Below are 115,343 nucleotides of genomic sequence, written 5' to 3' on the forward strand. Positions count from 1 at the left end.
CAAGTTGTTGTCATCCTGGTTGTCTTTGCAGTCACCGGAAGTTCTGCTGCAAAATTAGCTGCGCCACTCACCTCCTTACTCGGACTGCGTCCTGAAAATGTCTCCGGATGGATTTATTGGCCGGTGCGGGTATTACTCATCTTCCCGATCTACCAGGTACTGTTGGTGGCTTTTGGTTGGTTATTCGGCCAATTCCGCTTTTTCTGGAATTTTGAAAAAAAAATGTTAAAAAGATTAGGCTTGGGCTTTCTATTCCCTGAATAAAGCTAATTTTAAGGCTTATGCATTGGATAAAGAAGTCTTTATTGGTTTGTCTTTTTTATCTCCCCATGGTCCTCACTTTGATCAATGGGCATGAAATTACGCATCTCTTTGACGGTGACGATTCCTGTGATGAAATTTGCTTGGTTTGTCAGGTGCAGGAAAACCAACAAGAGGAGGCTTTCCTACTCCCTTCTCAGGATCAAGTAAAAGAGCCTCTTCGCACGCTGGTTCACTTGGAGCCTGCCGTACTACTTTTAACACAGACCGCTTCCTCCTTCAAGGAGCGGCCCAACAGCCGTCCTCCTCCTTTCCTTTAGATTCCCTTCGTCCAAAAGAATCTAAAGTAAAAAAGCATGCAGTTATTTCAGTTGCTCACTGCAGTTATATTGCTGTGGGCACCTCCGGTTCAGGATTCACCCTGTACCCTTCAATTTAGCGGAAAAGTTGTGGATTTTCACAGCCAACTCCATTTGAGTAAGGCCGTGCTGGAACTCTATCGTCCCGGCTCACAAGAGCTCCTGCAATCGGTTTCGACTACCGACGGGGGTGCATTCTTGCTGTCTGAGCTCTGCCCTGGAAAGTATACCGTCGTGGTCAGTCATCCTGAATGCCGTCCGATCACTCAAGAAATAGTGATCAGGAAGAATCTTTCTCAAACATTTGTTCTGGAACATCATTTCGAAGAGTTAAAGGAGGTTGAAGTTTTTGGAAGCAAACAAAAAGAAGAAACCCGATCTGCCTTAGAAAGAAAATTGAACGAAGGAATATTGGAGCAGTACAGCTCCGGGACCTTAGGAGAAGCATTAAAAGAAATAACGGGTGTTAACACCTTAAATACAGGAGCGCAGATTTCTAAACCCAGTATTCATGGACTCACGGGAAGTCGGGTACTTATTTTAAATAACGGTGTGCGCATGCAGGATATGGAATGGGGAGACGAACACGCTCCCAATGTCGATATCAATGCTGTGTCGAATGTAACTGTTGTCAAAGGAGCAGCCAGTTTGCGGTATGGTGGTGACGCCCTAGGGGGTATTATTCTCCTGCAACCAGACCAATTGAAGATTGATTCTCCAGGGCTTAGCGGTAAGGCCTTAATCTCCATGCAATCCAATGGACGAGGTGGAACAGTGAGCAATAGGATCACCCAGGTCTTTGAGAAAAATTGGTTTGCTCAAGTTCAGGGTAGTTATAAGATCCTGGGAGATATGGAGGCCCCTGACTATGTTTTGAGCAATACCGGTATCCGTCAAGGAGCAGCGGCCTTGCGGATTGGCAAGCAAGAAATTCAACAAGGAATCACTTTCGATTACAAGTACTTTGCAAGTTCTATCGGTATTCTGCGAGCATCGCATATTGGTAATGTTGACGACTTGATTCGCAGTATAAACAGTGGGCAGCCAGAAGTAATCCATCCTTTTACCTACGAGATAAATACCCCTAGGCAAAGAGTGACTCACCACTTGGGACGTATCGTCTATTACAAGCGTTTTGAGCGTGTTGGGCGAATGGATTTAAGTTATGATTTTCAATCCAACAGGAGATTTGAGTTCGATATTCGCGTAGGTGACGATCGCAATAAGCCAGCCATAGACCTGGAGTTGACCACCCACACTATTCAAGCAGATTTCAAAAAAGATTCTAATCCCAACAAGCTTTGGGAGGCTGGAATTCTTGGGCGATACCAAGAGAATTTTCCGAATCCGGAGACGGGGGTGCGGCGTCTAATTCCCGATTATCAACGGGTTGAAGCGGGGGCCTATTTAACTCATGTCTATCGTTGGAAAGACAAGCACAGTATAGATCTCGGGGTCCGCTACGATTACAGTCAGATCGACGCAAAAAAGTTTTACATCACCTCCCGTTGGGAAGAAAGAGGTTATCAGGAAGAGTTCGGGGATCGGATCATCGAGGATTTGGGAACCCAACTCTTGGTTAATCCCGTATTGGATTACCACAACTACAGCTGGAGTGCAGGATATCAGTTTAAACCTGACAATGACCGCGAATTCCGATTGAACTTTACATGTGCACAAAGAGCCCCCAACCCCAGTGAATTGTTTAGCGATGGTCTGCACCACTCTGCTGCTCGAATAGAATTGGGGGACCTGAGAATTCAAAGTGAACAATCCAAAAAGCTAACGGCGAGTTGGCAACAGTCTTCAAGTTCTTGGAGTTGGATCATTGAACCTTATATAAACTATGTAAATGATTTTATACTACTCGAACCTACTGGTGTAGAATTTACTATTAGAGGAGCATTCCCCGTTTGGAGCTACCGTCAAACCGATGCCCTCTTGGCCGGTCTGGATCTGCAAATTGAAAAACAATGGCATCCTCATTGGACGTCAATTCACCAATTCAGCTACCTCTATGGACAAGATCAGAGCCAAGATATTCCTTTGATCAATATGCCTCCAATCAATACCAATCACCGCTTGCAATTCGATCTTCCACAATGGCATTCTTTCAAGTTCGAAGTGCAAGGGGAATACGTATTCCAGCAAACAAGAACACCTGCCAATATTGAGGTGTTGTCACCGAATATACAATCCAATGTACTACTCAGGATCAATGATGCTCCTGACGCTTATGTCTTGTTGAGTGCGCAGGCCAGTTGGCAGTGGCCCTTGGCAAAGGGCAGTGTTCAATTGAGTTTGGCCGGAACAAACTTGTTAAATACCCAATTCAGAAATTACCTGAATCGTCAGCGATTCTTTGCGGACGATTTGGGCCGAAATATTCAATTACAATTAAAATTCAATTATTAATTCCTTAACTATGAAAACCATTTCAAATTCCTTTTCAATGAAAAAAGTGGGTGTAGCCTTGTCTATGGCGGCTGCTCTTGTTTTTGCTTCTTGTGATAACGATGATACTCCGGATCCAGTAAATGAAGAAGAAGTAATCACTACCCTTATTGCAACTCTTACTCCAGCCGGTGGTGGAACAACAGTTACTTTGACCTATACGGATCTTGATGCTGATGGACCAAATCCTCCGGTTGCAGAAGTTTCTGGTAACCTGATGGGTAACACCACGTACAACGGTGTAATTCAGGTTTTGAATGAAACTGAAACTCCAGCGGAAAACATCACCCTAGAGGTATTGGAAGAAGCAGACGAGCACCAGTTCTTTTTTGAGTTCACTGGATCTATTGCGGGAGCAACAGCTACCGATACTGACAGTATGGGAAATCCCCTTGGTGTAACTTTTGACTTAACAACGAATACCGCAGGAGCTGCTACTTTGAGCATTGTTTTGCGTCACGAGCCAACAAAGCCGAACAACGGTTTGGCTACGGCAGGTGGTGAAACCGATATTCAGGCTGATTTCAACAACATCATCATTCAGTAATCTTTTGATTACGAATTAGGTACTACCTAAACCAGAAGTGAGTTCACTTCAAATCAAAAAAAAGAGCTGTCCATCGACAGCTCTTTTTATTTGGTGAATATTTTAACTAGACTTCTACAGTCTTTTTGTCTTTCCCTTTATCGCTAACCACGAAGGTGTAGATCCACATCAAGGTGAAGGTTGGAATGATATCCATTCCAGGAATCAACTCTTCCACCGTAGCGAAAATACCAGCGGCTTTTCCGGCATTTCCTTTGTACATCTTGGTCATTAACCAACCTGCGGTGGGTGCCCAGATCACGTCGATTACCTCTCCAACGCCCGGAATGATGTAAGAGATCATGCCTATGCCATCGAACAAAAGACTTAAAAGAAGATAATTGATCTTGTTTTTCTTGAACTGTACCATAAAGGAAAAGTAGAAAAACAATTCGACATTTAAAAAAAACGCCTTTTATTTTTGGGTAGCCTACTCTTCTGTGCGCACCAGATCCGCAAACAATTCCTTGATCTTTTTCACTTTTGGATCAATGAGGATTTGGCAATAAGGTTGCTCCGGATTTCGGTTGTAATAATCCCAGTGGTCGGACTCGGCTTCATAAAACTCTGAGGCTTCGCTGATAGCCGTAACAATGGGTTGGCCAAAAACCTGATGACTCTCTAAAGCAGCGATGACCAACTCGGCACTCTCTTTTGTTCGGGATTGGTGTAAAAGATTTCGCTTCTGTATTGGGTACCCACATCGTTTCCTTGTCGATTCAGCGTTGTTGGGTCGTGGGTCATAAAAAACACCTCCAACAGCTGCTGATAGCTAATCACTGTGGGATCAAACTCAATCTTAATTCCCTCAGCATGCCCGGTGATTCCTCGGCAAACCTCGCGGTAGGCCGGATTTTTGATATGCCCCCCGGTATAACCGGAAACCACTGATTGAACTCCTTTTAACCGCTGAAACACCGCTTCGGTGCACCAAAAACAACCGTTGGCTAAGATGGCAATTTCCATAGTTCGATTTTAATCAAGATTACAAAATTAAGAATCAATTTTTCTGCTAGCTATAGTCTGAACATCTTGATTTTCCTTACTTTCACAAGGCATATGATAGAGGCAAAAAATTTACAGAAATCCTTTGGCGAAGTTCAGGTTCTAAAGGGTGTTAGTCTGAGTGTAAAGCAAGGAGAAATCGTTTCCATTGTTGGAAGTTCAGGCGCAGGAAAAACAACCCTTTTACAGCTCTTGGGGACCTTAGACCGTCCGAGTAACCCAAAGGAATGTGAATTGCTGATCAACAATAAGAAAGTAGTTGGTCTTTCTGATAAAGCCCTTGCCCGAGTGCGAAATGAGGACATTGGATTTATATTTCAATTCCATCAACTACTCCCCGAGTTTACCGCCTTAGAAAATGCGTGCATTCCTGCATTTATTAAAGGGACAGACAAGAAGCAGGCCGAAGAGAAGGCGAAAGAACTTTTGGATTATTTAGGTCTGAGTCACCGTTTGACTCATAAACAGTGCCCTTTCCGGAGGTGAGCAACAACGGGTAGCTGTGGCGAGAGCCTTGATTAATAGTCCCTCGGTAATTCTGGCGGATGAACCTTCCGGAAATTTAGATTCTGCAAGTGCTGAGCGTTTGCATAAACTCTTTTTCGACCTCCGAGATAAATGGGGTCATACCCTTGTTTTGGTGACGCACAATCCAGAATTGGCCGATATGGCGGACCGAAAACTCACGCTGGTCGACGGAACATTTGCTTCATAATCCATGAAAAAAGCGGAGTTGAAGGCTTTTTTGGATGAGAAGGCAGCGGAGTACGAGCACCCTATTTTTTTAGAGGCCGATCCCATTCAACTGCCGCATGAATTCAGTCAAAAAGAGGATATTGAAATTGCCGGTTTCTTAATCGCTCTTATCGCTTGGGGAAATCGCAAGAGCATACTTAGGAGCGGTCGCTTGCTGTTGGATCTCTTGGATAATAGTCCCAGTGACTTCGTACTAAATCACCGAGAGGTAGACCTTCTTCCTCTAGAGAATTTCGTTCACCGTACCTTTCAAGGAAAGGATTTACCCTTTATGATTCAGGTATTGAAAGAACTCTACACCAGTGGTGGAGGTTTAGAAGGGTTCTTCTCCAAAGAACGAGGCCTGCAGACCAAAGACGCTATTACCTCTCCCCTGCAGATCCGTATTAGTGAATTAAAGTCTTACTTTTTTAGCTGGCCGCATCAGGCCAGGACAAGAAAACACCTCGCCGATCCGGTGGCGGGATCTGCAGCTAAACGCATCAATATGTACCTGCGGTGGATGGTTCGACCTGCTGACAAAGGCGTTGACTTCGGCTTGTGGCCCCATATACATCCCAAGGAACTCTCCTGCCCGCTTGATGTTCATACCGCTAACATTGCGCGAAAACTCAAGATTTTAAAAAGAAAGCAAAACGATGCCAAAGCGGTTGCAGAATTGGACCGGGCGCTTCGACGATTTGATCCGGAAGATCCTGTTAAATATGATTTTGCTCTTTTTGGTCTGGGTGCCTATGAGCAGTTTTAGAACAGCGGGCTGCGGCCGTAATCAGGTGCAATATTTAATTTGATTTTCTTTCCTCCTTCTCTGATTGACCGATAAATAGCTTCAATAATCAAGAGATCTCGGTGTCCCATTTCACCGGGGGCTCGGTTGGGTTGTTGCCCTTGGATGTGCAATGCAAAATCATCCATCTGCAATTTTTGCTGGGACTCTTGCTTAAAATCCAGCGGACCATCTGAGGTTTTACCTGATAAAGGAATGTAGGTTGACGCTGGTGAGAGCTCTACCCATCCCTTTTCGTACTCCGCTCTCAGGTGATTCGAACGGTAATTGTGGGAAGTCATCATTTGTCCTAGCGCTCCATTGGCCCATTCAAATTGAGCCGTTATGGTCTCATCTGTTTCTTTGAAATACTCAGGGCGCGTGCTGTATTCCTGGGCACTAACCGAAGTTGGATTACTCCCTGCGGCATAGATGAGGGCTTGAAAAGCATAAACCCCCATATTCATTAGGGCTCCCCCACCGGACAAGCTCTTGTTTAACCTCCATTGATTGGGGTTGCCCCTAGAGACGTAGGCAGCGGTTGAAGAAATATATCGCGCTTGCCCGTATTTCTTCTGCTTCACCAATCTTTTTAGCTCCATGGTATAGGGTTCAGAATGCAGGCGATAACCCATCCCCAGCTTCACTCCTGCTTTTTTGCAGGCGTCTATGATAGAGACGCATTCTTCAGAACTCAAACCCATCGGTTTTTCACAAATCACATGCTTCCTGGCTCGGGCCGCTCGAATGCTAAACTCAGCATGCATGGAATTCGGCAATACGATATACACAATATCCACCTCCGGATTTTGAGCAATCTGATGAAAATTCTCGTAATCATAGACCGAATTTGGATTGAGCTTGTATTGCCGGGTCCACCTCTTCGCCTTTTCCGGACTGCCGGTAACCACAGCGGCCAAATGACAATGCTGGGTTTCTTCTAAGGCGGGCGCCAATTGATACGTACTGTAACTGCCCAAGCCAACCAGGGCCACACCTAAGGATTCTTTGGACCTTGTCTTCGGGCTACAACTTGCACTTAATGGACTCAAGAGCGCAAGGCCACCCGTACCCAAACTAATCTGTCTTGAAAATTTTCTTCGGTTCATTCCTTTAAGGTACTCGAATCCGTTGATATATCATTATGGCAGTGAAAGTACAGTCCAATGTACCCTTTTGAATTCCTTATCTTAGAAGTCAATTCAGATCAAACCACTCCGATAATGAAGAGATTTATGCTCCTTAGCTGTTTGTTTTCTTTCGCCTTAAGTCAGGCCCAACACCAGCGCAAGCTCCCAATCGATACGACGGTAACTTCCACTCACTCGGTAACCGTTAAAGGACAAAAATTTAGTTATACCGCCGAAACAGGAACCCAACCCGTCTGGGATAAAATGGGCGAACCCGTAGCTTCTCTTCACTACACCTATTACACGCGTAACGGAATACAGAATCGGGAAAAGCGCCCTTTGCTCATTTCTTTTAACGGTGGACCCGGTTCGGCTTCGGTCTGGATGCATTTGGCCTACACAGGACCACGTATTCTCAAAATCGATGACGAGGGATATCCCGTGCAGCCTTATGGCTTTAAAGAAAACCCCTATTCGGTGCTGGATGTTTCGGATATTGTTTTTGTCAATCCAGCCAACACCGGGTATTCCAGAACTATTCCGGAAACAGGGAAAGAGGTGGACCGGGATTTCTTCTTTGGCATCAATGCCGACGTCTCTTACCTGGCAGAATGGCTCAACACCTTTGTCACACGCCATAACCGTTGGAATTCTCCTAAATACATCATTGGCGAAAGTTATGGGGGTACCCGTGTTATGGGACTCTCTTTGGCACTTCAAAATCAGCAGTGGATGTACCTGAATGGTGTCATTATGGTGAGTCCAGCCGATTATAAGGTCATTCGCGTAGGAGGCCCGGTATCCAGTGCTTTAAATCTCCCCTACTTTGCCGCTGCTGCTTGGCATCATAAACGTTTGGCCGCGCCTCTTCAAAGCAAAGAATTGGAAGAGATGTTGCCTGAAGTAGAGGATTATGCAGTGAACAAGCTCATCCCTGCACTGGCGAAAGGAGGGTTTCTTTCTGCAACCGAAAAAAGAAATGTGGCCGAAAAGATGGCTTACTATTCTGGTTTACAGGTACAGGACATCCTGGATCAAAACCTGGACCTAACGACTCGATTTTTCTGGAAGCATTTACTAAAGGATGCCGGCGGCTATACTGTTGGACGTTTGGACAGTCGTTATACGGGTTTTGATCGGCAAGTGTTTGGCGATAGTCCCGATTACAATTCAGAGATCACCAGCTGGCTTCACAGTTTCACTCCCGCCATCAATGCTTATTTGCAAAATGAACTGGGATTCAAAACCGATATCAAATACAATATGTTTGGTCCGGTCCGTCCCTGGAATAACGAGAACGACAATGTTCGAGATAACCTCCGACAAGCCATGGCGCAGAACCCCTACCTGAACGTTCTGATTCAGTCCGGGTATTACGACGGAGCAACAACCTACTTTAATGCCAAATACACCATGTGGCAAGTGGATCCTAGTGGGCGGATGAAGGATCGGTTTGAATTCAAGGGGTACCGTTCCGGACACATGATGTACTTGCGCAGACCCGATTTGGAAGCAGCCAACGAAGATCTGAGGCAGTTCATCCTTAGAACAAGTAATACCGGGAAGAGTGCGAAGTACGAATAGATCCGTCTGCTTTATGGCCTTAAGTAGTCTCCTTTTGAGTTTCTGCAGCCCCAAAAAACAAGAGAAAGCCGCTGATTTTTGCCAACTACAACGTTATGCAGAAGCAAATACAGCTCTGATACAACGGCCGGTCGATTCCAACCGAATCGTTCTTATGGGGAATTCCATAACAGAAGGTTGGTCCACTGCCTCCCCGGGATTCTTTGAGAATAAACATTTGATCAATAGAGGGATCGGAGGGCAAACTGCTGTTCAGATGCTAGGAAGATTTAGGGCTGATGTTATCAATCTTAAACCGAGAGCAGTCGTTATTCTTGCCGGTACCAATGACATCGCCGCGAATAATGGCGAGGTTACCTTAGAAGAAGTACGGGATCAAATCCAATCCATGGTCGAATTGGCACAAGCCAATAAAATTCAAGCGGTTCTATGTGCTGTTCTTCCAGCCTTCGAATACACGTGGAGTCCAGACAAAGATCCAGCCACTCAAATTCCAAGATTGAACTTCCTTTTAAAGGATCTCGCTCAAAATGCTGGCATCCCTTTTGTAGACTACTTTAGCCCAATGGTCAATGGGATAAATGGTTTAGATCCTCACTTGGCAGCTGATGGAGTGCATCCGACTGCTGAGGGTTATAAACAAATGGAAAATATCCTCTCCCCTGTTCTTGACAAAACTGTACCCGGGTGGCGGGAATGATCAGCCTTATTATGCCGTTTAAGAATACGGCTGCTTATTTATCCGACTGTTTGGACTCTATTCTTGAGCAGTCCTATAAAGAATGGGAATTGATCATGGTCAATGACCACTCCACAGATGACAGCTATATGATTGCGCAGGCATATGCGAATAAAGAGGAGCGCATTCATCTCCTAGAAAATAAGGGTGCTGGTATTATAAAGGCTTTACAAAGAGGGTACTCCTTTAGTTCCGGCAGCTTTATAAGTCGTATGGATTCTGATGACCGCATGCATCCAGAGCGCTTAAATCACATGATAAACGCCTTGAAGGCCAAAGGGCTTGGCCACCTGGCTGTCGGTCAAGTACAGTATTTTTCGACCGATGGAATAAGCGATGGCTATGCTCGCTATGAAAAATGGCTGAACGCACTAACGCAAAAAGGCTCGAACTACAAGGAGTTGTACAAGGAATGCGTAATCCCTTCGCCCTGTTGGATGGCCTACCGAGCAGACTTTGATCGGTGTGGAGGTTTTCAAAAGGAGCGGTATCCGGAGGACTACGACCTGACTTTCCGTTTTTATGCGGGAGACTTAACCCTTATTCCTTGTGATCAAGTGCTTCATTACTGGAGGGACTACCCTCAGAGAACTTCAAGAAATAGTGTTCACTATGCTCAGAATTTCTTTCTGGATCTTAAACTACACTACTTCTTAAAGCTCCATTACCAGCCAGAACGTCCCTTGGTCATATGGGGAGCTGGCACCAAGGGTAAACACCTGGCTGCTGCCTTTCAGAACGAGGGCGTGCCTTTTTCTTGGATGTGCGATAACCCCAATAAAATTGGAAAGACGATTTATGGTGTTTCTATGCAAGATTACCAAGAGATTGACCACCTAGAGCACCCTCAAATAATTGTCACTGTTGCCAACCCACAAGCTCAGGGAGCCATACTTCAATTCTTTCATCTTCGTCAGATGGAATCCCTGAGGGATTTTTTCTTCTTTTGTTAGCATTTTACAGGGGGCTCATACCCTAAAAGCTGTGTATATTTGCTTCAAGCTATTGTGAATGCAATTTCTCTACCCGCAATTTCTTTGGGCCTTACTACTTCTTCTCATCCCTGTGCTTGTTCACTTGTTTCAGCTGAGAAGGTTCAGAACAACTTTTTTCACTAACGTAGCCCTTTTACAAAAACTAACCGCCGAATCAAACAAAAGTAAATCCATAAAAAAATGGCTGTTGTTGTTGAGCAGGTTGCTTGCTATTGCCGCTTTGGTTTTTGCCTTTGCCCGCCCAGTAGAACCTTCAAAGCAGTCCGAGAATCAATCGACTAAGCCGTTATTCGTTTACTTGGATAATTCGCTCAGCATGCAGGCGAATGTCCAAGCGTTCCCTTATTAGAAACGGCCATTCAGGAGTTGGTGAGCGGTTTGGCAGATGACCAAATCGTTGAAGTGATCACCAACGATCGTCAGTTTGGACCGGATCAATGGAAAAATTTAAAAATTAAACTCCCTGGACTGCGCTGGACAACCAAGAAAAGAAGCTTGGATGAAGTTGCGCTCAGGGCACGGTCTCGGAACTCAAATTCGGGGACTCTATACGGGCGAGCGCTCTTGTTATCGGATTTTCAGGAAGGACTCCCGGAATTATTAGAAGAAAAGTCCGATTCCCTGGAATTGATTTCGGTTGCTCTTCGACCAGAAGACAAGAAAAATGCCTGGGTAGATTCTCTGGCGGTCCGACCCTCTTCCGACAACACTTTACTCCTCGATATTTGGATTGCGGGTGGGAAGCAAGGGGAATTGCTTTCACTCAGTGTAGAAGCCGAGGGTCAATTGCTGGCCAAGACCAGTCTGCCTGCACCAGGCGACGATCAGCTTGTTCAGACTGAAATTACCTTGTCAACCGCATCCAGTATTGCGGGCTTCGTTCAAATTCAAGACAACAGTTTATCCTTTGACAATCGATTCTACTTTTCTATTCAACAGGAAGAACAGATCCGGGTTCTCGCTGTTGGACAGGCCCATGGAAACCACCTCGAAAGGGTCTATCAAGAGCCGGAATTTTTATTTGTTCGCCAGGACTTGAACCGCCTAGATTTTGGTCTAATACCGAAGCAGAACCTCCTTATACTGGACCAGCTCTACCAAATCCCAGATGCATTGAGAGGCGCCCTTATTGAATTTTACGAAGCAGGAGGAAGCCTATGTATTATTCCCGCTAAAAGCATTGATTTAATCAGCTATACCCAATTGCTTAGTTCGGTCAGTTCTTTCCGGATGGAAGAAGTGCGAAGAGACACTTTGAAGATTGATGGGATTCAGGACAAACATCCCCTGTTCCGTGGCGTATTTCGATCAGAAATCAGTGATTTTGAGACACCGGAATCCAGAATGTTTTATCCGCTGAAGCCCAAGGTCAATGCAGCTCTTTTATTTGAAAACGAATCTCCTTTTGTCTTGTCGGCTCGTCGGGTAGCTGTTTTGGCCTCTCCACTAGACAGCGATCTTGGAAGTTTTGAAGAGTCTCCGCTGATTGTTCCAACCTTTTACAATATGGGAAAACAGAGCATTCGCCTTCCGGATCTTTACGCGAGAATGGGAAATCAGCCCCGGATTGACCTTCCCTATCTTCTGGGCCAGGATCAGGTATTTTCTTTACGCGGTGAAGTAGCGGAATATATTCCACAACAGCAGGCTTATCCGAATCGTACAGAACTGGTCTTAAGTGACGAATTGGAACAGGCTGGACTCTATCAGATCAGTACTTCACGAGATACCCTTGGGGTATTGGCCATTAATTATCCGGTGTCAGAAAGCCGTCAAAATTGGAACGAGGGACAAGTTGAAGAACAAAAGCTAACTTTGCCTTCAGTGTTGAAGGACTGGACAGCAGAAGGTCAGCGAAAAGAATTTTGGAAATGGGCCGTTGCTTTGGCCTTACTCTTTTTACTCCTCGAAATGGGGATTCAAAAATGGATAACGTGAGGATACTGATAAAAGGGGCAATCCTGGTTACCCCCCAACAAAAAAAATACCACCTCAAAAAGAGGGATCTGCTGCTTGTCAATGGGCAGATCAAAAAAATTGCCAGTAAGCTTGACGAGAAAGTGGATCGTGAAATCCGTCTGTCCAACCTTCACCTTTCTGCCGGATGGTTTGAGCTGGGAGCTGGATTCGGAGAGCCCGGCCATGAAGATCGAGAAACCTTATCTGCCGGACAGCATCTCGCAGCACTGAGTGGCTTTACACAGCTGGTTTTATTGCCTGACACCGCCCCCGTTCCCGATAACCGAAGCGCTATTCGATTTTTCAATGATGCGAGTAAAGCGGGATTAACCAAAATTCATCCCTTAGGCAGCTTAACAGTAAACAGGGAAGGCAAAGAACTAGCCGAACTCTACGATATGCAACAGGCTGGAGCGGTCGGTTTCTTCGACAGCGGGCGTTCCATTGAAAGTCCAAGCCTTCTTAAAATTGCGCTGCAATACAGTCAGAGTTTTGGTGGAACGGTCTTCTCTTTACCCATCGATTCAGATTTAAAGGGCAAAGGGGTAGTGAATGAAGGAAAGGTTTCGACGCAATTAGGTCTTAAAGGAATTCCGGTCTTGGCAGAAACAACTCGAATAGCGAGAGATCTTCACATTCTTGCTTACAGTGGAGGGCGCCTTCATATCCCCGGGGTTAGCTCGGCTGAAGGTGTTAAGCTCATTGAGCAGGCCAAAAAGCAAGGCTTGGAAGTCAGTTGCAGTACAAGCTTGCATCACCTGATCGAAACCGATAAATCTCTTGAGGAATTTGATACCCAATTTAAAGTTCTCCCTCCGCTAAGAACGGAAAAAGACCGAAAAGCATTACTCAAGGCGCTGGCCAAAGGCACGATTGATTATGTGCAATCAGATCACAGTCCGCGCACTCCTGAAGAGAAGCAGGTTGAATTTGATTTGGCCGCCTACGGAACGATAGCCCTAGAATCCGTCTTCGGACAACTTCAGAGGGAATATGACTTGGAGGAAACCATCGAAATTCTGACCCGAGGGTACCAATTCGTCAGCCAAGAAACACCAAAAATTGAAGAAGGCGAGCCGGTCAATTTGAGTCTTTTCAATCCAGAAACAAACTATACCCTTCAGGCCGACCAGATAGAATCGAAATCAAAAAACAGCCTGTATGTTGGCAAAGAACATAAGGGCTGGTCTTACGGTTCAATTTTGGGCGATCAAATGGTCTTGAGAGAAACACCTCCTAAGAACTAATTGGATCCCATTTACCAGAAAGAAATGAGTACAGAACAAAAAGAACAAAAGCGTCCACCTGGTTGGAGCATTGCCTTAACGGCTTACTTGTTTCCTGTAGGATGTTTAATTGCCATGAGCATGAATGCCGATGCGAAATCCGCCTACGGTCGATTTCATTTGCGCCAAGCCTTCTTCTTTCATGTGCTCCTTTTGGGCACCGGGACCTTTCTGTATTTTATCGAGAACAACTATAAGTTGGATGTGTCCTCAGCCCGTTCCATACTTTGGCTGGTGTATTTTGGTTTTCTCCTTTTTGGACTTCAGGATGTCTTCCGAAACAAAAGAACAATGCTACCCCTCTTAGGAGAAAGACCACAAAGTTGGTTCACCTTCATTCCCTAAATCTCAAAAACCACGAACATGAAACCTGCCGCTTTATCACTGGAATACCGCTATCATCCACCGGCTTCTAAAGATTCAAAGGGTGCCTTTTTTCTCTTGCACGGTTACGGTAGTAACGAAGACGACCTTTTCTCCTTTGTACCTGAGATGCCTCAGGATTTCCACTACTTCTCGCTTCAGGCCCCTTACTCCTTAGATCCTTTTGGCTACGCTTGGTACGCCATCAATTTTGAAGCCTCCCAGGGGAAGTGGAGTGATACGGGTCAGGCTATTGAGTCCAGAGAAAAAATAAAAAGCTTTATCGAAGAAGCGGTCAAGGCCTATGATTTAGATCCCGAGAACCTCAATTTATTGGGATTTAGTCAAGGATGCATTCTCAGTTTTGCTTTGGCCCTGAGTTATCCTGAAAAATTCAATCGTGTAGTCGGTTTGAGCGGATATGTCAATGAAGAAATGCTTCGGGAAGACTACGCGGCCAAAGAGCACGAGGGTCTTCGAATCTATTCCTCACACGGTCAATTGGACCCCGTTATTCCTATTGCCTGGGCACAGCAGACGCCACTTTTTATGGAAAAGTTAAAGATCGATCTCACCTTTGAGGAGTACCCGATTGGTCATGGGGTTTCTCCACAAAATTTTCAGTCCTTTAAACGGTGGATTGAAGGTTCCAATTAAGGTTGTGGGTACAGAATCTGGTCAATGACTTCAAAGGAAACCTTCTTCTCGTTATCTATTTCGTACCGAATGAGCATATCTCCCCAGTTGGTGCCATCTGAAAAATCGGCCAAGATGAATTTGTGGTTCATCACCTGAACGCGGTTGATTTTGAAATCTCCTGCCATCCCTTGAAAAGGAACAATTGGATTGGAGCCGGCCTGGGCATTGGTGTCCATGAGTTGATCCCTTACCAAGGCTGAAGGATCCGAAAGTGAAAGTTCATCAAAATAGCTTAGCGCCTCTTCGTTATTGTCCAGCGTGAAATACTTGACTTCACTTAATTCTTCCGATACGCCTTCCAAAGAATCTTGCAGCTGGACTATCTTTTCTTTTTGAGACCTAATCTCTTTGTCCATAGCACTAAACTGCCGACTGCCACTAACCCACTGAAAGAGGAACAACAAGGCTGAAAAAACAAACAGGTAGAGGTAGAGGTTCTTTTTCATGAGAAATGGTTCTTAGAGTTCAACAATCAAATTGTCTTCCGCTAAATAAACGGTATCTGGCAGACGGGATTGTACCTCGGCATGAAAACCGAGCAAGTGACTGATGTGGGTGAAATAGGTTCGTTTGGCTCCCACTTCCTTCGCAAAGGCGAGGGCTTCTTCTAAATTGAAATGGGAAGGGTGTGGTTCTTCCCGTAAAGCGTTGATAACCAGTACATCGCAGCCTTTTACGAGTTCGATCTGATCCGCTTCAATGGTTTTAACATCTGTAAGGTAAACCAGGCCATCAATACGAAAACCCAACACCTTGGTGGTGTGGTGATCTGCTTCAATAGGGAGGACTGACTTCCCTCCTATTTCGACAGGAACATTTTTAGTTATGGGATGGTAACGTAGCTCGGGTGCGCCGGGATATCTGTTTTTTACGGCAAAGACATAAGCGAAGCGTTCTGTCAAAGATTGATGCACGAAGGGATGGGCATAAACATCAAGAGCTCCCTGCCTAAAATAGTAGGGCCTGAGATCATCGATACCGTGGGTGTGATCTGCGTGTTCGTGCGTAAAGAGCAGGGCATCCAATCGCTCAATCGGATTGCTCAGCATTTGTTGTCTAAAATCAGGACCACAGTCCACCACGATGGAAATGCCGTTGTACTGAATTAAGGCTGCTGTTCGAAGACGTTTATCACGGGGATCCGTGCTTTTACATACGGGGTGATTACTACCGACAACAGGGATTCCCTGTGAAGTACCCGTACCTAGAAAAGTGAGGCGAATATCCGAATTCATCTCAAGCAAAATTACCACAAATTAAACGGAAATGCTTTTTTCCTTGTTACCTTTGTGGGCAATAAGAAATCACCTATGCCGTCCATTTCTAATCGGGAGAACGAGTTCGAAAACATCCCGTCTGTCAAGGCCAAAACCTTACGTATCAATTTGCATCCCGATATCTACGGAACCTTCGCGGAGATTGGGGCTGGGCAAGAAACGGCCCGTCACTTTTTTAGAGCTGGAGGCGCCTCAGGCACCATTGCAAAGGCGATGAGCGCATACGACAAAGCGTTTAGTGATGCGATCTACGGACAGGAGGACGATAGTCGTTATGTAACGGAATCCCGATTGAAACGCATGTTGGCCCATGAGGTTCGATTGGTAGAAGAACGCATTAGCCGAGAAGACAACCCAAATTATTTGTTTTTCTCATACGCCAATACGGTGGCCACTATCGATTTTTCTAAGCGGTATAAAGGTCATGGGTGGGTTGGAATTCGCTACCAGCTGGATCCCAAGCAAAAAGAGTACGACGAAATTGTTCTACACGTTCGTTTTAAACAAAACGAAGCCCGCCTTCAACAAGAAACTCTTGGTATACTAGGAGTAAACCTGATTTATGGGGCCTTTTTCAAGTATGACCAGCCCAAGAAACTTCTTAAATACCTCTACGATCATATTGACAGGGATACCCTTGAAATTGATATGATCAACTTTACAGGGCCTCACTATCAGAATGTAGATAACCGTCTGATCAGTTTGCAGCTGATTCGAAACGATATGACCGATGCAGTGATGTTTGGGCCTGATGGGCACAACCTCCTCCCCGCCTCTGTTCTGTATAAAAAGAATATTTTGGCACTTCGCGGAAGTTTCCGCCCGGTAACCAAGGTGAATATGGATATGTTCCAGAAGTCTTATGACATCTTTGTTAGAGAGCAAACGGTTGAATACGAAAACACCATTGTCATTTTCGAGATAACGCTTTCTAACCTCCGGGCTTCAGGTGAAATTGACGAACAAGATTTTATGGACCGGGCCGAACTTTTGTGTTCCTTGGGGCATATCGTAATGATCTCCAAGTTCCAGGAGTACTACAAGCTTGTCGAGTATCTCAACAAATACACCAAAGCCAAATTGGGTCTGACCATGGGGATTAACAACCTCATAGACGTTTTCGACGAAAAGTACTACCGTCACTTAAGTGGAGGTATCCTCGAAGCTTTTGGTAAACTCTTCTTTAAGGATTTGAAGGTGTACCTCTACCCGATGAAGAATGCAGAAACAGGACAAATATTAACCAGTAATAATCTGCATGTTCACCCCCGAATGAAAGAGCTGTACAAGTTCTTCAAGTACAATGGGAAGGTGATGGATATCATCGACTACGATCCGGATATCCTACATATTTTCTCAAGAGACGTTCTCAAAAGAATTATGAGTAATGAAGAAGGCTGGGAAGACCTCCTACCGGAAGGTATTGCTGATATTATTCAGGAAAAGAACCTCTTCCGCCCTAAAATAGAGAGCGGAGAGAAGTAATTTTTTTCAAGACTTAGAGGAGATCTAAAATCTGGGCAGCGTGGTCCTTGGTTTTAACCTTTTCAATAACATGTGTCACTTCTCCCTGCTCATTAATTAAGAAACTAGTGCGATGAAGACCATCGTATTCCTTGCCCATGAACTTTTTAGGCCCCCAAACACCAAAGGCGTCAATCACCTGGTGCTCTTCGTCGGCCAATAAAGGGAAAGGGAATTCGTATTTGTTTCTGAAATTAGCCTGCTTCTTTTCACTGTCTTCACTAACTCCAACGATATCAAAACCAGCGTCTTGCAGCTCTTTGTAGTGGTCTCTCAAGTTACAGGCTTCGGCTGTACATCCTGGCGTATTGGCTCGTGGATAAAAGAACACAACCCATTTTTTACCGAGATAATCTTCGGGACTGTGCGGGTTACCATCTTGATCAGGAACGGAAAAGTGAGGGACTTTTTGCCCAACTTGAAGTATATTCATGAAGACTTTATTTATAATTTTGTTTAAAATTAACCATTAATGCTTAAACAGGAAAAAGTTGATTTTTGCATCAAGACCCTGCAAGAACTCTACCCAGAAATACCCATTCCCCTCGATCACAAAGACCCTTATACCCTCTTAATTGCTGTATTGATGTCCGCACAGAGCACGGATGTACGGGTCAATCAAATAACGCCTCTACTATTTGAACAAGCCGACAACCCGTATGATATGGTCAGGCTATCGGTCGATCAGATCCGGGAAATTATCAAACCTGTTGGATTATCTCCCTCCAAGGCGAAGGGTATCTATGGCTTATCCCAAATATTGATTGATAAATACCGAGGCGAAGTTCCTCGAAGTATTGAGCTATTGGAAGAGCTCCCAGCAGTGGGGCATAAAACAGCCAGTGTTGTAGTTTCTCAGGCTTTTGGAATACCAGCCTTTCCTGTAGACACGCACATTCATCGATTGATGTATCGGTGGGGGTTCAGCAACGGAAAGAATGTTCAACAGACAGAAAAGGACGCGAAAAGGCTGTTTCCCAAAGAGTTATGGAATGACCTTCACTTGCAGATCATTTGGTATGGACGAGAATATTCTCCTGCCAGAGGATGGAAGTTAGAGAATGACATGATCACCAAAACGATTGGTAGAAAAACGGTCTTGGAAGAATACCATAAAAAAACCGCCAAAAAGGCGGTTTAGTTATTGTGCTAGTTCAAGTGTTGCTCAAAGGTAAACTTCTTGTATTCAACTACTTGAAGCGATTTAGAATAATCTAACAGAAATTTAATGGTCTCTGGACTCGATTTGTGGAGTTTACAGACATCTTCTTCGGAGTAAATTTTTTCCATATTTCAATTTATTCGTTCTATCCAAGAACGGGATGAAATACGAAATATTGTCTCCTTCGATAATCGGCAGATTAATTCGTTAAAACGATATTATTACGGTCTACGATCTTTCTGAGGTTGATCAAAGCGTAACGCATACGTCCAAGCGCAGTGTTTATGCTCACTCCGGTATTTTCGGAGATCTCTTTAAAACTCATGTCTTTGTAAATACGCATGATTAAAACTTTTTTCTGGTCCTCAGGTAGTTCCTCGATCAAAAGAGATAGATCACTATCGATTTGGTCTTTGATCAATTGTTTTTCAGCATTGAGTTTATCATCCTTGATAACAGAAAAGATGTTGAAATCTTCGCTTCCCTCAAACTTAGGCATCCTTTTGTTCTTTCTGAAGTGGTCGATGATTAGGTTGTGTGCAATTCGCATCACCCAGGGAAGAAACTTTCCTTCTTCGCTATACGATCCCTTCTTCAAGGTTTTGATCACTTTAATAAAGGTATCCTGAAAGATATCTTCTGTGATGTCCTTGTCCAGAACTTTAGAATAAATAAAACTTGAGATTTTTTGGTTGTGACGATTGATAAGTACTTCAAGGGCTTTTTCGTCACCGTCGACGTATTGTTTGACCAATACGGAATCTTCCATTTGTAGCTCCATACAAATTACTTTTTTGGTATACAGGGCCAAACAGCATAACTGCCTGATCCATAGTTATTTTAGTTAAATAAAAAAGTAATTATTTCTGTATAGGCCTATCAGCGATTTAATTACACTACCAAATTTAGATAAAACACATACCCGCTAAAAAAGTATGTTGTGATATGAAGCTTTTTTGATGTTAACTTGCGCAATATAGATATAAAATGAAGTTTGCCCGGTTTTTAGCCCTTAAAATTCGATGAATGACCACCCTAGCAGATATTGATCCCAAGACACATATCTTAATACAAGGAGCCCGTTTACACAATTTAAAGAATATTGACCTAGCCATTCCCCGAAATCAACTCGTGGTAATTACCGGATTATCGGGTTCGGGTAAGTCCAGCTTGGCCTTTGATACCTTATATGCAGAAGGGCAGCGCCGGTATGTAGAATCACTTTCTTCTTATGCCAGGCAGTTTCTTGGAAAACTCGACAAGCCTCAGGTGGATTCCATTAAGGGGATTGCCCCGGCCATTGCTATAGAGCAAAAGGTAAATACCACCAATCCCCGTTCAACAGTTGGAACAACCACCGAAATCTACGATTACCTTAAACTGCTTTTCGCCCGCGTGGGGAAGACTTATTCCCCTATTTCAGGAAATGAAGTGAAGAAGCATATGGTCTCGGATGTTATCGATCAGGTTAAAACCTTCGAAGCGGGCATAAGGCTACTTTTGCTGGCACCCATTCAGGTTCCTGAAGATCGGGAACCTATTAAAGTAGCCCAACTTTTTTCAAAGCAAGGTTATGCGAGGCTCAAATTCCGGGATAACGTCTACCGCATCGATCAAGTACCCGAGGATTTGGGGAGAAGTTTTGAACTCATCGTCGATCGTATTGTCGTAAAACAAGAAGATGATGATTTCTATAACCGCTTGGGGCAAGCCGTGGACAATGCCTTTTTTGAAGGGAAAGGTCACTGTTCGCTAGAAGAAGTAGATTCGGGAGATCGAATCTCTTTTAGCAATTTGTTCGAATTGGACGGGATGAGTTTCCTGGAGAACAACACCCACCTCTTTAGTTTTAATAATCCTTATGGGGCCTGCCCAAAATGCGAGGGCTATGGAGATGTCATTGGCATTGATGAAGACTTGGTTATCCCCAATACCGCCTTGTCCATTTATGAGAACGCCGTTTTTCCGTGGCGGGGAGAAAGCATGAGCTGGTACCGGGATCAACTGGTAGATTCAGCCTACAAATTCGACTTTCCTATACACAAGCCCTGGTTTGAACTTTCCGAGGAACAAAAGCAATTGGTCTGGGAAGGCAATAATCACTTCATCGGAATCCGCAAGTTTTTTACGCAGCTTGAAGAAAAGAGTTATAAGATCCAAAACAGGGTGCTGCTTTCACGCTACCGCGGAAAGACCAAATGCGATGTTTGCCAGGGTACGCGCCTGCGAAAGGAAGCCGCGTACGTCAAGATTGGAGGCAAGTCCTTAAGCGAGCTGGTCGACCTACCGATTACTGCACTTCAAGAATTCTTCCAGGACCTGACCTTTTCGGATTACGAACAAAAGGTAGCCAAGCGCTTACTCATCGAGATCAACAACCGTATATCTTATTTGATTCGGGTTGGTCTCGGTTATCTAAGTATCAACCGAAAATCCAATACGCTCTCGGGTGGAGAAAGTCAACGCATCAATCTGGCTACCTCCCTCGGAAGTAGTTTAGTGGGTTCCTTATATATATTGGATGAACCCAGTATCGGTTTGCACCCGAAGGATACGGAGAACCTTATTTCGGTTCTGGTAGATCTCCGGGATTTGGGCAATACGGTGATCGTGGTGGAACACGATGAAGAAATTATGCGGGCGGCCGATCATATTATAGATATAGGACCAGAAGCGGGAACCCTCGGAGGAGAAGTCGTAGCAGAAGGAACGATTAAGGACATCATGAAATCCGATTCGCTTACTTCTTCCTATTTAAATGGGACTTTAGAAATCCCTCTGCCCACTAAAAGGAGAAACCTGAAGAAATCTATTCGTATTCGAGGTGCTCGGGAGCACAACCTCAAAAATATAGATGTCCAATTTCCGCTACAAGGATTGACCGTCGTTACGGGAGTATCGGGAAGTGGAAAAAGTACCCTGGTTCGGAAGATCCTCTACCCTGCCTTGTTGAAAGAAATCGGAGGCTATGGTGACAGGCCCGGTCAACACAGCAGAATAGAAGGGGACATCAGTGCTATTCAACAACTTGAATTTGTTGATCAGAACCCCATCGGGCGATCTTCCCGTTCCAACCCGGTCACCTATATAAAGGCTTACGATGATATCCGTGCTCTTTATTCCAGTCAAAAACTAGCGGAGTTGCGTGGGTACAAACCCAAGCACTTCTCCTTTAACGTCGATGGCGGGCGTTGTGAGAACTGCAAGGGAGAAGGGCAAATTACCATCGAGATGCAGTTTATGGCGGATGTTCACCTTGATTGTGATGTATGTAAAGGAACGCGTTTCAAAAAAGAAGTCCTCGAAGTAACCTATGAAGGGATTAACATCAGTCAATTGCTCGATATGACCATTGATGATGCCCTTCGTTTCTTTAAAGAGCACCAGCAAAAGAAGTTGGTTCAAAAACTACAACCCCTTCAAGATGTTGGTTTGGGTTATGTTACTCTTGGCCAATCCTCCGCAACTTTATCGGGTGGTGAAGCCCAGAGAATTAAACTAGCGTCATTTTTAGTCAAGGGGCATCAATCCGATAAAACCTTATTCATCTTTGACGAGCCAACGACCGGTCTTCACTTTCATGATATTCTAAAGTTGCTGAAGTCCTTTGAGGCGCTCATCGAAAAAGGTCATTCCATTCTGGTAATTGAGCACAATATTGATTTGATCAAGTGTGCCGACTACATCGTGGATTTAGGACCAGAAGGCGGGCAAAATGGGGGCTATTTAAGTGCCGCTGGCACCCCTGAAGAAGTGGCTAAAATCAAGGATTCTCATACCGGGAATTACCTTGCAGAAAAATTGACTTCCTGATTCTCGTAGTCTTCCACTTACGGAGTAATTCTTTTTTAAAAGTATTAAACGTCTGTTATTCAGCGTACTGAGTGCGGTATGATTTTTTTGGCACGCTGTTTGTTTTATCGTTGACGGATGTAAATAGTTGCATTCGGAAATTTAAACCTTAGGATTATGAAAAAAGGAATACTCATATTGGTAGCGGTACTGATGACAAGTCCATTCTTGTTTACTGCTGAGGCGGCGAATAAGGTCTATCCCGGCAACTGGAACAACTATGGCGACAACTTCATTTTTGATGAAGGAGGCGTAACCTTCTCGGTTTATCCGGATGGTGAATTCGATTTCTTTATCGGTAATCAAGCCCGTGTAGGAGTTGGTGTACAACTCGGAAATGTTGGAGTTACCTTCAACTCTGGTTTTGACTACAACCCCTTCGTTCAGTACGACGATTACGGCGCTGTAATTCAAGTTGAAAACATCCCGATTTACTACGACTTCTACGGTCGTGTAAATCAGATCGGAAACGTCGATATTTGGTATAGAAATGGCCTGGTAAGCCGTATCGGTGGACTACGTCTCTTTTATAGAAACCGCGTTTTCACACACTATACTGGTTTTATCAATATCTATAACCGTCGCTATGTTTTCCGTCCATGGCACCGATACTTTGCCCGTCCGGCATTTGGATTCTGTACTGTGTGGAATACCCCTTACCGACGATTCTATAACCCGATCCGATACACCTATTACAGACCGTATCGTTTCAACAGACGTCGCGCTTTCTACCAGTTCGGTCAGGAAAGACGCTACAGACAAGATAGAGACCGTGCACGTGTATACCGCAACGACAGACGTGTAGCTGTTCGCGAGAACCGAAGAGCAGATCGTTCAAATAGAACTGTTTCTCTGGCCGATCGTGGTCGTTCGAACAACAAGGTGACACGTAACAATAGTCGTCAAGGGCGAGACGTGAACCGCAACAGCACAAACCGTGGTTCTTCCAACCGAAGTGCAACCGTAAGATCCAACAGAAATGGTTCTGATCGCAGCACAACGGTACGTACCGCCAGAAGTAATGGTAATAGAAGTACAACAACGGTTCGTCGCAGCACAACTCAAGGGAGAAGTTCAGGTCAGGCGACCAGAACTACCACCCGAAAAGTGACCCAGAATAGAAAGGGAACTACGGTCACCAAAAGACAAGTTCGTTCCAATGGACAAGGAAGAACAGTTAGCCGTACAACCAAATCCTATTCTAAAGGAAATTCGAATAGAAGTTCCGTGAATAAAAGAAGTAATGCTTCTTCCCGATCAACCAAGTCTGTTAAACGCAGCAGTGGATCCCGAAATACCTCGGCGAAGCGAAGCTCTTCTTCTGGAAGCAGAAATAGTTCTGGAAGAAGTAGTTCAGGAAGAAGTAACAGTCGATCCTCTCGATCGTCTTAATACAAACAATTAGTTTTTAGGTTGGTTAGTTGTTTAACCCCGGGCAGGATTTTCCTTCTCGGGGTTTCTTTTTACCCCTTCTTTAACCGACTATTGATGACCTGATTGATATCGGCTGAAAACCCGAAGTAATAAAGCAAACCAAGGTAAACTCCACCAAGAAGCACAGATCGTACTAGAATAGCGACCACCCCTTCTAGACCAAGGGGTAAGCAATAAAATCCAAAACCAATCAAGAGAATCATAAAGCAGAGCAGTAAGGTGCTCTTCCGCCAAGGAAATAAACCAAATACCTGCCAGACAAAAAGGAGTTTAGACCCGTTGTAAATCAACACGGCCGTAAAGGTGGCCCAGGCCGCTCCAATGGCACCCCATTGTGGGATAAAGAGAATATTCAACATAATCGTCAAAACGGCTAGAACGATTCCCAGGATGAGCATCCCTTTGTAGTATTTGGAGTAAAAGAGCAAAGAGTTGATATTGCCCAAGGAGGCGTCCATCACTTTCATCAAGCCAATGATCAAGACCACATACCAGCCTTGACTGTAATCTTCTGGCAAGAGTGCGTAAAGATCATCCAAGCTGCTAATAATCAGTAAGAACAAGAGCCCTGATGCGGCCAATAGATTGATGGAGGATTTTTGATAGAGTACTTTGAGTTCCGCCTTATCGTCTTCGTGTAGGGCCTTGGCCGTTAAAGGAAAAGTGATTTGATTCATCGCTCTAACGGGAACCACAATCACCGTTGCGATATAGATCCCTACCCCGTAGTAGGCCACCTTGGCCAAATCAATGTACTGATTGAGCATGAACTTATCGATCTCCAATAAGATAACTGCTGCAGACCCTCCCAGAACGATTAAAAGGGTGTACGTCCAAATGGCGCGTCGATTCTTCGGGGCTTTAAACCGAAGTTTGGGCATTCTGATTCGGTAGGCATAGAGTTTCATCAAAAGCATCCTCAAAAAGTAAACCCCTGCTAATCCTCCAAAAAAAGTGTCCAGATCAATGTATTCGAGGTAATAGGCCAGTAGCAGCAGAAAGACCCCGAATCGGCTAAAAACTTCTTTAAGTGCATTACCCCAAACGGATTTTAGTTGGACCTTGGCGTAGGCATAAAAGATCTCGAAATAAGCCATCGCTATACCGATAAGAAAAATATACCACAGGTAGCCCCCCACTTCTGGATTTCTTCGGCTTAAGAAGCCTTCGAGCTGATCCGGAAATAAGAGCACACCAAGCGCTATTAGTCCCACGGGCAATAGCGGCAAAAACAAGGTGTAAGCTAAAAAGTCGTCTTGTTCTTGTTGATTTTTATAGCCCTCGTAAAAACGCATAAGGGTATTGTGCATCCCCAAGGCCATAAGCGGCATGAGGAGGGCGGCAGTCGATAAGATAACCATGGTTAGACCGTAGTTGCTATCTCCTAGGATGTAGGTGTAGAGGAATAAGGTGTTCACACCACCGATACCAAAACCTAAAAAGGTGATGGCCGTATTTAATGCCGATTGTTTGAATACTATTCCCATGCTAAAATAGAAGCGAGCTGAGCGCTTAAGTTTTTACGACTGTACGCTTCAATTCCAATACCCTTAACGTTTAGGGTATTAGACTGGTAACGGGCAAACCAATCCTTCAATTGCGCTTTGATGGCTTCTTTCTGATCGTACCCAAAAAAACGCCCTGTTTGGGATTCTTCCAGAATAGCCTGAGCATCCCATCCCTTCGGCCCCACAGCCAATATCGGCCGAAGGCTCGCCATGTACTCAAAGAGTTTCCCTGGCAAAATGGAGGTGGTGTACGCATGGTTAATCTCAAGCAGCAACAAGACTTGCGATTGGGCTTGTAGTTGCCTCACCTCGGCGTGTGGAATGTAGCCCAAGAGTAGCAGGTTCTCTTCTAAACCAGAATCACGTATGGTTTGAATAACTTCCTCGCTTACTGTTCCCGCTAGTTGTAGCCTAAACTTTTCAGCAAAGAAGGAGTCTTCTGTTTTTAGTTCTGATAAGGCTTGCCAAAGTGCCTTAGGATTACGAGCCGACAATAAGGACCCGATATGAGAAAGAGTAAAATCGGAGTCCAACCTCCCCTTTTCCATGAGGTTCTCATACCCATTGGTCAACACCTCGATGGGTTGAGTGCTTAGGGTCTGAAATTCCTTCTTAGTTCCGGGGCTCGTCACTAAGATCTGATCGGCCGACTGCAGTACCTTTTTTTCAAGCTCTTGGTGTCTTCTGCTTGCCCTTCTTCCCAGTCCCAGCTTTTTGTGGTACCCAATACTGGTCCAGGGATCCCTAAAATCGGCGACCCATTTAATCGAGCAGGACTTTTTGAGCTCCTGGCCAATAAGGTGTAAGCTATGCGGTGGTCCGGAGGTAATTACGGTTTGAAAGTTCTTCTCTTGAATCAGAGGGACTAGTTTTTGAACACTGGGTTTAACCCAGCCAATGCGGGCATCTGGAATAAACAGATTGCCTCGGATCGAGAGCAGAACTCGCTCCGTCCAATGTACTTTTTTCTCTTGTAAGATCCCTGCACTGATGCGCTTGGTTTTACGAGGGGCAACCCACCTCAAAAACTGACCTGGCTCTCGAATCGGGCTTTTGAGCACTTCTATGTTTTCTGGAATGTCTTGGACTAACTGGGCATCCTCAATCGGGTAAAAGGGGTTTTCGGGTACCCAAACACTGATCTCAAAACCGTGTTCAGGAAGGTGCTTCAACATCTGCAACCAACGTTGGACCCCTGGTCCTCCCGCCGGCGGCCAATAATATGTTATCAGCAGTAGCTTATGCATCCGGATCTTTCATGAACCTTTCGGGTAAGCGGAACCGTTCGGGGATATAGGGTTGACCTATTCCGTAGGCAACAACAAAAAAGAGCATTAGGGAAGAGAAAAGACTAATCCTACTCCCCTTTTTAACAACTTGGGGTTCAAATCGAAAGCTGATTTGGTGATTTCCGGCTGGGACCTGAAGGCCTCGTAAGGCGTGGTTTAATTTCAGGATGGGCTGTTCCTCTCCATCGATTTCTGCAATCCATCCTTCGGGATACCACAAGTCCGAAAAGACGGCGATACCCTCGGCGCTATTTTGACTGCTATACGTCAAGGCATCAGGTTTATAACTGCTAAGCTGTATGGAAGCCAATGAATCCACGGAAAAGATACGGCCCGCTTGAGCGGACTCCACCGCTGTATTGTCTCCTTTCACTCCAAGAGCGGTAAACCTCAGATCTACCTCCTTCATACGAAGCATTAGTTCATCGGCACTATTGACTACTTCCAGGGTATCTACAAACCAGGCATTCCCGAAGGCACTTGCGTTGCGCTGTGCAACTCGTTGACCCTCTTCCCCTCTTTGCATAAAGTACTTGACGTTCAACATGTCGAGGACTTGGTCGTTTCCTTGATAAGCCTGATACATGAATAACTCCTCTAAACTTCCCGGTTTTGCCGCATGGTAACCCCCTATGGATTTATGGTAGAAGTTGGTTCTTGCTCCATTGAGTTGTTCATTAAAGTCAAATACACGGTAATAGGAGGTGTCCTGAAGAATCTGTCTATCGGCTTCTGTGATATCAAAAGGAACTTCGATTCGGCGTTTACCGACAAAGTCATCCTCCTTTAGGTATCGCTTGGCTACCCCGTACAGGTCCACCAAGATCAATAGGCCCATGACGCCAATCCAATAGACCTCTTTGGTGTTCTTTTTAAGCGCTATAAAAAGGATGCCAAAAGTGGCTAGAATCAAGAAAAAACTTCTCCAGAGATCAGCACTAAAAACGGCGCTGCGGTCTTCCTGAATCATGGCCATTATTTCGGCCCCGTAGTATTGGGTGTATTGGGCATCAGAAGCAGCTTCAAAAGAGAAACTCCCTTTGAAAAGAAGCAAGAGTAAGCACAAGCCAGCGGTGATGCCACCGGACCAAAACAAAGCTTTGCGTTTCTTCGCTTCATCCAGTCCTCCTTTAAAGAATTGATATAAGCCAATTATGGCCAAGGCAGGAACACAGATTTCCAAAATGACTTGAATCGAGGAGACCGCTCGGAATTTGTTATAGAGCGGAAAATAGTCGATCATAAAATCGGTCAGCGCATTAAAATTTTTACCCCAGGAGAGGAGTAACGAAAACAAAGCGCCTAACGATAGCCATAGCCGCAGTGGGCCTTTGACAAGGAATAGTGCCAAGACGAATAAAAAGAAAATAACGGCTCCGATATAAGCTGGTGCCGCCACGATGGGCTGAGCTCCCCAGTACAAGGGTAAGGCCTCACTGAACTGCGATGCCTGTTGGTAGGAGGCCCCGCGGCTTCTCAGGTATTGAAAGGTATTGGAGTCTTCACCTAAATTTTCACCATTGGATCCTCCAAACAGGCGAGGCGCGAATAGATTTAGGGATTCACTAATCCCATAACTATAGCGGGTGATGTATTCTTTGTCTAATCCAGAGGTGCTTTCCTTTTGGGTTCCTTCTGGGGTTAATTCCAAGGAAGAGTCGCCTCGGGTGCTCCAAGCGGCGTACTCTTGGGTTGCTAAGATTCCTGTAGCGTTGGTCCCAATGGAAAAAAGCAAACCCAGCAGTAATATACCCACCTGTACTCCATAAACTTTCCAGTTCTTTTCGCGATAAGCCTGTACCAATTGAATGAGCAAGTAAACCCCAACCAGGAGCATGAGGTAGTAGGTCATTTGGTAGTGATTGGCGCTGATTTCAAAAGCCATGCCCAAGGCAAAAATCACACCTCCCCAGAAATACTTCCTTCGAAAGAGCAACATCAGTCCAGCGAGTACAATAGGCGCGTACCCTAGGGCATGTGCCTTGGCATTGTGCCCCACCTCAAGTATGATGATTAAATAGGTAGAAAAGCCATAGGCCAAGGCGCCAAGTACAGCCCACCTCCACTCTACTTTCAAACTGATCATAAAAAGGTAAAAACCGAGGAAGTACAAAAACAAATAGTCCGCCGGGCGAGGTAAAAAACGGATGAGTCGGTCTAGACGCTTGATGTAATCATGCGGATAATTCGCACCCAACTGGTAGGTAGGCATACCCCCAAAAGCGTTGTTGGTCCAATACGATTCTTTACCTGTAGCCTCCTTGTAGTCGTTTCGTTCTTTGGCCATTCCCAAATACTGACCTATATCAGACTGGTATAAGGCTTCTCCTTTGAGTACTGGAGAGAAAAAAAACAGGGATAAAACAATAAAAAAGAAGATCACTCCTCCTTGCAGTAATAACTCTTTTTGGAACCCTTTCATACTGTGCTTTGACGACGAAAATACGTCATTTTTGTCCATTCCAACTTTAGAAATACTAATTTTGAAAAGACATACGAATCGCCCGCGATCCTCGTTTTAAGTATACCATACAGCTCTTAAGTCCTTGTGATTATTGCAAAACAGTACTCGAACATTATAATTGAATTTTGAACTATGCAATCGGGTAATTCCTCTGTTAAGAGAGTTGTAGGACTCCTGTTACTTCTAATTTGTTTATCTCCTGGTGTCAACGCCCAGTATACGGAGGTCATCAATTCCAATCGACCTGGATTGGCCGTTAGCGCCTATGCCTTGGGAAGCAATGTGCTTCAGGCAGAAATTGGTGGATTTTATGAAATTCAGGATCACTCTTTGCTGAATACAGAGTCCAGTATTGTTGGGACTGATTTCGCTCTGCGTTATGGTTTGTACTTCGAAACCTTAGAAGTGACCTATGAAGGCACCTTTATTCGCCAGGATATACAGTTCAATGCACTTGGAGGTCAGAGCGATGTCCGCTCTAATTTTACAAGGAACCGATTGGGTCTTAAATTGTTGGTGTTTGATCCTTACAAGAATCCCAAACGCAGCAAACCCAATTTATACAGTTGGAGGAAGAACAATCTCTTTCAGTGGAAAAACCTAATCCCTGCCGTTTCCCTCTACGGGGGAGCAAACTTTACAATCGGAGACAATCCATTTTACCCAGAGGATCCGCTCTTGAGCTACCGGGCAATGGTGGCGACCCAGAGTCGTCTAACTCCAAAAATGGTGTTGATCGGCAATTTTGCCTACGATCGAATCAGTACTGATTTTCCGGAGTACAGCTACCTTGTGTCGATCTCTCATTCCCTCCGAAATCCTCGATGGAGCATCTTTGTCGAAAACCAGGGAATACAGAGTGATCGCTATGCTGATGTTTTATTTAGAACAGGTTTTGCGCATTTGTTCAATGCCGATTTTCAAGTCGATTTTAATATCGGAGCCAGCATAAAAACTACTCCAAGCCGCTATTTTGCTTCGGCAGGAATGTCTTATCGCATAGACAGACACCGTGATCGGTTGGTCAAAAAGAAAGAGGCATCCCCTACCAGCAACAAAAGAATCAAAAAACGCGGATCTCGTAAAAAGCGGAATAAGGCGCGAAAATCTGATTTTTAAAAGCGCTCAGGAATAAGTAATATTGGCTTCTAAAGCAGAGCCATGATTGAATTGCGAGAAGCAATTACCCCCGCTGACAAGAAGAAGTTCGTCGTCTTCCCTTTTAGCCTTTACAAAGATTCACCCTATTGGGTACCACCGATCATCAAAGATGAGGTAGACAGTTTTAATCCGGAGAAAAATCCGGCCTTCGACAATGCCAGAGCCCGTTTTTTTATTGCTTATCGCAACGGTAAAGCCGTCGGAAGAATAGCAGCCATTATTAACGATTGGGAGGTTAAAGAACAAGGTATCGCCAAAATGCGATTCGGTTGGTTTGACTTTATTGACGATCTGGAAGTCTCCAAGGCACTTCTAGACAAGGTTGTTGAACTGGGAAAGGAAGAAGAATTGGCCTTTATTGAAGGCCCCGTTGGTTTTTCTAATTTGGATAAGGTCGGTGTGATGACGGAGGGATTTGAACATATTGGAACCATGATTACGTGGTACAATCACCCTTACTACGAAAAGCATTATCGGGAGTATGACATGTTACCCGAAAAAAAGTACGACGAGAATACCTTCCCTTTTGCCAATGCAAAACCTGAATTTTTCGGGAAAGCGGCAGACCTCATAACCAGACGGTACAAGCTAAAACCCAAAAGCTTTAAGCGGAGTACAGAGGTAATGCCTTTTGCTGACGCTATGTTTGACCTCTTCAACGAGAGCTATGCTTCCCTATCGTCTTTTGTTCGCATAACAGATCGTCAAAAAGAATTCTTTAAAAAGAAGTACATCTCTTTTATCAATCCAGAATACATCAAATTTGTCTTTGATGAAGAAGGGTCATTAATCGCCTTCGGTATTGTGATGCCGGCCTTTGCCAAGGCTTTGCAAAAAGCCAAAGGAAAACTGTTTCCAACAGGGATTTTTCATTTACTCAAAGCGAAAAAGAACAGTAAAGATGTGATTTTTTATCTCATTGGGGTCCATCCTAAATGGCAGAATAAGGGGATTACAGCGGTCATTTTTAAACTGTATCACGAGACCTTTAAAGCCAAAGGGATTCAAAACTGCTACAGAACGCCGGAATTAGAAGACAACGAGGCTATTCATAAAATCTGGAAAAACTTCGATCCTGTCGTTTATAAACGACGTTGCACCTTTCGTAAAGACTTTTAATCTAACCTATAGTGCTTGAAGTGTTAATTCAAAAAAATGAATTCGAGACCGTCACTCACCCATTGCCGCAGCAACAGCAGCGGAAAGACGCTTGTAGGTTCCATTTTCTAGTCTTTCACGAATAGAAGAGAAAGCCTCAAGAGTCTCGTTTACATCATCCAAGGTATGGGTCGCTGTAGGAATCATACGCAAAAGGATTAACCCTTTCGGGATCACGGGGTAAACGACAATTGAACAGAAAATACCAAAGTTCTCACGAAGGTCTTTTACCAAAGCCATCGCTTCTGGGATACTACCATTGAGGTAAACAGGTGTCACACAGCTGGAAGTTGTACCCAGGTCAAAACCACGCTCGCGCAGACCATTTTGAAGAGCATCTACATTCTCCCATAGTTTGGCCTTCATCTCAGGTTTACTACGAAGCATGTCCAAACGCTTAAGAGCACCCTTGACATAAATCATGGGCAATGATTTAGCGAACATTTGTGATCTTAAGTTATACTTTAAATAGTCAATGATTTCTTTATCAGCGGCTAAGAATGCCCCAATACCGGCCATAGACTTAGCGAAGGTGGCGAAATAAACATCAATTTCATCCTGAATGCCCTGCTCTTCTCCTGCTCCAGCACCTGTTTTTCCGAGTGTACCAAAACCATGAGCATCGTCCACCAAAAGACGGAAGTTGAATTTCTTTTTCAATTCAACAATCTCCTTCAGCTTCCCTTGTTCCCCTCTCATTCCGAAAACACCTTCAGAGATCACCAGTATCCCACTGTTGTTTTCTTCGGCCATTTTTGTAGCTCTCTCGAGGTTCTTCTCAAGACTTTCGATGTCATTGTGCTTAAAAGTGAATCTTTTTCCGACGTGCAGGCGCACCCCATCAATAATACAAGCGTGGCAATCCACATCATAAACAATAATATCGTCTTTGGAAACCAAAGCGTCTACAGCGGACATGATTCCCTGATAACCAAAGTTCAAGAGGTAAGCAGATTCTTTAGAGACGAATTCAGCCAATTCGTTTTCGAGTTGCTCGTGGTACTCCGTGTGGCCACTCATCATACGGGCGCCCATGGGGTAGGCAGCACCGTGCTCCAAAGCGGCATCGGCATCAACTTGCTTGATCTCGGGAAGGTTTGCCATCCCCAGGTAGTCGTTGATACTCCAGGTAATCACTTCTTTGCCCTGGAACTTCATTCGGTTAGAAATTGGGCCTTCTAACTTAGGGAAGACAAAATAGCCTTCCGCCTGAGACGCCCAACGGCCTAATGGCCCTTTGTTTTCAATGATACGAGCAAACAAATCCTTCATAAGTTCCTAAGCATTAAAATAGAGGTGCAAAAATAGGGAATAAAACCACTTTTCCAAGCGGATAAACCAACAACTAAGGCACATGAAAATGGGTCTTTACTTGACGTAGTGAATGCTGGATTCCACTGCCTCCTCCTTCTCGGTCAAGAATCCTTGGCTGCGCATCCATTCATCGTTGTATACCTTACTCATATACCGGGAGCCGTGATCCGGGAAAATAACAACAACAACACTGTTTTGGTCAAAGACTCCTTCTTCAGCATACTGCTTTACCGCTTGCATTGCCGCGCCACTGGTGTATCCGACAAACATGCCTTCGGTACGAGAAATAGTTCTCGCCATATGTGCACTTTCTTCGTCGGTCACCTTCATGTAGCGATCGATAACGTCAAAGTCTGTTGCCGTAGGAATAAGGTTTTTACCTAATCCTTCAATGCGGTAAGGATAAATTTCGTTTTGATCGAACTCCTTGGTTTCGTGGAATTTCTTCAATACAGATCCATAGGCGTCAACCCCCAAGACCTGAATCTCTGGATTTTGCTCTTTTAAAAAGCGTGCTGTTCCTGAGATGGTTCCACCAGTACCACTACAGGCAATCAAATGGGTGATCTGTCCCTTGGTTTGTTCCCAAATCTCTGGACCGGTGGATCGGTAATGAGCTTCAGTATTAAGCTGGTTAAAATACTGGTTGATATATATAGAACCTTCGTTTTCTTGGTGAAGTCTTTTTGCTACTTCGTAGTACGATCTCGGATCATCCGCACTAACATGAGCAGGGCATACATGCACTTCTGCGCCCATGGACTTCAACATGTCAATTTTGTCTGGCGAGGACTTCGATGAAACAGCAAGAATACAACGGTAACCCTTGATAATACTCACCATCGCAATACTGAAACCGGTATTTCCTGAAGTGGTTTCTATTATGGTACTGCCTTCTTTGAGGATGCCTTTTCTTTCGGCTTCTTCAATAATGTGAAGAGCAATGCGATCCTTGGCGGAATGCCCTGGATTAAAGGCCTCCCATTTGGCATAGAATTGACCAGGAAAATCGAGGCATGTCTTGTTGAGTTCTACAAGGGGGGTGTTCCCAATAAGCTGGAGAACATTCGAATAAGCTTGGATAGGATTTTCCATTCGCTTGTGTTAGTAGTTGGTTTTCAGCTAGCAAAAACCGTTCAAAAATACATTTTTTTATAGAATCGGCTTCGAAAGGAGTCGACTACTCCACAATACCTTCCAGCTCAAAGAGAAAAGCGAACTCTTTTGCCAAATCTTTTAAGGCATTAAAACGACCGGAGGCCCCACCATGACCAGCTTCCATATCTGTATCCAAATACAGAAGATTGTCATCTGTTTTAAGGTCCCTTAATTTGGCAACCCATTTGGCTGGTTCCCAATACTGCACCTGACTGTCGTGGAGTCCAGTACTAACGTACATATGCGGATATTCCTGCGCCCGAACATTGTCGTATGGTGAATAACTCTTCATGTAGCGGTAGTATTCTTCCTCATTTGGATTTCCCCACTCATCGTATTCCGAAGTAGTCAAGGGGATGGAATCATCCAGCATAGTGGTCACGACATCCACAAAGGGAACAGCGGCTATAACTCCGTAAAATAGCTGGGGTGCCCGATTAATAACCGCACCGATTAACAATCCTCCGGCAGAACCACCTTGGGCGTATAGGTGCTCTGATTGGGTGTATCCTTGCTGTATAAGATGACGACCACAAGCGATAAAGTCCGTAAAAGTGTTGATTTTATGCAGAAGCTTGCCCTTTTCATACCAAGGCCTTCCGAGGTATTCGCCTCCTCTTACATGAGCGATGGCATAAATAAACCCTCTGTCCAGCAAACTTAAGCGGGTGGTCGAAAAGTGAGGGTCTATGGTAGAGCCATAGCTCCCATAGGCATAGAGAAGCAGGGGTCTTTTTCCATTAAAAGGAATATCTTTTCGGTATACCAGAGAAATGGGAACTTCAGCTCCATCCTCAGCTGTCGCCCATTCTCTTTTGGATTCATAGAGTTCAGGATCAAATTGAGGGTCTTGCACCTCCCCTTCTTTTAAAATGGTCTCTTCTCCGCTAAAAAGATCCCTGTCGATTACTTTGTAAGGGGCCGTCATAGTATTGAAAAAATAACGCAACTGTGTGCTGTCAAAGTCAGGATTCGCCGAACAACCTGCCACATAGGTTTCTCCTTCGAAGGGGATGTACTGCCCCTTCTCATCTCCCCATGCACAGATATACAGGCAGTTGAGTCCTCTTTTTCTTTCTGTCAACACATAATGGCTCTTGAACAATTCAAAGTCTTCCAACAGTACATCTTCCCGATGAGAAATAAACTCTTCCCAAGCCTCAATGTTCGTAGAATCTTCACAACAGCGCATCAATTTAAAATTGGTAGCACCATCTTTATTGGTTAGAATATAGAAGTGGTCCTGGTAGTGGTATATGCCATATTCTATCCCTCTTTCCCGAGGACTAAACACCTTGAAATCACCTAAAGGCTTATCGGTTGGCAGAATCCTAAACTCCGTAGTCAGGGTGCTGCTACTCGAAATAATTAGATACTTGCGAGACTTGGATCGATATACTCCGCAGCTGTAGGTGTCGTCCTTTTCTTCATAGACCAGGACATCCTCTTCTGGAAGGGTTCCCAACTTATGCCTGAAAATTTGATGAGATCTCAGTGTCACCGGGTCCTTGCGCGTGTAAAAAAAGTAGTTGCCTTCCGCAGACCAGGCCGCTGAACCCGTTGTGTTTTCTATGACTTCAGGGTATTCTCTGCTGCCTGAGAGGTCCTTAATCCTCAGCTGGTATTGCCTTCTAGAAACCGTATCTACACCGTATGTAATCAGTTGATTATCTGGACCTACAGAAAGTCCACGCAGGTGATAATAATCATGACCCTCAGCCATTTGATTCACATCAAAAAGAATTTCTTCAGTGGCGCTGAGTTCTTCTTTGTGACGGAAATAGATCGGATACTGTTGTCCAGTTTCATAGCGCACTCCATACCAATATCCGCGTTTCTTATAAGGGACGGAACGATCGTCTTCCTTTATACGACCTTTCATTTCCGAAAAAAGCGCTTCTTGAAAAGGCAGACTATCCGCTGTCATCGCTTGGTAATAAGTATTCTCCGCCTTGAGGTAATCCAGAACCTCCGGATTCTCTCGCTCATTTAACCAGAAATAGGGATCTTCACGCAGATCGCCGTGCTTTTGGTGAGTGTAGGGTTTTTTGGCCGCAATGGGCGGCTGAACAGCAGAATTGTCAGACATGGAATCGTTTTGCAATTTACAGTTCAAAAATACACTGGTTTCTAGCAATCCCTTGAATGCTTTGCGGTAGTTTTGCTAAAAATCAAGACAAAAATATGTTTGGGGATTTAATGGGTATGATGGGCAAGCTAAAAGAGACCCAGAAGAAAGTAGAAGAAACCAAGAAGCGTTTAGATACCGTAACCTTGGTACAAAAGAACATGGACGAAAGTATAAGCGTTCAGATCAGTGCGAACAAGCAAATCATCGATCTTCAGATAAGTGAGAAAATGAAATCATCTTCTTCCTTAGAATCTGAACTAAAAGAGGTGCTAAACCAGGCTCTTCAGGAAGCAGGAAAAATCCAGGAAGCCGAATTGGCTGCTGTAGCAAAGGACGGACTGCCGAACATACCCGGACTAGACAAAATGTTCCGATAATCCTAGGAAACTCTCAGAGCGCTTATTTTTTCTAACGTATACTGGTGCTGTTCTTCGGTATAATCTAAATGGGTGACCAGGCGTAGTTTGCCCTGCCCCATTCCAATAAGGCGAATACCCTCTTTTTCCAGTGCCGCAACCATATTCTCTGAGCTGATTTGGGAAGTATCCGCTTCAAAAATCACAATATTGGTCTCGATGGGCTCTACCTTTGCGATAAAAGACAGTCGCCCCAAGACTTCACCCAACTCACGAGCACGTCGGTGATCGTCCTGCAAACGCTTTTGGTGATGCTCTAGGGCATAAAGACCGGCGGCTGCAAGATATCCTGCCTGGCGCATTCCTCCCCCTAAGACCTTGCGTACACGCAGTGCTTGGTTTATTTTTTCAGCGCTTCCAACCAAAACGGAGCCTACCGGGCAGCCAAGACCTTTACTGAAACAAACGCTAATGGTATCAAACAAGGCACCATAAGCCTTGGGGTCGTCCCCTGTGGCTTGTAAGGCATTCCATAGACGGGCCCCATCCAAATGATAAGCCAAACCATGCTGAGCACAAACCCGCTGAATTTCTTGAAGTGCCCTAAAATCATAGCATGCTCCTCCTCCTTTGTTGGTTGTGTTCTCGACGCAGACCAGAGACGTAAGTGGACTGTGATAGAAGTCTGGAGGGTTTATGGCCGATTCAACCTGCTCTGCTGTGATCATCCCTCGATGACCAACTAAAAGCTTACAAGAAACGCCACTGTTAAAACTGACACCTCCCCCTTCGTAATTGTAGACATGAGCATAGTGATCACAAATCAATTGCTCTCCAGGTTGTGTATGCAACTTGATGGCTGCTTGATTGGCCATGGTTCCGCTCGGGAAGAACAAGGCGGCTTCCATCCCAAAGAAGTCCGCAACAGCCTTCTGGAAGGCGTTGATCGTCGGATCTTCCCCAAAAACATCGTCTCCTACTTCTGCACCATTCATGGCCTCCATCATCCCGGGAGTTGGTCGGGTAACGGTATCACTAATGAGGTTTACCTTCATAATTTAATTGAAATGAGCATCGCTGCAAGCCTGACCAATTGGAGAGCCATCAGGAATTTTGACAACTTCAAAAGCAGACTTGTGTCCGTATGGGTTTTTGATAAATTTTGAAATAGCACTAGCCAAAAGTGTTTTCGAGCTCGAGTTGTTATCGTTACCCAGCTTTTTACCTAGAACCGTCAATTCTTGCACTACGGCGGCTCTGACTTGCGGATAGACTTCATTATCGGAAGCGAGTCCCATCAAATGATCGAGTACACGCCATTGCACCACCTCTTGCACGGCCGCATTCACCCCTTTTTGTTTATTTTCAAAAGTGCTGGACAGGAGTTCTTTGAGTACTTCATTAAGCCCTAATTGTTTGGCGTCGCTGGCCTTTTGTAAGACCAATCTATTGGCCCTTTCCGGACGAAGCAAAAAGTAAAGACTAAAATCAGCCGATGTTTCTGCCGCGGCTAAAGGATCAAAAGAAACTCCCATTTTGGACCGGAAGGATTCCCGACTACGAGAAAATCCAAAACTTCTTGGAGGAAACAGCTCTCGCAAACGCTCTGGAATGACCAGAACCTCAGGTTGCAAAGTACTCAGTACTTGATCCAAGGCTTGTTTTTGCATGGATTTGCTCAGGGTTTTGACCCGAACTTGCCCATCTCCGCGTATACTGTAGTTGTAGTCCAAACCTCCGATCATTTTAGCGACTGCTTCGGTTTGGTACCGGTGAAAAAAGTAAAGAGGCACAAAGACATCTTCCAATTCGCTGTAGCTCCTATTCTTACGAACATTGTATTCCGAAAACTGATCAATAGCTTTTTGACGGACGGCCAGCACAGCTTCCAACTCTTCCGCAGGATTTTGTCCATTATCCCAAAGGTGCGCTTTGGCATGAGCACTGCCTGCGGGACGTGCATCCTGATCAGTGATGTAACGCAATCCATCGCGATAGGCTTTGTCCAAAACCGCTCGCAGATCTTCGTCTTCATTTTCTTTGGAGAAACTTCCATAGGCATAGGCTACACTAACTTTATCCCAATTTCCTATTCCTGTAGCATACGCATTAGAAAAGTCAATTTTACCATTGACCAATCCGAATTGTGGATGTGGGTAATCCATGACCGAAGCTCTTTTATTGGTACTGGCCGCAAAATTGTGTGCAAAACCCAGGGTATGGCCAATTTCATGGGCAGACAATTGTCTGATCCGTGCCAAGGCCAAATTGAGCATCGTTTCGTCATTGTCGTCTCTTTCGGCATAAGGCTTGTCCATCAAGGCTTGGGCAATCATAAAGTCTTGACGAATTCTCAAACTTCCTAAACTCACGTGACCTTTTATGATTTCTCCCGTTCTGGGATCAACCACACTGGCCCCATAGCTCCATCCTCTAGTAGAACGGTGGACCCACTGAATAACGTTATAACGAACATCTAATGGGTCGGCATCATCCGGAAGTATTCTTACCTGAAAAGCATTTTTGTAGCCCAAGGCCTCGAAAGCCTGATTCCACCAGCGCCCTCCATCAAGTAATGCTGAGCGCACCGGTTCTGGTGTACCGTTATCCAAATAATAAATAATCGGTTCAACGGCTTCACTAACAGCAGCTTCTGGATTTTTCTTTTCTAATCGGTGACGGCGTACAAAACGTTGGATGGTCGGTTCTTGAACGGGGCTGGCGTAATCGTAATAGGTAAAGGGGTACGATCCACTGCGAGGGTCATAATTTCGGGTCTGGTACCCTTTTTCGGGTAATGCAATGAAGGAATGGTGCTGAGAAACCGTCACTCGACTGGAGTTGGGCGTAACGGATCTTAACTCTCGACCTGTTGCCGATCCAGTAAATGTCAGGAGAACATCCCATTCTATATTTTTAGGGAAAGCCTTGGTTCTTTCCATAGCGAATGCACTTTTGGACTTGTCTAAAGAATAACTCCCCTGCCCCTTTTGACGTAATCGAGCGGCCACCCCATGGGTATCTTGCATTAAAAGAGGTGTAATATCGATCAAATAATGACCTTGACTTTCTTCTACAATCGGAAACCCTGCCCAAACCGATTTGGCAAAGGCTTGTTCGACGGATTTCTTTTCGAGTTCATTATCCGTTAAGGCGCGGTAGGTCAAATTGGGCTGAACCAATAAGAGTTTGTTTCCTGCTTTTTTAAAGAAAACCAACTGAGTTCCCCCAAGTTGTCCTCTATCGAGGCCGATATCATTGCTTCCCACACCACTACTCAACGAATTCACATACAAGAATTCTTTTTCAAGCTCCGGAACGTCCAAGTACATCTTGTCTTGGGCATCGTCGTAATAGAAATCAAAGTATCCTTCAAATTTCTGAAAGGATTTGGTTTTATCGAAGTTTTGTGAATACAGAATCGTCAAGGGTAAAAGTCCGATGCCCAAGAACAGAAGAACGGGCTTTAGGGACATGCGAAAGGCGGTGTATTTTCTCATAGGAGCCTAAATTAGAGAAAAACAGTTGCTCAACAATAAGGAAGGTCTATTTTTGCCTTCTATCCTAAATGCAGAGACGATGACAACCGAGCGCCACAAAGATCTAGTAGAAAGACTGGGGGCCTTAAGACGGTATCTTTGACATAGATGCCAAAAAGATTGAGATAGAAAACGAGGAAGAGCAAAGCGCTCGACCCGGTTTTTGGGAAGATCCTGTTCGGGCACAGACCCATATGAAGAAGCTGAAGAGCAAGCAAAAGTGGGTTAAAGATTACGAAGAAGCCGAACGAAGTGTTCAGGACTTAGAAGTCATGCTGGAGTTCTTCCAGGAAGGCGAAATCAGCGAAGAAGAAGTGCAAAACCAGTTTTCGGCTAGCCAAGAGTGGTTAGAGAATTTGGAGTTCAAAAACATGTTATCCGAAGAGGGCGACGAGTTAACTGCCGTCTTACAAATAACAGCTGGAGCGGGAGGTACCGAAAGTTGTGACTGGGCTTCGATGTTAATGCGCATGTATTTAATGTGGGCCGAAAAAAATGGCTACAGCGTTAAAGAACTCAATTATCAGGAAGGAGATGTCGCTGGAATAAAAACCGTAACCTTAGAAATTGATGGAGACTACGCCTTCGGTTGGTTAAAAGGAGAAAACGGGGTTCACCGTTTGGTACGAATCTCACCTTTTGACAGCAATGCCAAACGACACACCTCCTTTGCCTCGGTTTATGTATACCCCTTAGTGGATGACAGTATCGAGATTGAAATCAACTCCTCTGATATTGAAATTACTACGGCTCGTTCTAGTGGAGCCGGAGGACAGAATGTCAATAAGGTGGAAACAAAAGTGCAGTTGGTGCACAAACCGACAGGAATCCAAATCAGTTGTTCCGATTCACGTTCCCAGCACGACAACAGGGCAACCGCCTTGAAAATGCTGAAATCGCAATTGTATGAAATCGAGCTGCGGAAAAAGCAGGAAGCACGAGCCGAAATTGAATCCTCTAAGATGAAAATTGAATGGGGATCACAGATTAGGAATTACGTGATGCATCCCTATAAACTAGTGAAGGATGTGCGGACTGGACAAGAAACCGGAAATGTAGATGCCGTCATGGACGGCGATCTTAATGCCTTTTTAAAATCTTTTTTAATGATGATGGGGCAAAAAGAAGAATCCTAGTCATTGGCATTCTTTTTGTTTAACCTTTTTTAGTATCGTATTAACAAACCCTTAACCCCTCTAGCCTTATGATACCACTAATTTTGCAACGAAATTTAATGAAATCGGCCTTTCACATTTTACTTTTTGGTGCCTGTGTTTTACTCACAGCGCCTGTCCAGGCACAATGGGGCAATCCTTACGGCTATGGCCGTAGAAGTGCTGTTCCTAACACCCCTACTCCTCAGAAAAAACAAGAGCCGCCAACGGCGGAAGAAATTGTAGACCTCCAAATGGATCGTCTTACAGAGGATTTGGGTTTGGATGTGTTTGAGCAAGCAGTGGTCAAAACCATCATGGTCAAATACGTTAAAAAACGCTTGGATTTGCAACACCAGCAATTGGATGCCCGAGAAGTACGCGAAGTTTTAGACGACCTTCAACAACAGCAAGACAACGAATTTAAAACGAGCTTGTCTCCGGAAAAATACGAAAAGTACATGTCGCTTCGGGAATCCAACAGCAAGAAGAAAAAGCGCAAAAAGAAAAAGAAAAAGGACAAAGACAAGACTTAATCCACTCTTAATGAGGTATTTTTCCTTAGTACTCTTTCTGTTGATGCCCCTTTTGGGAATAGCACAACGCCCATCACCCATCACCATCAGCGGGAAAGTAATAGACAAGGATTCAGGAAATCCCCTAGAATACGCAACACTGGTTGTACAAAATGCTTCCAAGCCCGAAAGAGTAACCGGAGGAATTACCGATGATAACGGAGTATTCAGGGTAGAAGTTTTTCCTGGAACCTACCACTTGCGGGTAGAGTATCTTGGCTATACTACCTACGAACTCAAAGATCAGCGCCTTCGGTCCAGCAGAAACTTAGGAGATATTGGTTTGGGCATCGACGCTACCCAGCTAGAGGCAGTAGAAGTAATTGGTGAACGAACGACAGTGGAATTGCGCCTGGATAAGAAGGTCTACAATGTTGGGCAGGACCTTACCGTCAGAGGAGGTTCAGTTACCGATGTACTGGACAATGTTCCGTCAGTTACGGTTGATATTGAAGGAAACATAAGCCTTCGCGGTAATGAAAGCGTTCGAGTTTTGATCAACGGCAAGCCCTCTGCCCTTTCCGGATTGAGTCCCCAGGCGCTTCAACAATTACCCGCTGAGGCAATCGAAAAAGTAGAGGTCATCACCAATCCTTCGGCCCGATATGACGCAGAAGGAACCGCCGGAATACTCAATATTATACTAAAGCAAAGTAAAACGGCGGGTTTAAATGGTTCCATCAATCTTTTCGCCGGAGAACCCGCAAACTATGGAGGTGCCCTTTCCTTAAATCTTCGCCGTGAAAAGTTCAACTTTTTCACCAACACGACCTTCCGTTACCGAGACTCCCCAGGGAATGCTCGTTTTACGCAAGAAAACTTCGCTTCCGATGGCAGCACACAAAGTTTTCAGGATGAGATCCGACAATACCAGCGCCAGAGTCAAAATTTCAATACCAATATAGGTTTTGAACTCTTCTTGGATGAAAGTACAAGTATTACCAATTCCTTTGTTTTCAGGGATTCCGATGGTACGAACACGGTCGATATCGACTTCTTCAACTTTGACGAAAATCGGGTTCCAACCATTAGTCGTGACCGAAATACGGTGGAGGACGAAGTTGATGAGAACGTCCAATACTCCATGAACTTCGAGAAAAAATTCAAGACAGACGGGCATATTCTCACCATCGACTATCAGTATTCTAAGGGAGCCGAAATTGAGGACTCCCTGATCGAAGAAGTTATTCGAGAAGACAATAATCAACTGCCCACTGAGCAAACAATTAACGACGAGAGTCAAATCAATCAATTGGCTCAATTGGACTATGTGCTGCCCTTTGGCAAGGATTTGCAGTCCCAATTTGAAGCAGGTTACCGAGGAACCTTTAACACCTTCCAGACCGATTTTACGTTTGGGCAATTGAATGATGCAGGAATCCTCATTCCTGATCCCAACTTCTCTAACGAGCTGATTTATCGAGAATATGTCAATGCCGCTTATGTCCAGTTAGGCAGCAAGTTCAATAAGTTCAGTCTACTTGGTGGCCTTCGTATGGAAGCATCTGATATCGGGATTGAACTCGTTGGAACCAACGAAGTAGACAACAAGGATTACGTGGATTGGTTTCCATCGGTTTTCTTGGGTTATGAATTTTCTGAAATGGAACAGCTGACCATCAGCTATAGCCGTCGTTTGCGTCGACCGCGATCCCGATTTATCAATCCTTTCCCCTCTCGTTCAAGTAATACCAACCTTTTCCAGGGGAATCCAGATTTGGATCCGACCTACACCAACGCCTTTGACTTTGGTTACCTGAAAAGATGGGATAAGTTCACCCTGACCACTTCTGCCTACTACAACAGATCAACAGGGGTATTTCAATTCATTACCCAGGAAACAGGTGATTTTGTAGAGCTCGATAATCCGGACGATCCAGCCAACCCGGTCATTGTGCCTGTACAACGCCGTACTCCGATTAACTTGGCTACGGACAACCGCTATGGGATGGAGTTTACCTCGACTTATACTCCCTTCAGAAATTGGAGATTCACATGGAACTTGAATGTTTTCCAGCAGCAACTGCGTGGAAATTATACCTATATCGACTTTCAGGGACAAGAAATCACTCAGAATTTTGATGCCGATAACTTTACCTGGTTTACTCGCTTCAGCGCTAAGCTGCCCTTACCGGGAACGATTGATTTCCAGTCTAATGTTTTTTACAGGGGCCGACGGGTAGATGCTCAAAATGTCAACAAAGGAATTTTATCGATAAATACGGCTTTCAGTAAGGATGTAATCAAAGACAAAGCCACATTATCTTTAAATGTGAGTGATCTTCTGAATGCGAGAAAACGACGTACCGAGACGCGCACAGATAACGTATTTACCGAATCTGAGTTTCAGTGGAGAGAAAGACAAATAACGCTTTCGTTCTTGTACCGATTTAACGAGCAACAAGATCAACGGAGAGGACGGGACCGCAGAGGCGGACCAGGAAGTGGAGATGACTTCGAGTTTGAAGGCACCTCTACTCCATAAAGAGCGAGGTTAAATTAAAGGACGTAAAAGGGTTAGGAAGTTTGTTCTTTCTTACCCTTTCTTTTTTCTTTCAAAAATTCGATCAGGTTCCCGGTCAACCAGTAAGGAATCACGAAAGTCAACAAAAAGATCATCAACCAAAACCCAATGGTTAGGATGGTTAGAAACGCCAGAAAACCTAAATATTGATCAAATTCTACCATATCAATTGTAATATGCTGCAAATATAAAATCAATTGCACTATTCTGCTTCAGTTCTGAAGGAAAATTTCTGCCTTTTCCAGTCAAAACAGCCTGATGAACTACCTTTGCAACTCAAATTGAACACCTATGAATTACCGAATCGAAAAAGATACAATGGGCAATGTAGAAGTGCCTGCTGACAAATTATGGGGTGCACAAACACAGCGGTCCCGAAATAATTTTAAGATTGGTGCCCCGGCATCGATGCCATTAGAAATCGTCTACGGTTTCGCTTATTTGAAGAAGGCAGCAGCCTACACGAATTGTGAATTAGGTGTTCTGGCTGAAGAAAAACGAGATTTGATCGCGAAGGTCTGTGATGAAATTTTGGCTGGCCAGCACGATGATCAATTTCCTTTGGTGATCTGGCAAACCGGTTCCGGTACCCAAAGCAATATGAATATCAATGAAGTTGTTGCCAACAGAGCTCATCAATTAAGAGGAATGACACTCGGAGAAGGTGAATTATTGGTAAAGGCCAATGATGATGTTAATAAATCCCAATCTTCAAACGATACTTTCCCAACAGGGATGCATATTGCCATTTATAAAAAGATCGTAGAGAACACCATACCCGGGGTAGAACAGCTAAAAAACACCTTGGAACAAAAAGCCGCCGCCTTTCAGTCGGTGGTTAAAATAGGGCGTACCCACTTGATGGATGCTACTCCCCTCACCCTTGGACAAGAGTTTTCTGGTTATGTTGCTCAGCTGAACTACGGTCTGAAAAACCTGGAAAGATCCTTGAGTCATTTAAGCGAATTGGCCTTAGGCGGCACAGCCGTTGGAACTGGTTTGAATACTCCGCAGGGTTATGATGTAACGGTTGCCAAATACATCGCTGATTTTACCGGCTTGCCCTTTAGAACAGCCTCCAATAAGTTCGAAGCCCTGGCAGCTCACGACGCCCTGGTCGAAACCCACGGTGCACTGAAGCAACTGGCTGTTTCTTTAAATAAAATTGCCAATGACATTCGTCTGATGGCTTCTGGACCAAGATCGGGTATCGGAGAATTAATTATCCCAGCAAATGAACCCGGTAGTTCAATTATGCCAGGTAAGGTTAACCCAACCCAATGCGAAGCCATGACCATGGTATGTGCTCAAGTCATGGGGAATGATGTGACTGTAACCGTTGGAGGAACCCAAGGTCATTATGAACTCAACGTATTTAAGCCGGTGATGGCTGCTGCTGTTTTGCAATCAGCCCAACTTATTGGGGATGCCTGCCGCAGTTTTGATGAGAACTGTGCGCTAGGAATAGAACCTCACAAAGAAAATATTGAGAAGTTGGTCAACAACTCTTTAATGTTGGTGACCGCGCTGAATACCAAGATCGGGTATTACAAAGCCGCTGAGATCGCTAATGCTGCCCACCAAAACGGGACAACCCTTAAAGAGGAAGCCATCCGATTGGGCTATGTGACCGATGAAGAATACGATGCCTGGGTACGACCGGAAGATATGGTCGGAAGTCTAAAAGATTAAGACATTTCGAATGGACACAAAAAAGGCGACTCGATTACGAGCCGCCTTTTTTGATTTGAGGACTTGGGGATTCTTATTTCAATGCGAATTGAGAAGTAACCAACAAGCTTAGTTTTTCGTCGTAAACGTTAACCATGTAGTTTCCTTTCTGGAAATCACTGGCAGGCTTGCTGATGTAATCACATACATCGAGTGGGTTGTTTTCAAAGTAGAAGCTAGTCGCCTTGCTGTAGGTAATTGTAGCTCCTTCTTCATTGGTCTTGGTAAAGCTTTCACCCAAGACATTTCCTTGAGGATCCAATACTTCGATGAAGAACTCGCGGTCTCCTGCAGAAGCGATACGGTTCTCAGCGATGGTCCAGCATACTTTGAATTTATCGGTAGCACGAGCGCGGCTTGTAGAAACCAAACGCCCATTAGAACGTTCTTTGACCGCGTCAACATTGAATTTAGCCAGGTTCAAAGCCGCGCCTCTTTCTACAGCATCAGCCAATTGTGTGTTTTGAACGATCAAAGAATCGTTGAAGATCGCCTGACGCTCCAACTCCATATAAGTACTGTCGCGTTGCATAGCCAAAAGCTCATTGGACTTGGTCAAGGAATCAACCTTAGCCATCAATGAAGCTCTTTCTTTCTTCAAAATGTTCACCTGACGACGGTACTTTGAAAGAGCAGAGATATCTGCCTTCATTGCCTGCACGGAATCGATGTACTTAGAGATGTTGTCACGAGCAATAACCAACTCATCACTTGTTGCATTACTCTCGATGATCGCCTTGTCGTATTCTGATTTTAGGCTTTCCAAATCTTCCACAACCAACTGCTTATCTTGTTCTAGCGCAGCAATGTCACGCTTCTTATCTTGATACAGACTAATGTTATAGATCACACTTCCCAAAAGGAATACACCCAATAGACCGGCGATTACCTTTAAACTGTTATTGTTCTTTACTTCTGTCATGATTGTCAATTTTAATGCCTCTTACGAGCTTGTGTTTGCATTATATACGGGCTGGTTTTAGGAATAGATCATTCTTTGACAAAAAAATAAGAGAAAAAATAAAAAAGGCCCGTAAACACGGGCCTTCTCAAAGAAAAATAATTTTACTATTTCGCGGGTCAATCTTTATTCCTAAGGAGCTTCTATCCCTTCTTCACCTCTTTTCTTGGTAGCAATATCAGCAATAGCTACCCATTGCTGACTCCAATTGCCAAAGGCGGGGAGATTGGGGTTACTCTTACTCTGTACTTCCTTGTGGAAGTCAGTTCTCGAAGCTGGATGACGCTCATTTCGTCCATGCATTAAGGTGTACTGGACAACATTGCCCTTTTCATCCTTTTCCACATCCACGACAGTCCCTATGTGCATTATCGCACCAATTGACGAATAGTTTTGGTTCTTGGCCGTCAACAGTTCGATAGACAGGTTAGTATAGCGTTTTCCAGGTTTGGAATAAAACATCACAGAACCAGGCTTGATTTTGTTCCTTTCTTTCATGGGATCCTCTACCAAAGTAAGGTTACCTTGTTCGTAGTACCAATCAGCAATTTGCCGGCTACTTCGAATTAGGTCATAATCGGGAAAGAGATAGTGGTCTGCACAATCGGCCGGTAGCCACTGTTGAACACTATCCTTCATTTTATGGTAGATTCCGGAACAATCTTGCCCTTTACTTGCGACGTAGGGCAACTTCATGGCCTCTAAACTGGTCGAAACTGAAAGCAACTTAGCGTGCAAGGCCTCATCCTCTGCACAGCTCGCAGCCATTTGTGCAGTGGAATCCGAAACTTGTTCTCCAGGCTCAGAGTTGCCTTCCTTTTCGGATTGAAGAAAAGGAATCTTCTCTCTAAGATCGGTGATGTTTGGGTATTCGGTTCCTAGATAATAACCCCCTGCAGCTCCAAGAAGTAATATAAGAAGCCCGCGAAGTAGCCCTTTCATATGGAATCATTGACAACCGCCGTTGAATCAGCAGCTTTTTCCATTTGAGTTGAATCAGTGGCTTTTTCCATTTCTTCAGGTATTTCGGTTTTATCCGATTTCAGAAAGGGGATTTTCTCTTTTACTTGTTGAATATCCGGATACTGTGTTCCCAGATAATAACCGCCGGCAGCACCGACTAATAAGACAAGTAGTCCACGTAAAAATGGTTTCATAATGAGTGTTTTTTGCCCTAGTAAGGCGTTGGTTAATTCGTTAAATTTAGTGTTCTATTGGAATTACACAAGAAATCCACCAGTAAAAACTTATGAAAACATTTAAAACTCTAGAGGCTAAAGAGCTTATTTTGAGCCTACAACTCCTTATTTTAACGGCCATTTGCCAGGCTCAGGACTGGAAGGTAAGCCCCGTAGAGCACGCCTCTGCAGTTATCGAGAAAGGAGGTTATACGCTCTACATTGATCCTGTAGGAAGTGCATCCCTCTATAGAGACTTTCCTGCACCGGATCTTATTCTTATTACAGACATCCATGGCGACCATTACAGACAGTCCACCCTGGACTCTCTCAAAACCAGTAAAGCCAAAATCATTGTTCCTCAAGCGGTAGCTGACCGCATGCCTGCGGCCTTCACTCCTCAGATCGATGTTTTGGGTAATGGAGAGTCCAGATCACGCTTTGGTTTTACCATTACTGGGGTGCCGATGTACAATTTACGCGCAGAAGCCCAAAGGTTCCATACCAAAGGCCGCGGAAACGGCTACGTAGTCGAACACGATAATAGTCGCTTGTATATTTCAGGGGATACGGAAGATATTCCCGAAATGCGCGCCCTGGAGAACATTGATTTAGCTCTCGTCTGCATGAATCTGCCCTATACCATGACCGTAGAAAGTGCAGCAGATGCCGTTTTGGAATTCAAACCCAAAACCATCATGCCCTACCATTACCGAGGGAACCCCAATGTTAGCGATGTACAAAAGTTTGCTCGCCTGATTAAAGAGGGTAACCCAAAAATAAGACTTGTTCAATTGGACTGGTACCCTCGGGCGGACTACTAGTTTGTGAATAAGTCTTCGCCTACGTCTGTAACAAGCGCGCCTATTACGCGTCGATATAACAGTTAAATTCAATTAAACCCACATGAGAAAACACATGAAACTGCTTGGGTTGCTCACAGTTGTCTTATTATTAGCGAGTTGTGAACAATTCAAAAACAACGATGAATCAGGGGCCAGTTACCAAGTTCCTGTTGAGTACTACAAACTGGACAATGGTTTAAAGGTTATTTTGTCTCAGGACAAAACCGCTCCGACTGCTATAGTAGCTGTTTACTACAACATTGGATTCAGAATTGAACCCAAAGACAGAACTGGTTTCGCCCACCTTTTTGAGCACATGATGTTCCAAGGCTCCCAAAACCTGGGAAAAATGGAATTCATCAAGTTGGTACAACAAAATGGAGGGGTACTGAACGGTTCTACTCGTTTTGACTTCACCAATTATTTTGAAATTGTTCCGGCCCACAAACTGGAGACCATGCTTTGGGCTGAAGCCGATCGTATGCGCGGACTGGATATTACCCAAGAAAACCTCACCAATCAGCAAGGGGTCGTGAAGAATGAGGTTAAAGTAAATGTACTGAATCAGCCGTATGGCGGTTTCCCATGGCTAGATATGCCTCAATTTGCCAATACGAACTGGTACAATGCCCACAATTTTTACGGAGATCTGGAAGATCTAGATGCCGCCAATTTGGATGATGTCGCTTCTTTCTTCAAGACTTACTACGCTCCAAACAACGCCGCAATATCTGTTGTTGGTGATTTTGATATAGAAGAAACCAAGGGATGGATCGAAAAATACTTCGGTAATATTTCTGCAGCTGACATTCCGGCCTTTCCGGATATTTCGGAACCTCGTCAGGAGGTAGAAAAGGATTCTGTCAAAAATGATCCTCTCGCTAACAAACCTGCCATTGCCATCGCTTACCACATGCCTGAGCGAAATACCCCTGAGTACTATGCAATGGGCCTTTTGGATCAAATTCTTATTCAAGGCGACAATGCCCTCTTGGTTCAGAAATTAGAAAAAGAAATGGGCTATACCTCTAATCTTGGTGGAGGGATTAATTACCTGGGGAATATGTTCAACTACAACGGACCCATGTTGTGGATGTACAATATGACCTATGATTCCGAGACCTCGAAGGAAGAAATCATGACCGCTATTGACGATGTGATGGTCAACCTTAAAGAGGATATCACAGAAGAAATGTTAGCGGGTGCTTTGGTTAAAATGCGCTCTCAACTCTATGATGATCTCGGAGGAACCTTTGGACTGGGCCGTGCAGACCTCCTCTGCAGTTTTGCCCTGTTTGATGATGACCCATCGCGTATCAATACGATAGAAGATGAGTTTAAAACGGTGACACCTGAATTGGTACGCTCTACTATTGATGAGTACCTGAGAAAAGGCAACCGCAATATTTTGACCATCAACCCACTCCTAGCTAACAATCAAAAAACGCAGTAAACGATGAAAAATATAGTATACAGTTTGAGTTTTCTGTTGGGCCTCTTCTTGATTCAGCCAGGCCTTGCACAGGAAAAAGAAATGCCTCCACAGGGAGGAACACCAAAGAACTTCAGTCTGCCAGCGAAGGAAGTCATTACCTTGGATAACGGGCTTTCTGTTGTCTTGGTTCCCTATGGCTCTCTGCCTAAAGCGACCATTCAGGTGGTTGTAAAGACAGGAAACATCAACGAGGGGGCCGAGGAAGTGTGGCTTTGTGATATGATGACGGACTTAATGAAGGAAGGAAGCACCTCGTATAGCGCAAAAGAGATCGCCAATAAAATGGCAGGGATGGGTGGAAACCTGAACATTGGAACAGGGATGCACACCTTCTCTCTGTCGACTTCTGTGCTTTACGAATTTGCTCCAGACGCCATCGCCTTGATGGCCGATGTCTTGGTTAATCCGAGTTTCCCGGAGTCTGAATTGGATCGTCTGAAAAACGACATGAAGCGTTCTTTAGCCGTAAGCCTTTCTAATCCTCAGAGTCAGGCACAGCAGGACTTCTACTCTGCCCTTTATCCGGATCACCCTTATGGACGCGTGTATCCTACAGAAAGTATGGTGGATAGCTACACGGTAGAGAACATCAAAAGTTTTTACAATGCGCAAGTGGGAGCCAAACGAACAACGATTTATTTGGCGGGTAAATTTAATAAGTCCAAGGTCATTGATCAGATCAAAAGCAGTTTTGCAACCTTGAAAGAAGGGGAAGCGAGCAGCTACCCAATCGCCAAGGCGGCCGATATTTCCCGTGTGAACATCATTGATCGTCCAGATGCACCACAGAGTACTATGTACTATGGTTTACCGACTATAGATCCTTCCCACCCGGATTATGTGGCCTTGGATGTGGCAAACTCCATCCTTGGGGGTTCTTTCGCCTCCAGAATTACCAGTAATATTAGAGAAGACAAAGGGTACACCTATTCTCCTTACAGTGCTTTGGTTTCGAATTATAAGACTGGACTTTGGTTTGAGGCCGCTGACGTAACAACCGATGTTACCGGTGCTTCGATCAAAGAGATCAATTACGAAATCAACCGCTTACAGAATGAACCTCCAACCCAAGAGGAACTTGACGGGATCATCAACTACGAGTCCGGAATCTATGTGCTCCAGAACTCGACTCCTGGCGGAATCATTGGGCAATTAGTTTTCTTAGATATCCACGATTTGGATGAATCCTTCTTGACCGATAAAGTCAAGAATATGCATGCTGTAACTCCAGAAAAGGTGCAGCAAGTCGTTAAGGATTATATTCGCCCAGAAGATATGAGCCTGATCGTTGTTGGTGATAAACTAAAAGTGAAGGAACAAATTGAGGAAACCTTGAAACAACCCATCAAGGAATAATCAACAGAGCCAGTATAAAATTAAAGCGCCCTTGGATTAGGGCGCTTTTTTTATGACACAAACTAGCGAACCAGTTTCTTATATTTAATTCGTTTCGGCATGACTTCACCGAGTCGTTTTCTCTTATTCTCTTCGTATTCCGAAAAGGATCCTTCAAAGAAGTACACTTGAGAATCTCCTTCAAATGCGAGAATGTGTGTACAAATACGATCGAGGAACCAGCGGTCGTGCGATATGATTACTGCGCAACCAGCAAAGTTTTCTAGCCCTTCTTCCAAAGCTCTTAAAGTATTGACATCCAAATCATTAGTTGGCTCGTCTAAAAGCAAAACGTTACCTTCTTCTTTGAGCGTCATGGCCAGGTGTAATCGGTTGCGTTCTCCTCCGGAGAGCATGCTCACCTTTTTGTTCTGTTCGCTGCCTGAAAAGTTAAATCGACTGAGGTAAGCCCTTGAATTGACCTGCTTTCCTCCCATCATGACCAATTCCTGTCCATCACTGAAGTTTTCCCATATGGTTTTTTCCGGATCTATGTTCGAATGGCTTTGGTCAACGTAAGCGATTTTAGCGGTCTCCCCAACAGAGAAGGTTCCCTTATTGGGTTCCTCTTCCCCCATGATCATACGAAAGATAGTAGTTTTACCTGCCCCATTAGGACCAATAATACCTACAATCCCTGCCTGTGGCAAGGTGAACTCTAGATTTTCGTAGAGCAGTTTATCATCAAAAGCCTTGCTGATTCCCTGTGCTTCGATTACATGAGTTCCCAAGCGTGGTCCGTTGGGAATGTAAATTTCCAGCTTCTCTTCTAATTGTTTTTGATCTTGGCTCAGAAGTTTATCGTAGTTTTTAAGACGTGCCTTTTGTTTTGTCTGCCGACCTTTGGCTCCTTGGCGTACCCATTCAAGCTCTCGCTCAAGGGTCTTTTGTCTCTTACTGGCCTGCTTGCTCTCTTGTGCTAGGCGCTTGGATTTTTGATCCAACCAGCTGCTGTAGTTGCCTTTCCAGGGTATACCTTCCCCCCTGTCGAGCTCCAGAATCCAGCCCGCCACGTTATCCAAAAAGTAACGGTCGTGCGTTACGGCAATGACCGTCCCTTTGTACTGTGCCAAATGCTGCTCCAGCCAGTGAACAGATTCGGCATCCAAGTGGTTCGTTGGCTCATCCAGAAGCAGAATTTCGGGCTCTTGTAATAACAAACGACACAGTGCTACACGACGGCGCTCTCCTCCAGATAAAACCTTAATCGGCTTGTCTCCATCGGGTGTGCGCAAGGCATCCATAGCGATTTCGAGTTTGGTATCGAGTTCCCAGGCATTACTCGCATCAATTTCGTCCTGCAAAGCCGCTTGACGGTCCATGAGCTTTTGCATTTTATCGGCGTCTTCATAAATCTCCGGCAAGCCAAATTGGTCATTGATACTGTTGTACTCATCAAGAATAGCAACGGTGTCTGCCACCCCTTCTTTGACGATTTCTAAAACCGTCTTTTCTTCATCCAATTGGGGCTCCTGTTCCAGGTAGCCGACTTTATAACCGGGTGAAAAAACCACATCGCCCTGAAAGTTTTTATCTACTCCGGCAATGATTTTAAGAAGCGTTGACTTACCTGAGCCGTTGAGACCTAAAATTCCAATCTTGGCTCCGTAAAAGAAACTCAGGTAAATGTCCTTTAAAACGGGGGTGTTTGCATTTTTGTAGGTCTTGGTAACTCCGGACATGGAGAATATGACCTTCTTGTCATCAGACATAGTACGTGTGAATTAAATAAAAAATAGAAGTAAAAGACCTAAACCCGACCTTTTAGGGCGTTAAACACCCAAGCATTCGCTAAGAATCCAACCCCAACTGCAGCCGATCCCCATCCATAGACTTCCTGGTATCGAAATGCACCTAATGCGATCATTCCTAGTCCAATAACGACCATAATGATCGTAGCATAACCCAAAACAGTGTTCTTGTTCATTGGCATAAGCGTCCTTTTCAAAGAGAGTAAAGATCGTAAAATTGAACGAATGTACCTACGGTGAAGGAGGGAGATAGTATCTTTATAGAGTATTACTCAGAAGCCCACATTATGAAGACAGATCTTGCCTTCAACAAAAACGAAGACCACAACAAGCTCCAACTTTCAGACCTCAAACGCCGCTTGGCTAAAGTTCATTTAGGCGGAGGAAAAAAGCGCATCGAAAAACACAAGAGCAAAGGCAAAATGACCGCTAGGGAGCGGATTGCTTATTTGCTGGACGACGATAAAGATTCCATCGAAATTGCTGCTTTTGCCGGTGACGGCATGTATAGTGAACACGGAGGATGCCCGTCTGGTGGTGTGGTGGTTAAAGTGGGTTATGTGAGCGGTAAACAGTGTGTCGTTGTAGCCAATGACGCGACGGTAAAAGCCGGGGCCTGGTTTCCGATCACCGGGAAGAAGAACCTTCGCGCACAGGAAATCGCCTTGGAAAACCGCTTGCCTATTATTTACTTGGTAGATAGTGCTGGGGTTTATTTGCCCATGCAGGATGAGATTTTCCCAGACAAGGAACACTTTGGTCGCATCTTCAGAAACAATGCGAAAATGAGTAGCGAAGGAATCACCCAGATTGCTGCTGTTATGGGAAGTTGTGTCGCTGGAGGAGCTTATCTCCCTATTATGAGCGACGAAGCCCTAATCGTCGACAAGACCGGAAGTATTTTCTTAGCAGGAAGCTACCTAGTCAAAGCCGCCATTGGTGAGGAAATTGATAACGAAACCCTCGGAGGAGCAACCACCCATTGCGAAATAAGCGGTGTAACGGACTACAAATCAAAAGATGATCAGGACGCCCTGAATACCATTCGAGGCATCATGGATAAAATTGGAGCGTCTGATTCGGCGGGATTTGACCGCAAGAAGGCAAAGAAGCCGGCACAAGACCCGGAAGAAATCTTTGGACTTCTGCCCCACTCCAGAGCCGAACAGTACGACATGAGAGAAATCATCACACGTTTGGTGGACAATTCTGAGTTTGATGAATACAAGAAAGGATACGGCAAGACCCTGTTAACAGGCTATGCCCGGATTGATGGCTGGGCGGTTGGAATTGTTGCCAATCAGCGCAAAGTGATCAAAACCAAAAAAGGAGAAATGCAATTTGGAGGAGTGATCTACTCCGACTCAGCGGATAAAGCCACTCGCTTTATCGCGAATTGCAACCAGAAGAAAATCCCGCTGGTGTTCCTGCAAGATGTTACCGGATTTATGGTAGGCAGCAAAAGTGAGCACGGCGGCATTATTAAAGACGGAGCGAAAATGGTCAACGCTGTAAGCAATTCCGTTGTGCCCAAATTCACGGTAGTCGTAGGAAACAGTTATGGAGCAGGCAATTACGCCATGTGCGGCAAGGCCTACGATCCCCGTCTCATCTTTGCCTGGCCCAGCGCAGAATTGGCCGTTATGAGCGGAAATTCAGCAGCCAAAGTACTGTTACAAATAGAGAAAGCCTCTTTAAAATCAAGAGGAGAAGAGCTGGATAAAGCCGGTGAAGAAAAGTTGTTTCAGGAAATCAAGCAACGCTATGACAATCAGGTTTCCCCTTATTACGCTGCTGCTAGAATTTGGACCGATGCCATAATCAATCCTTTGGATACCCGTAAGTGGATTTCTATGGGAATAGATGCGGCGAATCACGCCCCTATTCAAGAGAAGTTTAATTTAGGGGTGCTCCAGGTCTGAAACACCCCTTCATAATTTATCGTCCTGTTCCTACTCCGGAATCTACTACGGAGGCTAACTCAAAGTTGACGTTTTTGGTCATCACCTTGAATACGGATACCTTTTCTGATTGATTCGGCTTTCCGAAATTGCTGTACTGAGTTAATTTGAAGTAAGTCGGCGTTAAACTCTTGTTCCCAAGGTATTTAACGTTCATTTTCCAAACTCCAGGCAAACTACCATCAAGCAAAAATTCCTTGGAACTGTAGCCTTGCTTCTTTTCTTTTTCGATTTGCTCAGGAGAATCTAGAAGACTGTGTCTCCAAGTATAGGTTTGGTTCTGAGGGTTCACGAATTCCAAATCGAATTCAGCCTCCCCATCGTTCCATTCCAAAACCAAACGGGTTCCGGCAAAGTCTTCTTCATCCAGGTTCAAGAACTTGTTGTAATCGGGAATGATCTCATCACCATATTCTCTTAAAAGTTGTTTCTGCTCTCGCATTACCAAGGTGTCAAAGTCCGATGATTTGTGTGTCATCATTTTTTCACTCTTCACGTAGCTGTAGCGGCTATAATGAGCAGCAGCCTTCTTAGGCTCCTTGTTCATGGTGTATGCCTGGGCTAGATCGCGGAATGATTGTGCATAATTCGGTCGCAACTCAAAGATCTTCTGATAGGTGGCTAAGGCCGCTTCGGACTCTCCCATTGCATCGAGTAAGAAGGCCTTTCCTTTCAATAGCACCGGATTATTTGCCCAGAGTGCATCTCCTTCGCTCAGTACCTGTTCCACCGCTTTGCGATCTCCCCGATCTTTCCAAAGATGCTTCGCTACATCCAAGTAGAAATAAGGAGAGGAACTGTACATGCCTTTGTACTTCTCATACACCCCTAAAGCCGCGTTTGTATTGGAAGCGGCTTCTACATCAAGGAGATATTGTGGACGGTCCTTATCTAAGTAACTCGCTGCAACGGCATCACTGCCAGTCGCTTCTTGGGTAATATCCTTTCCGGCATAGGGCAAGGCAGCTAACTTGGTATTGATCAAAATCACCCCTCCATTAGCCAGTGTACCATAGGTGTTAGCCAAATTAAGGCTGTTCAAAATAGCCAGTCGTTTGATATTCTGTGGATCTAACCACAGTGGTGTGTCCGTGAAGATCTGACCATCGATATCGTAGAGAACGGGTTGTGGGTACAAAATACTGTTCCCAATAGCCCGGTTGAGGAATACTTGTCCGTTCTGTCCTGGATCCAAACAACTTCCAAATACACGTACACGGTTGAAGCGGCGCATAAGATCAAGGATACAGGTATAGGAAAAATTAATACCGTCTTCCGCCAGAATATCGACATTACCGGCTACAGCTTCCATATCCCTAAAGCCTGTCGCCGTTAAAAAGATGGAACTGTCTTCAGAATACCTTTCTTGAAGTCCAGCTTGAGAACGTTTGCTTTTCACCTCCCCTTTAACGACAACTTCGTCCAGGGTATTTACTTCCGGCACCAGGACCGTATTGAGAACGCGAGTTACGTCTTCTACAACGACTTCAACCTTGCGAAATCCGTAAAGTTCGTAACGAAGTACATCGCCTGTAGCGACTACTAATTTGTAATATCCTTTGGTGTCTGTTTCGACTTCCGCTTGGCTGTTAACATTGACAACACGGACGTTTTCTAGTGGATTGGAGCCGTCATTGACTCGGCCGTAAACCGATCTTTGGGCCGACACGGCAGTGGCTATTCCAAGGAATAACAGAAGTAATTTGGTGCGCATGGTTTTTATTTTCAATTTACGGATTTTTCTTTCAATTATCATGCCAGTGTTCTCCCAAATGATTGTTAACGCGAGGAATCAAAAGCAGTTGGGTTTGTCTTCCCGCAACATAGCGAAAGCCCTCTGGACCAAAGTAGCCCGCCTCTTCCAGCATGACACGAATATCTCGTTTCCACTCATCCAGGTAAACCGTGGTATTGAGTTCGATAGCGTATACGGTTCTCCTCTGTAACGGATAAGCATTACCATCTGCTTTATCAACACCTCCCTGAGCGTCCCACATTCCGATGGTGGTCCCTGCCGAATGTCCATAACTCCCAAGAGGGTGAGTATAAATAGCCGGGCGATAGCCTTCCTGCTTTCCTTGACTCAGTGCGTTTTTGAGAATGGTATTCCCCACCAGCCCTTCTTTCATATTCATGGTCAGAATATCCTGCACCCGATTTCCTTTTTTTAAGGCATCGACTAAAAATTCAGGAGCCTTTCGCTCCCCAGACTTCAACACATAGGCCAACTCCTGACAGTCGGTATTCAGACGTAGGTAATTAATTCCAATATCGCAGTGCAGTAGATCCCCGGGTTGAATGATTTGTTCCTGTGGTCGTCCAGAAAAGGAATACAAATGCCCTTGAAGTTCTTCTGCAGTTCTTTGGATATCGACCGTAGGATGAAACCAGGTGGTCAATCCCAAATCGCGAATCTTTTGGCGCATCCACCACTCCACATCTGATGTGGTCGTAAAACCTGGGGTGATTACTTCCTCCGAAAAGGCTTCGGCAATGATCTCATGAGTAATTTCAACCAACTGACTAAAGAGCGTCATCTCCCGTTCGGTTCGGGTTTCAATCCAGCTAACAGCCAGTTCTTCTGAAGAAACGACCCTCTTGTGCATCTTTTTGGGTAGGTACTGCATAAATTGCCGGTAATCGGTATGGTCTAATCCGTCGGCAATATTGTGGTCCTCCGAGTAATTCAAACCTATTTTTTGGGGATTCCTTTCTTGAATCAGCTCCATTAATCGTTTCCATTGATCAGGCTGTTTATCCTTGTCCCAGGCGGCTTTAATCAGGTTGCCTACTTGATAACGAGCTACAGCCAAGCGCTCTACCTCCTTTTTTGCTGGATCTTTATAAAACAACAAAATGGTTCTTCGACGAGCGTTCAACCAGGTGGATGGCAAAAAGGTTTTCAATACGGGATCTTCATTGTATTCCCGCGAAATCAAGACCCACATATCGATACCTGCCCGCTCCATGAGTTCAGGGAGTAATTTTTGGATTCTTTCTTCCAGAACTTCATCGATAAGTTGGGCTCTTTCTTCCATCGGCAGAATAGCCGATTGCTGGGCCTGAAGCCCGTATTGTAAAAAGAACAAGCAAAGACCAAGTAAAACTTTCTTCATGATGTTATTGGATTTGTAATTCCGAAACCTGGTCCGGAGTTTTGTTTTGGGTTTTTAATCGATCCACCTTGCCGCTGTGTAGTTCTTCAAATTGACTGAACCAGTGGATTCTTTTGGGCTTTTCCGCCTTCTCAAAATCTGCTAAATTCTGGATTTCTTCAAGCAAATTGACCGGCACCTCTTCTGATTCAATAAACAGTACTACTTGTCTTCCAAGGTGGTTGTGCTCAATGGAACCAATGAAATATCGGTAAGGAATGAGCGCATCTAACTTGTCTTCAATCTGCTCAGGGAACAGTTTAATACCCCCAGAATTGATCACCCGATCCAATCGACCTTTCCAAATGAAGTGTTCCGAATCAATCAACTCGACCAAGTCTTCGGTCTGCAGAGATTCAAGTCCCAAATAATCAGCCTGTATACAAAGACAATCCCGGTCATCAGTAGTAAAGTGAACTCCGGGCAAAGCTTGAAAACTCGGTTCGAATTTAGGGTGTACTTCCCGAAGCGCCACGTGCGTAAGGGTTTCTGTCATACCATAGGAAGCCACCACACGACCTCGATGACCATCCAGCTGCTGCACCTGACTTTTAGCAATGGGTGCCCCACCGACCAAGATGGTTTCTACACGCGAAATATCTTCAAGACTATGGGATAATTGATAAGGCGTCATGGCTACAAAGCTGAATCGTCCTCCTGTCTTTTTCAATGGATTCTTAGAGGGCCTGACGACCAGTAAATCCAGACCCAGGACCAAGGCGCGAACAAACATCATCTTACCCGCAATAAAGCTACCTGGTATCCCCAAGAGGGTTCTCCTTCCAGGAAATAATTCAAAAACTTCACCAGTCAGTCGCGCACTCGCTAAAAAATGTTCCTTTTTTACTTTCCAGTTTTTCGGCGCTCCTGTGGATCCGGAAGTCTTGACCCAGATATCCTCCGATTGATCCAACCAATCCAATAAAAATTCTCCGTACTCCCGTTCAAAGGCCTCCCCTTCTTTGGTCAGGCTGTAGGCTACGTCTTCCAGCGCCTCGAGGGCAATCGGCAATCCATTGAGTTTGAATTCAGGGTGTAATCGCTGCCAGGGCTGTATAGGTTTATCGGTCATGGCTGGCATCCTATTTGTTTAACGCTATTTCGTCTCTGGACAGGACCCGTCCAAATAATTTATTGGACCAATCCGTCCATTTGTATTTTTTAGCAAAAACAAAAATCAAAATCGGGTATACAATCAAAATAGGAACGAGTATCCCCAGTCCCAACTCAGGTTCTGCCGTATCGATGTACAAGGAGTCCGTTTGAAAAGCCGTCCAGTCAGCAGTGACCAGTAGTGCTCCGAATAGGTTGTTTGCTGCATGAAAACCAAGAGCCAATTCCAAACCATCATCCATGAGGGTTATGATCCCTAAGAAAAACCCCGTACCGATATAGAAGACCAATAAACCGTAACCCAATCTTCCAATTTCGGGATTGGCAATATGCATAAGACCAAAGATGACCGAAGTGGCAATTAAGGGAATCGCTCTGTTTTTTGTTGCGATTCCTAGACCCTGCATGATATACCCCCGAAAAAGGTATTCCTCAAAACTGGTTTGTAAAGGAATTAAAAGGACGGCCACCACAACAAGGATGGCAAATTTTACGGAGTCAAAATTCCAAACAAAGTCTTCCGGGCGAGTGAGTATATCGGCAAAACCCATGGCCGTGGTAAGCCCTCCCCAGAGGAAAAAGGCGAAAAATATGCGCTTCCAATCCACCTTTTTACGAGCTGTTGTTAAAGAACGTATCGTTTGTTGGTGCACCAGTTTGGTCCAACCCCAAACCACAAACAGAAGGGCCGATAAAGGACCAACGACCAGTATAAAAACAAGTGTTGTTCCGAATTGATCAATGAGTTGAGCCATCATGTCTTCGGTTGACGTGGTCATGTTCAGGCTCAGAATGTAATTCACAACCATAAGAGCGATAAAGCCCAGAGGAATAAAAAGGTATTTCCAAAGGCCTATTTGCCCTTTGTATCCTTGTTCTACGTACATAAGTGGTGTTTAATATCGTTATTCCAAGATAGCTCTTTTCGGTAAATAAGCTGGCCCTGGCTGACTTCTAGAGGGCTTTGCCAGTTGTTGGTAAATAGCCCACCCGTCCCCAAGCCTTGCGGCATAGGATTGTTTTTTAAATAAGTGTACTGAGCAATCGCATTCAATCCTAAATTACTCTCTAAAGCACTGGTGATCCACCAGCCAATACCTCGTTTCTCCGCAGCAGCAATCCATTCGTCGCTGCCCGACCAACCACCCACTAAAGAAGGTTTTAGGATGATGTATTGAGGCTGAATGGTATCAAGAACCTCTTCCTTGTCTTCACCAGAAAAAAGGCCGATCAGCTCTTCATCCAAAGCTATATCCAAAGGGCTCCGATCGCAAAGGCTTTTCATCTCAGACCATTGTTGTGCTTTAATGGGTTGTTCGATAGAATGCAATTCGAGCTTCGCTAATCGTTCCAGCTTTTGCAAGGCATCTTGGGGGCTAAAACCTCCATTGGCATCAACCCGAATCTCTAGTTCCTTCGCACTAAAGCGATCCCGTATTCCGCGGAGCAACAGCCACTCTTTTTCGAAGTCCAAGGCACCAATTTTAAGCTTCAAGCAGTTGAATCCACCGGCGAGCTTTTCTTGAATCTGCTCCTGCATAAAATCAAGCGATCCCATCCAAATCAACCCATTAATCGAAATGGGCACTTCATTCTGCGTAAAGTCGGAAGGTAGCAGTTCAAATGGGTTTTGTTGCTTTAAGGAAGCAAACGCCTGCTCAAAACCGAATTGTATCGATGGAAAAAAGCGATTGAAGTCCAACAAAGACTCTAATCCCTCATTGACCCTTTCACAACTCTTCTTGAGTTGCGCCTCATAATCGGGAGTATCATCGGCACTGAGTCCACGGAAAAGTCCACACTCTCCAATTCCAAAACTATCCCCTTCTTCGAGGAGAACATACCAGGTTTCTTTCTCGGTCAAAACTCCTCGTGAAGTTCCACCGGCTCGTTTGAATTGCAGTATATGCCTGAAGTATCGCGCTTTTAACACGATACCAAAATTAAGTATATTCCGAGAATGAATTGGAAAGGAAAAACCGTTTGGATTACCGGGGCAAGTTCCGGAATTGGCAGAGCTCTCGCGACTGAATTTGCCAAAAAAGGCGCTCACCTACTGCTCTCTGGGCGCAAAACCGAAGCCTTAGAGGCTGTTAAAGCAAAGTGCTCCAAAGCCTCAGCCGTAGATCTGCTTCCCTTTGATCTGGCCAACTACAAGGACGCAGAGAAGTGGGTTGCGCAGGCTTTAGACCGTTTGGGTCGAGTGGATTTACTCATTAATAACGCAGGGATCAGTCAACGCTCTCTGATTGCCGATACCAGTATGGTGGTCGTTGAAAAGTTGATGCAGGTCAATTACTTCGGAACGGTGGCCTTAACCACTGCCCTCCTTCCTCATTGGATTGAACGAAAGGCCGGAAAGGTGGCGACGGTAACAAGTCTTATGGGACGTTTTGGCTCACCTTATCGATCGGGCTACTGTGGCGCGAAGCACGCTCTTCATGGGTTTTTCGATGTGCTTAGAATGGAGCACGAAAAAGACGGCTTGCAGGTCACCCTACTGGCTCCTGGTTTCGTCCAAACGGATATTGCTCGTAATGCTCTGGTTGGAGATGGACAAGCACAAAATAGCCAGGACAAGGCTACGGCCAATGGCTTAACCCCTGCACGATGCGCCGCACAGATGCGAAAGGCGATTGAAAAAAAGAAGTTCGAAGCCTATTTCGGTAAAAAAGAAGTGATGGGTATCTACCTAAAACGATTCTTTCCTCGTTTGCTCCACAAAAGGGTTATGGGAGCTCAGGTGCGCTAGAAATTGAACCAAAAACGGACGCCGTTCACTTTATTGTCGATATTCAACTTGGATTGCAGCTGATTGACTAAGCGGTTGACCAAGCGAATTCCCATAGAGGATTTGGTGCGTTCGGCTGTATCATCCGGTAAGCCAATACCATTATCGGTGTACTCAAAATGCCCTTGACCATTGTCCTTCTGAAGGTGGATGTAAATCTGAGCCTCTTCGTCTCCATGAGGAAAGGCATACTTAAACGAATTGGACACCAATTCATTTAGGATTAGCCCAATTGGAATAGCCTGATCAATATCCAATTCTGTACCACGAGCATCAACAGAGATGTCGATATTGTGTCCGCCTTTCTTATATACGGCTTGGATACTATTGATTAGACTTTCTACATACCCTTGCATTTCAACCACTGAGAGATCTTCGTTCTGGTACAGTTTCTGGTGAATTAAGGCCATTGCCTTCACTCTGCTCTTCCCTTCTTCTAAGGCCTGAATAGCCGACTTATCTCGTGTATTCTTGGTCTGTAAGCTTAACAGGCTCGAAACCATTTGCAGGTTGTTCTTTACGCGGTGGTGAATCTCTTTTAGCAGGGATTCTTTTTCTTTTAAAGAACTTTCGATCACCGTCTTCTGTTCCTCAATAACCTTTTGGTTCTGAATACTTTTCAAGTAGGCGTAGACCAGACCCGCGAAACCGATTAAAATAAAGACCAAAGAAATGATCAATAGCTTGAGTTGAACCTGCTGGGATTCGTGCTTGATCCGACTCTTTTCAGAATCCACACCCAATTTTCTGTAATCCTGATACAACTGGTAATCTCGCTTCATCTCGGCCTCTCCAAATAGGGAGACGTACTGCCGATTCATGATCTCTTGTTGGGATTGTAATAGGGAATCACTGATCTTCTGGTTCTGGCGGTAATATCGATTAGCGGAATTAGGCTGATCTTTGACATCGAAATACCTCGCTAAAAGTCGATTGCGCATCATTCTCAGCGAGACCGATCCCTTTCCATAGCGTCTTTCGGATAAATAAGGATAAGCACTGCTAATACGATCAGCATCCATCAAGGCTTTCGCTAAATAAAGGGCATTTTCGGTTTGAAGTTCCCTTTTGACCCGTCGACCGAGCGTACGGAATTCCTTTAAACTTTTCTCAAGAGATACAATAGCTCTGGATAAATCGCCAACCTGCAAATAGGACTTTCCTGTATTTCCTTCTATTTGCGCATGAAGAATAGCAATCTCTAGTTTTTCACGAGGAGTGGTGTTTTCGGTACTTTGGCTATAGGCCTCCAAGGCCAACTTGGCTTCCTGGAAATCGTCTAAGGCCCCTACCGATCCCTGTAACCTGCGATAATGCCCTAATTGATTGTAGTAGGCAGCTTTATCCAAAAGATTGCCGCTTTCCATTCTGGGCTTCGCATAGTACACATAGGCATCGCGAGCTTGTTTGTAAAGGCCGAGATTTTCGTAGAGATCGTGAAAGATGATTTCTTCCTCAAAGCCTAAGGACTTCTGCTCTTCTCTTATCTCAAGCTGTTTACTGTATAAATGAAGGTATCCATAGTTCTGATCCATCACCCGTAACAATTCAGCTCGACAAGCCGGTAATAATTGCGTATCGTCTAAGAGGTCCTGCCCTATCTGAATACTTTTTGCATGCTCGTTCAGATCGGTATAAATCCTTGAGCGTAAGGTGTTATAAATACGTATAGCGGAAGAATCTCTGAGTTCCTTGGAAGCTTCCAGAAAGACTTCGATTCGACTCAACCAATCAGACCCCGTGTTTTCCACATAGCGGTTATCTGTTTCAATAAAATACTCGAAGCGGTCTTGGGGCTCTGTAAATTCTTCAAATTGACGCAGACTGCTCCCTGGATTGGTTTGACCAAAAACCACAGGTATAGAGCCTGCAAACAGTAATGCTGCGCAGGTGGACAGTAGTAAGGATTTAGCTTGTGTAAAGGTGCCCCTTATCATAGTTTCAAATGTACTACTAAGGATGTATTTCCCTGAATTTTTGTTGTAAAGAAATCGGCAGCTGTGGTCTAACCCCCTTGTTGCCCATTTTTAGACATTAAAAAAGGCTTCCTCCGGAGAAGAAGCCCTTTTACGAGAACACTATATGAAAATGAAAAAATTACTTTGTTGACGTCTTCAGCTCTATCGAAGAAGAACACTTCAAAAGTAGGTCGATGTCGAGAAGAGCAAAAAGGATTGTTGTGAAATGGCCAAAGCTTGTGGCGTGCAAGGCAGTTTTTGATTTTTAGCAAAAAAAAGACCCCAAATAGGGGCCTTAGTCTGTTAAAAAGAGTAGTTCTAAGAATTCATCGCAGAAATGATGAACTCTTTGAAGTCTTTAGAAATCGGGATTACCGTGTCCTTAATCATGACATCCTTCGCATTGATCGCTTTGATGTGGTCCACATTGACGATATACGATTTATGCGCTCTGTGAAATTTATCGTTGGGCAGTTTCTCCAAATAATCTTTCAGAGGCGATCGAACGAGATACTTCTGTGAAGTGGTATTGACTTCCAAATACACATTGTCCGCCTTGATAAACTGAATATCGTTGAAGTATACCCGATAATAGAGGTGCTGTTTCTTGATAAAGATAGAATCCTTCAAAACCGAGTTGGACATAAAGGAGTCTCCTTCAGAGGCACTCCCTGAGGCAGCATCTATCCTTTTCTGTTTTGAGTAATCAAAGTTGCCTAAAGCGATTTCGATAGCGGTATAGAGATCCTGCTGCTCAAAAGGCTTAACGAGGTATCCATCCGGCTTAACGGTCTTGGCACTTTCTACCGTAGCGCGATCTGCATTGGAAGTAACAAAAACGAAGGGGATGTGGTAATTGTCTCGAATATGCTTACCGAGATCGATCCCGGTCTTATCAGAAGCCAGAATGATGTCAATCAAAACCAGATCCACGTGCTCCTTTTTAAGGACTTCAATGGCCTGTTCAAAGACGATAACATTATCGACAATCTCATAGCCAATTTCCTCCAACATAGACTGCATGTCATCCGCAATGATAACGTTGTCCTCGACAATGAGAATCTTAATAGGTCGTTCCAAACTGTAGGGGTTTTTCTAAATAAACTCCTAAATTAAGAAAATAATGCTTTGAGCAGAAAAAAGCTGAGAGACAGAAAAAAGGTCGATAGGGCAACAACTTTTAATTCCGGGTCTAATCTGGCGGGATCCGCTACGGAAGCAACCCGTCGAAGGTGTAAACTCAGGATCAAATAAGGAGAGAGCATCAGGTAGATTAACGGTTCTGCTCCAGTGATAAATAAGTAGCTTACGAAACAAATCAGAGAACCGACTAATAGACTATAATGGTATTTTCTTCCCCATTCAAATCCATTTTGCACCACAAGAGTGTTTTTATCGTGTGCTTTATCAGACTGGTGGTCCCGAAGGTTATTCAAGTTTAAAACAGCGGTGCATAGCAAACCTATTCCAAAGGCGGGAAGTATTTCTATAGTGTTCCAGGATTGAGTGAGTACATAACGTGTTCCCCAAACGGCGAGCAGTCCAAAAAACAAGAGTACAGAAATATCTCCTAATCCTTTATAACCGTAGGGGTTCTTACCCATCGTATATTTAAGGGCTCCTCCAACACTGATCAACGCCAAGGCAAAAAACATAACGATAAGGGGCAATTGATCAACTGCAAAGGCCTTCCAAAGTAAAATAAGCACCAAGGTGATGCTAATTCCACTGCTCCAATAAATACCACGTAGCAATTCTTTGGGTTTGAGCGCACCGGTTTGTATGGCCCTAGCGGGACCTACCCGAGTCTCATCATCGGTTCCTTTTACCCCATCCCCATAATCGTTCGCGAAATTCGAGGTAACCTGAAAACCGATGGTAATAAAGAGGCATAGCACAAAGAGTAACCAAGGAAAAGCGGTAGAATCTGCGACTAACCCAGCGCCGAATAAAATACCGGAAACAGAAAGAGGGAGGTTCTCAAGCGGGCCGTTCGAACCCAAATTACGAGTTTACTCAACTAGTCAGGCCTTTCGATTTGCAGACGCTTTCCGTCTTTGTAAGAAGCGACAAAAGCGTCTTTAAAGCCAATATCCACTAAGTGCAACCTGAAGTTCTGCGCCTCTTCCAAGGTCTCAAATGTTCCTATAGAATAAGCGTAATAAGGATTGGTCTTAACCAAATGCGTATTTGTAAGCGCATTGGGAGCTAAGGGAATATTACTGTCTACCAAAGACTTCACTTGTACCGAGTAGACCTTTTCTTTGTTGAGGAACTTTTTAGCCAGGTAAAAATCCTTAACTAAACTCAGTTCTTCGTTCTGGTCCTTGAGGAATTCCAGACGTTTTCGTGCTTTTTCTAGGCTGTCCTGACTGGAAGATATGCGCTCTTCATACAATTCGTTGTGCGCATTCATTCCTGTGAAATAAGCGACCATGCCCAAGGCTCCAATCAAAAATATCGCCATTACTCCAATGAGTAAATAACGCTGTATTTTCAATTTCTTGAGGTCCTTATTCTTAAATTTTATCTGATCTAAAAGGCGTTCATTGATGATCTGGGCCTTTTCGATATCCTTGTGCAAATCGAGCAAGTCGTTCTCTTCAATAAAAGGCATGTCAATTCAATTTTAGTTCATCACGGAATATGGGAAATCCGTTCACTTTGGGGCAAGTAAATGTAGTGAATTTACCGCTTTCAGAAAAGAAGTTTAATCAATTGCTAATCAATCGAATGCCTCCATCGACAAATTGGATATCCCTTTTCTTATAAAGGATGCCGGTAGCACGCTTAAAAGATTTCTTACTCATGCCCAAGCAGTTTTTGATTTCTTCGGCACTGGATTTGTCGTTTAAGGGTAAAAAGCCATCGGCTTTGAGCAAGCGTTCCTTGATTTCTTCTGCTTGTTGCTGCAATCCATCAATGCCCTGTTGCCTCAATCGAATATCCAATTTACCGTCGGCGCGTTGTTGATGAACAAAGCCATCTAATTCAAGGCCAGGAGCCAAATCTTCAAAGACATCCGAGTGAAAAACAAGCCCGGCATGAGCTTGATTTACAATCACTTCCCAACCCAATTCCGTCCTTCGTGCAACCAAAAGCTGAACCAGCTCTCCAACAGGCAGAGCCGGTTCAGGTACTGTAAAAAATGACTTGAGTCTCATCGTTGCCAGCAATCGAAAGCTCTTTGGATCTAGATAGCAGTGAACGAGTACAGATTCCCCTACTTCCAAAGGCCTTAATTGCTCTCGAAAAGGCAATAAAAGCTGTTTTTCCAGCCCCCAGTCAAGAAATGCGCCAACTTCAGTCAAAGCGGCTACCTCCAGGCAAGCAAAGTCATTGCGTTTGACCAAGGGTTTCAGATGGGTTGCAATAGGCCTTTCTTCATGATCTAAATAGCAAAAAACAGATACCTCCTCCCCTACTTCCGACGAAGAATCGGTATACTTAGTCGGGAGTAGAACTTCTGTCCCCTCTTCATCGGACAAAAAATACCCAACCGAACTCTTCCGAACAATCTCCAGGGTGTTATAATTCCCTAATTCTATCATAGTACTCCTTTTCTGGAATAAAAAAAACCGCTCGGAAAGAGCGGCCTTCTTCTTTCTTGAAGCAATTTACTTATTGTACACGCCTTCTTTGTTAAAATGCCTGGCGAGCATATAATAAATAACTGCTCTGTGTTTATTCTTTTCAGACCTTCCGTATCTGTCAATCACTGTGTTAATGGCTTCCAATAATTCAGGGCCATCCGCAAGACCGAGTTTCTTCATCAAAAAGTTGTTTTTCACGGTAGCCAGTTCCTTGTCATCGGAACCCGATACTTTAGAAGCGTCCATGTTGTAAATGGCAGGACCTAATCCGATGGTCACCTTCGTCAAGAAATCCATGTCCGGAGACTCTCCGAATTTCTCCTTGATGTCAGCGGCATACTTTTCGATTAGTTCATCTCTTTTACTCATAATGGGATAGTGTTTTATTGAATTTTAACTCTAAATTAAGAAACTCGAAATACTCCAGCAAAACTTTGTCATTGAGTTTCCGGGGTGTAAATACCTCCAGCAGAGCCGCTTGACTCGGTTTTTCGAATAAACTTTTCAAGCCCTCAGACAGTTCATTGGTCGTTTTCGCTGCTTTGTAGTCCAATTCGTATTGTTCACAGAGCAATTTCGCCGTTCGACCATGTGGGGTTTCAAAATGCTTTTCAAAAACAGGGGTTTCTTCTTTTCCTGGTAAAATTCTAAATATCCCACCACCATCATTATTAATCAGGATGACCTTTAAGTTCTCGTTCGCATAATTATTCCAAAAGGCATTGCAATCGTAAAAGAAACTGAGATCTCCTGTAACCAAGACTCCGGGATTGGGAGAACCATAAGAGACGCCCACAGCGGTAGAAGTGCTGCCATCTATACCGCTAGCTCCCCGATTACAATAAGTCTTCCAAGAGTATTTATGCGGAAATAATTGGGCGTAGCGAATAGCGCTACTGTTGGCAAGATGCAAGTCATAGCCCTCCGGAATAGCTTTAAAAAGAGAAGAAAAGACCACAAAGTCCGAATAGGGAATTTGCTCGATATAGCGTTCGCGGTTGATTTCGTAGTTCTTCTTCAGGCTATTCCAAAGTCCGATATAGTTAGAGTCCGGAAAAGCAACGGTTGCATTGAGGCCTTTTTGGTATACCTGTTCCACAAAGTCTTCTGGACTAATTCGCCAATGTCCTTGCAAGCAGAAAAAAGTATCCAAGGGGCGGCTGTCTCCAATATGCCAATGCTCTACCGGGCCGTAATCCCGAAGAAATTTTTTAATCTTCTTTGAAACGATATGCCCGCCCAGGGTAACCAGAACTTCGGGTCTTAAGTCCTGAAAAATAGCCGCGGCTTCTTGTGTTTTTTCAACGGGGGCGATCACGCTGTCTATACTATCAATCGAATCCGGATGATTCAGGTTCGAAGTGGTCTCGGTTAAGACGATCACCGAGGGGTCATCGATTAAACGGTTAAGCCAAGCCGGAGTGTTTTGAGGAGCACAGTTCATTTGCCCTACCAGAATCAACTTGGAAGTCGCTTTTTCCCACAACTCAATTTTCTCAGTACTGACCTTAAGCTCTTCCGAGGAATTCACTTCTGCAAGACGGGGTTGAAAAGCACTTATCAATTCAGCATCCGAAATACTCACTTGGCTATACAAGGGTTCCTCCAGAGGAATATTGAGGTGTACAGGCCCCTTTCTCTCCTTCCAAGACCCTATGGCCATTTCTATAGCGTCCGCATTCTTTTGATGAACCTGTTCGGGGTCCATATCGAGGTAGTGCGGAGCAAAAGAAGCGAGTTTCTTTATCGCATGCTCGACGTTCTGATGAAGGGTTTTGGAATGCACACAATGCTGTGCCAACACCTGATCTTGTCGTATGGTTTGCCCGTCTCCTCGATCGATTAAGTAAGCCGGACGATCGGCGGAAAGAACCAATAAGGGGACTTCACTGTAAAAGGCTTCACAAATGGCAGGATAGTAGTTCAGCAGCGCCGTTCCTGAAGTGCATATAAGGGCAACCGGATTTTGACTTTCCAAGGCCCTTCCTAAAGCAAAAAAAGCTGCACTACGTTCGTCGATGATGGTAAAGGTGCGGATATCGGGATTCGAGCCAAAACTAAGCGCCAGAGGAGCACTTCTCGATCCCGGAGAAATAACGACCTCCTTGATGCCTTTTTGAAGACAGGCCGATAGGAGTTGTTGTGCCACTGGAATACTCGAAACCTTCACATTACAAAAATACGGCGCCGCGCCCAGAACTCCCTCCTTAATCCCGGAAGAGTTCCAGCATAGTATTCATTTTATGGCAGGTCTCTTCCCACTCCTTTTCAGGCATTGATTCTGAGGTTATGCCACCCCCAACATAAATACGGACTTCGTCTGGTTTCCACTCCAAACAACGCAGGTTAACGAAGAGATCGGCGCTGACCGTTTTAACCGGTCCCAGATAACCGGTATAATACGCCCTGTCATAGCCTTCAACTTCTTTGAGAAAAGCCTTCGCCTTGTCTTTTGGAAGGCCACAAACTGCAGGGCTAGGGTGCAAACTTCGAGCGATATCAACGGCCTTGAGTCTTGTTTTGGCACGGACTACCGTCTTGAGGTGCCACAATTGACCTGCTCTAGCATCAAAAGGTCCTTCTAACTTCAAATCATCAACCTTGCCTTGAAGTAATTGTTGAATATATTGAGTGACTAATCCCTGTTCGCGTTTTTCTTTTGCCGTCCATACAGGTGCTTCTCCTCCATTCGCTTTTTGCGTTCCAGCCAGAGAAAAGGTTTCTAATGCTTCTCCTTTGGACTTGACCAGAATTTCTGGACTGGCTCCCAACCAACAACCGGCCTTGGGGTGATGGAACCAATAACAAAACGCTGTTTCGTATTTGGACAGAGCTTTCATGAACAACTCAAGCGGATGAGCCTTCGCCTTTAGGCTGACACGTCTCGAAAAGACTACCTTTTCTAGGACACCCGTATTGAGCTCATGTAAACAACGCTGCAGTCCTTTTAGGTATTCTTCTTTGCCCTCTTCCTCAACCTTCTCTTCAATATGTAGGGTAAACCCTTGGGTAATGGGTTCACACAGCTGCCTAAATTCTTCAACCCCCCAATAATCCTGTAACTCAGCATCAATACGGAAGGATGGCGTGTCATCATGAAAGGGAACCCATTCAAAAAAAGCTTCTGATTCGCAATCCCTGTCTAGCGTTGGACCACTCCAGAGGTGAATTTCTTTTGAACCTGGAAGTCGAAACAAAGCAAAAGCTTTTTGCTGTTTCCATTGGCCAAAAAAGGAGGTTAACTGCTGAAGTTTTTCAGGCATTTTTTGGCAGTGTAATTGTCGTCAATTTACACAGCGACACCAAGGCATCCGATTCATTAGTGACCCGAATATTCCAGAGTTGGGTCGTTCTTCCTTTATGAAGCAATTCCGCCCGGGCATAAACGTATCCTTCTCGGACACCCTTAACATGATTGGCCGAAATTTCTATACCACGGATGATATTTTCCTGTGCATTTAAAAAGACGTAGCAAGCGGCGCTTCCTACGCTCTCGGCCAAGGCTGCCGTAGCTCCTCCATGTAAAACTCCATCAGGTTGGTAAACTGCAGGACCAACCGGCATCCGCGCGATTAAAAAATTCTGCCCAACATCTACGTATTCAATGTTCAAGGTTTCCATGAGGGTTCCCTTGGTTGTCTCATTGCAAATACCTAAAATTTTTTGCTTGTATTCTACTACATCGCTGGCTTGCGCACCCAATTCTTTTTCAGACATCTAGCGTCCTTTTTTTGTCTCTTTAACTTCTTCTGTATAGTACTCAATAACACGGCTGGTGTAGCTGTTATCGGGAAGTATAATCTTCCTGATCCAGTTCGCCGTACTGCTGTTATCATACTGAAAAACATACTGCTTTTCAGTCACTGTATTCTGAGAGGTAATCTTTTCTCCTTTGAGAATATGGTTCTCTGTGTAAGCGTAGTCATGACGTTCTTCTGTGAGGTATTTGTTAACCGTATCGTCGTAAAGGAATTGTTCCTTAGACAGGAGCATACCTGCCGGACTGTATCGCTCTTCTGTGGCTAAATAAGGTTCCTCATTGAAGTATTCACGTGTCAGGACCTCCTTGATTTTGGTCTTTCCTTCTCCGGGAACCATTCTTTTGCGGATCCATTTTTGGAGCGATCCATTCAAAACATATTCCGTGATCTCACCAGAAGAGGTTGTCGTATGAGATACCTTGATTTCGTCTACCGCGTCTGCGTGTAGTTTTTGAATAGAAAGGGTTTCGCCCTTCAAATTCAAGGTATACACTATTTGCTCTAGGAACTCCTTGTTGTACGAGACGACTTTCTCTGTAATTTTTATACTGCTTTTTAGGGTGTCGATTTGGTAAATATTCACAATCGACTGTTCCTTGTTTAAGGTGCCATTGGAGTAGTGTTCACTGCGCTTTTCTTTGAGATAATTCCCTTCGTAAGCATAATTGACCCAATGGGTATCCGTGTCGGAATACTGGGTCTTGGTACTCTTTAGTCTTCCGTTTTCATCAAATTCAAAGACCTCTTTGCCATAACTGTTGATGACGGTGCAGGATTTTACCTTTCCATTTAAATCAAAATCTTCCAGCCTCAGGACCGTAATATCCTGTGCATAACCCGTAATATACGAGCTAAAGAACGCCGTTAGAAATAGAAGAAATCTTCCCATAGTTTAAAAATACCTTGATTCTCGGGAAGATAAAAGCAATTAGCAGGCCAACTCATCGAAATTCTTAAAATTTTCGACCAACACGCAAATGAGGTGAATAAAGTACGGGAGGTTTCTCAGAGATTAAATCAGCAATAATCCGGCCTGTAATGGGGCCCAAACTCCAACCCATCATAGCGTGTCCCGTGGCCAAAAACACCCGTGGAAATGTCGGAAGTGGACCGATATAAGGCAAGCCGTCGGGGCTTACCGGTCGCATCCCTGTTGCGGCTTCCGCCAAATCCTCCGAACTAAACTCCAATGAATTATAAAGAGATTTTGCCGCCTTGGCAATGGCGTGAACCCGTTCCTTTCTGACAACCTTATTGATCCCTGAAAATTCCATGGTCCCTGCAAAACGGGTAAATCCTTTCATGGGAGTGACGGCGATTTTGTGTTCCAGAGATATCGCAGGCCTGCGTATAGGCACGTCTCTGTGTACGTCAATTCGGTATCCCTTTCCCGCTTCCAGCAATAAGTCTTGTCCGAGGCTTTTAACCAAATTCGCGGACCAGACACCGGCAGCCACGACCAGTCGATCTGCTCTTAGCCTTTCATCCCCATAAATAACTTCCACCCCTGCAGCCGTATTCTTCAAGCTGCTCACCTCTTTCATCTTCTGAAAACTGATGTGCTGTCTCAAGTATTTGAGTAAACGAGGAAGAATATCCGTTGGGGTACTGTGGCGATCGCAGTGATAGTGCCAGGCTCCCTTAACTTCTTCAGTAAAAACAGGTTCGAGCTTTGCCAAAGCCAAGGCGTCCAATTGCTCAACTTCCAACCCCAGGGCTTTCGCCTCTGCGGCTACCTTCCCCTCAGACTCGGCCGCCTTCTCTGTCTTGTAGACCATTAGAAGACCCCGGTCCTCCCAATGGAAGTCCCCCAAATCTCCAGACGAAAGCAAATCATCATAGAGTTGGCGACTCTGAAGGTTCAAATCCTTGATAAGGGGGATGGATTTTTTGACATTTTCATCAGTACAGGATTTTTGGAAAGCCCTCGCCCATCGCAAAAAATCACCATCCAAACGGGGTTTCATATAGAAGGGACCGCTAGAATCAAACATGTATTTTAATCCCATCCGGATCATTCCAGGCGCTGCTAAAGGAATGATATGACTGGGGGTAATATAGCCAGCATTGACATAAGAAGCACCGGAAGCCTGTTGGTCCTTTTCTAATAAAACCACTTCATGCCCTTCTTTATACAGGTAATAGGCGCAACTTGCACCGACTATCCCTGATCCAACAACGATAACTTTTTTACTCATTGGCTTACTATATAACCTGAAATCCGTGAGCGTAGGGATCGTCCTCCGGATCAATGCTTATACTATTCTGACCATACACCCGAGCCCATCCTTTAATCTTTGGGATTATAGCTTCGTAGGGTCCAACCTGAGACCGTTCCTCAAAATTACCTTCGAAAACCGATCCAATATAACTTTCATGAAGAAAAGATTCCCCCAAATTCAACAGTCCTTTGGCCGCTCGCTGAGCCATGCGGGCCGAAGTTCCGGTTCCACAAGGAGAACGGTCTATGGCCTTATCTCCATAAAAGACGGCATTGCTGGCCGAAGAACCCTCATGCTGGGGTAAACCTCCCCAAAGGATGTGGGAGATGCCGGCAATACTGCTGTTCTCCGGATGAATGAATTGACTATTGAAATCAGCCTGTAGTTGAGTTCTTAAAACACGAGCCATTCCGATAAGCTCTTCTGCTTTAAAATCTTGTATCCCGGAAAAGTGTTTTTGAATATCGACGATTGCATAATAGTTGCCACCATAGGCTACATCTATTTTTAAAGGTCCCAGGGGTTCAAAATGAAAGTCAAGACTTTCGGCCGCTAAATAACTGGGAACATTGGTAATGCGCACCCAATCCACACGATGCCCCTTCGTCCCATATTTGGCTATGACCAGACCAGCAGGGGTTTCTAAACGAAGTATGCCCGGAGTCTTCGGTCGGACTAGTCCTTCTTGAACAGCGACGGTCACCGTCCCTATGGTTCCATGACCGCACATGGGTAAACAACCACTCGTTTCAATAAAAAGAATACCAATATCATTTTGAGGATCTGCAGGAGGATAGAGAATACTGCCACTCATCATATCATGGCCTCGAGGCTCAAACATGAGCCCTTTTCTGATCCAATCGTACTCTTTTAGAAAGTGTTGCCTTTTTTCACTCATATTGGCTCCTTCCAATTCAGGGCCACCATGAGTGACTACTCTGACGGGGTTTCCACAGGTGTGCGCATCAATACATCGAAAAACTCCTGAAGACATAATCAAGCATTTGGAGGAATGGCGTTGTGGGTATACTCACCGTCCACTAAGCGCAATAAATTTAGCGGATTCTCATTTTGTAGAGCTGCTGGCAGAAGATCATTCGGGCAGTTTTGATAAGACAAGGGTCTTAACCAACGATCAACCGCATCCCCACCGACCGCTCCAAATCGAGCATCAGTACTGGCCGGATAAGGACCCCCATGATGCATGGCGTCACAAACCTCTACACCAGTAGGCACTCCGTTATGAATAAGACGTCCTACTCTTCTACCCAGATGTTCTTGTACCAGGGCCAAATCGCTTTCGTCTTTGGACTCGTAAATTATACTCCCTGTGAGCTGTCCTTCTAAGTGATCAATAACAGAGAGTAATTCTTCTTGACTTTGGCATTCCACCAACAAACTGCTCGGGCCAAATACTTCCGTCTGTGCACTCCGTTGGCGTAAGAAGTCTTCCCCTTGTATACAATTCAATTGAACAGGTGTTTCTCCTTCTACCGAATACAAAAGCACCTCTACGCCGGGAACATCCGAAAGAAATTGTCTGTTCTTGTTATAGTTCTCTGCAAGCTTAGGGTGAATCATACAGGCGGTAGAAGTGGCACTGAGGTTTTGAAGCAGTGATTTTTTAAACCCATCCAATTCCTCTCCTTTAACAGCCAACATCAAACCGGGATTTGTACAGAATTGCCCCACCCCTAGCGTTATAGAAGCAGCGTACTGTTCTGCCCAGTATTGGCCTCTATTGTGCAGAGCGGAAGGCAAAAAGACGACGGGATTGATACTCCCCATTTCAGCAAAAACCGGAATAGGCTCGGCTCTTTTACTCGCCATTTCCATGAGAGCTCTTCCTCCGGCGTGACTTCCAGTAAATCCAACCGCCTTTACCTGCTCATGTTGAGTGAGCTTTTGCCCCAAATCATGACCCTGACCTTGTAAATGAGAAAACACCCCATCGGGCATCCCTGTTTTTTGTGCAGCACGATCGATTGCCGAAGCCACGGTCTCTCCTGTTGCCGCATGCAAAGGGTGGCCTTTAACGATAACTGGGCAACCCGCCGCAAAGGCAGAAGCAGTATCTCCTCCAGCTGTGGAATAAGCCAATGGAAAATTAGAAGCACCAAAAACGACAACAGGTCCTAGTGGCACACCGACTTTCCTAAGATCAGGTTTGGCCTGGGGCTGCCGATTTACATCCGCCGTATCAATTCGTGGTATACCTATCCGTCCACTCCTGGCTTGTGCGGCGTATTTTCTCAATTGACCAAGGGTGCGATTGAGCTCTCCATTTGCTCTGCCTTCTGGTAAACCGGACTCTTCGCAATATACCTGAACTATTTGATCAGTTACGACTTGCATTTCATCCGCGATGGTTTCCAAAAATTGCGCACGCTTCGCTGAACCCATGTTTGCGAATTCTGCACTGGCTTTTGAAGCAAGTTGAACAGCCTCCTCTATTTCTTTTTCATTGGCCTCTGCTATTCGGTAGGCTGTTTGACTTCCTTCAACAGGATTGTAGGTGTGGAAATAAGTCGTGCCTTCTTGACTCTGTTTGAACCCGATCTGTTGAATTCCCTTTATATTGCTCATGCTAATAGACTGTGGTATTCTGGTAGTTCAGGGCGGTTGGCTAGCCCTTCTTTAATAATGGCCAGCACCCGCTCCCTTTCGGCGCCCTGAAGCGGAACACGAGGCTTCCTCACTTCCTCAGACCCCAGGCCAACAAGAGACTCCGCCAATTTTATATTTTGAACCAACTGAGGATTGATATCTAATTCCAATAAGGGTAAGAACCAACGATAGATCGCTCGAGCTTCCTCATGGCGTCCTGCTTTGGCTAATGCAAAAATAGCGACCGTTTCTCTTGGGAAAGCACAGACCAAACCGGCCACCCAGCCATGAGCGCCCATCATTAGGCTTTCTAAGGCTAGGGTATCTACTCCCGTTAACACCCGAAGTCGATCTCCAAAGGCTGCCGCATAACGGGTTACATTGGATATATCTCGAGTGGACTCTTTTATGGCTTGAATGTTTGGTTCTTTGAGTAGTTCATCCAACTGAGACAAGCCCACTTCCACTTTGTAGTCCACCGGGTTGTTGTAAATCATGATGGGAAGACGGGTACTTCTGGCGATATCCTGAAAGTACTGCACGACCTCGTTTTTTGTCGGCACATAGCGCATGGGTGGAAGAACCATTAAGCCCTGGGCTCCTAATTCCTCCGCTTTTTCAGCAACCTGCACCGCCTCCTTTGTAGAACCTTCTGCTATATTGAGAATAACCGGAACCCGGCCATTGACCAATTCTAAACTATGCGATAGTAAACGTTCTTTCTCTTTACTCGTCAAGGTACTCGCCTCTCCCAGGGTTCCTCCCAGAATTATACCAGAAACTCCGGCTTCCAACTGTGCTTGAACGTTGACCGAAAAAAGCTCCAGATCCAGCCAATCCTGCTGATCGAACTTTGTCGTCAAAGCGGGCATCACCCCTTGCCATTCCCAATTCATAAGTCTTGAATTTACCTTCCTACGAATGTAAGTATTCGGCCGATTTCTAGAAATGCCGGGAATGTATTTTTGGTTAACTTTGGTAATTATCATTTTTATATCACATGAGAATAAAATATTTCGCTGTAGCCCTTCTGTTTACAGCTTGTAACGCATCCAAAACCAATTCGGATGCCCCCACCCCAGTTCAGGCCAAAGAAGTTGGACCGATAGACTACGCTAAGACGATTACGGAAGAGGAGCTCAAGGAGCACTTGTACATCTACGCCTCGGACGAGTTTGAAGGTCGAGAAACCGGACAACCCGGTCAGAAGAAAGCCGTGGAGTATCTTACAAATGAATATAAGAGCTTAAGCATTGCCCCCGGAAATAAGGTTCCTATATTCAAAAGGTTCCATTGGAATTCAGAAAAGTCCCAACGGGTACTATGGAACTGGGAACAACCACCTTAACTCAAGGAAAACAATTTGTAACCATGTCACCACTGAGCGGAGATTTCAAAGAAGTCGTTTATGTTGGTTATGGGATCAAAGAAGGCGATTACAACAGTTACGGCAACATGGACGTCGCTGGGAAAGTTGTTTTGGCTAAATCGGGTGAACCTATGAATGAATCTGGATCCTTTTTATTTTCTGGAACGCAAGAGCCATCGAAATGGAGCAATCTTTCCGAAGGAATTAGTAAGCGTCTCGAATTGGCTACCGAACTAGGCGCTAAAGCCCTGCTTTTGGTTGACGACAAAAACTTTGGACGTTACCAGCAATATTACCGTCGTATGGCGCGTAACAACAGTGGGAGTATGCGCTTAAAAAGCAATACCGAAAGTGCTTCTTTGTTGGTTTTGAATTCGGAAGCCGGAAAGGCATTTCATTCTGCCATGGATAAAGACAATACGGGCCAATCCGTTGCCCTGTCTTGGAAAGCGATGTTGACCAGCAACAACGGAGAAGTCGACACCGAAAATGTCGTTGCCTTCATCAAGGGATCCGAAAAACCCGATGAATTCCTGGTTATTTCTTCCCACCTGGACCACATTGGAGTGAGCCAAGGAGAGGTGAACAATGGCGCAGATGACGACGGTTCCGGAACAGTAGCCCTTCTTGAAATAGCAGAAGCCTTTCAGCAAGCGGTAAAAGACGGCAATGGACCAAAAAGAAGTGTTGTATTCTTGCATGTCACGGGTGAGGAGAAAGGTCTATTGGGATCTCGTTATTACACGGACCAAGAACCGGTCTTCCCTCTGGCCAATACCGTAGCGAATCTAAACATTGATATGGTCGGTCGTATTGACCCGAAACGCGATGGAGATCGCAACTATATCTATTTGATTGGCTCCGATAAGCTCAGCACAGAATTGCACGAATTATCGGAAGAAATTAATAGCAAGTACACGAATATTGAATTGGATTACACCTACAACGACGAGAATGATCCAAACCGTTTTTACTACCGCAGCGATCACTACAACTTTGCAAAGAATAATATTCCGATTATTTTTTACTTCAACGGAACGCATGCCGATTACCACCGTCCTTCGGACACACCGGACAAAATCAATTACGATCTTTTAACCAACAGAGCACAATTGGTTTTTTATACCGCATGGGAAATTGCCAACCGTGCGAATCGTCTTGTAGTAGACAAAGCAACGACTCCATAAGTTCGTTTTACCGCAAAAAAGCCCTTCCATATCAGGAGGGCTTTTTTGTTGGGTGGAAGATCGGGTTCGAACCGACGACCTCTGGAACCACAATCCAGCGCTCTAACCAACTGAGCTACAACCACCATTTAAAATGGGATGGCAAAGTTACTTTTTTTTTCAGTTTACGGCAAACTTCTTTATCAGATGATTCTACCGAAATCTCTGAACTTCCTTTTGAAAAAATATTTAATTTTCTAGTCTGAGTCATCCTAACCGAATGAAAAAAACGCATTGGTTTTACACGAGCCTATATTTTTTATTGTTCCTCCCCTCCAGTCTTATCGGGCAGCGTATGGATCCAGACAGTTTAGCGGCTAAACTCACCCGAATTCAAAAAGCTCCAGAATTTAGCGAGACGGATACAACCTACATCAATACCCTTTACGAAATCTCTTTTGGCTTAGGACGAGAGAATAGAGATTCGGCCCGGAATTTAGCGATTAGAACCATCACCCTTTCCGAAAAAATCAATTACCAAAAGGGAATTGCCCGCGGATACTACGCCCTGGCCCTGACCAAGCTTCTTGATGGCAATCAACGGGAGGCGATTAAGCTTGCAAAAATTTCTGAGCAAAAGGCTGAAATTCTTGATTTTAGCAATATGGTCCTTGGAGCCAGAAACACAAAAGGCATAGCTTACCGGGAGTTGCAGCAGGTGGATTCGGCTTTTTTAAATTATTACAGGGGCTTGAAATTGGCTGAAAGCATGAAAAGCCATCGACACATGTACGCCTTTCATGTCAATCTTGGGTTGCTCTTTCTGAATAATAATAATTACAAAGAGGCATTGATTCATTACAAAGATGCAGAGCCTTCCGTTGAGAAAATGTCTTCGAAGAATTTCACCCTTTCTCACAAACTGAAAATAGCGGAGCTTTACCTTTTACAAAACCAAACCGACAGTGCTTTCTCCTATCTAGAACAAGCGCGATATTTGATAGAAAACCACACAGGATTTGCCCGAGAACACAGTAACTACTGGAATCAAATGGGTGATCTTTATTTACTCAAAGAAAAGCCAAAACTAGCGGATGAAGCCTATTATAAGGCTTTATCAATTACCGATTCCCTCAATGAGCCCAATCGAGTGGGCACTTACGCTGGCTTGGCGGAAAGTGCATACAGGCAAAATAAAAACGTAAGCAGTCTGGAGTTTGCTCAAAAGGCCTTGGCTATCGATCAAGGACAGGGCCTGCCTAATACTTCAGACGAACTCCACAAACTAATTGCTCTCCTTTACAGCAAAACAGGGCAAAAGGACAGTGCTCAACTGTATTTTGAAAAATACCAGAACCGCTATATGAATTTGCAGAAATCAATCATGAGTAAACAGATTGCGATGTTGCAAAGCAAAGAGAACGAAAAGACCCGTTTGGCGCGTGCGGAAGGTCGGGCGATAGAAGAAGCCAAAAGTAAAAAAGTATTGGCCTGGTTCTGGTTGGCCGTTTGTGTAGCAGGATTGGGGTTGAGTATTTTCTTCTTTCGAGGATACCGACAGTACAAGAAAGAGGTGTTCGAATTGGATCGAATCAACCAAGAAAAGGATCAATTGTTTACCATCTTGGGACATGACTTGCGGTCCCCCTTGTCGACCATGCAAGAATTGATCATGTTGTATCAAGAACCTCATAAAGAACAGGATTCTCTTTATAATCAACTGGGCAGTCTCCAACGTCGTGTATTCTTCAGTAAGGAGAAGCTAAACAATATGATGCATTGGGCACGTGAGCAGGTGCAAAATGCCAAACCGAACAAAGAGCTTATCATGATAGAGGATCTGATTCCCCACTGTATTGCCGCTGTTTATGAAATTGCTGCTAAGAAGAATTTGAGTATATCCTTTACCTCCGATCCCAGGGGAATGCTCATCGCTGATCCCATACACCTCGAAATCATTCTAAACAACCTTTTGATCAATGCGATTAAATTCAGTTCAGAAAATCATGCGATTCGATTAAAATGGTCAGAATCTGAGAGTGTAAAAAGACTCTCCATTGAAGATGAGGGCGTAGGATTTAGTGAGGAACAACTTGAACAATTTCACGAAAAGGGCAAATTAAATTCCCGTAAAGGCACCTCAGGCGAAACAGGCTTGGGTCTCGGATTGAATATTTGCCAAAAACTGATGCACCTCAATAAGGGAGGTATTCAAATAGAAAACACAGAACAGGGAACTCGCGTTAACCTAATCTTCAACAACTAATTATGCGTACAAGAACAGGATCCTTTTTATTGTTATTGACCCTTCTTTCAACTTCCGCACTTTTTGCCCAAAGAACCATTCTGGATTCTCTAGTACATGAATATAAACTTCTAAAAGATCGAAAAAACTACCAAGCCGATACAACCGAGGTAAATCTATTAATTCAAATAGCAAAGTATGGTATCGCTTCGGACAGCACCCTGACCAAACGATCCATCGCAAGAGCGGATTCCTTAAGTCACCTACTCAATTATAAGGCCGGAAGGGCGGCCGTGCTCATAGAAAAAGGACGTGTGGCCTCGATGAATGGCAGTCAATCGTATGAAGAAGCTTTAAAACATAGTAAGGAAGCGGAAGAATTAGCCTATGAAGCTGGCCGAATGGACCTTGTTTTTTATGCCATTAACAACCAGGCTGCGGTGGCCTTTCGAGATCAAGACTACGAGATGGCATACAATTACTTCCAAAGTGGTATTGATAAATCACAGGCTCCTGAAAACTCCACTTACCTCTCTCATTATCAAATGAATATTGGGGTGATTTTCACCCTGCTCGAAAACCACGAATACGCAAACATATATTTGGATAAGGCCATAAAGACGCACAGAAGTCAGCCCGGTAATGATGGTATATTTCCCTATGCCTACACGGAGCACTGTATTATTGCGAACTTGGCCTATACCAATTGGAAGTTGGGAAAACTCGAAGATGCTAAACTCTATTCCAAGGAAGCTCTATTCTACTTTCTGAATGAAAAAGACGAACTATGGGTATCTTTTGTTCACTCCACTCTGGCCGAAAGTTTAATGGAACAGGATTCTATTGATAAAGCTCAAAAATACTACCGAAAAAACCTGAAGCTTATTGATTACATGAATGGTCGACCCGACCGTATTGGGTTAACCTATTTGGGTCTAGGCAAAATATTTATTGCTAAAAGTCAAATCGATAGTGCTTTTTACACCACTCGGAAAGCCCATTCTATCTTTAAAGAAAAGAACCTGAAAATGGAATTGACCCTATCATCCGCCCAGATGGCAAAATTATTTAGCCTGCAGCAACAAATGGATAGCGCTTTTTTTTACCAGGAGTTGAGTGAACAGCGTAATGAACAAGCACAGCAAAGACTTATCAAGGCCAACCTCACACTTAAGGAATCCGAAAGAAAAACAGAGATTCAAGCAGAAAGCGAATCAGAAAAGAAGTATCAGCAGCAGTTAATGAACGGATTGGCCATCATTGCAATTATTGTGGTATTGGTTGTTCTTTTCTTTACCCGCTCGCGAATGAAAAGAGAAGAAGAAACCAAACACCAATTAGAAGAATTGAATTCACTTAAAGACCAAGTTTTCAAATTCATCAGCCAGGATTTAACCGTACCCATGAACACCCTGAGTGAAGTGGCGGAGCTTTCTGAATCCAAAGGCCTCGAAGCCCTGCAAGATATTGTTCCAAGCGTGAAAGTCAATCTGGATCACAGCGGTTATGTGTTAACCAATTTCCATTATTGGACGCAGGCACAAAAAAAACGCTGCTCCGTCAATCCTGCTCCAATTAATGTGCTCGATGCCTACAAAAAGGCCGAAGAAAAACTCTTGTTTTTTGGAGAACAAAAAGAGTTAGACATTGAAGTGGAGATTGACCCCAAGTCAACACTTCAATTTGATCCTCTTCAATTTGATCAGGTTCTTCAGAATCTGCTATGCAATGCTGTTCGTTTTATTCCAGAAAAAGGTAAAGTTTTTATTAAGGGGCATGAAAAAGAAGGAGCCTTTGAACTTCATTTCTCAAACAAAAACAGCACCTTTTCTCAAGATGAATTTAACAAGGCGGTGGATTTGACAACGCTTTACCGGACTCCAAGTAATGAGGGTACTTTGGGAACGGGGATTGGTCTTTCAGTATCGTATTGGTTGGCGCAATACAACCAAGGAGAGCTGTTCTTTCACAGACAGGAAGATGAGCTGGTTACAGTGGTCATCAAAGCCCCTTTAACTGCTTAAAAGTCCGACAAAAGGAAGTTTTTCTTCGATTAAATACACAAAAAACAGGGCTTTACCCCCTGGAAATCCTCCTTCACAACAAAGATTGGGTAGCCCCTAATGGCCTTTCTATTTTAGTTCCTTCAGAGTAGTATGGCCATTTTCAACAACAAATCAATCTTTTTTGGACATGTGTTCCTTTTCTTCATTGGAATTGCACTACCCTTATCCCTGGGCGCACAAGACCAAGAAAGGGATAGTCTCTTGGCAGCTTATCACCAAGCCACCTACCGTTTAGAAAAGAATACGATGGAGATCGACAGTTCCTATATCAATCTCCTAAATCAATTGGCCAGAACCTTCCGATACAAAAAAAGGGATAGTCTGGGGTACTTCGCCGAGGAAGCTCTGAAACAATCCAAGCGCATTGGTTACGCGAAAGGCGAAATGGAAGCCACCATGGAATTGGCGAACTATTATTCCGACCTTGGAAAACAAGCCCTTGCCATCAAGTACTTCAATAGGTCCCTTGCGATCTCCAAAAAAATTGAGGAAAAGGACACTCAACTTTCCATCATGAGCAACCTGGGGCACGAATACGCCTACCAGGGACAGTTGGATCGCTCCTTAAAGACTTTCTTAGAAGCAATCACCTTAGCAGAAGAAGAGGACAATAATGATATGTTGTCTATTCTGCACGAAGCAGTGGCGCAACTCTATATCGAACAGGAAGACTACCCTATTGCTTTAGCTCAATATAAGATCATTGATTCCATCAACACCGTTATTGGATATCCTGTCTTTCAGGCAGAAACCTGGAGTAACTTGGCCTCAGTCTATTCAAAAATCGGACAGAGCGAAAGAGCCCTAGAGACTATCGATAAAAGTATAGCCATTTTCAAGGAAGAAGGTATTACTGATTGGTTGGCTTACGCTTATAGCGTAAAGGGTGAAGTCTATGAAGAAAAAGGAAATTACCACTGGTCCTTACACTGGTACGACAAATGCCGTCAACTCCATGCTGATCTGGACGATCCCCGTTCCGAAATTGAACTCTACCAAGGTCTGGCCAAAACCTATTATGGGTTAAAAGGTTTTGATCAAGCTCTACAATACGGGCAAAAAGCCTTGGGGATTGCGCAGCAAATCAATGACTTTGATGGGCAAAAGACCACCACCGAAACCCTCTACAAAATTCACCAAGCCAGAGGGGAATATGACCTCGCCTTTGAACATTTGGAATGGAACAAACTGCTTTCAGATAGCCTTTCGAAGATTCAGCTCAAGAATATGCAGGAGCTGTATCAGACCGAAACAGCTTTTCGGGTGAATGCCAAGAATCTAAAACTCTATTCAGAAAGAGACAACGAACAAAAGGCAAGGCTGGCTCGTGCGGTTTTTCTAGTGGTTATAGTTCTCTTGGTTTCTATTTATTTCATGATCAAAAACCACAAAAAGTTGACGAGTCTTTTTGAAGAACTCAAGGTTAAAACACAGAACCTGAGAAACAGAGAGAATGAACTACGAGAAATCAGTCGTGCTCGGGATCGCTTGTTTTCAATTATTGGTCACGATCTTCGTAGCCCGATAGGTGCACTACAGGGTATGCTGAATCTGTTGGATTCTGGAGAAATCGCCAAGCATGAATTTATCGCCTTTATTCCAAAGCTAAAGGGAGATGTCGATCATATATCTTTCACTCTGAACAACCTTCTCAGTTGGGGACAAGCACAGATGGACAGCACCATTACCAAATCCTCTACAGTTACCGTTGCCCGTAAAATTGAGGACCAAATTCGACTGCTTGCCGATGCAGCAGAGAAGAAAAACATTAAGGTAATCAATGAGGTAACTGACGATACCAAAGTCTGGGCCGATACCCACCATGTTGATTTGATTGTCCGTAACCTGTTGAGTAATGCCCTAAAGTTTACCCCTAACCACGGCCTTATTAGTTTTCATGCAGAGGACCTTAAAGGTTACTGGCAATTGTGTGTAAAGGATACAGGAATTGGAATGGATGAGGAAACCTTGAGTACCCTCTTCATGAAAGAAACCAACCGAACGACCTACGGAACAAACAATGAAAAAGGAACAGGTCTTGGTCTGGCACTCTGCCGAGAATTGGTGCAGAGAAACAACGGTGACTTGTGGGTCGAAAGCGAGTTGAAAAAAGGAAGTCGATTCTACTTTACCCTTCTCAAAAAGGAGGTCCGTAAGTTCCGAAAAGAGACCACAGAAATGTCTGCAGAACCCTCTAGCGCAAGTTCCCCAAGCGATCAACCGCAGGAAGGCGTTCTGTCGTAAAACCTTCTGCATATTCCACTCCGACAAGACGACCCAGGTCTTGTGCTCTATACCGCACACTTTCAAAGAAATTTCGGCTGCTGATTGGCGTCTCAGGCTCCGTGCTGTCCGGGTCAAAAAACTGGGAGGAATAGGCCTTGATCGCTTCTATCTTAGTTTCCATAAAGCCAGAGATATCAACAGCAAAATCCGGTTCCAGGTTCTTCCATTGGATGTAGTGATACACCCATTGTGGACGCCAGGGGTCCTGTAATTCTCCTGTTTTCGGATCCAGGGTTTCTATCTTACGCAATCCACTTAAAAAACAAGCCTCACTTTGCAGACGGCTGCCTTTACCGTGGTCAATATGACGGTCATCCACCGCATTACACAAGACGATATCGGGTTGGTATTGACGTACTTTTTGAATTAGCAAAAGTTGATTCTCACGGTTTACTTCAAAAAACCCGTCTGCCATGCCCAGGTTTTCACGGATTTCCAGACCTAATAGTTCTGCTGCTCTCTGCGCCTCTTGGTCCCGGAGTTCAGGGGTTCCTCTAGTTCCGAGTTCACCACAGGTTAAATCGATGACCCCGACCTTCTTCCCTGCTTGGGTTTCTTTAGCAATCGTACCACCCGCTCCAAGTTCAGCATCATCGGGATGAGCTCCAAATACGAGAATATCCAGTTTATTCATGATTTTTCTTATTGTGCCTTAGCGAAGGCCTGCTTCCAATCGCGTTGTAAATCTTCGGGCTCTTCTATACCAACAGAAAAACGGATCAACTGATCCGAAATCCCTTGCTTTAAACGGTCTTCTTTATCCATCAAAGAGTGAGAGGTTTTAGAAGGCAACAAGGCGGTACTCTCCACTCCGGCAAGACTCATGGACGCTTTAATAATTTGGGTTGCTTCCAATACCGTTTCAGCGCTTAGGTGATCTTGTAAGTCAAAAGACATCATCCCTCCGAAACCACTCATTTGACTTATAGCGAGTTCGTGTCCGGGATGTGTTGTTAGCCCAGGGTAGTATACTTGTTTCACTTCGGGCTGTTGAGCCAACCATTCAGCCATGGCCATCGCGTTGCTGTTTTGTCGCTCTACCCGTATGCCCAAGGTTTTTATACTTCTCTCCAACATCCAAACGGTATAATCACTCAAACTGCCTCCATAACATATCCCGGCTTCCCATACCTGTTTGATTAATTCCTCGCTGCTCATAACTGCTCCAGCGCAGAGGTCCGAATGACCTCCTAGGTATTTAGTCGCACTGTGGATAACCAGGTCAATGCCAAGTTCAATTGGATTTTGGTTGACCGGACTGGCAAAAGTGTTATCAATCACCGTAATATAGTCCTCTGCTTTGGCCCATTCTGCGATTTCCTTTAAGGGAGTAATCGCCAAGAGCGGGTTGGAGGGGGTTTCGAGGTAAATGACTTTAGTATTGGGCTTGACAGCAGCTTTAAACTCCGATAGGCTCGTGCCTGTGGTAAAGTTGAAATCCATTCCATACCGCCTCAGCTGTGAGTTAGCGAAATGATAGGTACCCCCATACAGGGATTGCTGAAATACCACATGATCACCTGCCTGAAGCAAGCACATCATACTGGTCGCAATAGCCGCCATTCCGCTCCCAAACACTAGGGCTGCCTCTGCCTTTTCTAGGGCTGCTAATTTGATCGATAAAGCTTCCTGATTCGGGGTATTGAAATAACGCGGATAGCGTTTTACATCGACATCTTCATAAGCATATGAACTGCTCATATAAAGCGGAGAAACCGCGCCCTTGAACTGTTCATCTGCAATTTCACCAACATGGGTACAGGTCGTATTCAGACCCAAATTCCGCTGTTCTGCACTGTTCTTATTCATAGGTTCAAAGGTAAGGACTAGACCTGAAACGTCTTCCACTTCCCCTTTTTGAAAAGAACCCAGGAGATGATGGCCAATAGAACCTCGGAAGTCGTAATCGCTATGAAGACTCCCAGAGGACCAAAGTCCAATGCAAATGCCAGTAAGTAGGCTACTGGCAGTTGAAAACACCAGAAAGACACTAAATTGATTCGGGTTGGTGTTTGGGTATCGCCCGAACCATTGAAGGCCTGGGTCAACACCATTCCATAAGCGTAAAACAGATAGCCCGCAGCAATCACTTGTAAACATAGAGCACCATTGTCTATCACCACCGGGTTTTCAACTAAAAGGCCGATGATCGTTTTGGCGAAGAGCAAATAAAAAACAGATACCACGCCCATAAAATAGGCGTTGTAGCGGCCGGTTGTCCATACCGATTTTTCGGCCCGATCAGGCTTTCCGGCTCCGAGATTTTGGCCAACAAGCGTGGCTGCGGCATTGCTCATGCCCCAAGAAGGCATAAGAGTAAACATCATTACCCGGATGGCAATGGTATAACCCGCCAATACATCGGTTCCAAATTTGGCCATCATATACATCAGAATGACCCAACTGGAAGTACCGATTAAAAACTGAGATATCCCTCCAGCAGAAACCTTTATCAGGTTCCACATTTGGTCAGCCTCGACTTTAATATCACTCAGGAACAACTGAATACGACTTCGTCCACTAAAGAGAATAATCAGCTGAAAAACGACTGCGGTTCCTCGCCCAATATTGGTCGCGATACCTGCACCCATTACGCCATACTCCGGTACAGGCCCCCAGCCAAAAATAAAAATGGGATCCAGAATGAGGTTTAATCCATTGGAGAGCACTAAAGCCCACATGGCCAGAGAGGCATCTCCGGCCCCGCGATATACAGCATTGATCAAGAACAACAACATAATGGTCATGTTGCCACCCAAAAGCCACTGGGTATAACCATGCCCCTCCTCGATCAGTTCCGGGCTTCCACCCATAAAATGCAGAATATCCTTAGCGTAAGAAACTCCTAGAAATCCTACTATAATGGCCACTAGAACACCCAAAATCAAGGCCTGTACCGCAGCGGATCGGGCCTTATTGATCTGCTTCTCGCCGACCCTTCTGGCTACCAGAGCAGTTGCAGCCATACTTAGTCCAATAGCCACGGCATAGAGTAGCGTAATTACAGATTCCGTTAGTCCAACAGTGGCGACTGCATTTTCACTAACCTGAGAAACATAAATGATATCGACTAAAGCAAAAATAGATTCCATGAGCATTTCCAGAATCATGGGAACCGCCAATAAGAAAATAGCTTTGCGGATAGAACCTGTTGTAAAATCTTCGTGCCCGCCTTTAATCGCCTGCATGAAGGTGCTAAAAAGAGAATGTTTATTTGTATTATCTTGAGTCATTATGAAGTACTTTGGAAGGCTGTGAATACCTTGATTCTACCAAAAGAACAGGGATATGGTGCACCAGGAGGATGCAAAAGGTTTCCGGAAAAGGGCTACTTAGGACTTCATAATGGCCCAAAAATGCAAAAAAATAGGTACCGCAAAATTTAGCGGTACCAAATGCGGTATTTACGCCAACTAAAACCTCCCAAAATAAGAACTCCAAGGACTGTATACCAGACGAATGCAGGGGTGATTACCTGATCCCCACTGGCGTAGCTATGAAGGCCTACCAAGTAAAAATTCACTCCAAAATAGGTCATCATGATACTGGCAAAGGCGACCACACTGGCAAAATTGAAGAGCCACTGTCCTCTCAGGGCAGGAACTAATCGCATGTGCAAGACAAAAGCGTAAATCAAGATAGAAATCAGGGCCCAGGTTTCTTTTGGATCCCAACCCCAATAGCGGCCCCAGCTTTCATTGGCCCATTGACCCCCAAGGAAATTTCCGATGGTTAGCATTACCAGACCGATGGTCAGGGTAAGCTCATTGACAATGGTGATTTCTTTTAAACTGATTTTCATCCGATCCTTGTTCTGTTGGTTGGTCAGGAGAATAAGAATCAAGGAAACAACACCGAGGATCATACCGACCGTAAGAGGTCCATAACTCCCTACAATTACAGCCACGTGAATCATCAACCAGTAACTATCTAAAACCGGTTGGAGGTTGGCAATGGAAGGATCAACCCAACTTTGGTGCGCAATCCACAAAAGAATACTGGCAACGAAGGTACTGGCAGCCAGAGTCAAATTACTCTTTCTGCCCAAAGCCAAGCCCATCCCCATGGTCGCCCAAGCGACATAAAGGATACTCTCATAGGCATCACTCCAGGGCGCGTGTCCTGAAATATACCAACGCATTATCAACCCAAAGGTGTGATATACAAAAGACAAAATGATCAATACCTGAAAGGTTCGGACGATGACACGCCAGACCTTGCGGTCCTTAAAGATTTGCGCGACCAAAACAAAGAACAACAAGAGTCCAAATAAGGCGTAGTAACGATAGAGTTTATTGAAGATATCCAGCTTGTTGTAGCGGATTTCTGTATTGATCTTTCTTTCCGACGGAAGCACCTCAGATCCGTGATTTCTCTGGTTCTTTTTAAAAGCTTTAACCATCTTATCCGCTTCGGTATAGTCACCGGTTTGAATGGCCTTCTGCAACTCCGATAAGTAGTAAGGCATTCCGTTGCGTACAAAATTCGCGTAGAGGCTGTCACTGACTTGAAAGTTACCTGAACGAAACTCAAGGGCCGAGATCCATTTGTTATTCGGATCATCCAGAAGGGGAAAGATTTTGACAATTTCACCGGTCAGCCCTCGATTGAGAAGTCCCAATCGTAAATCCACGTCCTTAAAGTCCTGCTGGAATTTATTCGGTACATTGGTCGCATAGGCATCCATCAGATAAGGCTGCAACTTGTTGTTTCCTTCTCCATCAAAGAAATCCACCACCTTGACATACTTCTGCCCCTTTTCAACACCAATGATCTTTCGGATACTGTCATTTTGAGCCTTCTTATCCAGAGCGATAAACTCCGTATTGAACCACAAACCAGGATTTAACATCATCGAAAGCAAGACTTGATCTGGATTGAGGTTCTGGTAACTGTTTTTGAAACTCAATTTTCGCAGTAACTCAGAAGAAAAGGTATTGATCGGTTTCATCCGTCCCTCGTCGTCCTGAATGACCAAGGATCCAAATAAAGCGGCATGTTCCGGAGCAACCGTATTGGCAATGATCATGGAGTCTACCTGAGCCTGTGTAGGCAAGGTCCCATGAGCATGATCATCGGCTTGTTGTGCTTGCAGCCCACCAATAGAGAAAAACAGGATCAAGGCCATTGCCGCCTCTTTCGCACGATTGGCCTCCATCAACGCCTTTTTCTTTTTCTTGAGCTTTTCTAGTGAATTCGCCAGTTCCTTGAAACGTGTTTTTCCAAAGAACATCAAGCCCAAAAGTCCAGCATACAACAAGAAGTAGCCGATATAGCTAATCCAGGTTCCCCAGGCGTCGTGATTAACCGAAAGCACTGTTCCCTTTTCATCCGGCTGAAAACTCGATTGAAAAAAGCGGTACCCCTGGTGATCCAAGATGTGATTCATGTAAATATCGTAATCAAAAGAGCGCTCGTCCTCTACCGTGATACGGCTCATGAAAGACGAATAGGATCGCTCGGTTCCCGGGTACTTTTCGGCGATAAAGTCATTTAGTCGAATAGAAAAGGGCAGTTCGTGTATTTTAGAACCATAACTCGCACTAAAAGTCAATCCTCCAAGTGTAAAGGGATCTGAAAATTCTCTGCGGCCCTTTCCTCCCATAATTTCTTTGGTCACACTTTGCCCTCCTGTTCTAAACTCGAGAACAATGGCATCGGCCGACTCCTTGGTCACCTCCTCCTCTGGCAATTTGACGATCCCATAGGAACCCTTGATTAGTGGTTCTGGAAATACGAATTGCATTCCTGCCATCTGGTACAAAGAGCGCAATTGCAACTCCTGTACAGAATCTGCGGCCACCTGACCTTGAAATTGATCCGCCATCCGCATAAAGGAACCTTCAAAAGGAGAATCTATGGTATAACCTCCATCGGTCGTGTTGATGTTAATAGCCCCTTTGGTGTAGTTGTTTAAAGCAAAAAGTACGTTGTGAATTGAATTGACCTTCCCCGATTCAAGGTAGTGCTCATGTCGCTGCCCATCTCCGGCCTCAACAATTTTCAACAGGGACTGTCCATTGGGATTTTCAATTACACCCTCCTTTACCCCGCGGATAAAACCTTTGTAACGAACATCGAACCGCTGACCGTTAAAGTCGGATTTCCAAGGCAGACTTCCACGCTTTCCTTCTGGAGTTGCCAAAAGCTCGTCTTCAATCGTCTTTCTTTGTAATTCTCCGTTGATATCTCCGTCGACCAGCAAAGACAAATAGGTCTTATCGGAGTAAAATACTTTTTCTGACTCCCCTTCTCTGATGGGCATCATGCCTTCAAAACTTATGTAACGCGTTACTCCAGCGCCGACAATAATCAGTATCCAAGAGAGGTGCAAGGCCAAAAGTGGCCACTTCTCCCACCGCCAAAGACGATAGCGCTCAATATTTCCAATAAAGTTGATCACAAAAAAGACCATGATGACCTCAAACCAAGTAGCATTGTAGATATAGATTCGAGCCGTCTCTGTGCTGTACCAGCTTTCAATAAAAGTTCCTAAAGCCATGGCCAGAGAAAAGACCAAGAAAAGAACAGCGGTGAGCTTGGTGGAGAAGAGGACTTTTTTGAGTGTATCAAGCATGGAAAGTACTATTTCAAAATGCAAAACTAAGGCCTTTTCGTTTGAAGGCCAGATCCTGTAGCACATATTTAACGGAAATTGTATCCATAGGATTCCTCTAGGAGTTCCGTAGCGCTTTTATGTATTTTTGTGCGCGGTGAAAGTAATTGTCATTGGAAGCGGAAACTTGGCTTGGAACCTCATTGAGATCTTTGAGCAGAACCCTAATATCCAGCTGATTCAGGTCTTCAGTCGAAATGCAGAAAGCCTGAAAACACTTTCGTGTAGTTGCCCGACCACAACAAATTGGGAAGAACTCAGTGAGGCCGACCTCTATCTTTTAGCGGTGAGCGATAGAGCGATTATATCTCTGGGCGAAAAAGCGCAAAACAAAGGCTTGTGGGCGCATTGCTCAGGCAGTGTGGATCTGCGCGATCTGCCGGCCACCATTCGAAGAGGCGTTTTTTATCCCTTACAGAGTTTTACCAAAGGCAGAAAGAGCTCCTTTTCGGATCTACCCATCGGAATAGAAGCCGAAAACGAAGAGGATTACCAACAGCTAGAAGGCCTGGCCTCTAGCCTATCAAAAACCGTTTTTCGGATGGACAGCAGCCAAAGACGAATTATGCATCTAGCGGCCGTGTTTATCAACAATTTCAGCAACCACATGATTGCTCGCGCACAAGACATTGCCACTGAAGCCGGAATCGATGCTGAATTGCTCTATCCCCTTTTGGATGAAACCTTGGCCAAAGCAAAAGCAATGGGAGCCGAACAGGCGCAAACGGGTCCAGCACGAAGAGCAGATCAGGCTACTCTGGACGCTCACCTGGATTTGCTCAAAACAAAAGACGAAAAGAAATTATACCAGGCCATTAGCCAATCTATAACGGCCTACTACCAAAAAGACAAGAACCTTAAAAAAGGATGAAAAAGAATTACAAAGAATACCTCAAAGACATCACGACCTTCATTTTTGACGTTGACGGTGTTTTCACGGATGGGAATTTATTGGTTACCGAATCGGGTGAACTTCTCCGTAAGATGAATGTCAAAGACGGTTTTGCCCTGAAAATTGCTTTGCAGAAAGGCTACCGGGTCTGTATCATTACCGGTGGTACCAATGAGGGCGTACGAGAACGTCTTCGTGGCTTAGGTGTTACCGATATTTATATGGGGGCTCATCACAAGGCCGATCCTCTTGATGAATTCCTGGACATTTATGATATCGAAGAGAAAGAGACCGTCTATATGGGTGATGACATCCCTGATATTCCGCCTATGCAAAGGGTTGGATTGGCCACTTGTCCCCAAAATGCCGTAGCGGAGGTGAAAGCGATTTCGGACTATGTTTCGCACAAGAATGGTGGCGACGGCTGTGTTCGGGATATTATTGAACAAGTACTCAAGGTTAGAGGAGATTGGCCCAGAGAAGCCGGTAACACCACTTCTGCATGAGGCCTTTCCTATTCAATACCTTGGCCCAAAAAGAGTTGATACTCGCTTCGGGTTCCCCAAGAAGAAAACAACTGCTCACCGATCTGGGATTTGATTTTAGGGTGGATGCACGTTCTGTTGAAGAAAATTACCCTTCCGAACTTCAGGGAGCCGAGATAGCGGAATACTTGGCCAAGCTCAAAGCGAGTCCATTCACCCCTACCGAAAAGCAAATTATAATTACCTCGGACACGGTGGTCTGGCACAAGGGCGTCTCCTTGGCCAAGGCGGCTAATAAGGCGGAAGCCCGTTCTATGCTAGGTGCCCTTTCCGGTAATTGGCATGAGGTGATTAGCGGTCTCTGCCTAACCACTTCAAACAAGCAATGGGTTGGAAGCCAAACAACTCGAGTAAAATTCACTGCCCTTTCTGAGGAGGAGATTGACTATTATATCGAACAGTGCCAACCCTTTGACAAGGCCGGCGCTTATGGAATTCAAGAATGGATCGGCTTAATCGGTATCGAAGGGATTGAAGGCTCTTACTTTAATGTGGTTGGTCTTCCGGTTCAGCTACTCTATCAGCAGCTGGCCTCTTTTGTGTAATGCCCATTCGAACAAAAACCCTGTTTAAGAGTAGAAAAAGTAAGGTGAATCCAAAGTAAAGCCGATACTGCCCCATACCAACACCTACAATGAAAAAGAGGGCGGCAAAAGAAAACGAATAACCCAACAGGGCGAAGGCAAAGCGAAAGGTCGAAGTAAATTCCGTTTCGGGTACACGAGGCTTCAGGACCTTCTTCCAAAACAAAATAAAGGGGGCATTGAGAAGTCTAAAAGCGCTTCGAGCAATAGGAGAAACAACTTCCCCTTTGAGCGCACTCTCCGGTGGTTCTTCCGACTCCCAACGGAGCGGAATTCTAAAATCATAATCTAAGCTTTCCAGGGTTTGCAAGTGATCTTCATAGTGTTGGAAAGGTGCTAAATGAGTCGTCAAGTCTTTTAAACGCTCTTCCACTTCTAGGGTCAATGCCCTAGCGAATCGACGGCTTTCAAGAAAGTTTTCCTCCTCCTCTTTGTTATTTTTTATCCAAGCCTGAAGATCGAGTGGTTCCCCAATATGAATATGAGAAGATTCACCCGCCTGAAGGGGAGCTGTATAGTTTTGCCCAACAGGAACAATAACCAAGTCTAAATCGGGCTGCTCTTTTAGGGTAGAAACCAGTAGTCGGGTAAAACCCTTATTCAGAGGACGAACTCTTCGGTCAAGACAGTGGCTGGCTTCAGGAAAGAGCAACACATGTTCCCTTTGTCTCAGCACTTCGGCGACCTCTTCAAAGGTTTTGTAATTCCCTGAAAGCTTTTCATAACCATCTCTTAAACGAAAAGCAGGATGCATCTGTAAATTGCGCAGAAAAGCCCCAATCCATTTTCTTTTGAAGACGTCTGAGCGGGCCAAATAGTGCATGGGCCTAGGATAACGTGAAGTGATTAAGAGAACATCCAATAAGGCGTTCTGGTGGTTGGATAAAAGTAAAACTGGTCTGTCTTGAGGGATCTTATCTAAGCCGAAAATCTTTCTTACCCGAAAATAGAAATACAGCCCGAGTCGGATAAAACTCTTCAAGACCAAATAGAGGAATCCATAGCGCTTCATAAGCCCGAATCCTCTTTTGCTCTGCTCCATAAAAGAGCCAATCCTGTTCCACTGATCAGGTGCCAAATCCCCCAAAAGGCCGTGATAAGTGCCATACTGCCCAACCCATCAAAGAATAGGAAGATGAGAAGCAGTCCCAATCCGGAATTCTGAATACCCGTTTCCAGGGTAATGGTCTTAGTTTCTTTTCTTTTTAAACCAAATAAACGAGCTAGGCCATATCCATTGCCAAAGGCCAAGGCATTGTGCAGTAACACCAAGAATAAGACGTAATGTATATACTCTAAAAAAATGCCCCAGTTCTTGGCCAGAGCCAAGACGACTAAAACCGCAAAAAACAAGAGTGATCCTATTTTAAAGAAAGAAGAAAGTCGCTTAGATAATGCAGGGAACCAGTGGTTAAAGAGCATTCCGAAGATCAAGGGAACCGCGAGAAGCAAAGCTACCAGGCGTGCCATTTCAAGGGGATCGATGGCTACTTTTTCAAGGATTTCTGCTGCTGGAGGATACATCCCCGCCCAAAATCGAAGGTTTAGAGGGGTCATAAAAACGGCGCACATCGTAGCAATGGCCGTGAGCGTTACCGACAACGCACTATTACCCCTGGCTAAATGGGTCATAAAATTCGAAACATTTCCACCGGGGCAGGCAGCGACTAACATCATTCCCAGGGCTAAACCTGGCATGGGTTTAACCGCCCAAACAAGTACAAAAGTTATCGCCGGCAAGACTAAAAATTGACTGAGCACCCCAACCAAAACCCACTGCGGCTTTTGGCTAATCTGCCTAAAATCAGACCACTTAATCTCCAGCGCAATCCCAAACATAACCAAGGCTAAAGCGATGTTCAACGTATGGAGTGATGCCGCATCGAAGTTGATGTGAACCTGATCTAAGGTGCTTTCCAAAAAAAGTATTTTTTCGAATATAGGACTTCTGGAAAGAATAAGGTGAATTCTAAGATCCTGTTAAGGATATCCCCAAGACGAAGGGAAATGGCTAATTTTAACATTTGAAACAAAGCCGTAAAACGTATGAAGTTTTCTGTTCTATACACCTACTTCCTCATTAGCGTTAGCCTTATTGTATTGCTGTTCACTTCTTGTACTCAAACTGCAGAAAAGGAGACGACCCAAGCCGAAACCCCGCTTCCCAAAGACCCGCCTCAAAAATTGAGTTCAGCATTCCGCAGTTACTGGTACTCAGGAAAAGCAGAAATCAGTTCTTACGCCCTGAGTCAGGCCCGCTACGGTGAATTGCGTGAAGGGCAAGCGGTACTCGTATTTGTTACAGAGCCTTTTAATGCTGTGAAGCAGGTTAAAGCTGATCGCGCAGGAGACCAATCCGTTTCGGTGCTCAAACTGAATTCGACTCGTAAGTTTTTGACGGGCCTTTACCCCTATTCCATCATGAGCAGCACCTTTTATCCAGTAGCGAATAATCAACACGCGATCAAGGTCACCAATTCGGTACAGGAATGGTGTGGTCAGGTTTACGCTCAGCTGAACAACCGAGAAGAGTTTGAACTCCAAGCCAACAGTTACTTTGAATCCGAAGGGGATCAGCAATTAAAGCTATCCAAAAGCGTACTCGAAAACGAACTTTGGACACAGTTGCGCATGGATCCGAACTCTCTACCACAAGGAGATGTAGAAATTTTACCCGCCTTTGAATACATTCGTCTAAAGCACCTTCCGTTTCAAGCGTTCAAGGCAAAAGCAGTTCTTAGAGAAAAAGACAGTATAAGCACTTATGCATTGAAGTATCCCGAACTGAATAGAAAGCTGGAAATTCATTTCAGAACAGCCTTTCCACATGAAATCGAAGGCTGGTCCGAAAGCTATGTAGATGGTTACGGTCCTAATGCACAAATCATGACCAGCACGGCGAAGAAAATAGGACAACTCAACTCTCCGTATTGGTCACAAAACGGCAATGTTCATTTGGTCTTAAGAGATAGTCTAGGACTACAATAAACCCATTATGCAGGATCGCCTCCAACAATCCATACCCGCCTATTTGGCTGACTTTTTTCGAACCTATCAAACCGAATTATTAGGCACCTTAATCTGTCTAATCGTTTTTTACCTGATTCGCTTTATCATCGTTAAGGGTATAAAACGTATCGGACGCAAAAGTCAACTTAGCATCATTCGGACTCGATTGGTGGTTCGCTATGTGGCCATGCTTCTGGGCTTGATCAATCTCAGTTTTATCATTGTGATCTGGGGAGTTCCCCTAGAAAAGCTGGGCGTGGTGATCTCTTCCACCTTTGCCGTTATCGGAGTGGCCTTATTCGCTACTTGGTCCATTCTTAGTAATATCACGGCAGGAATCATTCTCTTTTTCTACTATCCCTTTAAAATAGGAGACCGCATTCGGATTCTCGACAAGGACTTTCCCGATGAGGCCACCATTTTAGACATCAAGGCCTTCAACGTCATTCTCGTCAAAGACAATGGCGAAATGTTGACCTACCCGAACAACCTATTACTTCAAAAAGGAGCAGGTTTATTGGGTAAACAAGTGGCCACAAGGGAAGAACTCGAAATGGATTTTTAGCTGTTAAAGCTTTCTAAAAACAACCTTTCTAGGGGGTGAGTCCCCCGTATATTTGGCTGTAGATCAATCTCCATGAAAAGAATTATAGCACTCTTTTTGGCCCTGACGCCTCTTTTTGTAGCCGCTCAGGCCAAACCCTCACGTACCAGTGCAGAGCTCTACCACCGTCTGCAGAAGTTGAATTTTCTGGGTACCGCCATGTACATTGCAGCCCACCCGGATGACGAAAACACCCGGTTAATCGCCTACCTGTCGAATAAGGCCAAAGCCCGCACCACTTACCTTTCGGTAACCCGCGGAGATGGGGGGCAAAATCTTATTGGACCTGAACTAAGGGAGGCTCTCGGTGTTTTGAGAACACAGGAGCTACTTGGAGCCCGGCGTCAGGATGGCGGCCATCAGTGGTTTACACGGGCCAAAGATTTTGGCTATTCCAAGCATCCGGATGAGACCTTTAGTATTTGGGATAAAGAAGAGGTTTTAAAAGATGTTGTTCGGGCGATACGAAAATTTCAACCAGACGTGATCATCAACCGCTTCGATCATCGAACTCCCGGAAGCACCCATGGTCATCATACCGCTTCGGCCATGCTCAGCGTGGAGGCCTTCGATCTGGCAGGAGACCAAAGTAAATATGCTGATCAAATCGGTGAACTTCAGGCGTGGCAACCCAAAAGAGTATTCTTTAATACGGGTTGGTGGTTCTATGGAAGCCGAGAAAAGTTCGCTGAAGCCGACAAGTCTAACCTGGTCAAGATGGATATCGGGGTCTATTATCCTCTTCTGGGTAAATCCAACAACGAAATCGCTTCACAAGCCAGTAGCCAACACCTCTGTCAAGGATTTGGGCGATTGAACCAAAGAGGGAGCCAAGACGAATACGTAGAACTTCTTAAAGGCATGCCTTTGCAATCCAATACCGATATTTTCGACGGTATCGACACCTCCTGGTCCCGCCTACCTGGTGGAAAGGCCGTTGGTGAAATTCTTTATGCAGTCGAAAAAAACTACCAATTTGATCAACCCGAGAAGCACTTACCTCAATTGGCACAAGCTTTCAGTTTACTAAAAAAAATCACCGTTAAGAATCCTTCTCCACTGGCCCATAATAAGTTGGATGAATTACGTGAACTCATTCTAGAATTCGGCGGTTTGTATTTGGAAGCAGGAGCTTCACAAGCCTATGGACATGCCGGAGACGAGCTCACAATGCGTATGGAGTTGCTCAACCGTTCCGCTCAAAATGTACAGATAGAAAAGGCGACTCTTTTTTGGAAAGGAGGGCAGAAAAGTTTGGATCTCGAGTCTTTACAACTCCAAAACAACCAAAAGACAGAGAAGGAGATTACAGTGCAAATCCCAGCTGATCTGGCTTACAGCAGTCCTTATTGGCTGAATTACTCAGGAACCCTTGGAATGTACCAGGTGGACGATGTCACTCTTATCGGAAATCCAGAAACCCCTGCACCATTAAGTGTTCAATTGGATTTACAAATTGGCTCACAGACCATTGATATCAACCTGCCTGTGGTCTATCGCTATGCCCGTCCAGATCGAGGCGAACTCTATGAGCCCTTCCATATACTACCAGAGATTTCTTTGCAGTTTGACCAGGATGTTCGAATTCTGAATGATTCGGAGAGTAAAAAGATTCAATTACAGGTTAAAGCCTTAAAAGCGGGTAGTAAAGGCCTCGTTCAAATCGATGCTCCTTCCGGCTGGAAAATTACTCCTGCCTCTGCGGAATTTACTTTGGATAAAATTGGCGAAACCCTTGATTTAGAATTTACCCTTGATCCTCCAAAAAAAGCGAGCTCAGGAGTCCTCAGAGCAACAGCAAGCAGCGGCGGTAAAACCTTTGAACTGGGTACAAAAGCAATCGATTATAACCATATTCCCAAACAGACCCTCACCCTGAAAAGTGAAATGAAGCTGGTGCGTTTAGACATTCAAACCAAAGGAGAGAAAATAGGTTACGTGATGGGTGCCGGTGATGGTGTACCCCAGGGTCTCGAACAATTGGGGTACCAAGTAGATTTACTGCCTGTAGAGAATTTATCGACTAAGAGTTTATCTTCTTACGATGCGGTGGTTATGGGTATTCGTGCTTACAATGTCCTAGAAGCATTGAAGTTTAAACAGACCGCTCTTTTAGACTATGTCAAAGAAGGAGGTACTCTGGTTATTCAATACAATACCGCCGGTCGCTGGAGGTCGCAATTCGAGAATATTGGTCCCTACCCCATGAAGCTTTCTCGCAATCGAGTAACGGATGAAACAGCCTCCGTGCAACTGCTGGATCCTAAGCACCCCGTGCTCAACAGCCCAAATAAAATTACCGAAGATGACTTCGAGAATTGGGTGCAAGAAAGAGGTCTTTACTTTCCCAGTGAATGGGATTCAGCCTATACCCCACTTTTGAGTATGTCGGATAAAGGAGAAGATGCCCAGGAGGGTTCACTTTTGGTTGCTGAGTATGGTAAGGGACACTATGTGTACACCGGACTGAGTTTCTTTAGAGAACTACCCGCCGGAGTACCGGGAGCCTTTAAGTTGTTTGCCAACTTAGTATCTTATGGAGCAGGACAATAGATTCACAGGGGCATGCAGGAAGCAGAACAAGACATAAAACAAAAGGACGTACCCATTAAGTTCAAGTGGAAACCGATCTATTTCTGGGTACTGCTGGCCAATACGGCCTACATTCTTATTTTCTATCTCATCATGACTTCAAATAGATAGCATGGAGAAGCTGGATTGGATCATTTTAGCCCTTACCCTAGGAACTATTGTCGCTTACGGCTGGTGGAAGACCAAAAGTAGTCGAGAGTCTGTAGAAGACTATGTTCGCGGAAGAAAGGATACCCCTTGGTGGGCCATTGGACTTTCGGTCATGGCGACTCAGGCTAGTGCCATTACCTTTTTATCGACCCCAGGACAGGCCTACCACGATGGATGGAGTTCGTACAATTTTATTTCGGGGTACCCTTGGCCATGGTGGTCATCTGTTTGGTATTTATTCCGATTTACCACCGAAAAAAGTGTATACGGCCTACGAATTACTCGAACAACGTTCGATAGCAAAACGAGAACGCTGACCGCTATCCTCTTTTTGATCCAACGGGGTATGGCGGCTGGGATTACCATCTTTGCCCCGGCGATCATCCTTTCGGTTGTTCTTGGATGGTCACTGACTTATCTCAATATCGGTATCGGTACCTTGGTGATCCTCTACACCGTCAGTGGGGGAACTCAGGCCGTAAGCGTTACCCAAAAACAACAAATGTTCGTGATTATGGTGGGGATGTTTTTTGCTTTCTTCTATGTCCTGGGAGCGCTGCCAGAAGAAATAACTTTCGGAAAAGCTTTAAAAATCGCTGGTTCCAGCGATAAACTAAATATTCTAGATTTTAGTTTAGACCTCAATAACCGGTACACCCTGCTGAGCGGGCTAACAGGTGGGTTTTTCCTGGCACTCTCTTATTTCGGTACTGACCAAAGTCAGGTGCAACGCTACCTTACCGGTCGTTCTGTCGCCGAGAGTCAGTGGGGATTGATCTTTAATGGCTTGCTCAAAATTCCCATGCAGTTCTTTATTCTGCTCGTCGGGGTAATGGTCTTTGTCTTTTACCAATTCAATGACTCCCCTCTCCACTTCAATCCGGAGGCTGAAGAAACTGTTCAAGAATCCCATCTCTCCGAGCAGTATAAGATGCTTCAGGAGAATCACCGCCAATTACTGAATAAAAAAGCGCATGCTCATACAGAGTTTGCAGCCGCTCTGGATTTTAATGACCTAACTCTTTTGGAGTCTTCAGAAACTAAAATGAAGACTTTGCAGGCAGAGGAATTGCGAAACAGAGAAGCGGCCAGAACCTTGATTAAGGAAGTTGACCCACAAGAGGAAACCAATGACAAGGATTTTGTCTTCATTCATTTTATTCTGAATAACCTGCCCTCTGGGTTAATTGGATTGCTACTCGCCGTTATTCTCTCGGCGGCCATGTCGTCTACGTCCTCAGAACTCAACGCTTTGGGAACAACGACAACGGTTGACCTCTTTTTAAGACACAACAAAAAAGAACTCACCCAAAAACAGAGTGTTCGATACACTCAACTGTTTACCTTGGCTTGGGGCGTTGTGGCAATCCTAATTGCCTCCATAGCCAACCTATTCGAAAACCTGATTCAATTGGTTAACATCATTGGTTCCATATTCTACGGGAATGTTCTCGGAATCTTTTTGATCGCCTTCTTTATCAAGTTTATCCGGGGGAATGCTGTATTCCTTGCAGCGATTGGTACCCAGATCATCGTTCTGCTGATCTTTTTCAACACCTCCATCTCTTACTTGCTACTGAACTTTATTGGATGTGCTCTGGTTATTTTCATCGCGCTATTGCTGGAATCTTTTGAGCGCATTCAGCCCAAATCAAATTTGGAAGAATAAAAAAAGCCCGGCCAAGTACCGGGCTTTCTAAACTATTGGGAAGTCTTACTTCGCCCCCCATTCTTTTAATGAATCTTCGTTCATTTTAACGTAGTCCGCATTACCAGCTTCTTTCGCTTTCGCCAAAGAATTCTTCGCCGCTTTAATAGCTCCTTTCTTGTTGCCCATTTTCGCGTAAATCAAAGATTGCAAACGGGACATCCAAAAGGCTTCTTCACGCAGGTCAACAGCTTTGTCTACCCACATCTTGGCCTTTTCCATATCAAGACCTTCTTGGTAGTAGTAGGAGGCCGCAGAGAAGTAGTCGTTAGCTGATGGACCGGCCATAACACCTTCGATACTCTTTTGCGCTTTTTCTGCAGTTGGCACACCAAAAGGAACACCCACATAGACATCTGCCCACATAATTCCAATGTGAGCTCCGTTGTTTGTCAACTCATCCAACATAATAGAAAAGGTTTCTACTTTAATCGGATCAGGCATTTTAGTTGCAGGAACATTAATCATCGCAGCAACCTTGCTGTCATCCCACTTACGAGGAGTTCCCCAGTTATTGGCATCGGCATAAAAAATGATATCCCAAGTCTTTTCACCTGGCTTAGAGTAAAGCGCGTATGTACCTGCTTTTAAGGTTTGATCACCAACAGTCACTGCATCACCGAAAGTAACTTTGGTATTGGCATTGGCTCCGGTTCTCCAGACCTTTCCATAAGGAACAAGGTTCCCGAAGATTTCTCTTCCGCGAGCGGATGGACGAGAATACTCAATGGTCACTTCTGTTAATCCAACCATGGTCGTGATCTTTTCACTCGGGCTGGGTTGTGGGGTTTGCATCTGTGCAAACGATAGGCCGCTAGTTAGTACAGCTGCGACCAGTAGGGCAAGTTTCTTCATATCTCTATAAAATTTAAGAGGATTAGCGCATCAAAGCTACTCAACTCCCTTGCGGCGAATTGTTAAGAATTGCTTAAAACCGGCTTGGGCGAAGAAAAGCTTTGGTCAGTTGACCATCGCTTAGGACAAAACTAAGGTAGTAGACCGCCGGAGGAAGGGCAGATAAATCAATAGGGCCATTACCCAAGCGTTCCAAAGGTGTGAACTTGATTTCACGCCCATTGGTGTCATAGAGACTTAATCCCAAAATAGGTCGTTGGGTTTCTAAACGGTAGTACAAAAACGGATCCCCGTTGGCACGAAAAAGAATCAAATCGCCCTCCTCCAATTGGGATTCTCCGGGGTTTTCTCCTTCCTCCTCTTCTTCTTCCTCCTCCTCTTCCTCTTCTAGAAAGTCCGATTCGAATCGAAACAGACGCGATAAAGACTCTATGGGAGGGCTTGTGTTGTTGAATAGTTCCGAAGTCATATACAAGGATCCCGTATCATCTATGGACAAGGCCTCAATTTGAGCCAGTCCAGTGTCCAGGCTAAACTTCTGTTCATTACCCGAGAAAAACTCCCCTACACTTACCTCTTCCACCAAGGCGACGAACGGCAATAAAATGGAGGAATAACCACAAATCCAGAGTCGATCCGTGAAGGGGTCATATTGGGCGCCCGTGACCAGGCCATTAACAAGGTAGCTCCCTACTGAAACCGCAATATGCTGCCCAGGAGTCTTGGGTATCTGGTAAGCCGTGGTTCCTAGTCGTCCTCTTTCTTTGGTTAAAACAAAAAGGGAATTACCGATAGAAACAAGGGCTTCCGCATCAAAATTAGTGTCCGGGCTCGGCGTAAAATCGGTTTGATCTTCGTATGCAAACTCAATGACCTCTGCCGTTGCCGTATTAGCGTTTAATTCAGCGAGAGGTACTCTGTAAATTCGCAGGTTTTGCCGGCTTCCCTGGTTATTTCCGAAATCCCCGATATACAAATAGGTATCATCCACAGCGATATCTTCCCAGTCCGTATGTGTTACCCCTTCAATAATGACCGTTCTGGGGTTTTCGGTATCGGTTCGCTCGACGATATAGACCTGTGGCATATCTCCACTATCGTTGTGGGTAATCCACTGCTGACCAAAGGGAGCCAATCCAGAGGATTCCCTCAAGGAGAATGGAAGGGTGTCCAATACACTTACTTGAATTTGCGCCGCAGCTAGCCCACTCCAAAAGAAGACAAGGGAATAAAAGATCTGCTTATTCAAATGGAATCTAATCTTAATCATTGGCCGAGTGCAAAATCATCTCAAAATAAAGCAAATCAAAGCAATACGGAAGTCTTTTGGGTCTGAATGCACCAAGAGTTCGTTCAAGTGCAAAACAACAAATACTTCTTTTTGTTTAGCTTTTTTAACTTTTTATCGAACATTCTAGTTCTATCTTTGTAAAAAAGGAAGTTGTGACCATTTACCATATCGAAAGCCGTTTGTATTTGCCGATTTCGGTTCATGAAGCCTGGGACTTCCTATCGAGTCCGGCAAACCTTCTTAAAATTACCCCCTCCAAAGTAAAGTTCAGCATGCTTCAGCCAAAAGAAGAGGGTTTTTATGAAGGCCAGGTTTTTGTTTATCAGCTTTCTCCTTTACCTGGTTTTACTACCCGATGGGTCAGTGAAATCAGCACCATAAAACCGAAAGAATACTTTATTGACATTCAATTGGCCGGCCCTTATAAACTTTGGCATCATCAACATCAAATCCATCCGGTAGATGAAGGTGTGGAAATCAGAGACCTTGTACATTATGCCTTGCCAATGGGCTTATTAGGTAAGCTAGCACAAAGTCTTTTTATCAAGAAGCAACTCTTAGAAACCTTCCGCTACAGAGAAGATAAACTGAAAGGCTTTTTTGGATCCCTTGCAGGACATAAAAGTCATTTAACTATACAACCCTTAAAAACAAATGGCTAAGAAACATCTCATTATTGGCGGTTCCTACGGAATTGGAGCAGCACTAGTTGAACTCCTTCCCAAAGAAGACGACATTTTCATCGCTTCCCGAACAAATGAGTCGCACACGGCAGATAATATTACACACCTCCCTTTTGATGTATTGACAGACGATGTCGCTTTTCTTGCATTACCGGCAGAAATGGACAGCTTGGTATACTGTCCTGGCTCAATCAATCTAAAGCCATTTAAAATGTTATCAGTAGATCAATTTAAGGAAGAAATGGAACTGAACTTTTTCGGGCTCGTTCGGACGGTAAAAGGAGTTATTGACCGGATGAAGCAGGGGTCCAGTATGGTCTTCTATTCTACTGTAGCCGTCCAGACCGGAATGCCCTTTCACAGCAGCATTGCTTCCTCTAAGGGAGCCATTGAAGGATTTGTTCGTTCCATGGCCGCCGAATACGCTCCCAAAATCCGGGTCAATGCAATCGCCCCTTCTCTGGTCGACACTCCCTTGGCTGCACGACTTTTGAATAATGACAAAAAAAGAGAGATGATGGCTGAACGACACCCTTTGAAAAGAGTTGGTGAAGCCAACGACATTGCACAAATGACAGCCTTCTTGCTCAATGATAACAGCAGTTGGATTACCGGGCAAGTTTTTGGTGTTGATGGAGGAAAATCAAGCTTAAGCGTTTAAGAACAAATCATACATGAAAGAGAAGGTTCGTCTGTTTTGGTTCCGTAGAGACCTGCGTTGGGAAGATAACGTTGCCCTATACCACACTCTCAACGATCAGGTACCTGTACTTCCCCTCTTTATTTTTGATCAGCAAATCCTCAATGAGCTACCTAAGGATGATGCAAGGGTGAGTTTTATATACGAAACGCTTCAAGCCATGCGGGAAGAAATTAAACAGACGACTTCTTCGGATATTGCACTTTATTACGGGAATCCTATCGATATTTTTAGCCGGCTCTTGCAAGAATTCGAAGTAGAAGCCCTGTATTTTAACCACGATTATGAGCCCTATGCCTTGAGGCGAGACCAAGAGGTCGTTGCTTTAATGGAAAAGAACGGAGTTATCAGCCGATCTTTTAAGGATCAGGTTATTTTCGAAAAAAACGAGGTGGTTAAAAAAGACGGCGGGGCTTATGTAGTGTATACCCCCTATAAGAACCGTTGGTTGGAGTTGCTGAATCCTTCACTTCATTTACTGGAATACAAAACAACTCCTTTATTTTCTAATCTCCGCCCAACGAACGACGCACCGCATGTAACGCTAAAAGAAATGGGGTTTACTCCTTCTCCAATTCGTGTACCGGCTTATCGCCTCACCCGAGAATTAATTCAAGATTATGAGGCAAAACGAAACTTTCCTGCCCAAAGTGAAGGAACCTCACAACTAGGTCCATACTTGAGATTTGGACAAGTCTCGGTACGCAAAATTGTGGAAAGAGCGAGAATGGAAAACAACATCACCTTTCTTCAAGAACTGATCTGGAGAGAGTTCTTTATGCAGATTCTTTGGCATTTTCCGCATACCGTAACCCAATCCTTCAAACCGGCTTACGATCGCATTCCCTGGCGTAATAACAAGGAGGAATTCGAACTATGGAAATCGGGCAACACGGGCTTTCCACTCATTGATGCCGGAATGAGACAACTCAATGCTACGGGCTACATGCACAACAGGGTCCGTATGCTCGTTTCCAGCTTTTTATGTAAACATCTTCTGATTGATTGGCGTTGGGGCGAGGCTTATTTCGCAGAAAAACTCCTTGATTATGAACAAGCCAGTAATATAGGTAACTGGCAATGGTCTGCTGGAAGCGGTGTCGACGCTGCCCCTTACTTCCGAATCTTCAATCCTACCACCCAGATTCAAAAGTTTGATAAGGCATTAGAATACATTTCCACCTGGATACCAGAATTACAGGAACTGACTTACTCCAGCCCCATGGTTGATCACAAAGCCGCAAGAGAACGTTGCCTTTCTGTCTACAAAACGGCTTTGGACAACACTTAGGCCAACAGCGAATTCATTTTTGTACTTTTAGGTTGATCCACAAGAAAACAAAATGAAAACAACCAAAATTGCGCTTTTAGTGGTGGCTGTATTGGGGGTAAGCACCCTGAGCGCCCAACGAATGAGTAAGAACAAGAAAGCTCTCATCGCTTCTGTTGAAAAACATCAATCCGCTCTAGTTTCCTTGAGCGACTCCATCTGGGCATTGGCCGAGACCGCATTTAATGAAGCGGAATCCTCTCGAATATTGGCAGACTATGCCGAAAAGAATGGGTTTCAGGTTAAGCGTGGTGTTGCGGGAATGCCTACGGCTTTTGTCGCTACCTACGGCAGTGGTAAACCGGTAATCAGCGTATTGGGGGAGTTTGATGCTTTACCCGGTATTTCTCAAAAAGCCCAGCCCACTAAAGAAGCGCTCAATGAAGGAGCCGCCGGTCACGGTTGTGGTCACAATTTATTCGGTGCAGGAAGTCTGGGTGCCGCTATCGCCATTAAAGAACTTATAGAAGCAGGTAAAATATCGGGAACGGTAAAATTTATGGGAACACCAGCGGAAGAAAAGTTCTTCGGCAAAATATGGATGGTGGAAGCCGGACTCTGGGATGATGTCGACGTGAATATCAGTTGGCATCCTTCGGCTAAAACCGAAGCCGACGTACAGAGCTCCTTGGCCCTGGTCGATTTTAAAGTCGAATTTTATGGGCAGGCTGCTCATGCTGCTGGAGATCCGTGGAACGGACGCAGTGCCTCCGACGCCTTGGAACTCTATACTACCGGAATAAATTACTACCGCGAACACGTAAAACCCACCGTTCGCATCCATTACCATATCCAGGACGGAGGGCAAGTAGTGAATGTTGTACCGGATTACTCCAGGCTTTGGGTTCGGGTACGCGATACCAAAAGAAGTGGCATGCTACCGGTTTATGAACAGGTTCAAAAGATGGCAGAGGGAGCAGCCATTATGGCCAATGTAGATTATAAGATTAGCTTGATTTCGGGTATTTACGAAGTGCTGGTCAACCGCCGAGGAGGTGCTATCATGCAAGACAATTTAGAGCTACTCGGTCCGATCGAATACACCCCAGAAGAAACTGTATTTGGCAAGAAAATTCAGGAAGTAACTGGCAAAGACCAAGTTGGAATGGATGGTAAAATCACTCCTCTGCGCAATACAAGAGAGAATCCCGGTGGCGGATCAACAGATGTGGGAGATGTGAGTTGGAATGTAGCCAACATCAATCTTCGGGTCACCACGGCCCCAAAAGACACTCCCTGGCACAGCTGGGCTGTTGTTGCCTGCGGAGGGATGAGTATTGGCCATAAAGGGATGATCTACGCCTCCAAGGCCATGGGCATGACCATGCTTGATCTCTTTGAGAACCAAAATGGGTAGAAGAAGTCAAAGCAGAATACCGCGAAAGAAAAGGAGACGAGGTCTATAAGGCCATGATTCCAGAAGGTCCACCTCCAATCGCAAACAACTAAATTACTATGCAACAAAACGGAGTTCCATTTACCATTGGACCTGGGCCCTGGCCTACTCGAGACCCTTTTCTCTTTTGTGTCTATCACCAGGATCAGTATCCTAAAGGCACCGCAGAGCTCGGACCGAACCCGGTCTTTTTAGAAGGTCGGCCCATAGGGCAAGACTTTAATCCAGCTTTGCCCTGGAGAATGTACCATGGACAAACGATTCCTGGGTTTCCGTACCATCCGCACTGTGGTTTCGAAACAGTAACCATTGTAAAAACCGGCTTTTGTGACCATGCAGATTCCTTGGGTGCTGCTGGTCGTTTCGGACAGGGTGATGTGCAGTGGATGACGGCAGGATCAGGCGTTCAACACAGCGAAATGTTTCCTCTGCTGAATCAGGAAGCCGAAAATCTCTTGGAACTTTTTCAGATTTGGCTTAACCTTCCAGCAAAAAGCAAGCAAGCTCCACCCCACTTTAAGATGTTATGGCACGAAAAGATTCCTAAAATCGAATCAAATGGTACTCTTGTTCGTCTCATTTCGGGTTCAAATGGGGCTGCCGATGCTCTTGATGCCCCTCCGAATAGTTGGGCAAATGACCCAGACCATGGCGTACGCATTTGGGATATTGTCATGGAGGCCGGTGCAAAATGGGGATTTGAAGCGGGGAATCATCCACAAGGCAGTGTATTTCTTTACGATGGTGCGAAGGCTCTTGTCAATGGGAAGGAGCTAACCAACAGCCAGGGCATTCATTTTGAATGCGGGAAAGCCCTGACCATTAAAGCGGAGACAGAAGTACGTATACTCCTGCTGCAAGCCAAACCCATAGGCGAACCCGTAGTTCAACAAGGTCCTTTTGTCACCAACACTCCGGAAGAGATGCGAAAGGCCTTTGAAAATTATCGCTTAACTCAATTTGGAGGTTGGCCCTGGCGACACGCAGATCCTGTGCATGAATCAACAGAAGGTCGATTTGCTCTTTACCCGGATGGGCACAAAGAAACTCCCTGATTATAAACAAAATAGAGGCAACATCACCTTTTGTTTGAAGTTTTGTTTATTGTTTATGAGTGTTTTAGCTCATTATGGCCTTTTGTAGTTAAACAAAAATATTTATTTTAGTTGGCGTAAGCTACGAATTGTTTATGCTCTCCATTATCTATAAATCTGAAGCCATCGATGGCTTTGATATTCCCAAAATTTATAAAATGCTAAGCACGGCTCGCGATTACAATAGCGAGAATCAAATTACCGGCTGCTTAGTATACCATAAACAACAATTTATGCAATTGATCGAAGGACCAGACCAAGAGGTTGAATCCTTATTCGAACGCATTAAAGCCGACGGCAGGCACACCAACCTTCAGTTTTTGGGCCACCATCAACTTGAAGATCGCCTTTTCGATCAATGGAGTATGGCATTTCACGATTTCGGAGACCCCCAGGGAGCCTCTCAGTACAAACTGGGCATGGTGGATCAGATTTTCGAATCTTCAAAAGCACTCGAAAAGCCCAATCCCCTCGCCTTGACCTTTTTCGATGAACTAAGAGAAATCCTGGAGCTTTCCTGAAGAAAGAACGCTCATGTTTACGGATCTTGCTGGACTTAAAACATTTTTATTAGTACTGGATTTCGGTACACTAGTCCTTATTTGGACCGTACAGTGGATGATTTATCCTTCCTTCCCCTATTATTCTAAAGAAAACTTCTTGCCCTGGCACAACAAGTATGCGCCAAGAATGGGCAGAATTGCTGGCCCTTTAATGGTTTTACAGGTGTTGGGATATGCCTTTTTACTCGTTGAAGATTTTGGAGCCCTCAGCGTCGCAAAATGCATTTGTGTAGGAATCACTTGGGTGATGACCATTGGATTTTTTGTTCCCCTTCACACCAAGATCAGCAGTGGTCATTACAACGACAACGACCTACAAGGTCTTGTCTCCAAAAACTATATTCGTTCGTGGAGCTGGACTGTACTATTTGCTTTGGAAGTACTCTCTTTTACGCGTTTCGGGTAATCATCGCCCCAATATTTCGAAGGCGCTCATCGATTCGCTCATAACCCCGATCAATTTGCTCAATATTGTGAATAGTCGAAGTTCCCTTAGCCGATAAGGCCGCAATCAACAGCGAAACACCCGCACGAATATCAGGCGAGGTCATATTGGTTGCCTTCAATTGAGATTGAAAATCGTGACCGATTACGGTAGCCCTGTGCGGATCACATAAAATGATCTTAGCCCCCATATCGATGAGCTTGTCCACGAAAAATAAGCGGCTTTCAAACATTTTCTGGTGAATAACCACTTCTCCTCTGGATTGAATAGCTACCACAAGAATAATACTCAATAAATCCGGTGTTAACCCCGGCCATGGAGCGTCAGCGATGGTCATGATGGAACCGTCAATAAAATTTTGGATCGCATATCCATCCGTATGAGCGGGAATCAAAATATCATCATTCTCGCGATTGACTTGAATTCCCAGACGCTGAAAAGCATTGGGTATTTGACCTAAGTCATTCCAGCTGACGTCTTTAATACGCAGTTCGCTGCGCGTCATGGCTGCGAGCCCGATCCAACTACCAATCTCAATCATGTCGGGCAACATGCGGTGGGTGGTTCCATTTAAGCTGCTGACCCCTTGAATTTTTAAAAGGTTGGAACCAATGCCTTCAATCTTAGCCCCCATGCGCACAAGCATTTTACACAGCTGCTGTAGATACGGTTCACAAGCGGCGTTGTAGATGGTGGTTTCTCCTTCCGCAAGAACAGCAGCCATCACAATATTCGCCGTTCCTGTGACCGATGCCTCATCAAGAAGCATGTAAGTCCCTGTTAATTTTTCGGCTTCTACCCCGTAGAAGTACTCTTCTCGGTTGTAACGGAACCGGGCTCCCAATTTGATAAAGCCTTCAAAGTGGGTATCGAGACGTCTGCGGCCAATCTTATCTCCTCCTGGTTTCGGAATATAGCCCCTACCAAACCTCCCCAGTAACGGCCCTACAAGCATAATGGAGCCCCGAAGACCTCGACCATCTCTCTTAAAGTCATCAGATTGAAGGTAGTCCAGGTCTACTTGATCGGCTTGAAAACGGTACTGACCAGGTCCAAGATTTTCGACTTTGACACCCAAAGAACCCAATAGGGCGATGAGTTTATTGACATCAACGATGTCCGGAATATTACTGATTTCTACAGGCTCTGCGGTAAGTAAAACAGCGCAAAGAATTTGCAAGGCTTCGTTCTTGGCTCCTTGGGGTGTAATAGAACCAGATAAGGAGTGGCCTCCTTCAATAGTAAAACTGCCCATAGCGTGGCTGAGTTAGTTGTTGTGACGTTTCTTTCCTCTGTTGTTGTGTTTGCCCTTCTTTCCTACGGAACGATTGGATTTCTGCACCCGGTTCTTGAGGAACTGACCACTTTCGGTCAAGGTTGTTTCTCCATTGGCCAAGTCTATGGCGCCATCACTCAACTCTTTGAGGTGAGCAAAAATAGCTGTATCCTCTACAGTATCCTTGTTCCAATTGAGGTAGCATTTTTTCATGTGGTTGGCAATAGCGTATTCCAAACCGGAACGCATGTCCCCTTTATCCCAACTGATCGCAACATCAATCATACGCTTAATGTTGTTCCCATAAAAACGGTATTTCGGGTGGTTCTGCGGATAATCCAAAGGATCTGGGCGCTGAGCCAAAAGTTCCTTGGACGGAATCGGATAAGGCGAATCCACTTCCAGCTGAAAATCACTCATGATAAAGAGTTGATCCCAGAGTTTATGCTGAAAATCAGGCACATCACGCAAATGAGGCTGCATATTCCCCATCACACTGATAATGGCCTGTGCAATTTGATTTCTTTTTTCGCGGTCTTCAATAGACACCGCGTGGTCAACCATTTTCTGAAAATGTCTTCCGTATTCCGGAATGTGCATTTGTGGTCGTTCCGTGTTGTATTCTAAATGATCAAGTGAATCCAAAAAAATAAGAGTTTAGTGCCGAGTGCGGATGAAGTAATCGAACACACCTCATGGCTAACGCTCGCAAATTAACAAAATTATCGATGGAACCTTCCTCCAGACCTACAAAGATATGACCCCTTCAACAACGCTGACCTCTTTGTACTTAGCGATAACTGCTAAAGGATCCTCCATAACTACCGTAATGGAAACACTGGTATAATTTCCGTTCTTTGATTTCTTGGATTCTATTACAGCACCGTTTTGATCAAAAATATCGTAAATCTGATCTATTTTGGCTTGATCTGTAGGTACTATAAATTTGTAGAGATATGTGGAAGGCCAGGTTGAATTGTCTTCCAGCTGAATCCGTAACCTTTCGTAAAATTCTTCGGAATTCTCTTTGCTCATGGCCGGGTTTTGGACAAAGATAGCGGATTATTTTACTCAATATAAGAATAAAGAAGTGCAGAGAATTGCAATTAGCGGAGGGCCCGGAACAGGCAAGACATGTTTGATTGATAATTTGATTGATAAGGGCTATCACTGTTTCCCTGAAATCATCAGGACGTTCACCGAGCAACTTAAAAAAGAGACCGCTCAAGAAGAGCAACAGATCAACCCGCTTACTTTTAGTAAGGACCCCTTGCATTTTAACACACTCTTACTCGAAGGAAGAAGTGCCCAATGGAAAGAGGCAGAGAACACGGGCAAAGAACTTTGCTTTTTCGACCGAAGCGTCATTGATGTTTTGGGATACATGGATCATTTTGAACAGGAGTACCCAAATCATTTTATCGACGCTGCCGAGACTTTGCGCTACGATACTGTTTTTTTGCTTCCACCTTGGCAGGGTATTTATGTTCAAGACGATCAACGTTTGGAACCTTTCGAGGAAGCAGAACGGATTCACGTGAGCCTTCTGGCCAGCTACCAGCACTTTGGTTACGCGCCCCTATTCGTTCCCACTGGAACTATCGAAGAGCGGATTGAATTCATTTTAAGAGCTATCGCAACAAAAGAAAAAAAGTAGGAAAAAACCCACTCAAAGAATTTCACCTACATTTGAATATGGACAACCCCAAGAGTCCTTCCCGAACCGCCGAATCTAAACTGCTGTTTCAAACGCTGGAACAGTATTGGGGATATTCCGCTTTAAGAGGAGAGCAAGAAAATATTATCTTCCGCATGCTGGACAAGGTAGACACCCTAGCCCTCCTTCCCACGGGTGCAGGTAAATCGCTTTGTTTTCAGCTTCCCACTCTGATCCAACCAGGTTTATGCCTTGTGGTCTCCCCTTTGATTGCCTTGATTCAAGACCAAGTCAACCGGCTGCAGCAAAAAGGAATTAAGGCCATGGGGCTTACCGGATCCATCAGTCAAGATGATTTGATTCGACTAATTGACAACTGCCTCTACGGAGACTATAAATTCTTATACCTCTCTCCTGAACGGTTGCTTCAGGAAGGGATGAAAGAAATCCTTCAGCGCTTGCCCGTTTCTCTTGTTGCCATCGATGAGGCCCACTGTATCTCCCAATGGGGACCCGATTTTCGACCTTCTTATCTGGAACTTCACGTGCTCAAAGAATGGTACCCCGGGGTGCCTTTATTGGCGTTGACCGCAACGGCAACGGATCAGGTTCAATCCGATATCCTGAGCAAGTTGGGACTTCCCTCCTATGCAGTAGTCAAAGACAGTTTTGCTCGTAAAAAACTCAGTTTATCTGTACGTTACACGCAGAACAAAGAAGAACAACTCCGTTGGTTACTAGAACTCAATATGGGGCCTTCCTTGGTCTACGTGGGTACTCGTAAAGAAAGCATTCGCCTAGCTGAATGGCTTAACCAGCGGGGAATCCCTTCGAGCTTTTTTCACGGGGGGCTGAGTTCATCTGAAAAAGAAAAGCAGATGAAGGCTTGGATTCGAGACGAAAAACGCAACATGGTTGCCACCAACGCTTTCGGTATGGGCATCGACAAATCCGATGTTCGCTTGGTCGTTCATTACGACCTGCCAGAGAACATCGAAAACTACTACCAAGAAGTTGGGCGTGCGGGTCGCGATGGACTTTCTGCCAGTGCAGTTTTATTGCTAAGCAAAAAAAGTCTTGAAATACAAAAACAACGATTTGTGGACAGCATCCCCTCTTTTGAACAAATAAAGGATATTTACCGTCGCCTGATGGCCTATTATCAGGTGGCCTTTGCGGAAG

99 protein-coding genes, 1 tRNA gene and 3 pseudogenes (2 of these 103 running past the window's edge) are annotated in these 115,343 nt (G+C 44.7%); 52 read left to right on the forward strand and 51 right to left on the reverse strand.

The features are described from left to right. The 4 genes in view from BST99_RS04405 to BST99_RS04420 are tightly spaced (at most 36 nt apart) and all read left to right on the forward strand, a layout consistent with a single transcriptional unit that may run on beyond the window. Positions 1 to 264, forward strand: the 3' portion of a protein-coding gene (locus BST99_RS04405) for a DUF6787 family protein (protein WP_105000723.1). The gene continues 42 nt to the left of window position 1, outside the view; only the last 264 of its 306 coding nucleotides appear in the window; the start codon falls outside the window, past its left edge; its stop codon occupies positions 262 to 264. Between the two features lie 17 nt (positions 265 to 281). Next, positions 282 to 581, forward strand: a complete 300-nt coding sequence (locus BST99_RS04410; RefSeq protein WP_146106199.1) for a hypothetical protein — start codon at positions 282 to 284, stop codon at positions 579 to 581. A 36-nt stretch (positions 582 to 617) separates the two neighbouring features. Next, positions 618 to 3,035 carry a TonB-dependent receptor gene (locus tag BST99_RS04415; RefSeq protein WP_105000725.1) on the forward strand — a complete coding sequence of 806 codons (2,418 nt, stop codon included), beginning with the start codon at positions 618 to 620 and terminating at the stop codon, positions 3,033 to 3,035. Between the two features lie 10 nt (positions 3,036 to 3,045). Then, positions 3,046 to 3,621: a type 1 periplasmic binding fold superfamily protein gene (locus BST99_RS04420; RefSeq protein ID WP_245916176.1), complete on the forward strand. Its 576-nt coding sequence runs from the start codon at positions 3,046 to 3,048 to the stop codon at positions 3,619 to 3,621. A 106-nt stretch (positions 3,622 to 3,727) separates the two neighbouring features. Here BST99_RS04420 and BST99_RS04425 read toward each other — a convergent pair whose 3' ends face one another. Together BST99_RS04425 and msrA are read right to left on the reverse strand one after the other, a co-directional pair. Then, on the reverse strand, positions 3,728 to 4,030 hold the full coding sequence (locus BST99_RS04425; protein ID WP_105002431.1) for a hypothetical protein: 303 nt from the start codon (positions 4,028 to 4,030) through the stop codon (positions 3,728 to 3,730). A gap of 60 nt (positions 4,031 to 4,090) precedes the next feature. Further along, positions 4,091 to 4,626: pseudogene (gene msrA, locus BST99_RS04430) on the reverse strand (peptide-methionine (S)-S-oxide reductase MsrA). Between the two features lie 93 nt (positions 4,627 to 4,719). On the opposite strand from msrA, the pseudogene BST99_RS04435 reads away from it, so the two are divergent. Both BST99_RS04435 and BST99_RS04440 read left to right on the forward strand, forming a co-directional pair. Further along, positions 4,720 to 5,380, forward strand: a pseudogene (locus BST99_RS04435) (ABC transporter ATP-binding protein). Positions 5,381 to 5,383: 3 nt separating this feature from the next. Then, on the forward strand, positions 5,384 to 6,169 hold the full coding sequence (locus BST99_RS04440; protein WP_105000726.1) for a TIGR02757 family protein: 786 nt from the start codon (positions 5,384 to 5,386) through the stop codon (positions 6,167 to 6,169). Here BST99_RS04440 and BST99_RS04445 read toward each other — a convergent pair. Continuing rightward, on the reverse strand, positions 6,166 to 7,296 hold the full coding sequence (locus BST99_RS04445) for a Gfo/Idh/MocA family protein (protein ID WP_105000727.1): 1,131 nt from the start codon (positions 7,294 to 7,296) through the stop codon (positions 6,166 to 6,168). The two genes, BST99_RS04440 and BST99_RS04445, sit on opposite strands and share 4 nt — an antisense overlap. A gap of 114 nt (positions 7,297 to 7,410) precedes the next feature. On the opposite strand from BST99_RS04445, the gene BST99_RS04450 reads away from it, so the two are divergent. The 8 genes from BST99_RS04450 to BST99_RS04485 are packed head-to-tail and all read left to right on the forward strand — an operon-like array spanning position 7,411 to position 14,900. Then, positions 7,411 to 8,901: a S10 family peptidase gene (locus tag BST99_RS04450; RefSeq protein ID WP_105002432.1), complete on the forward strand. Its 1,491-nt coding sequence runs from the start codon at positions 7,411 to 7,413 to the stop codon at positions 8,899 to 8,901. Positions 8,902 to 8,914: 13 nt separating this feature from the next. After that, the gene (locus BST99_RS04455; protein WP_105000728.1) at positions 8,915 to 9,601 is read left to right on the forward strand and encodes an SGNH/GDSL hydrolase family protein; all 687 of its coding nucleotides are present in this window, start codon (positions 8,915 to 8,917) and stop codon (positions 9,599 to 9,601) included. After that, positions 9,598 to 10,593, forward strand: a complete 996-nt coding sequence (locus BST99_RS04460; RefSeq protein WP_105000729.1) for a glycosyltransferase family 2 protein — start codon at positions 9,598 to 9,600, stop codon at positions 10,591 to 10,593. The genes BST99_RS04455 and BST99_RS04460 overlap by 4 nt, the downstream gene beginning before the upstream one ends. A 58-nt stretch (positions 10,594 to 10,651) precedes the next feature. Continuing rightward, the gene (locus tag BST99_RS15095) at positions 10,652 to 10,984 is read left to right on the forward strand and encodes a BatA domain-containing protein (RefSeq protein WP_105000730.1); all 333 of its coding nucleotides are present in this window, start codon (positions 10,652 to 10,654) and stop codon (positions 10,982 to 10,984) included. Positions 10,985 to 11,004: 20 nt separating this feature from the next. Next, entirely contained in the window at positions 11,005 to 12,573 is a 1,569-nt protein-coding gene (locus tag BST99_RS04470; protein ID WP_146106200.1) for a hypothetical protein, read from the forward strand. Next, positions 12,570 to 13,841 carry a dihydroorotase gene (locus tag BST99_RS04475; RefSeq protein ID WP_105002433.1) on the forward strand — a complete coding sequence of 424 codons (1,272 nt, stop codon included), beginning with the start codon at positions 12,570 to 12,572 and terminating at the stop codon, positions 13,839 to 13,841. The genes BST99_RS04470 and BST99_RS04475 overlap by 4 nt, the downstream gene beginning before the upstream one ends. A gap of 24 nt (positions 13,842 to 13,865) precedes the next feature. After that, on the forward strand, positions 13,866 to 14,225 hold the full coding sequence (locus BST99_RS04480) for a hypothetical protein (protein ID WP_146106201.1): 360 nt from the start codon (positions 13,866 to 13,868) through the stop codon (positions 14,223 to 14,225). Positions 14,226 to 14,243: 18 nt separating this feature from the next. Further along, complete coding sequence (locus BST99_RS04485; protein WP_105000733.1) at positions 14,244 to 14,900, forward strand: alpha/beta hydrolase; 657 nt, start codon at positions 14,244 to 14,246, stop codon at positions 14,898 to 14,900. Here the strand turns inward: BST99_RS04485 and BST99_RS04490 are convergent. Further along, positions 14,897 to 15,388: a hydrolase gene (locus BST99_RS04490; RefSeq protein ID WP_105000734.1), complete on the reverse strand. Its 492-nt coding sequence runs from the start codon at positions 15,386 to 15,388 to the stop codon at positions 14,897 to 14,899. The genes BST99_RS04485 and BST99_RS04490 overlap by 4 nt on opposite strands. A gap of 12 nt (positions 15,389 to 15,400) precedes the next feature. Beyond that, the gene (locus BST99_RS04495) at positions 15,401 to 16,177 is read right to left on the reverse strand and encodes an MBL fold metallo-hydrolase (RefSeq protein WP_245916177.1); all 777 of its coding nucleotides are present in this window, start codon (positions 16,175 to 16,177) and stop codon (positions 15,401 to 15,403) included. A gap of 75 nt (positions 16,178 to 16,252) precedes the next feature. Here BST99_RS04495 and BST99_RS04500 point away from each other — a divergent pair, with 75 nt between their 5' ends. Continuing rightward, positions 16,253 to 17,704, forward strand: a complete 1,452-nt coding sequence (locus tag BST99_RS04500; protein ID WP_105000735.1) for a nicotinate-nucleotide adenylyltransferase — start codon at positions 16,253 to 16,255, stop codon at positions 17,702 to 17,704. 13 nt (positions 17,705 to 17,717) lie between these two features. Here BST99_RS04500 and bcp read toward each other — a convergent pair whose 3' ends face one another. Beyond that, positions 17,718 to 18,176, reverse strand: coding sequence for a thioredoxin-dependent thiol peroxidase (bcp, locus tag BST99_RS04505; protein WP_105000736.1), 459 nt, complete (start codon positions 18,174 to 18,176; stop codon positions 17,718 to 17,720). Positions 18,177 to 18,215: 39 nt separating this feature from the next. On the opposite strand from bcp, the gene BST99_RS04510 reads away from it, so the two are divergent. After that, positions 18,216 to 18,884, forward strand: coding sequence for an endonuclease III domain-containing protein (locus tag BST99_RS04510; protein WP_105000737.1), 669 nt, complete (start codon positions 18,216 to 18,218; stop codon positions 18,882 to 18,884). A gap of 220 nt (positions 18,885 to 19,104) precedes the next feature. Here BST99_RS04510 and BST99_RS04515 read toward each other — a convergent pair whose 3' ends face one another. After that, entirely contained in the window at positions 19,105 to 19,686 is a 582-nt protein-coding gene (locus BST99_RS04515) for an RNA polymerase sigma factor (protein ID WP_105002435.1), read from the reverse strand. Between the two features lie 245 nt (positions 19,687 to 19,931). Between BST99_RS04515 and uvrA the strand changes: the two genes are divergently transcribed. Continuing rightward, positions 19,932 to 22,718 (forward strand): excinuclease ABC subunit UvrA, encoded by a 2,787-nt coding sequence (uvrA, locus tag BST99_RS04520; RefSeq protein WP_105000738.1) that lies wholly within the window; start codon positions 19,932 to 19,934, stop codon positions 22,716 to 22,718. 156 nt (positions 22,719 to 22,874) lie between these two features. Continuing rightward, a complete protein-coding gene (locus tag BST99_RS04525; protein WP_105000739.1) occupies positions 22,875 to 24,149 on the forward strand; it encodes a hypothetical protein in 1,275 nt (424 codons plus the stop codon). 71 nt (positions 24,150 to 24,220) lie between these two features. Here BST99_RS04525 and BST99_RS04530 read toward each other — a convergent pair whose 3' ends face one another. The 3 genes from BST99_RS04530 to BST99_RS04540 form a co-directional block, all read right to left on the reverse strand. Continuing rightward, positions 24,221 to 25,678: a lipopolysaccharide biosynthesis protein gene (locus BST99_RS04530; protein WP_105000740.1), complete on the reverse strand. Its 1,458-nt coding sequence runs from the start codon at positions 25,676 to 25,678 to the stop codon at positions 24,221 to 24,223. Continuing rightward, positions 25,669 to 26,874 (reverse strand): glycosyltransferase, encoded by a 1,206-nt coding sequence (locus BST99_RS04535; protein ID WP_317046111.1) that lies wholly within the window; start codon positions 26,872 to 26,874, stop codon positions 25,669 to 25,671. The genes BST99_RS04530 and BST99_RS04535 overlap by 10 nt, the downstream gene beginning before the upstream one ends. 64 nt (positions 26,875 to 26,938) lie before the next feature. Continuing rightward, complete coding sequence (locus tag BST99_RS04540; protein ID WP_245916178.1) at positions 26,939 to 29,410, reverse strand: YfhO family protein; 2,472 nt, start codon at positions 29,408 to 29,410, stop codon at positions 26,939 to 26,941. A 174-nt stretch (positions 29,411 to 29,584) separates the two neighbouring features. Between BST99_RS04540 and BST99_RS04545 the strand changes: the two genes are divergently transcribed. Next, on the forward strand, positions 29,585 to 30,571 hold the full coding sequence (locus BST99_RS04545) for a transporter (protein ID WP_105000742.1): 987 nt from the start codon (positions 29,585 to 29,587) through the stop codon (positions 30,569 to 30,571). A 42-nt stretch (positions 30,572 to 30,613) separates the two neighbouring features. Beyond that, complete coding sequence (locus BST99_RS04550) at positions 30,614 to 31,732, forward strand: GTP cyclohydrolase (RefSeq protein WP_105000743.1); 1,119 nt, start codon at positions 30,614 to 30,616, stop codon at positions 31,730 to 31,732. Between the two features lie 51 nt (positions 31,733 to 31,783). Here the strand turns inward: BST99_RS04550 and BST99_RS04555 are convergent, their stop codons facing one another. The 3 genes from BST99_RS04555 to BST99_RS04565 form a co-directional block, all read right to left on the reverse strand. Next, positions 31,784 to 33,043 carry an aminotransferase class I/II-fold pyridoxal phosphate-dependent enzyme gene (locus BST99_RS04555; RefSeq protein WP_105000744.1) on the reverse strand — a complete coding sequence of 420 codons (1,260 nt, stop codon included), beginning with the start codon at positions 33,041 to 33,043 and terminating at the stop codon, positions 31,784 to 31,786. Positions 33,044 to 33,139: 96 nt separating this feature from the next. Further along, complete coding sequence (locus BST99_RS04560; protein WP_105000745.1) at positions 33,140 to 34,180, reverse strand: PLP-dependent cysteine synthase family protein; 1,041 nt, start codon at positions 34,178 to 34,180, stop codon at positions 33,140 to 33,142. Positions 34,181 to 34,265: 85 nt separating this feature from the next. Continuing rightward, positions 34,266 to 36,332 carry a S9 family peptidase gene (locus BST99_RS04565; protein WP_105002436.1) on the reverse strand — a complete coding sequence of 689 codons (2,067 nt, stop codon included), beginning with the start codon at positions 36,330 to 36,332 and terminating at the stop codon, positions 34,266 to 34,268. 95 nt (positions 36,333 to 36,427) lie between these two features. Here BST99_RS04565 and BST99_RS04570 point away from each other — a divergent pair, with 95 nt between their 5' ends. Next, on the forward strand, positions 36,428 to 36,751 hold the full coding sequence (locus BST99_RS04570; protein ID WP_105000746.1) for a YbaB/EbfC family nucleoid-associated protein: 324 nt from the start codon (positions 36,428 to 36,430) through the stop codon (positions 36,749 to 36,751). Between the two features lie 2 nt (positions 36,752 to 36,753). Here the strand turns inward: BST99_RS04570 and BST99_RS04575 are convergent, their stop codons facing one another. Further along, a complete protein-coding gene (locus tag BST99_RS04575; RefSeq protein WP_105000747.1) occupies positions 36,754 to 37,785 on the reverse strand; it encodes a threonine aldolase family protein in 1,032 nt (343 codons plus the stop codon). A 3-nt stretch (positions 37,786 to 37,788) separates the two neighbouring features. Then, entirely contained in the window at positions 37,789 to 40,230 is a 2,442-nt protein-coding gene (locus tag BST99_RS04580) for a zinc-dependent metalloprotease (protein ID WP_245916179.1), read from the reverse strand. 79 nt (positions 40,231 to 40,309) lie between these two features. Between BST99_RS04580 and prfB the strand changes: the two genes are divergently transcribed. From prfB to fumC, 4 genes are all read left to right on the forward strand, one after another. After that, positions 40,310 to 41,405, forward strand: a protein-coding gene (prfB, locus tag BST99_RS04585; protein ID WP_146106202.1) for a peptide chain release factor 2 whose coding sequence is annotated in 2 segments (ribosomal slippage) — positions 40,310 to 40,369 and positions 40,371 to 41,405 — 1,095 coding nt in all. Because the reading frame shifts where the segments join, the coding sequence is not laid out codon by codon here. Positions 41,406 to 41,503: 98 nt separating this feature from the next. Further along, positions 41,504 to 41,959: a hypothetical protein gene (locus tag BST99_RS04590; protein WP_105000749.1), complete on the forward strand. Its 456-nt coding sequence runs from the start codon at positions 41,504 to 41,506 to the stop codon at positions 41,957 to 41,959. 10 nt (positions 41,960 to 41,969) lie between these two features. After that, positions 41,970 to 44,483, forward strand: a complete 2,514-nt coding sequence (locus BST99_RS04595) for a TonB-dependent receptor domain-containing protein (RefSeq protein WP_105000750.1) — start codon at positions 41,970 to 41,972, stop codon at positions 44,481 to 44,483. 330 nt (positions 44,484 to 44,813) lie between these two features. Next, positions 44,814 to 46,214, forward strand: a complete 1,401-nt coding sequence (fumC, locus tag BST99_RS04600; RefSeq protein WP_105000751.1) for a class II fumarate hydratase — start codon at positions 44,814 to 44,816, stop codon at positions 46,212 to 46,214. Positions 46,215 to 46,287: 73 nt separating this feature from the next. On the opposite strand, the gene BST99_RS04605 is transcribed toward fumC, so the two are convergent. The 3 genes from BST99_RS04605 to BST99_RS04615 all read right to left on the reverse strand — a co-directional run bounded on the left by BST99_RS04605 (position 46,288) and on the right by BST99_RS04615 (position 48,371). Further along, a complete protein-coding gene (locus BST99_RS04605) occupies positions 46,288 to 47,175 on the reverse strand; it encodes a hypothetical protein (protein WP_105000752.1) in 888 nt (295 codons plus the stop codon). Between the two features lie 171 nt (positions 47,176 to 47,346). Then, positions 47,347 to 48,156, reverse strand: coding sequence for a hypothetical protein (locus BST99_RS04610; protein ID WP_105000753.1), 810 nt, complete (start codon positions 48,154 to 48,156; stop codon positions 47,347 to 47,349). Continuing rightward, on the reverse strand, positions 48,153 to 48,371 hold the full coding sequence (locus tag BST99_RS04615; protein ID WP_105000754.1) for a hypothetical protein: 219 nt from the start codon (positions 48,369 to 48,371) through the stop codon (positions 48,153 to 48,155). The genes BST99_RS04610 and BST99_RS04615 overlap by 4 nt, the downstream gene beginning before the upstream one ends. A gap of 92 nt (positions 48,372 to 48,463) precedes the next feature. On the opposite strand from BST99_RS04615, the gene BST99_RS04620 reads away from it, so the two are divergent. The 3 genes from BST99_RS04620 (at position 48,464) to BST99_RS04630 (ending at position 52,088) form a co-directional block, all read left to right on the forward strand. Beyond that, entirely contained in the window at positions 48,464 to 49,216 is a 753-nt protein-coding gene (locus BST99_RS04620) for an MBL fold metallo-hydrolase (RefSeq protein WP_105000755.1), read from the forward strand. An 82-nt stretch (positions 49,217 to 49,298) separates the two neighbouring features. Next, positions 49,299 to 50,690, forward strand: coding sequence for a M16 family metallopeptidase (locus tag BST99_RS04625; RefSeq protein WP_245916180.1), 1,392 nt, complete (start codon positions 49,299 to 49,301; stop codon positions 50,688 to 50,690). A 3-nt stretch (positions 50,691 to 50,693) separates the two neighbouring features. Further along, positions 50,694 to 52,088: a M16 family metallopeptidase gene (locus BST99_RS04630; RefSeq protein ID WP_105000757.1), complete on the forward strand. Its 1,395-nt coding sequence runs from the start codon at positions 50,694 to 50,696 to the stop codon at positions 52,086 to 52,088. A 62-nt stretch (positions 52,089 to 52,150) separates the two neighbouring features. Here the strand turns inward: BST99_RS04630 and ettA are convergent, their stop codons facing one another. Continuing rightward, positions 52,151 to 53,839, reverse strand: a complete 1,689-nt coding sequence (ettA, locus tag BST99_RS04635; RefSeq protein ID WP_105000758.1) for an energy-dependent translational throttle protein EttA — start codon at positions 53,837 to 53,839, stop codon at positions 52,151 to 52,153. 38 nt (positions 53,840 to 53,877) lie between these two features. Further along, the gene (locus BST99_RS14285; RefSeq protein ID WP_181044144.1) at positions 53,878 to 54,060 is read right to left on the reverse strand and encodes a CAL67264 family membrane protein; all 183 of its coding nucleotides are present in this window, start codon (positions 54,058 to 54,060) and stop codon (positions 53,878 to 53,880) included. A 105-nt stretch (positions 54,061 to 54,165) separates the two neighbouring features. Between BST99_RS14285 and BST99_RS04640 the strand changes: the two genes are divergently transcribed. Further along, the gene (locus BST99_RS04640; RefSeq protein WP_105000759.1) at positions 54,166 to 55,800 is read left to right on the forward strand and encodes an acyl-CoA carboxylase subunit beta; all 1,635 of its coding nucleotides are present in this window, start codon (positions 54,166 to 54,168) and stop codon (positions 55,798 to 55,800) included. 16 nt (positions 55,801 to 55,816) lie between these two features. On the opposite strand, the gene BST99_RS04645 is transcribed toward BST99_RS04640, so the two are convergent. Genes BST99_RS04645 through BST99_RS04665 form a run of 5 tightly spaced genes read right to left on the reverse strand, consistent with a single transcriptional unit; the run spans position 55,817 to position 62,040 of the window. After that, entirely contained in the window at positions 55,817 to 57,553 is a 1,737-nt protein-coding gene (locus BST99_RS04645; RefSeq protein ID WP_146106203.1) for a hypothetical protein, read from the reverse strand. A 31-nt stretch (positions 57,554 to 57,584) separates the two neighbouring features. After that, positions 57,585 to 58,955: a M24 family metallopeptidase gene (locus tag BST99_RS04650; RefSeq protein WP_105000761.1), complete on the reverse strand. Its 1,371-nt coding sequence runs from the start codon at positions 58,953 to 58,955 to the stop codon at positions 57,585 to 57,587. Positions 58,956 to 58,959: 4 nt separating this feature from the next. Further along, a complete protein-coding gene (locus BST99_RS04655) occupies positions 58,960 to 60,075 on the reverse strand; it encodes an AMP-binding protein (RefSeq protein ID WP_105000762.1) in 1,116 nt (371 codons plus the stop codon). Position 60,076: 1 nt separating this feature from the next. Next, complete coding sequence (locus BST99_RS04660; protein ID WP_105000763.1) at positions 60,077 to 60,994, reverse strand: CPBP family intramembrane glutamic endopeptidase; 918 nt, start codon at positions 60,992 to 60,994, stop codon at positions 60,077 to 60,079. Next, positions 60,985 to 62,040, reverse strand: a complete 1,056-nt coding sequence (locus BST99_RS04665) for an o-succinylbenzoate synthase (protein ID WP_105000764.1) — start codon at positions 62,038 to 62,040, stop codon at positions 60,985 to 60,987. The genes BST99_RS04660 and BST99_RS04665 overlap by 10 nt, the downstream gene beginning before the upstream one ends. Before the next feature lie 27 nt (positions 62,041 to 62,067). Here BST99_RS04665 and BST99_RS04670 point away from each other — a divergent pair, with 27 nt between their 5' ends. Further along, on the forward strand, positions 62,068 to 62,859 hold the full coding sequence (locus BST99_RS04670) for an SDR family oxidoreductase (RefSeq protein WP_105000765.1): 792 nt from the start codon (positions 62,068 to 62,070) through the stop codon (positions 62,857 to 62,859). Here the strand turns inward: BST99_RS04670 and BST99_RS04675 are convergent. From BST99_RS04675 to BST99_RS04740, 14 genes are all read right to left on the reverse strand, one after another. Further along, positions 62,856 to 64,835 (reverse strand): sensor histidine kinase, encoded by a 1,980-nt coding sequence (locus BST99_RS04675; RefSeq protein ID WP_105000766.1) that lies wholly within the window; start codon positions 64,833 to 64,835, stop codon positions 62,856 to 62,858. The two genes, BST99_RS04670 and BST99_RS04675, sit on opposite strands and share 4 nt — an antisense overlap. A 339-nt stretch (positions 64,836 to 65,174) precedes the next feature. Further along, positions 65,175 to 65,936, reverse strand: coding sequence for a LytR/AlgR family response regulator transcription factor (locus tag BST99_RS04680; RefSeq protein WP_105000767.1), 762 nt, complete (start codon positions 65,934 to 65,936; stop codon positions 65,175 to 65,177). Positions 65,937 to 65,968: 32 nt separating this feature from the next. Next, positions 65,969 to 66,859, reverse strand: coding sequence for a 1,4-dihydroxy-2-naphthoate octaprenyltransferase (gene menA / locus BST99_RS04685; RefSeq protein ID WP_245916181.1), 891 nt, complete (start codon positions 66,857 to 66,859; stop codon positions 65,969 to 65,971). Between the two features lie 17 nt (positions 66,860 to 66,876). Further along, positions 66,877 to 67,473 (reverse strand): sporulation protein, encoded by a 597-nt coding sequence (locus BST99_RS04690; protein WP_105000768.1) that lies wholly within the window; start codon positions 67,471 to 67,473, stop codon positions 66,877 to 66,879. 97 nt (positions 67,474 to 67,570) lie between these two features. After that, on the reverse strand, positions 67,571 to 68,407 hold the full coding sequence (locus tag BST99_RS04695; RefSeq protein WP_105000769.1) for a CvfB family protein: 837 nt from the start codon (positions 68,405 to 68,407) through the stop codon (positions 67,571 to 67,573). Between the two features lie 66 nt (positions 68,408 to 68,473). Then, the gene (locus BST99_RS04700) at positions 68,474 to 68,818 is read right to left on the reverse strand and encodes a DUF2853 family protein (RefSeq protein WP_105000770.1); all 345 of its coding nucleotides are present in this window, start codon (positions 68,816 to 68,818) and stop codon (positions 68,474 to 68,476) included. Further along, positions 68,811 to 70,598: a 2-succinyl-5-enolpyruvyl-6-hydroxy-3-cyclohexene-1-carboxylic-acid synthase gene (gene menD / locus BST99_RS04705; protein ID WP_245916182.1), complete on the reverse strand. Its 1,788-nt coding sequence runs from the start codon at positions 70,596 to 70,598 to the stop codon at positions 68,811 to 68,813. Before menD ends, BST99_RS04700 begins: the two co-directional genes overlap by 8 nt. Before the next feature lie 58 nt (positions 70,599 to 70,656). Next, a complete protein-coding gene (locus tag BST99_RS04710) occupies positions 70,657 to 71,712 on the reverse strand; it encodes a chorismate-binding protein (RefSeq protein ID WP_105000772.1) in 1,056 nt (351 codons plus the stop codon). Then, entirely contained in the window at positions 71,705 to 72,166 is a 462-nt protein-coding gene (locus BST99_RS04715) for a PaaI family thioesterase (RefSeq protein WP_105000773.1), read from the reverse strand. Before BST99_RS04715 ends, BST99_RS04710 begins: the two co-directional genes overlap by 8 nt. Beyond that, positions 72,167 to 73,099, reverse strand: a complete 933-nt coding sequence (locus BST99_RS04720; RefSeq protein ID WP_105000774.1) for a hypothetical protein — start codon at positions 73,097 to 73,099, stop codon at positions 72,167 to 72,169. It abuts the gene before it with no gap. A 64-nt stretch (positions 73,100 to 73,163) separates the two neighbouring features. Beyond that, positions 73,164 to 74,408 carry an NAD(P)/FAD-dependent oxidoreductase gene (locus BST99_RS04725; protein WP_105000775.1) on the reverse strand — a complete coding sequence of 415 codons (1,245 nt, stop codon included), beginning with the start codon at positions 74,406 to 74,408 and terminating at the stop codon, positions 73,164 to 73,166. A 7-nt stretch (positions 74,409 to 74,415) separates the two neighbouring features. Further along, positions 74,416 to 75,426 carry a 4-hydroxyproline epimerase gene (locus tag BST99_RS04730; RefSeq protein ID WP_105000776.1) on the reverse strand — a complete coding sequence of 337 codons (1,011 nt, stop codon included), beginning with the start codon at positions 75,424 to 75,426 and terminating at the stop codon, positions 74,416 to 74,418. A 2-nt stretch (positions 75,427 to 75,428) separates the two neighbouring features. Then, the gene (locus tag BST99_RS04735; protein ID WP_105000777.1) at positions 75,429 to 77,018 is read right to left on the reverse strand and encodes an aldehyde dehydrogenase (NADP(+)); all 1,590 of its coding nucleotides are present in this window, start codon (positions 77,016 to 77,018) and stop codon (positions 75,429 to 75,431) included. After that, on the reverse strand, positions 77,015 to 77,935 hold the full coding sequence (locus BST99_RS04740; protein ID WP_105000778.1) for a dihydrodipicolinate synthase family protein: 921 nt from the start codon (positions 77,933 to 77,935) through the stop codon (positions 77,015 to 77,017). The genes BST99_RS04735 and BST99_RS04740 overlap by 4 nt, the downstream gene beginning before the upstream one ends. Before the next feature lie 104 nt (positions 77,936 to 78,039). On the opposite strand from BST99_RS04740, the gene BST99_RS14900 reads away from it, so the two are divergent. Both BST99_RS14900 and BST99_RS04745 read left to right on the forward strand, forming a co-directional pair. Further along, positions 78,040 to 78,387 carry a hypothetical protein gene (locus tag BST99_RS14900; RefSeq protein WP_317046112.1) on the forward strand — a complete coding sequence of 116 codons (348 nt, stop codon included), beginning with the start codon at positions 78,040 to 78,042 and terminating at the stop codon, positions 78,385 to 78,387. Beyond that, positions 78,363 to 79,595: a M28 family peptidase gene (locus BST99_RS04745; protein ID WP_317046113.1), complete on the forward strand. Its 1,233-nt coding sequence runs from the start codon at positions 78,363 to 78,365 to the stop codon at positions 79,593 to 79,595. The genes BST99_RS14900 and BST99_RS04745 overlap by 25 nt, the downstream gene beginning before the upstream one ends. A gap of 50 nt (positions 79,596 to 79,645) precedes the next feature. On the opposite strand, the gene BST99_RS04750 is transcribed toward BST99_RS04745, so the two are convergent. Continuing rightward, positions 79,646 to 79,721: transfer RNA gene (locus BST99_RS04750), tRNA-His, on the reverse strand. A 133-nt stretch (positions 79,722 to 79,854) separates the two neighbouring features. Between BST99_RS04750 and BST99_RS04755 the strand changes: the two genes are divergently transcribed. The 3 genes from BST99_RS04755 (at position 79,855) to BST99_RS04765 (ending at position 86,129) form a co-directional block, all read left to right on the forward strand. Further along, positions 79,855 to 81,840 carry a tetratricopeptide repeat-containing sensor histidine kinase gene (locus BST99_RS04755; RefSeq protein ID WP_105000779.1) on the forward strand — a complete coding sequence of 662 codons (1,986 nt, stop codon included), beginning with the start codon at positions 79,855 to 79,857 and terminating at the stop codon, positions 81,838 to 81,840. Between the two features lie 2 nt (positions 81,841 to 81,842). Next, the gene (locus tag BST99_RS04760; RefSeq protein ID WP_105000780.1) at positions 81,843 to 83,843 is read left to right on the forward strand and encodes an ATP-binding protein; all 2,001 of its coding nucleotides are present in this window, start codon (positions 81,843 to 81,845) and stop codon (positions 83,841 to 83,843) included. A 132-nt stretch (positions 83,844 to 83,975) separates the two neighbouring features. Beyond that, positions 83,976 to 86,129: a tetratricopeptide repeat-containing sensor histidine kinase gene (locus BST99_RS04765; RefSeq protein ID WP_105000781.1), complete on the forward strand. Its 2,154-nt coding sequence runs from the start codon at positions 83,976 to 83,978 to the stop codon at positions 86,127 to 86,129. Here the strand turns inward: BST99_RS04765 and bshB1 are convergent. The 4 genes from bshB1 to ccsA form a co-directional block, all read right to left on the reverse strand. Then, the gene (gene bshB1 / locus BST99_RS04770; RefSeq protein ID WP_105000782.1) at positions 86,080 to 86,805 is read right to left on the reverse strand and encodes a bacillithiol biosynthesis deacetylase BshB1; all 726 of its coding nucleotides are present in this window, start codon (positions 86,803 to 86,805) and stop codon (positions 86,080 to 86,082) included. The genes BST99_RS04765 and bshB1 overlap by 50 nt on opposite strands. An 8-nt stretch (positions 86,806 to 86,813) precedes the next feature. Next, on the reverse strand, positions 86,814 to 87,980 hold the full coding sequence (locus BST99_RS04775; protein ID WP_105000783.1) for a trans-sulfuration enzyme family protein: 1,167 nt from the start codon (positions 87,978 to 87,980) through the stop codon (positions 86,814 to 86,816). A gap of 17 nt (positions 87,981 to 87,997) precedes the next feature. Continuing rightward, positions 87,998 to 89,404, reverse strand: a complete 1,407-nt coding sequence (locus BST99_RS04780; RefSeq protein ID WP_105000784.1) for an MATE family efflux transporter — start codon at positions 89,402 to 89,404, stop codon at positions 87,998 to 88,000. A gap of 149 nt (positions 89,405 to 89,553) precedes the next feature. Next, the gene (gene ccsA, locus BST99_RS04785) at positions 89,554 to 92,748 is read right to left on the reverse strand and encodes a cytochrome c biogenesis protein (protein WP_105000785.1); all 3,195 of its coding nucleotides are present in this window, start codon (positions 92,746 to 92,748) and stop codon (positions 89,554 to 89,556) included. A gap of 136 nt (positions 92,749 to 92,884) precedes the next feature. Here ccsA and BST99_RS04790 point away from each other — a divergent pair, with 136 nt between their 5' ends. The 3 genes from BST99_RS04790 to BST99_RS04800 are packed head-to-tail and all read left to right on the forward strand — an operon-like array spanning position 92,885 to position 94,769. Further along, the gene (locus tag BST99_RS04790) at positions 92,885 to 93,658 is read left to right on the forward strand and encodes a Rossmann-like and DUF2520 domain-containing protein (protein ID WP_181044145.1); all 774 of its coding nucleotides are present in this window, start codon (positions 92,885 to 92,887) and stop codon (positions 93,656 to 93,658) included. Then, on the forward strand, positions 93,655 to 94,185 hold the full coding sequence (locus tag BST99_RS04795) for a KdsC family phosphatase (protein WP_105000787.1): 531 nt from the start codon (positions 93,655 to 93,657) through the stop codon (positions 94,183 to 94,185). Before BST99_RS04790 ends, BST99_RS04795 begins: the two co-directional genes overlap by 4 nt. Next, positions 94,182 to 94,769, forward strand: a complete 588-nt coding sequence (locus tag BST99_RS04800; RefSeq protein WP_105000788.1) for a Maf family nucleotide pyrophosphatase — start codon at positions 94,182 to 94,184, stop codon at positions 94,767 to 94,769. Before BST99_RS04795 ends, BST99_RS04800 begins: the two co-directional genes overlap by 4 nt. Here the strand turns inward: BST99_RS04800 and BST99_RS04805 are convergent. Together BST99_RS04805 and BST99_RS04810 are read right to left on the reverse strand one after the other, a co-directional pair. Continuing rightward, positions 94,711 to 95,850, reverse strand: a complete 1,140-nt coding sequence (locus tag BST99_RS04805) for a 1-acyl-sn-glycerol-3-phosphate acyltransferase (RefSeq protein WP_105000789.1) — start codon at positions 95,848 to 95,850, stop codon at positions 94,711 to 94,713. The genes BST99_RS04800 and BST99_RS04805 overlap by 59 nt on opposite strands. After that, positions 95,817 to 96,728 (reverse strand): bile acid:sodium symporter family protein, encoded by a 912-nt coding sequence (locus BST99_RS04810; protein WP_105000790.1) that lies wholly within the window; start codon positions 96,726 to 96,728, stop codon positions 95,817 to 95,819. The genes BST99_RS04805 and BST99_RS04810 overlap by 34 nt, the downstream gene beginning before the upstream one ends. Before the next feature lie 126 nt (positions 96,729 to 96,854). Between BST99_RS04810 and BST99_RS04815 the strand changes: the two genes are divergently transcribed. The 5 genes from BST99_RS04815 to BST99_RS04830 all read left to right on the forward strand — a co-directional run bounded on the left by BST99_RS04815 (position 96,855) and on the right by BST99_RS04830 (position 102,832). Beyond that, positions 96,855 to 97,796, forward strand: coding sequence for a septum formation inhibitor Maf (locus tag BST99_RS04815; protein WP_105000791.1), 942 nt, complete (start codon positions 96,855 to 96,857; stop codon positions 97,794 to 97,796). A 7-nt stretch (positions 97,797 to 97,803) separates the two neighbouring features. Beyond that, complete coding sequence (locus BST99_RS04820; RefSeq protein ID WP_219843805.1) at positions 97,804 to 98,382, forward strand: mechanosensitive ion channel domain-containing protein; 579 nt, start codon at positions 97,804 to 97,806, stop codon at positions 98,380 to 98,382. A 72-nt stretch (positions 98,383 to 98,454) separates the two neighbouring features. Continuing rightward, a complete protein-coding gene (locus BST99_RS04825; RefSeq protein ID WP_105000792.1) occupies positions 98,455 to 100,974 on the forward strand; it encodes a PIG-L family deacetylase in 2,520 nt (839 codons plus the stop codon). A gap of 12 nt (positions 100,975 to 100,986) precedes the next feature. Continuing rightward, on the forward strand, positions 100,987 to 101,124 hold the full coding sequence (locus BST99_RS14290; protein ID WP_181044146.1) for a hypothetical protein: 138 nt from the start codon (positions 100,987 to 100,989) through the stop codon (positions 101,122 to 101,124). Position 101,125: 1 nt separating this feature from the next. Continuing rightward, on the forward strand, positions 101,126 to 102,832 hold the full coding sequence (locus tag BST99_RS04830; RefSeq protein WP_245916183.1) for a sodium:solute symporter: 1,707 nt from the start codon (positions 101,126 to 101,128) through the stop codon (positions 102,830 to 102,832). A 45-nt stretch (positions 102,833 to 102,877) separates the two neighbouring features. Here BST99_RS04830 and BST99_RS04835 read toward each other — a convergent pair whose 3' ends face one another. Both BST99_RS04835 and BST99_RS04840 read right to left on the reverse strand, forming a co-directional pair. Next, positions 102,878 to 103,726 (reverse strand): DUF2911 domain-containing protein, encoded by an 849-nt coding sequence (locus BST99_RS04835; protein WP_105000793.1) that lies wholly within the window; start codon positions 103,724 to 103,726, stop codon positions 102,878 to 102,880. Between the two features lie 73 nt (positions 103,727 to 103,799). Further along, the gene (locus BST99_RS04840) at positions 103,800 to 104,975 is read right to left on the reverse strand and encodes a T9SS type A sorting domain-containing protein (RefSeq protein WP_146106204.1); all 1,176 of its coding nucleotides are present in this window, start codon (positions 104,973 to 104,975) and stop codon (positions 103,800 to 103,802) included. Positions 104,976 to 105,289: 314 nt separating this feature from the next. On the opposite strand from BST99_RS04840, the gene BST99_RS04845 reads away from it, so the two are divergent. The 7 genes and pseudogenes from BST99_RS04845 (at position 105,290) to BST99_RS04875 (ending at position 111,189) form a co-directional block, all read left to right on the forward strand. Continuing rightward, positions 105,290 to 105,679 carry an SRPBCC family protein gene (locus BST99_RS04845; RefSeq protein ID WP_181044147.1) on the forward strand — a complete coding sequence of 130 codons (390 nt, stop codon included), beginning with the start codon at positions 105,290 to 105,292 and terminating at the stop codon, positions 105,677 to 105,679. Beyond that, complete coding sequence (locus tag BST99_RS04850) at positions 105,672 to 106,361, forward strand: SDR family NAD(P)-dependent oxidoreductase (RefSeq protein WP_105000795.1); 690 nt, start codon at positions 105,672 to 105,674, stop codon at positions 106,359 to 106,361. Before BST99_RS04845 ends, BST99_RS04850 begins: the two co-directional genes overlap by 8 nt. A gap of 13 nt (positions 106,362 to 106,374) precedes the next feature. Then, positions 106,375 to 107,691: a cryptochrome/photolyase family protein gene (locus tag BST99_RS04855; RefSeq protein WP_105000796.1), complete on the forward strand. Its 1,317-nt coding sequence runs from the start codon at positions 106,375 to 106,377 to the stop codon at positions 107,689 to 107,691. Between the two features lie 52 nt (positions 107,692 to 107,743). Next, positions 107,744 to 109,179: pseudogene (locus BST99_RS04860) on the forward strand (amidohydrolase). Positions 109,180 to 109,185: 6 nt separating this feature from the next. After that, positions 109,186 to 110,181 carry a pirin family protein gene (locus BST99_RS04865; RefSeq protein WP_105000797.1) on the forward strand — a complete coding sequence of 332 codons (996 nt, stop codon included), beginning with the start codon at positions 109,186 to 109,188 and terminating at the stop codon, positions 110,179 to 110,181. A 134-nt stretch (positions 110,182 to 110,315) separates the two neighbouring features. Then, entirely contained in the window at positions 110,316 to 110,741 is a 426-nt protein-coding gene (locus tag BST99_RS04870) for a BLUF domain-containing protein (protein ID WP_105000798.1), read from the forward strand. 13 nt (positions 110,742 to 110,754) lie between these two features. After that, positions 110,755 to 111,189, forward strand: a complete 435-nt coding sequence (locus tag BST99_RS04875; protein ID WP_146106205.1) for a hypothetical protein — start codon at positions 110,755 to 110,757, stop codon at positions 111,187 to 111,189. Here BST99_RS04875 and murA read toward each other — a convergent pair. From murA to BST99_RS04890, 3 genes are all read right to left on the reverse strand, one after another. Further along, positions 111,173 to 112,483, reverse strand: a complete 1,311-nt coding sequence (gene murA, locus BST99_RS04880) for a UDP-N-acetylglucosamine 1-carboxyvinyltransferase (RefSeq protein ID WP_105000800.1) — start codon at positions 112,481 to 112,483, stop codon at positions 111,173 to 111,175. The genes BST99_RS04875 and murA overlap by 17 nt on opposite strands. A 12-nt stretch (positions 112,484 to 112,495) precedes the next feature. Further along, a complete protein-coding gene (locus BST99_RS04885) occupies positions 112,496 to 113,104 on the reverse strand; it encodes a DUF4290 domain-containing protein (RefSeq protein WP_394335623.1) in 609 nt (202 codons plus the stop codon). A 147-nt stretch (positions 113,105 to 113,251) separates the two neighbouring features. Then, complete coding sequence (locus BST99_RS04890) at positions 113,252 to 113,539, reverse strand: DUF493 family protein (protein ID WP_105000802.1); 288 nt, start codon at positions 113,537 to 113,539, stop codon at positions 113,252 to 113,254. A 55-nt stretch (positions 113,540 to 113,594) separates the two neighbouring features. Here BST99_RS04890 and BST99_RS04895 point away from each other — a divergent pair, with 55 nt between their 5' ends. Continuing rightward, complete coding sequence (locus BST99_RS04895; protein WP_245916184.1) at positions 113,595 to 114,161, forward strand: AAA family ATPase; 567 nt, start codon at positions 113,595 to 113,597, stop codon at positions 114,159 to 114,161. A gap of 38 nt (positions 114,162 to 114,199) precedes the next feature. Next, positions 114,200 to 115,343: the 5' portion of a RecQ family ATP-dependent DNA helicase gene (locus BST99_RS04900; protein WP_105000804.1), read on the forward strand. 872 nt of this gene lie beyond the right edge of the window; the window shows 1,144 of its 2,016 coding nt (coding positions 1-1,144); it begins with the start codon at positions 114,200 to 114,202; its stop codon lies beyond the right edge, outside the window.

The sequence above is a fragment of the Aureicoccus marinus genome (genome assembly GCF_002954325.1).
GTDB lineage: Bacteria > Bacteroidota > Bacteroidia > Flavobacteriales > Flavobacteriaceae > Aureicoccus > Aureicoccus marinus.

Coding starts and splice junctions, on each gene's coding strand:
- BST99_RS04410 (WP_146106199.1), top strand. CDS start 282: ATGCATTGGATAAAGAAGTCTTTATTGGTTTGTCTTTTTTATCTCCCC.
- BST99_RS04415 (WP_105000725.1), top strand. CDS start 618: ATGCAGTTATTTCAGTTGCTCACTGCAGTTATATTGCTGTGGGCACCT.
- BST99_RS04420 (WP_245916176.1), top strand. CDS start 3,046: ATGAAAACCATTTCAAATTCCTTTTCAATGAAAAAAGTGGGTGTAGCC.
- BST99_RS04425 (WP_105002431.1), bottom strand. CDS start 4,030: ATGGTACAGTTCAAGAAAAACAAGATCAATTATCTTCTTTTAAGTCTT.
- BST99_RS04440 (WP_105000726.1), top strand. CDS start 5,384: ATGAAAAAAGCGGAGTTGAAGGCTTTTTTGGATGAGAAGGCAGCGGAG.
- BST99_RS04445 (WP_105000727.1), bottom strand. CDS start 7,296: ATGAACCGAAGAAAATTTTCAAGACAGATTAGTTTGGGTACGGGTGGC.
- BST99_RS04450 (WP_105002432.1), top strand. CDS start 7,411: ATGAAGAGATTTATGCTCCTTAGCTGTTTGTTTTCTTTCGCCTTAAGT.
- BST99_RS04455 (WP_105000728.1), top strand. CDS start 8,915: ATGGCCTTAAGTAGTCTCCTTTTGAGTTTCTGCAGCCCCAAAAAACAA.
- BST99_RS04460 (WP_105000729.1), top strand. CDS start 9,598: ATGATCAGCCTTATTATGCCGTTTAAGAATACGGCTGCTTATTTATCC.
- BST99_RS15095 (WP_105000730.1), top strand. CDS start 10,652: ATGCAATTTCTCTACCCGCAATTTCTTTGGGCCTTACTACTTCTTCTC.
- BST99_RS04480 (WP_146106201.1), top strand. CDS start 13,866: ATGAGTACAGAACAAAAAGAACAAAAGCGTCCACCTGGTTGGAGCATT.
- BST99_RS04485 (WP_105000733.1), top strand. CDS start 14,244: ATGAAACCTGCCGCTTTATCACTGGAATACCGCTATCATCCACCGGCT.
- BST99_RS04490 (WP_105000734.1), bottom strand. CDS start 15,388: ATGAAAAAGAACCTCTACCTCTACCTGTTTGTTTTTTCAGCCTTGTTG.
- BST99_RS04495 (WP_245916177.1), bottom strand. CDS start 16,177: ATGAATTCGGATATTCGCCTCACTTTTCTAGGTACGGGTACTTCACAG.
- BST99_RS04500 (WP_105000735.1), top strand. CDS start 16,253: ATGCCGTCCATTTCTAATCGGGAGAACGAGTTCGAAAACATCCCGTCT.
- bcp (WP_105000736.1), bottom strand. CDS start 18,176: ATGAATATACTTCAAGTTGGGCAAAAAGTCCCTCACTTTTCCGTTCCT.
- BST99_RS04510 (WP_105000737.1), top strand. CDS start 18,216: ATGCTTAAACAGGAAAAAGTTGATTTTTGCATCAAGACCCTGCAAGAA.
- BST99_RS04515 (WP_105002435.1), bottom strand. CDS start 19,686: ATGGAGCTACAAATGGAAGATTCCGTATTGGTCAAACAATACGTCGAC.
- uvrA (WP_105000738.1), top strand. CDS start 19,932: ATGACCACCCTAGCAGATATTGATCCCAAGACACATATCTTAATACAA.
- BST99_RS04525 (WP_105000739.1), top strand. CDS start 22,875: ATGAAAAAAGGAATACTCATATTGGTAGCGGTACTGATGACAAGTCCA.
- BST99_RS04530 (WP_105000740.1), bottom strand. CDS start 25,678: ATGGGAATAGTATTCAAACAATCGGCATTAAATACGGCCATCACCTTT.
- BST99_RS04535 (WP_317046111.1), bottom strand. CDS start 26,874: ATGTTGAAGCACCTTCCTGAACACGGTTTTGAGATCAGTGTTTGGGTA.
- BST99_RS04540 (WP_245916178.1), bottom strand. CDS start 29,410: ATGAAAGGGTTCCAAAAAGAGTTATTACTGCAAGGAGGAGTGATCTTC.
- BST99_RS04545 (WP_105000742.1), top strand. CDS start 29,585: ATGCAATCGGGTAATTCCTCTGTTAAGAGAGTTGTAGGACTCCTGTTA.
- BST99_RS04550 (WP_105000743.1), top strand. CDS start 30,614: ATGATTGAATTGCGAGAAGCAATTACCCCCGCTGACAAGAAGAAGTTC.
- BST99_RS04555 (WP_105000744.1), bottom strand. CDS start 33,043: ATGAAGGATTTGTTTGCTCGTATCATTGAAAACAAAGGGCCATTAGGC.
- BST99_RS04560 (WP_105000745.1), bottom strand. CDS start 34,180: ATGGAAAATCCTATCCAAGCTTATTCGAATGTTCTCCAGCTTATTGGG.
- BST99_RS04565 (WP_105002436.1), bottom strand. CDS start 36,332: ATGTCTGACAATTCTGCTGTTCAGCCGCCCATTGCGGCCAAAAAACCC.
- BST99_RS04570 (WP_105000746.1), top strand. CDS start 36,428: ATGTTTGGGGATTTAATGGGTATGATGGGCAAGCTAAAAGAGACCCAG.
- BST99_RS04575 (WP_105000747.1), bottom strand. CDS start 37,785: ATGAAGGTAAACCTCATTAGTGATACCGTTACCCGACCAACTCCCGGG.
- BST99_RS04580 (WP_245916179.1), bottom strand. CDS start 40,230: ATGAGAAAATACACCGCCTTTCGCATGTCCCTAAAGCCCGTTCTTCTG.
- BST99_RS04590 (WP_105000749.1), top strand. CDS start 41,504: ATGAAATCGGCCTTTCACATTTTACTTTTTGGTGCCTGTGTTTTACTC.
- BST99_RS04595 (WP_105000750.1), top strand. CDS start 41,970: ATGAGGTATTTTTCCTTAGTACTCTTTCTGTTGATGCCCCTTTTGGGA.
- fumC (WP_105000751.1), top strand. CDS start 44,814: ATGAATTACCGAATCGAAAAAGATACAATGGGCAATGTAGAAGTGCCT.
- BST99_RS04605 (WP_105000752.1), bottom strand. CDS start 47,175: ATGACAGAAGTAAAGAACAATAACAGTTTAAAGGTAATCGCCGGTCTA.
- BST99_RS04610 (WP_105000753.1), bottom strand. CDS start 48,156: ATGAAAGGGCTACTTCGCGGGCTTCTTATATTACTTCTTGGAGCTGCA.
- BST99_RS04615 (WP_105000754.1), bottom strand. CDS start 48,371: ATGAAACCATTTTTACGTGGACTACTTGTCTTATTAGTCGGTGCTGCC.
- BST99_RS04620 (WP_105000755.1), top strand. CDS start 48,464: ATGAAAACATTTAAAACTCTAGAGGCTAAAGAGCTTATTTTGAGCCTA.
- BST99_RS04625 (WP_245916180.1), top strand. CDS start 49,299: ATGAGAAAACACATGAAACTGCTTGGGTTGCTCACAGTTGTCTTATTA.
- BST99_RS04630 (WP_105000757.1), top strand. CDS start 50,694: ATGAAAAATATAGTATACAGTTTGAGTTTTCTGTTGGGCCTCTTCTTG.
- ettA (WP_105000758.1), bottom strand. CDS start 53,839: ATGTCTGATGACAAGAAGGTCATATTCTCCATGTCCGGAGTTACCAAG.
- BST99_RS14285 (WP_181044144.1), bottom strand. CDS start 54,060: ATGCCAATGAACAAGAACACTGTTTTGGGTTATGCTACGATCATTATG.
- BST99_RS04640 (WP_105000759.1), top strand. CDS start 54,166: ATGAAGACAGATCTTGCCTTCAACAAAAACGAAGACCACAACAAGCTC.
- BST99_RS04645 (WP_146106203.1), bottom strand. CDS start 57,553: ATGCGCACCAAATTACTTCTGTTATTCCTTGGAATAGCCACTGCCGTG.
- BST99_RS04650 (WP_105000761.1), bottom strand. CDS start 58,955: ATGAAGAAAGTTTTACTTGGTCTTTGCTTGTTCTTTTTACAATACGGG.
- BST99_RS04655 (WP_105000762.1), bottom strand. CDS start 60,075: ATGCCAGCCATGACCGATAAACCTATACAGCCCTGGCAGCGATTACAC.
- BST99_RS04660 (WP_105000763.1), bottom strand. CDS start 60,994: ATGTACGTAGAACAAGGATACAAAGGGCAAATAGGCCTTTGGAAATAC.
- BST99_RS04670 (WP_105000765.1), top strand. CDS start 62,068: ATGAATTGGAAAGGAAAAACCGTTTGGATTACCGGGGCAAGTTCCGGA.
- BST99_RS04675 (WP_105000766.1), bottom strand. CDS start 64,835: ATGATAAGGGGCACCTTTACACAAGCTAAATCCTTACTACTGTCCACC.
- BST99_RS04690 (WP_105000768.1), bottom strand. CDS start 67,473: ATGCCTTTTATTGAAGAGAACGACTTGCTCGATTTGCACAAGGATATC.
- BST99_RS04695 (WP_105000769.1), bottom strand. CDS start 68,407: ATGATAGAATTAGGGAATTATAACACCCTGGAGATTGTTCGGAAGAGT.
- BST99_RS04700 (WP_105000770.1), bottom strand. CDS start 68,818: ATGAGTAAAAGAGATGAACTAATCGAAAAGTATGCCGCTGACATCAAG.
- BST99_RS04710 (WP_105000772.1), bottom strand. CDS start 71,712: ATGCCTGAAAAACTTCAGCAGTTAACCTCCTTTTTTGGCCAATGGAAA.
- BST99_RS04715 (WP_105000773.1), bottom strand. CDS start 72,166: ATGTCTGAAAAAGAATTGGGTGCGCAAGCCAGCGATGTAGTAGAATAC.
- BST99_RS04720 (WP_105000774.1), bottom strand. CDS start 73,099: ATGGGAAGATTTCTTCTATTTCTAACGGCGTTCTTTAGCTCGTATATT.
- BST99_RS04725 (WP_105000775.1), bottom strand. CDS start 74,408: ATGAGTAAAAAAGTTATCGTTGTTGGATCAGGGATAGTCGGTGCAAGT.
- BST99_RS04730 (WP_105000776.1), bottom strand. CDS start 75,426: ATGTCTTCAGGAGTTTTTCGATGTATTGATGCGCACACCTGTGGAAAC.
- BST99_RS04735 (WP_105000777.1), bottom strand. CDS start 77,018: ATGAGCAATATAAAGGGAATTCAACAGATCGGGTTCAAACAGAGTCAA.
- BST99_RS04740 (WP_105000778.1), bottom strand. CDS start 77,935: ATGAATTGGGAATGGCAAGGGGTGATGCCCGCTTTGACGACAAAGTTC.
- BST99_RS14900 (WP_317046112.1), top strand. CDS start 78,040: ATGAGAATAAAATATTTCGCTGTAGCCCTTCTGTTTACAGCTTGTAAC.
- BST99_RS04745 (WP_317046113.1), top strand. CDS start 78,363: ATGGAACTGGGAACAACCACCTTAACTCAAGGAAAACAATTTGTAACC.
- BST99_RS04755 (WP_105000779.1), top strand. CDS start 79,855: ATGAAAAAAACGCATTGGTTTTACACGAGCCTATATTTTTTATTGTTC.
- BST99_RS04760 (WP_105000780.1), top strand. CDS start 81,843: ATGCGTACAAGAACAGGATCCTTTTTATTGTTATTGACCCTTCTTTCA.
- BST99_RS04765 (WP_105000781.1), top strand. CDS start 83,976: ATGGCCATTTTCAACAACAAATCAATCTTTTTTGGACATGTGTTCCTT.
- bshB1 (WP_105000782.1), bottom strand. CDS start 86,805: ATGAATAAACTGGATATTCTCGTATTTGGAGCTCATCCCGATGATGCT.
- BST99_RS04775 (WP_105000783.1), bottom strand. CDS start 87,980: ATGAATAAGAACAGTGCAGAACAGCGGAATTTGGGTCTGAATACGACC.
- BST99_RS04780 (WP_105000784.1), bottom strand. CDS start 89,404: ATGACTCAAGATAATACAAATAAACATTCTCTTTTTAGCACCTTCATG.
- ccsA (WP_105000785.1), bottom strand. CDS start 92,748: ATGCTTGATACACTCAAAAAAGTCCTCTTCTCCACCAAGCTCACCGCT.
- BST99_RS04795 (WP_105000787.1), top strand. CDS start 93,655: ATGAAAAAGAATTACAAAGAATACCTCAAAGACATCACGACCTTCATT.
- BST99_RS04800 (WP_105000788.1), top strand. CDS start 94,182: ATGAGGCCTTTCCTATTCAATACCTTGGCCCAAAAAGAGTTGATACTC.
- BST99_RS04805 (WP_105000789.1), bottom strand. CDS start 95,850: ATGGAGCAGAGCAAAAGAGGATTCGGGCTTATGAAGCGCTATGGATTC.
- BST99_RS04815 (WP_105000791.1), top strand. CDS start 96,855: ATGAAGTTTTCTGTTCTATACACCTACTTCCTCATTAGCGTTAGCCTT.
- BST99_RS04820 (WP_219843805.1), top strand. CDS start 97,804: ATGCAGGATCGCCTCCAACAATCCATACCCGCCTATTTGGCTGACTTT.
- BST99_RS04825 (WP_105000792.1), top strand. CDS start 98,455: ATGAAAAGAATTATAGCACTCTTTTTGGCCCTGACGCCTCTTTTTGTA.
- BST99_RS14290 (WP_181044146.1), top strand. CDS start 100,987: ATGCAGGAAGCAGAACAAGACATAAAACAAAAGGACGTACCCATTAAG.
- BST99_RS04830 (WP_245916183.1), top strand. CDS start 101,126: ATGGAGAAGCTGGATTGGATCATTTTAGCCCTTACCCTAGGAACTATT.
- BST99_RS04835 (WP_105000793.1), bottom strand. CDS start 103,726: ATGAAGAAACTTGCCCTACTGGTCGCAGCTGTACTAACTAGCGGCCTA.
- BST99_RS04845 (WP_181044147.1), top strand. CDS start 105,290: ATGCTTCAGCCAAAAGAAGAGGGTTTTTATGAAGGCCAGGTTTTTGTT.
- BST99_RS04850 (WP_105000795.1), top strand. CDS start 105,672: ATGGCTAAGAAACATCTCATTATTGGCGGTTCCTACGGAATTGGAGCA.
- BST99_RS04855 (WP_105000796.1), top strand. CDS start 106,375: ATGAAAGAGAAGGTTCGTCTGTTTTGGTTCCGTAGAGACCTGCGTTGG.
- BST99_RS04865 (WP_105000797.1), top strand. CDS start 109,186: ATGCAACAAAACGGAGTTCCATTTACCATTGGACCTGGGCCCTGGCCT.
- BST99_RS04870 (WP_105000798.1), top strand. CDS start 110,316: ATGCTCTCCATTATCTATAAATCTGAAGCCATCGATGGCTTTGATATT.
- BST99_RS04875 (WP_146106205.1), top strand. CDS start 110,755: ATGTTTACGGATCTTGCTGGACTTAAAACATTTTTATTAGTACTGGAT.
- murA (WP_105000800.1), bottom strand. CDS start 112,483: ATGGGCAGTTTTACTATTGAAGGAGGCCACTCCTTATCTGGTTCTATT.
- BST99_RS04885 (WP_394335623.1), bottom strand. CDS start 113,104: ATGCACATTCCGGAATACGGAAGACATTTTCAGAAAATGGTTGACCAC.
- BST99_RS04890 (WP_105000802.1), bottom strand. CDS start 113,539: ATGAGCAAAGAGAATTCCGAAGAATTTTACGAAAGGTTACGGATTCAG.